Source organism: Paenibacillus sp. GCM10028914, from assembly GCF_042666275.1.
Taxonomy (GTDB): Bacteria; Bacillota; Bacilli; order Paenibacillales; family Paenibacillaceae; genus Paenibacillus_AQ.
This window is the reverse complement of record NZ_JBHTFO010000018.1, coordinates 1-115,343: the sequence shown is the minus strand read 5'-3', so window position 1 is coordinate 115,343 and position 115,343 is coordinate 1. Positions and strand designations below refer to the sequence as shown.

97 protein-coding genes, 8 tRNA genes and 1 riboswitch are annotated in these 115,343 nt (G+C 43.2%); of the genes, 22 read left to right on the top strand and 83 right to left on the bottom strand.

Features of this window, described 5'->3' with window-relative positions:
* Positions 1-376 precede the first annotated feature (376 nt).
* The gene (locus ACFQV5_RS21020) at positions 377-2,929 is read left to right on the top strand and encodes an NPCBM/NEW2 domain-containing protein (RefSeq protein WP_379249663.1); all 2,553 of its coding nucleotides are present in this window, start codon (positions 377-379) and stop codon (positions 2,927-2,929) included.
* A gap of 88 nt (positions 2,930-3,017) precedes the next feature.
* Here the strand turns inward: ACFQV5_RS21020 and ACFQV5_RS21015 are convergent, their stop codons facing one another.
* From ACFQV5_RS21015 to ACFQV5_RS21000, 4 genes are read right to left on the bottom strand one after another with little or no spacing between them, the layout of a single operon-like run.
* Complete coding sequence (locus ACFQV5_RS21015; protein ID WP_379249661.1) at positions 3,018-5,063, bottom strand: beta-galactosidase; 2,046 nt, start codon at positions 5,061-5,063, stop codon at positions 3,018-3,020.
* Positions 5,064-5,081: 18 nt separating this feature from the next.
* A complete protein-coding gene (locus ACFQV5_RS21010) occupies positions 5,082-5,888 on the bottom strand; it encodes a carbohydrate ABC transporter permease (RefSeq protein ID WP_379249659.1) in 807 nt (268 codons plus the stop codon).
* Positions 5,885-6,760 carry a carbohydrate ABC transporter permease gene (locus ACFQV5_RS21005; protein ID WP_379249657.1) on the bottom strand — a complete coding sequence of 292 codons (876 nt, stop codon included), beginning with the start codon at positions 6,758-6,760 and terminating at the stop codon, positions 5,885-5,887. Before ACFQV5_RS21005 ends, ACFQV5_RS21010 begins: the two co-directional genes overlap by 4 nt.
* 25 nt (positions 6,761-6,785) lie before the next feature.
* Positions 6,786-8,099: an ABC transporter substrate-binding protein gene (locus ACFQV5_RS21000; RefSeq protein ID WP_379249655.1), complete on the bottom strand. Its 1,314-nt coding sequence runs from the start codon at positions 8,097-8,099 to the stop codon at positions 6,786-6,788.
* A 270-nt stretch (positions 8,100-8,369) separates the two neighbouring features.
* Here ACFQV5_RS21000 and ACFQV5_RS20995 point away from each other — a divergent pair, with 270 nt between their 5' ends.
* From ACFQV5_RS20995 to ACFQV5_RS20985, 3 genes are all read left to right on the top strand, one after another.
* Entirely contained in the window at positions 8,370-9,929 is a 1,560-nt protein-coding gene (locus ACFQV5_RS20995) for a response regulator transcription factor (protein WP_379249653.1), read from the top strand.
* 15 nt (positions 9,930-9,944) lie between these two features.
* On the top strand, positions 9,945-11,696 hold the full coding sequence (locus ACFQV5_RS20990; RefSeq protein WP_379249651.1) for a sensor histidine kinase: 1,752 nt from the start codon (positions 9,945-9,947) through the stop codon (positions 11,694-11,696).
* Between the two features lie 174 nt (positions 11,697-11,870).
* Positions 11,871-13,445 (top strand): FAD-dependent oxidoreductase, encoded by a 1,575-nt coding sequence (locus ACFQV5_RS20985; RefSeq protein WP_379249650.1) that lies wholly within the window; start codon positions 11,871-11,873, stop codon positions 13,443-13,445.
* Positions 13,446-13,599: 154 nt separating this feature from the next.
* Here the strand turns inward: ACFQV5_RS20985 and ACFQV5_RS20980 are convergent, their stop codons facing one another.
* The 8 genes from ACFQV5_RS20980 to ACFQV5_RS20945 form a co-directional block, all read right to left on the bottom strand.
* Positions 13,600-15,579: a family 10 glycosylhydrolase gene (locus ACFQV5_RS20980; protein ID WP_379249648.1), complete on the bottom strand. Its 1,980-nt coding sequence runs from the start codon at positions 15,577-15,579 to the stop codon at positions 13,600-13,602.
* A gap of 91 nt (positions 15,580-15,670) precedes the next feature.
* A complete protein-coding gene (locus ACFQV5_RS20975; protein WP_379249646.1) occupies positions 15,671-17,179 on the bottom strand; it encodes an extracellular solute-binding protein in 1,509 nt (502 codons plus the stop codon).
* Between the two features lie 85 nt (positions 17,180-17,264).
* Positions 17,265-18,188 (bottom strand): carbohydrate ABC transporter permease, encoded by a 924-nt coding sequence (locus ACFQV5_RS20970; protein ID WP_379249644.1) that lies wholly within the window; start codon positions 18,186-18,188, stop codon positions 17,265-17,267.
* An 18-nt stretch (positions 18,189-18,206) separates the two neighbouring features.
* Positions 18,207-19,154, bottom strand: coding sequence for an ABC transporter permease (locus tag ACFQV5_RS20965; RefSeq protein WP_379249642.1), 948 nt, complete (start codon positions 19,152-19,154; stop codon positions 18,207-18,209).
* Positions 19,155-19,362: 208 nt separating this feature from the next.
* The gene (locus ACFQV5_RS20960) at positions 19,363-20,973 is read right to left on the bottom strand and encodes a response regulator transcription factor (RefSeq protein WP_379249640.1); all 1,611 of its coding nucleotides are present in this window, start codon (positions 20,971-20,973) and stop codon (positions 19,363-19,365) included.
* Between the two features lie 16 nt (positions 20,974-20,989).
* Positions 20,990-22,771, bottom strand: coding sequence for a cache domain-containing sensor histidine kinase (locus ACFQV5_RS20955; RefSeq protein WP_379249638.1), 1,782 nt, complete (start codon positions 22,769-22,771; stop codon positions 20,990-20,992).
* Complete coding sequence (locus tag ACFQV5_RS20950; RefSeq protein ID WP_379249637.1) at positions 22,768-24,303, bottom strand: extracellular solute-binding protein; 1,536 nt, start codon at positions 24,301-24,303, stop codon at positions 22,768-22,770. The genes ACFQV5_RS20955 and ACFQV5_RS20950 overlap by 4 nt, the downstream gene beginning before the upstream one ends.
* A gap of 163 nt (positions 24,304-24,466) precedes the next feature.
* Positions 24,467-24,910 (bottom strand): zinc ribbon domain-containing protein, encoded by a 444-nt coding sequence (locus ACFQV5_RS20945; protein WP_379249635.1) that lies wholly within the window; start codon positions 24,908-24,910, stop codon positions 24,467-24,469.
* A gap of 183 nt (positions 24,911-25,093) precedes the next feature.
* Between ACFQV5_RS20945 and ACFQV5_RS20940 the strand changes: the two genes are divergently transcribed.
* Positions 25,094-25,270, top strand: coding sequence for a hypothetical protein (locus ACFQV5_RS20940; protein ID WP_379249633.1), 177 nt, complete (start codon positions 25,094-25,096; stop codon positions 25,268-25,270).
* Between the two features lie 258 nt (positions 25,271-25,528).
* Positions 25,529-26,371, top strand: coding sequence for a YitT family protein (locus tag ACFQV5_RS20935; protein ID WP_379249631.1), 843 nt, complete (start codon positions 25,529-25,531; stop codon positions 26,369-26,371).
* Positions 26,372-26,480: 109 nt separating this feature from the next.
* On the opposite strand, the gene ACFQV5_RS20930 is transcribed toward ACFQV5_RS20935, so the two are convergent.
* Positions 26,481-27,320, bottom strand: coding sequence for a glycerophosphodiester phosphodiesterase (locus ACFQV5_RS20930; RefSeq protein WP_379249629.1), 840 nt, complete (start codon positions 27,318-27,320; stop codon positions 26,481-26,483).
* A gap of 271 nt (positions 27,321-27,591) precedes the next feature.
* Between ACFQV5_RS20930 and kduI the strand changes: the two genes are divergently transcribed.
* From kduI to kduD, 3 genes are read left to right on the top strand one after another with little or no spacing between them, the layout of a single operon-like run.
* Entirely contained in the window at positions 27,592-28,425 is an 834-nt protein-coding gene (gene kduI / locus ACFQV5_RS20925; protein ID WP_379249627.1) for a 5-dehydro-4-deoxy-D-glucuronate isomerase, read from the top strand.
* A 32-nt stretch (positions 28,426-28,457) separates the two neighbouring features.
* Positions 28,458-29,216, top strand: a complete 759-nt coding sequence (locus tag ACFQV5_RS20920; protein WP_379249625.1) for a DeoR/GlpR family DNA-binding transcription regulator — start codon at positions 28,458-28,460, stop codon at positions 29,214-29,216.
* Positions 29,217-29,262: 46 nt separating this feature from the next.
* Complete coding sequence (gene kduD / locus ACFQV5_RS20915) at positions 29,263-30,015, top strand: 2-dehydro-3-deoxy-D-gluconate 5-dehydrogenase KduD (protein ID WP_379249623.1); 753 nt, start codon at positions 29,263-29,265, stop codon at positions 30,013-30,015.
* Positions 30,016-30,084: 69 nt separating this feature from the next.
* Here the strand turns inward: kduD and ACFQV5_RS20910 are convergent, their stop codons facing one another.
* From ACFQV5_RS20910 to ACFQV5_RS20855, 12 genes are all read right to left on the bottom strand, one after another.
* The gene (locus tag ACFQV5_RS20910; RefSeq protein ID WP_379249622.1) at positions 30,085-30,717 is read right to left on the bottom strand and encodes a 50S ribosomal protein L25; all 633 of its coding nucleotides are present in this window, start codon (positions 30,715-30,717) and stop codon (positions 30,085-30,087) included.
* 184 nt (positions 30,718-30,901) lie between these two features.
* Entirely contained in the window at positions 30,902-33,298 is a 2,397-nt protein-coding gene (gene pulA, locus ACFQV5_RS20905; protein WP_379249620.1) for a type I pullulanase, read from the bottom strand.
* A 245-nt stretch (positions 33,299-33,543) separates the two neighbouring features.
* Positions 33,544-35,259: a phosphoenolpyruvate--protein phosphotransferase gene (gene ptsP, locus ACFQV5_RS20900; RefSeq protein ID WP_379249618.1), complete on the bottom strand. Its 1,716-nt coding sequence runs from the start codon at positions 35,257-35,259 to the stop codon at positions 33,544-33,546.
* Positions 35,252-35,527: an HPr family phosphocarrier protein gene (locus ACFQV5_RS20895; protein ID WP_379249616.1), complete on the bottom strand. Its 276-nt coding sequence runs from the start codon at positions 35,525-35,527 to the stop codon at positions 35,252-35,254. Before ACFQV5_RS20895 ends, ptsP begins: the two co-directional genes overlap by 8 nt.
* A gap of 41 nt (positions 35,528-35,568) precedes the next feature.
* Positions 35,569-37,641, bottom strand: a complete 2,073-nt coding sequence (gene ptsG / locus ACFQV5_RS20890; protein WP_379249614.1) for a glucose-specific PTS transporter subunit IIBC — start codon at positions 37,639-37,641, stop codon at positions 35,569-35,571.
* 284 nt (positions 37,642-37,925) lie between these two features.
* Complete coding sequence (glcT, locus tag ACFQV5_RS20885; RefSeq protein ID WP_379249612.1) at positions 37,926-38,777, bottom strand: glucose PTS transporter transcription antiterminator GlcT; 852 nt, start codon at positions 38,775-38,777, stop codon at positions 37,926-37,928.
* Between the two features lie 108 nt (positions 38,778-38,885).
* Positions 38,886-40,418, bottom strand: coding sequence for a flotillin lipid rafts scaffold protein FloT (locus ACFQV5_RS20880; protein WP_379249610.1), 1,533 nt, complete (start codon positions 40,416-40,418; stop codon positions 38,886-38,888).
* A gap of 4 nt (positions 40,419-40,422) precedes the next feature.
* Complete coding sequence (locus tag ACFQV5_RS20875; protein WP_379249608.1) at positions 40,423-40,956, bottom strand: NfeD family membrane protein; 534 nt, start codon at positions 40,954-40,956, stop codon at positions 40,423-40,425.
* Between the two features lie 159 nt (positions 40,957-41,115).
* Complete coding sequence (locus tag ACFQV5_RS20870; RefSeq protein WP_379251104.1) at positions 41,116-42,279, bottom strand: iron-containing alcohol dehydrogenase; 1,164 nt, start codon at positions 42,277-42,279, stop codon at positions 41,116-41,118.
* A 142-nt stretch (positions 42,280-42,421) separates the two neighbouring features.
* Positions 42,422-43,975: a UDP-glucose--hexose-1-phosphate uridylyltransferase gene (locus tag ACFQV5_RS20865; protein WP_379251102.1), complete on the bottom strand. Its 1,554-nt coding sequence runs from the start codon at positions 43,973-43,975 to the stop codon at positions 42,422-42,424.
* A 43-nt stretch (positions 43,976-44,018) separates the two neighbouring features.
* A complete protein-coding gene (gene galE / locus ACFQV5_RS20860) occupies positions 44,019-45,008 on the bottom strand; it encodes a UDP-glucose 4-epimerase GalE (protein ID WP_379249606.1) in 990 nt (329 codons plus the stop codon).
* Between the two features lies 1 nt (position 45,009).
* Positions 45,010-46,188, bottom strand: coding sequence for a galactokinase (locus tag ACFQV5_RS20855; protein WP_379249604.1), 1,179 nt, complete (start codon positions 46,186-46,188; stop codon positions 45,010-45,012).
* Between the two features lie 183 nt (positions 46,189-46,371).
* Between ACFQV5_RS20855 and ACFQV5_RS20850 the strand changes: the two genes are divergently transcribed.
* Complete coding sequence (locus ACFQV5_RS20850; RefSeq protein WP_379249602.1) at positions 46,372-47,253, top strand: AraC family transcriptional regulator; 882 nt, start codon at positions 46,372-46,374, stop codon at positions 47,251-47,253.
* A gap of 70 nt (positions 47,254-47,323) precedes the next feature.
* On the opposite strand, the gene mgrA is transcribed toward ACFQV5_RS20850, so the two are convergent.
* The 3 genes from mgrA to ACFQV5_RS20835 all read right to left on the bottom strand — a co-directional run bounded on the left by mgrA (position 47,324) and on the right by ACFQV5_RS20835 (position 50,009).
* A complete protein-coding gene (gene mgrA / locus ACFQV5_RS20845) occupies positions 47,324-48,328 on the bottom strand; it encodes an L-glyceraldehyde 3-phosphate reductase (protein ID WP_379249600.1) in 1,005 nt (334 codons plus the stop codon).
* 117 nt (positions 48,329-48,445) lie between these two features.
* Complete coding sequence (locus ACFQV5_RS20840) at positions 48,446-49,204, bottom strand: NAD-dependent protein deacylase (protein ID WP_379249598.1); 759 nt, start codon at positions 49,202-49,204, stop codon at positions 48,446-48,448.
* A 40-nt stretch (positions 49,205-49,244) separates the two neighbouring features.
* A complete protein-coding gene (locus tag ACFQV5_RS20835; RefSeq protein WP_379249596.1) occupies positions 49,245-50,009 on the bottom strand; it encodes an HAD family hydrolase in 765 nt (254 codons plus the stop codon).
* Positions 50,010-50,294: 285 nt separating this feature from the next.
* On the opposite strand from ACFQV5_RS20835, the gene ACFQV5_RS20830 reads away from it, so the two are divergent.
* From ACFQV5_RS20830 to ilvD, 3 genes are all read left to right on the top strand, one after another.
* Positions 50,295-51,335 carry an acyltransferase family protein gene (locus ACFQV5_RS20830; RefSeq protein ID WP_379249595.1) on the top strand — a complete coding sequence of 347 codons (1,041 nt, stop codon included), beginning with the start codon at positions 50,295-50,297 and terminating at the stop codon, positions 51,333-51,335.
* Positions 51,336-51,443: 108 nt separating this feature from the next.
* A complete protein-coding gene (locus ACFQV5_RS20825; RefSeq protein WP_379249593.1) occupies positions 51,444-51,692 on the top strand; it encodes a KGG domain-containing protein in 249 nt (82 codons plus the stop codon).
* 235 nt (positions 51,693-51,927) lie between these two features.
* Complete coding sequence (ilvD, locus tag ACFQV5_RS20820; protein WP_379249591.1) at positions 51,928-53,613, top strand: dihydroxy-acid dehydratase; 1,686 nt, start codon at positions 51,928-51,930, stop codon at positions 53,611-53,613.
* Positions 53,614-53,725: 112 nt separating this feature from the next.
* Here the strand turns inward: ilvD and ACFQV5_RS20815 are convergent, their stop codons facing one another.
* Positions 53,726-55,111 carry a polysaccharide deacetylase family protein gene (locus ACFQV5_RS20815; protein ID WP_379249589.1) on the bottom strand — a complete coding sequence of 462 codons (1,386 nt, stop codon included), beginning with the start codon at positions 55,109-55,111 and terminating at the stop codon, positions 53,726-53,728.
* Positions 55,112-55,251: 140 nt separating this feature from the next.
* Between ACFQV5_RS20815 and ACFQV5_RS20810 the strand changes: the two genes are divergently transcribed.
* Positions 55,252-56,415, top strand: a complete 1,164-nt coding sequence (locus ACFQV5_RS20810; protein WP_379249587.1) for an AI-2E family transporter — start codon at positions 55,252-55,254, stop codon at positions 56,413-56,415.
* On the opposite strand, the gene ACFQV5_RS20805 is transcribed toward ACFQV5_RS20810, so the two are convergent.
* From ACFQV5_RS20805 to cymR, 15 genes are all read right to left on the bottom strand, one after another.
* Positions 56,370-58,154, bottom strand: a complete 1,785-nt coding sequence (locus ACFQV5_RS20805) for a peptidoglycan D,D-transpeptidase FtsI family protein (RefSeq protein ID WP_379249585.1) — start codon at positions 58,152-58,154, stop codon at positions 56,370-56,372. The genes ACFQV5_RS20810 and ACFQV5_RS20805 overlap by 46 nt on opposite strands.
* Positions 58,155-58,285: 131 nt before the next feature.
* Positions 58,286-60,472: a methyl-accepting chemotaxis protein gene (locus ACFQV5_RS20800; RefSeq protein ID WP_379249583.1), complete on the bottom strand. Its 2,187-nt coding sequence runs from the start codon at positions 60,470-60,472 to the stop codon at positions 58,286-58,288.
* Between the two features lie 192 nt (positions 60,473-60,664).
* The gene (locus ACFQV5_RS20795) at positions 60,665-61,999 is read right to left on the bottom strand and encodes a peptidase U32 family protein (protein ID WP_379249581.1); all 1,335 of its coding nucleotides are present in this window, start codon (positions 61,997-61,999) and stop codon (positions 60,665-60,667) included.
* Positions 62,000-62,067: 68 nt separating this feature from the next.
* The gene (locus ACFQV5_RS20790; RefSeq protein ID WP_379249579.1) at positions 62,068-63,000 is read right to left on the bottom strand and encodes a peptidase U32 family protein; all 933 of its coding nucleotides are present in this window, start codon (positions 62,998-63,000) and stop codon (positions 62,068-62,070) included.
* 18 nt (positions 63,001-63,018) lie between these two features.
* Positions 63,019-64,056 carry an endolytic transglycosylase MltG gene (mltG, locus tag ACFQV5_RS20785; protein ID WP_379249578.1) on the bottom strand — a complete coding sequence of 346 codons (1,038 nt, stop codon included), beginning with the start codon at positions 64,054-64,056 and terminating at the stop codon, positions 63,019-63,021.
* Between the two features lie 92 nt (positions 64,057-64,148).
* Positions 64,149-64,460: a DUF1292 domain-containing protein gene (locus ACFQV5_RS20780; RefSeq protein ID WP_379249576.1), complete on the bottom strand. Its 312-nt coding sequence runs from the start codon at positions 64,458-64,460 to the stop codon at positions 64,149-64,151.
* A complete protein-coding gene (locus ACFQV5_RS20775; RefSeq protein WP_379249574.1) occupies positions 64,453-64,761 on the bottom strand; it encodes a DUF1292 domain-containing protein in 309 nt (102 codons plus the stop codon). Before ACFQV5_RS20775 ends, ACFQV5_RS20780 begins: the two co-directional genes overlap by 8 nt.
* 18 nt (positions 64,762-64,779) lie before the next feature.
* Positions 64,780-65,190: a Holliday junction resolvase RuvX gene (gene ruvX / locus ACFQV5_RS20770; protein WP_379249572.1), complete on the bottom strand. Its 411-nt coding sequence runs from the start codon at positions 65,188-65,190 to the stop codon at positions 64,780-64,782.
* Positions 65,191-65,200: 10 nt separating this feature from the next.
* Positions 65,201-65,461, bottom strand: a complete 261-nt coding sequence (locus ACFQV5_RS20765; protein ID WP_379251100.1) for an IreB family regulatory phosphoprotein — start codon at positions 65,459-65,461, stop codon at positions 65,201-65,203.
* 137 nt (positions 65,462-65,598) lie between these two features.
* Positions 65,599-68,226 carry an alanine--tRNA ligase gene (gene alaS, locus ACFQV5_RS20760; protein WP_379249570.1) on the bottom strand — a complete coding sequence of 876 codons (2,628 nt, stop codon included), beginning with the start codon at positions 68,224-68,226 and terminating at the stop codon, positions 65,599-65,601.
* A 415-nt stretch (positions 68,227-68,641) separates the two neighbouring features.
* Positions 68,642-69,700, bottom strand: coding sequence for an AI-2E family transporter (locus ACFQV5_RS20755; protein WP_379251098.1), 1,059 nt, complete (start codon positions 69,698-69,700; stop codon positions 68,642-68,644).
* A 192-nt stretch (positions 69,701-69,892) separates the two neighbouring features.
* On the bottom strand, positions 69,893-70,102 hold the full coding sequence (locus ACFQV5_RS20750; RefSeq protein ID WP_379249568.1) for a hypothetical protein: 210 nt from the start codon (positions 70,100-70,102) through the stop codon (positions 69,893-69,895).
* A gap of 14 nt (positions 70,103-70,116) precedes the next feature.
* Positions 70,117-70,638 carry a PRC-barrel domain-containing protein gene (locus ACFQV5_RS20745; RefSeq protein WP_379249566.1) on the bottom strand — a complete coding sequence of 174 codons (522 nt, stop codon included), beginning with the start codon at positions 70,636-70,638 and terminating at the stop codon, positions 70,117-70,119.
* 139 nt (positions 70,639-70,777) lie between these two features.
* The gene (locus ACFQV5_RS20740; RefSeq protein ID WP_379251096.1) at positions 70,778-71,923 is read right to left on the bottom strand and encodes a cysteine desulfurase family protein; all 1,146 of its coding nucleotides are present in this window, start codon (positions 71,921-71,923) and stop codon (positions 70,778-70,780) included.
* Between the two features lie 10 nt (positions 71,924-71,933).
* A complete protein-coding gene (cymR, locus tag ACFQV5_RS20735) occupies positions 71,934-72,353 on the bottom strand; it encodes a cysteine metabolism transcriptional regulator CymR (RefSeq protein ID WP_379249564.1) in 420 nt (139 codons plus the stop codon).
* Positions 72,354-72,644: 291 nt separating this feature from the next.
* On the opposite strand from cymR, the gene mnmA reads away from it, so the two are divergent.
* Positions 72,645-73,754 (top strand): tRNA 2-thiouridine(34) synthase MnmA, encoded by a 1,110-nt coding sequence (mnmA, locus tag ACFQV5_RS20730; protein WP_379249562.1) that lies wholly within the window; start codon positions 72,645-72,647, stop codon positions 73,752-73,754.
* Positions 73,755-73,831: 77 nt separating this feature from the next.
* Here mnmA and nrdG read toward each other — a convergent pair whose 3' ends face one another.
* From nrdG to ACFQV5_RS20700, 6 genes are all read right to left on the bottom strand, one after another.
* Complete coding sequence (gene nrdG, locus ACFQV5_RS20725) at positions 73,832-74,335, bottom strand: anaerobic ribonucleoside-triphosphate reductase activating protein (protein WP_379249560.1); 504 nt, start codon at positions 74,333-74,335, stop codon at positions 73,832-73,834.
* Complete coding sequence (locus tag ACFQV5_RS20720; protein ID WP_379249558.1) at positions 74,332-76,554, bottom strand: anaerobic ribonucleoside triphosphate reductase; 2,223 nt, start codon at positions 76,552-76,554, stop codon at positions 74,332-74,334. The genes nrdG and ACFQV5_RS20720 overlap by 4 nt, the downstream gene beginning before the upstream one ends.
* A 145-nt stretch (positions 76,555-76,699) precedes the next feature.
* A riboswitch (cobalamin riboswitch) is annotated at positions 76,700-76,868 on the bottom strand.
* Positions 76,869-76,928: 60 nt separating this feature from the next.
* The gene (locus ACFQV5_RS20715) at positions 76,929-77,465 is read right to left on the bottom strand and encodes a PCYCGC motif-containing (lipo)protein (protein ID WP_379249556.1); all 537 of its coding nucleotides are present in this window, start codon (positions 77,463-77,465) and stop codon (positions 76,929-76,931) included.
* Positions 77,466-77,523: 58 nt separating this feature from the next.
* Positions 77,524-77,877, bottom strand: coding sequence for a fluoride efflux transporter CrcB (gene crcB, locus ACFQV5_RS20710; protein WP_379249554.1), 354 nt, complete (start codon positions 77,875-77,877; stop codon positions 77,524-77,526).
* A complete protein-coding gene (gene crcB / locus ACFQV5_RS20705) occupies positions 77,874-78,275 on the bottom strand; it encodes a fluoride efflux transporter CrcB (RefSeq protein ID WP_379249553.1) in 402 nt (133 codons plus the stop codon). The genes crcB (ACFQV5_RS20710) and crcB (ACFQV5_RS20705) overlap by 4 nt, the downstream gene beginning before the upstream one ends.
* A 36-nt stretch (positions 78,276-78,311) precedes the next feature.
* Positions 78,312-79,622, bottom strand: coding sequence for a replication-associated recombination protein A (locus tag ACFQV5_RS20700; RefSeq protein WP_379251094.1), 1,311 nt, complete (start codon positions 79,620-79,622; stop codon positions 78,312-78,314).
* Between the two features lie 225 nt (positions 79,623-79,847).
* On the opposite strand from ACFQV5_RS20700, the gene ACFQV5_RS20695 reads away from it, so the two are divergent.
* Positions 79,848-80,015 (top strand): hypothetical protein, encoded by a 168-nt coding sequence (locus tag ACFQV5_RS20695; RefSeq protein ID WP_379249551.1) that lies wholly within the window; start codon positions 79,848-79,850, stop codon positions 80,013-80,015.
* Between the two features lie 53 nt (positions 80,016-80,068).
* Here ACFQV5_RS20695 and ACFQV5_RS20690 read toward each other — a convergent pair whose 3' ends face one another.
* Positions 80,069-82,249, bottom strand: a complete 2,181-nt coding sequence (locus ACFQV5_RS20690; RefSeq protein WP_379249549.1) for a HelD family protein — start codon at positions 82,247-82,249, stop codon at positions 80,069-80,071.
* A gap of 232 nt (positions 82,250-82,481) precedes the next feature.
* Between ACFQV5_RS20690 and ACFQV5_RS20685 the strand changes: the two genes are divergently transcribed.
* Together ACFQV5_RS20685 and ACFQV5_RS20680 are read left to right on the top strand one after the other, a co-directional pair.
* Entirely contained in the window at positions 82,482-82,808 is a 327-nt protein-coding gene (locus ACFQV5_RS20685; RefSeq protein ID WP_379249547.1) for a metalloregulator ArsR/SmtB family transcription factor, read from the top strand.
* The gene (locus tag ACFQV5_RS20680) at positions 82,795-83,493 is read left to right on the top strand and encodes an SRPBCC domain-containing protein (protein WP_379249545.1); all 699 of its coding nucleotides are present in this window, start codon (positions 82,795-82,797) and stop codon (positions 83,491-83,493) included. Before ACFQV5_RS20685 ends, ACFQV5_RS20680 begins: the two co-directional genes overlap by 14 nt.
* A gap of 134 nt (positions 83,494-83,627) precedes the next feature.
* Here the strand turns inward: ACFQV5_RS20680 and ACFQV5_RS20675 are convergent, their stop codons facing one another.
* The 9 genes from ACFQV5_RS20675 to ACFQV5_RS20635 form a co-directional block, all read right to left on the bottom strand.
* A complete protein-coding gene (locus ACFQV5_RS20675) occupies positions 83,628-84,383 on the bottom strand; it encodes a tRNA threonylcarbamoyladenosine dehydratase (RefSeq protein ID WP_379249543.1) in 756 nt (251 codons plus the stop codon).
* A 68-nt stretch (positions 84,384-84,451) separates the two neighbouring features.
* Positions 84,452-86,230 (bottom strand): aspartate--tRNA ligase, encoded by a 1,779-nt coding sequence (gene aspS, locus ACFQV5_RS20670; RefSeq protein WP_379249541.1) that lies wholly within the window; start codon positions 86,228-86,230, stop codon positions 84,452-84,454.
* Positions 86,231-86,277: 47 nt separating this feature from the next.
* Positions 86,278-87,522, bottom strand: a complete 1,245-nt coding sequence (hisS, locus tag ACFQV5_RS20665; protein ID WP_379251092.1) for a histidine--tRNA ligase — start codon at positions 87,520-87,522, stop codon at positions 86,278-86,280.
* Between the two features lie 734 nt (positions 87,523-88,256).
* Positions 88,257-88,694, bottom strand: coding sequence for a hypothetical protein (locus ACFQV5_RS20660; RefSeq protein ID WP_379249539.1), 438 nt, complete (start codon positions 88,692-88,694; stop codon positions 88,257-88,259).
* 78 nt (positions 88,695-88,772) lie between these two features.
* Entirely contained in the window at positions 88,773-89,279 is a 507-nt protein-coding gene (locus ACFQV5_RS20655) for a type 1 glutamine amidotransferase domain-containing protein (protein WP_379249538.1), read from the bottom strand.
* Positions 89,280-89,429: 150 nt separating this feature from the next.
* Positions 89,430-90,617, bottom strand: coding sequence for a hypothetical protein (locus ACFQV5_RS20650; protein ID WP_379249536.1), 1,188 nt, complete (start codon positions 90,615-90,617; stop codon positions 89,430-89,432).
* A gap of 190 nt (positions 90,618-90,807) precedes the next feature.
* The gene (locus ACFQV5_RS20645) at positions 90,808-90,972 is read right to left on the bottom strand and encodes a hypothetical protein (protein ID WP_379249534.1); all 165 of its coding nucleotides are present in this window, start codon (positions 90,970-90,972) and stop codon (positions 90,808-90,810) included.
* Between the two features lie 90 nt (positions 90,973-91,062).
* Positions 91,063-91,506 (bottom strand): D-aminoacyl-tRNA deacylase, encoded by a 444-nt coding sequence (gene dtd, locus ACFQV5_RS20640; protein WP_379249532.1) that lies wholly within the window; start codon positions 91,504-91,506, stop codon positions 91,063-91,065.
* 121 nt (positions 91,507-91,627) lie between these two features.
* Positions 91,628-93,808 (bottom strand): RelA/SpoT family protein, encoded by a 2,181-nt coding sequence (locus ACFQV5_RS20635; protein ID WP_379249530.1) that lies wholly within the window; start codon positions 93,806-93,808, stop codon positions 91,628-91,630.
* Between the two features lie 300 nt (positions 93,809-94,108).
* Between ACFQV5_RS20635 and uraA the strand changes: the two genes are divergently transcribed.
* Positions 94,109-95,419 carry a uracil permease gene (gene uraA, locus ACFQV5_RS20630; RefSeq protein WP_379249528.1) on the top strand — a complete coding sequence of 437 codons (1,311 nt, stop codon included), beginning with the start codon at positions 94,109-94,111 and terminating at the stop codon, positions 95,417-95,419.
* A 98-nt stretch (positions 95,420-95,517) separates the two neighbouring features.
* On the opposite strand, the gene ACFQV5_RS20625 is transcribed toward uraA, so the two are convergent.
* The 6 genes from ACFQV5_RS20625 to ACFQV5_RS20600 form a co-directional block, all read right to left on the bottom strand.
* On the bottom strand, positions 95,518-96,033 hold the full coding sequence (locus ACFQV5_RS20625; protein WP_379249526.1) for an adenine phosphoribosyltransferase: 516 nt from the start codon (positions 96,031-96,033) through the stop codon (positions 95,518-95,520).
* A 30-nt stretch (positions 96,034-96,063) separates the two neighbouring features.
* Positions 96,064-98,466: a single-stranded-DNA-specific exonuclease RecJ gene (gene recJ, locus ACFQV5_RS20620; protein ID WP_379249524.1), complete on the bottom strand. Its 2,403-nt coding sequence runs from the start codon at positions 98,464-98,466 to the stop codon at positions 96,064-96,066.
* Positions 98,467-98,521: 55 nt separating this feature from the next.
* On the bottom strand, positions 98,522-99,490 hold the full coding sequence (locus ACFQV5_RS20615; protein WP_379249522.1) for a cation diffusion facilitator family transporter: 969 nt from the start codon (positions 99,488-99,490) through the stop codon (positions 98,522-98,524).
* A 130-nt stretch (positions 99,491-99,620) separates the two neighbouring features.
* Positions 99,621-100,526: a protein translocase subunit SecF gene (gene secF / locus ACFQV5_RS20610; protein WP_379249520.1), complete on the bottom strand. Its 906-nt coding sequence runs from the start codon at positions 100,524-100,526 to the stop codon at positions 99,621-99,623.
* Complete coding sequence (secD, locus tag ACFQV5_RS20605; RefSeq protein WP_379249518.1) at positions 100,516-101,766, bottom strand: protein translocase subunit SecD; 1,251 nt, start codon at positions 101,764-101,766, stop codon at positions 100,516-100,518. The genes secF and secD overlap by 11 nt, the downstream gene beginning before the upstream one ends.
* A gap of 132 nt (positions 101,767-101,898) precedes the next feature.
* The gene (locus ACFQV5_RS20600; RefSeq protein ID WP_379249516.1) at positions 101,899-102,156 is read right to left on the bottom strand and encodes a post-transcriptional regulator; all 258 of its coding nucleotides are present in this window, start codon (positions 102,154-102,156) and stop codon (positions 101,899-101,901) included.
* Positions 102,157-102,330: 174 nt separating this feature from the next.
* Between ACFQV5_RS20600 and spoVB the strand changes: the two genes are divergently transcribed.
* Entirely contained in the window at positions 102,331-103,914 is a 1,584-nt protein-coding gene (gene spoVB / locus ACFQV5_RS20595) for a stage V sporulation protein B (protein ID WP_379249514.1), read from the top strand.
* 15 nt (positions 103,915-103,929) lie between these two features.
* Here the strand turns inward: spoVB and ACFQV5_RS20590 are convergent, their stop codons facing one another.
* Entirely contained in the window at positions 103,930-104,667 is a 738-nt protein-coding gene (locus ACFQV5_RS20590) for a YetF domain-containing protein (RefSeq protein WP_483874814.1), read from the bottom strand.
* 224 nt (positions 104,668-104,891) lie between these two features.
* On the opposite strand from ACFQV5_RS20590, the gene ACFQV5_RS20585 reads away from it, so the two are divergent.
* Together ACFQV5_RS20585 and ACFQV5_RS20580 are read left to right on the top strand one after the other, a co-directional pair.
* A complete protein-coding gene (locus tag ACFQV5_RS20585; protein ID WP_379249512.1) occupies positions 104,892-105,281 on the top strand; it encodes a TIGR04086 family membrane protein in 390 nt (129 codons plus the stop codon).
* Positions 105,282-105,377: 96 nt separating this feature from the next.
* Entirely contained in the window at positions 105,378-106,202 is an 825-nt protein-coding gene (locus tag ACFQV5_RS20580; protein WP_379249510.1) for a phosphatase PAP2 family protein, read from the top strand.
* A gap of 87 nt (positions 106,203-106,289) precedes the next feature.
* On the opposite strand, the gene yajC is transcribed toward ACFQV5_RS20580, so the two are convergent.
* From yajC to ACFQV5_RS20500, 16 genes are all read right to left on the bottom strand, one after another.
* Complete coding sequence (gene yajC, locus ACFQV5_RS20575) at positions 106,290-106,586, bottom strand: preprotein translocase subunit YajC (RefSeq protein ID WP_379249508.1); 297 nt, start codon at positions 106,584-106,586, stop codon at positions 106,290-106,292.
* A 45-nt stretch (positions 106,587-106,631) separates the two neighbouring features.
* Complete coding sequence (gene tgt / locus ACFQV5_RS20570) at positions 106,632-107,771, bottom strand: tRNA guanosine(34) transglycosylase Tgt (RefSeq protein ID WP_379249506.1); 1,140 nt, start codon at positions 107,769-107,771, stop codon at positions 106,632-106,634.
* 18 nt (positions 107,772-107,789) lie between these two features.
* The gene (gene queA / locus ACFQV5_RS20565) at positions 107,790-108,821 is read right to left on the bottom strand and encodes a tRNA preQ1(34) S-adenosylmethionine ribosyltransferase-isomerase QueA (RefSeq protein WP_379249504.1); all 1,032 of its coding nucleotides are present in this window, start codon (positions 108,819-108,821) and stop codon (positions 107,790-107,792) included.
* Between the two features lie 5 nt (positions 108,822-108,826).
* Complete coding sequence (locus ACFQV5_RS20560) at positions 108,827-110,929, bottom strand: SpoIID/LytB domain-containing protein (RefSeq protein ID WP_379249502.1); 2,103 nt, start codon at positions 110,927-110,929, stop codon at positions 108,827-108,829.
* Between the two features lie 77 nt (positions 110,930-111,006).
* The gene (gene ruvB, locus ACFQV5_RS20555) at positions 111,007-112,014 is read right to left on the bottom strand and encodes a Holliday junction branch migration DNA helicase RuvB (RefSeq protein WP_379249500.1); all 1,008 of its coding nucleotides are present in this window, start codon (positions 112,012-112,014) and stop codon (positions 111,007-111,009) included.
* A gap of 29 nt (positions 112,015-112,043) precedes the next feature.
* On the bottom strand, positions 112,044-112,655 hold the full coding sequence (gene ruvA / locus ACFQV5_RS20550; protein WP_379249498.1) for a Holliday junction branch migration protein RuvA: 612 nt from the start codon (positions 112,653-112,655) through the stop codon (positions 112,044-112,046).
* Positions 112,652-113,155 (bottom strand): crossover junction endodeoxyribonuclease RuvC, encoded by a 504-nt coding sequence (ruvC, locus tag ACFQV5_RS20545; protein ID WP_379249496.1) that lies wholly within the window; start codon positions 113,153-113,155, stop codon positions 112,652-112,654. Before ruvC ends, ruvA begins: the two co-directional genes overlap by 4 nt.
* Positions 113,156-113,354: 199 nt before the next feature.
* Entirely contained in the window at positions 113,355-114,038 is a 684-nt protein-coding gene (locus tag ACFQV5_RS20540) for a BofC C-terminal domain-containing protein (RefSeq protein WP_379249494.1), read from the bottom strand.
* 165 nt (positions 114,039-114,203) lie between these two features.
* Positions 114,204-114,277: transfer RNA gene (locus tag ACFQV5_RS20535), tRNA-Pro, on the bottom strand.
* 176 nt (positions 114,278-114,453) lie between these two features.
* Positions 114,454-114,533 (bottom strand) — tRNA-Leu (locus ACFQV5_RS20530).
* A 61-nt stretch (positions 114,534-114,594) separates the two neighbouring features.
* Positions 114,595-114,671: transfer RNA gene (locus ACFQV5_RS20525), tRNA-Arg, on the bottom strand.
* A gap of 5 nt (positions 114,672-114,676) precedes the next feature.
* A tRNA-Gly gene (locus ACFQV5_RS20520) sits at positions 114,677-114,751 on the bottom strand.
* 36 nt (positions 114,752-114,787) lie between these two features.
* A tRNA-Lys gene (locus ACFQV5_RS20515) sits at positions 114,788-114,863 on the bottom strand.
* A gap of 79 nt (positions 114,864-114,942) precedes the next feature.
* A tRNA-Asp gene (locus tag ACFQV5_RS20510) sits at positions 114,943-115,019 on the bottom strand.
* A gap of 21 nt (positions 115,020-115,040) precedes the next feature.
* A tRNA-Met gene (locus ACFQV5_RS20505) sits at positions 115,041-115,117 on the bottom strand.
* 17 nt (positions 115,118-115,134) lie between these two features.
* A tRNA-Val gene (locus ACFQV5_RS20500) sits at positions 115,135-115,210 on the bottom strand.
* Positions 115,211-115,343: the final 133 nt, after the last annotated feature.

Below are 115,343 nucleotides of genomic sequence, written 5' to 3'. Positions count from 1 at the left end.
GGGGACACCTCCTGCAGAATTCAATGCAACCGGCCTTATTATCGCGCTCGGTTCTAGTCTGTTCATTGTATGTAGGCAATGGCCCAGAAGTGCATGTACGTCAGAAACTACGCTCAAATTTTCACCATCCAATCCGATTAAGATGGGGTTTACTCATCAATCACCATCTCATGAGAATTTTCATAGAAGACAGCAGAATATTAGAATCTTTTTGTTGTGGAATTATCTCATAATTTAATAATCGGACTTTCATAAAATACTTGCTTCACTAAAAGAGCGGGGGTGATCTTACAAAAAATACTTAGATGAGGTACTCATTTAAGCAAACATTAATTTGTCTCAGCACAAAAACACGATTAGAGAGGAGAATTAAATAATGAAGGTGTTTTTACCAAAGCATAGAATTTCGCTATTCGCAGCGATTATGCTACTGGTTCAGTTAACTGGTCTGCAGGTTCAAACCGCTTACGGAGATACAGGAGAAGCTGTACAGCAATCTCCAAAGGCAGCTGCTACAGCCGAATCACGACCTGGCCAGACGCCTATTATGGGCTGGTCAAGCTGGAATGCATTTCGTATCAATATTAACGAGCAGCTTATTCGAGAACAGGCCGATGCGATGGTGAGTAGCGGACTTAAGGATGCCGGATATAGCTACGTGAACCTTGATGATGGTTACGTTGGCAGACGCGATCAGAACGGTGTACTGCAGCCCAACTCTAAATTTCCAAGCGGGATGAAAGCATTAGCCGACTACATCCACTCCAAGGGATTAAAGGCGGGCATTTATACAGATGCAGGAACGATTAGATGTGCTGCGATTTATGACAATGATCCTAATTTCCCAGAGGGTGGTGGAAGTTATGGATACCGGCAAACGGACTTTGAAACTTTTGTGAATACATGGGGATATGATTTTGTGAAGGTGGACTGGTGCGGTGGTCAGAAGCAAAAGCTCGATCCGCAAACAGAATATACAGACATTAAAAATATTTTGGATACCCTCTCCAAAGATGTCATTTATGAAGTCTGTAACTGGGCATTTCCTGGAGCATGGGTAACTAATATTGCATCACAATGGAGAGTTTCTGGCGATATCGCTCCGAATTTCATTTCCATAACCCACATCATTGATTTGAATGCTAATCTTGCAAAATATGCAGGTCCAGGACATTTCAATCATATGGATATGTTGCAAGTTGGTAACGGCATGACCTATGAAGAGGACAAATCCCATTTCAGCATGTGGGCGATCATGGCTTCCCCATTAATTGCGGGCAATGATCTCAGAACCATGTCTGAGCAGACCAAGTCCATTTTAACGAATAAAGAAGTCATCGCTGTGAATCAAGATCCGCTAGGCATTCAAGGGACACGCGCTGTGAAAAATGGCTACCAAGAGGTTTGGATGAAGCAGCTTCAGGACCCTACAACCAAGGCAGTCGCTTTATTCAACCGCGGAAATTCAGCAGCTCAGATGAAGGTCGATTGGAAAGACGTTGGAATAAATGGTTCCGCTTCTGTACGCGATTTATGGGAACATAAGGACAAGGGAGTATTTGACGAGTCTTACTCCGTTACGGTTCCAGCCCATGGCATTGTCATGCTGAAAATAAAAGCTAATTCATCCATTGAAACAGATTCTATCGCTTACAACAAAAACGCGCAGTCTGATATTAAGGTCAACATGGTAGACAATGAAAACACCTTCGTCGCGATTAAAAATGGAGATCAAACCCTGGTAAGCGGACGTGATTACGAGATCAGCGGGAAGCAATTGACCATTAAGAAAAGTTATCTCCTCGCTCTCCCTGAAGGTAAGATCAAACTTCAAATTCAGTACACTAATGATTGGAGCCAGTACCTCTCCATTGATATCTACGGAGAACCGCTGACTTATTATCTTAGCGATTTACCATGGGTAAGTGCTACTAGTGGTTGGCAGTCTGTAAAGAGAGATCAAGGACATGAAGGTTATGACCTAAAGCTGAATGATATTGTTTATAAAAAAGGTCTTTGGGCCAATTCCAAGTCCACTATTGTTTATAATCTAGACCGTCCGTACAAAACTTTCAAAGCCATTGTCGGAAACGATGACTTTAGAGGGAACCCTCCTGGAGTCGGCACGATATCATTCGAGGTTTGGACTGACGGCACGAAGCAATTCGACAGTGGACTGATGAAATCAACGGATAACAAAACACAAGAAGTAAATGTCAGTGTTGAAGGCGTTAAAGAACTCAAGCTTGTTATTAATGACGGAGGGGATAACAATTGGTTTGATCGTGCCATCTGGGCTGATGCCAAGCTGATTGAGGAAGAGGCGACAATGACACCTCAGACTACTCTAACCGGACCTCCTTCGGTTGCTTCAGAGCAACCATTCACCGCCTACTTTGGACTTAAGGGATTATCACAATCGATTTATGCCCAAGATATCCGAATCGCGTATGACGCTGATCGTTTTGAATTTATTGCAGCAACGTCAGTTGTAGATGGAATTGGCATTCTGGAGACCGTGCAGGAAGACGGTAAAATCCGATTGATCGTAGCCAGTCAAGGTGCCGATCTTGTCGTTACCAGAGATATGAAAGTACTTGAATTAACTTTCAAAGCCAAAGCTGTCACTCAGCAGGAAACCGGAAGTATTGCTGTATCAGAAGCCATCGTTGCCAATGACCAAGGTGTCGAAACGAGCGTGGCTGGCTTAACGATCGCGATCGACATCGAAGCGACTGAACCAGGCATCTCGGGAGACATTAATGGGGATGGCACTGTGAGTATTGGTGACTTGGCAATCGTCGCAGCGAAGTACGGCAAGACATCGAGTGATCCAGACTGGGCACAACATAAACATGCGGACATCAATAAAGACGGAAAGATCGACATTATGGATCTAGCAGAAATTGCCCGTCAAATTCTGCAGTAGGTAAGTAGTTGAAAGTATTCATCTCAAATGGAAATACCACCAAGGATCAATTTGATCTTTGGTGGTATTTTTAAGAATGCACCTAATACTACGCCAAACTACGCTTCGCTACCAAAACCTCGAACGGCGCTGCCGTCCACTCATCGTTCAAATCTGTATCTCGAGTAACCGCAGACCATTCCGCTCCTAAAGCTGGAATAGACTTAGCCTCAGACGTAAAGTTCTGCACAAAGAGATATTGTTCTTCCGTATTTTCACGTGTCGTAACATATACCCCTTCGGGCATATCGACATCAACTGCACGCTTTAGAGTGAGCTGCTGCATTAGGTCAAGATACAAGTCATCGTAAAATTTCTGTTCAAAATGACTGCCGATATAATACGTTTGACCTGAGCCATATTGATTACGAGTCACGACGGGATTACCAGCATAAAAATCATCGGTATACGTCATTAATACTTCCGCACCTTGTAGATGAATCTGATCACACAGCATACTGCAGGTATACTCTCCCGCTAATGCTTGTCCCTCCAACTGCTGAGTAACCCGACCACTATTGTGCTCATGATCGTATAGGCCGTCGATCTCTTCACTAATAACACCCGCAATATCTGTTAACTGATGCGGCGCGTCACCCAAATGAACAAGATCGTTCTCATTCACAATGCCGCTCCAGTATGTCATTACAAGTGTACCGCCCTGCTCGACAAAATGGCGCAGCTTTTGCTCAAAACCGGCCCGCTGCATATAAAGCATCGGGGCGACCACGAGCTTATAGTTGTCAATATCACATTCCATATCCACAAAGTCCACAGTAAGCCCTTGCTCCAATAAAGCGCGGTAATGGGCTTGAACTTCTTCCTTGTAACCCATACCTATATTTCGTGGCCCCTGAGAATCCTCAATAGCCCATTTATTCTCCCAGTCATAGACGACGGCAACCTCAGCGTCCATTTCCGTACTTGCAACACCGGACAGCTCAGCCAATAAACTTCCAAGCTGGCTTACTTCCTGGAATACACGCGTATTTGGACTTCCGTCATGAGAGACAACTGCACCGTGGAATTTCTCACTTGAGCCGCGGCTTTTCCGCCACTGGAAATACTGTACGGAGTTTGAGCCGTGTGCAACAGCCTGCATAGAAGACAAGATATGCATACCTGGCTTCTTAAGCTTCGATACACTTTGCCAGTTCGTACTACTCGGTGAGCTTTCCATCAATAGAAACGGCTGACGTTTAATCGAACGCATCATGTCATGCCACATGGCAGTATCGATTGCAATGTCGATATCGTCCTTCTTGTGCCATGTCGGGTAGTTATCCCAAGAAACAATGTCTACGCTATCCTTAAATTTAAAATAGTTCAATCCATCGAAATAGTACATGAAGTTCGTTGTGACCGGGATTTCCGGATGACTCACCTTCAATGCTTGAATTTCATGCTGCATGAAATCCAGTGTCTGGTCCGAAACAAACCGCTTCCAATCGAGATTCATCCCATGAACCGCATTCTCTCCATGAGGTGCTGGCGAATCAATTTGCGACCAATCAGTGTACTTATGGCTCCAGAACGTAGTCCACCACTGCTCATTCAAATGATCGATCGTCCCGTATTTCTGCTGAAGCCAGCCTCGAAACGCAGCTTGGCATAAGTCACAGTGGCATTCACCACCATATTCATTCGAGAGATGCCATAGCTTCACAGCAGGATGTTTAGCATAACGTTCCGCCAATCGTCTGTTAATCTCCTGAATTTTTTGGCGGTACACCGGCGAGGTGTAGCAGTGATTATGCCGAGCACCAAACAGATTGCGTTGTCTATTTGCACTTACTCTTAGCACTTCAGGATATTTTTGTGCAAGCCAAGCAGGACGTGCTCCCGAAGGCGTGGACAAGAACACCGATACGCCATGTTCATACAGTCTATCAATGACCTCATCCATCCACTCGAACTGGAACTTTCCCTCTTCCGGTTCAAGCATCGCCCAAGAGAACATTCCAATGGACATCACATTACTGCCTGACTTTTGCATTAAATCAAGATCTTGCTTAAACACCTCAGGATCATGTAGCCACTGCTCGGGATTATAGTCAGCGCCATGCAGCAGTCGATCCCTAAAATTGGTTTTCATTCTAAATCACCTCTACGTTTACTTCACAGAACCAAGCATACCTTGTACAAATTGTTTTTGTAGCAAGAAGAAGATGAGAACAGACGGCAATGTTGTGATCACAATTGCTACCATAATAATTCCATAATCAGGATTATAGGATGACGCAAGTGATGAAACTACGAGCGGCAATGTCTTCTTGTCTTGCGTCTGTAATGCGATGAGCGGCCACAAGAAGCTGTTCCAATAGTTCATAAAAGTAATAATTGCTGCCGCTGCATAGGTAGGCTTCATCGTTGGCATATAGATTCTAGTGAACAACTTCCACTCACTCAATCCGTCCACCCGACCGGCCTGCAGCAACTCACGTGGAAACGACTTTGTATTCTGTAGGAAGAAAAATATCATAAATGCCGTTGTAATCGAAGGCAGCATGACCGCGATCGGTGTATTCAGCAGTCCCATTTGGCTAAACATACGGAACAACGGAATCATAACCGCAGCAAATGGCATCATCATCGAGAGCAGAAGCAATCCGAACAACCGATTTTTACCCTTAGATTGATAGACTTCAAAGCCGTATCCAGCCATAGAGCTTAAGAACAACGTTGCGATTGTACCCACAATCGCAATAAGGGAAGAGTTCCAGAATGCAGCCCCTAGGCTGGTCATATCCAACAGCTTATGAACGTTATCCATTAACATCGAACCAAAACCAAATTTCCCTTTTAATATATCAGAGGAACTGTTCGTCATCCCCATCAGCATCCATAAGAATGGAAATAAGGATACGATCGAAGCAATGATCAGAAACAGATGAACAAACATAGTACGCAGTTGTCTCATCGTTTCTCACCTCCTACTTTTAGCTGCAGCAGCGCAAGCACAGCTACCATGAATACGATCGCATAGGATACCGTTGCGGCATAACCAAAGTTCGGCGTATAAACAAAGGATAGATTATAAATATACTGCGAAATGGTCATGGTCGAATTCCCCGGTCCACCATTCGTAATGTTCACAACTTCATCGAATAATTGAAGTGTACCGTTGGTTGAAATAATAGCGGTAAACAATAGAATCGGTTTTAACATCGGAACAGTAATGCTAAAGAACTGACGTGTCTTTGACGCTCCATCAATTGATGCTGCCTCGTAAACACTAGGGTCAATATTTTGCATCGCTGAAAGATAAAATATCATATTATAACCAGTCCAACGCCATGTAATTGCTGCAATAATAACTACACGTGCCCAGACTGGATCCATGAGCCAGGCCACAGGTTCTTGAATCACATGTATCGACATCAGCATTTTGTTTAAAATACCATCTACTGCAAAAATACTCTTAAACAGTACCGCATACGATACGAGTGATGTTACACACGGAAGGAATATAGCTGTACGATAAAAACCTTTAAAACGCAGCTTCGGGTTATTCAGCAAATGTGCGATAACCAAGCCAAGCATAAGCATGATCGGTACTTGGACGATAAGATACAGTAATGTATTAAGTACGGCCTGCTTAAACATAGGATCAGAGAATAAACGAACGTAGTTGTCGATGCCTACATAGTTATATACAGTCCCTTTGCCGGACTGAAAGGACAACAGTAAAGATTGAAACATCGGATAGAAACTGAATAACAAGATAAGCGCTGAAGGGATAGCGACAAACTGCCATCCCATCAGCGATGATTTATTCCATTTGCGTTCCATGGATTACCACCCGCTAACTTTTTATTTATTGCACCTGTTGTTCAAATAATTTCTGAATGTTAGCCAAGCTTTGTGTCAAATCTGCACCTTGCAGTATATTCGGCAGTTCGTTCTTCAGCGCATCTTTGGCTTCTTGTGTATACATACCTAGCGTGATGCCTGGTACTTCTTTAGACCAATCCGTGAAATCACTGTAAATAGCTTGTCCACCGAAAAATTCCGATTTCTCACTATAAACTTCACTAGAGAACGATGGAATGTACGAACCAACACCGCCGTTTTCTTTCAAGAAACGCTCATAGAACTCACTGCTACCACCGATTGTTTTAGCCAAGAAATCCATTGCCAAGTCCTTGTTCGCAGAACCATCTAACACGAACCAGCTAGATCCACCTTCGTTCGAAGCGTTCACGCCACCTTCAACTTCCAATCTAGGAATCGGCGCTACCTTCCATTTACCGCTTTGGTCCTTCGCATCCATGATGGAAGACACCTGCCATACCCCGGACACAACTGTCGCTACATCCCCTGCATTGAAGCTTCCTACGAATTCGCTCCAGCCAGTTACCGGTTTAGCGATTCCAGAATCAGCAATCGCTTTGTAAACACGAAGTGTTTCAGCCATTGCCGGGTTATTTACGAAGTTACCTTTATTCTCTGGAGTAATGTACCAAGAGCCTGCGGATTGCAAAAGAATAGACGTTAAAGCTTCATCATTCGGATTGATTGTAGCCATGTACTTCCCAGTCTTTTCTTTCACTACTTTCCCGATTTCAATATATTGATCCCATGTAATATTCTCTAGATCTTTTTCTGTATAACCAGCTTGCTCCAAGTAATCGGAACGATAGAACATACCTGTTACCCCGATATCGAATGGAACACCATAAATTTTATCGTCAATGCGAAGTGCATCCACTTTGTAAGGCGAAAATTGTGTGAAGTCTACTTTATCCGTAAAATCAGCAAATGTATTCGGGTATGCCGTTACATACTTCTGGATATTTGGATCGTTGACCAGAATAATGTCGGGAAGTCCGTCTTTAACTCCGGCAGCCAGGTTTGTATTCAGCTTTTGCTCCAAATCCGCTTTCGCCATATCAACCACTTCCAGCTCAAAGTCCGGATTTTCCTTCTTATACAATTCTTCCGCAATTTTCAAAGCAGCACCGTTAAAGGAAGGATCCCACGCCCATGCCACCACTTTTTTCTTCGATCCTTCTCCTTGACTTGCGTCTGCGCCTTTACTCGAATCCGTATCTGATGATCCACATGCTGCCAAAAGCGAAGTCATCATCGTAACTAGTAATAATACAGAAAGAAACTTCTTTCTTCTCATGCTATACAACCCCTTTTTTCTATTGTTGTAAACGCTTTATATGATGCTCTCTTATTGTAAGAAAGTTAGGACTGCTCTGTATAAGCTTTATTCTCTTTCATTTAGTATAAATTTTGTTTCTATCTAGTCTTGAAAACGGTTTATTAGTAAAATTTTCGGATTCTAGCATTTATTTTTGTATATTTTGACAACTGTTCTGAACTATTATGTTTTTATTATGGATTGTTATATGATGAAGAAAATAGAATTTGCTACGAGGTGTTACCCATCATGAATGAAAACTCTATGGCTTACCGCGTAATGATCGTAGATGATGAAAGCATCCTACGTACAGGAATTATACATCTATGTAACTGGAATGAATATGGAATCGAGATTGTAGCTGAGGCTTCTAATGGTCAAGAAGCTCTGGATACCATCGATAAAGCTCACCCTCATGTTGTGATTACCGATATTGTCATGCCAGTCATGGATGGTGTCGAACTCACCAAAATGATACGTATGCATTATCCTGATATAAAAGTGGTCGTACTGAGCAGTTACAGCGAATTCGACTATGTTCGGGAAGTATTCAAATACGGGGTCACCGATTATCTGCTAAAACCCAAGGTAACGGCCCCTGATCTAATCTCCTTAATCCAATCTCTTTGCAGCGGGATATCTCCTAATTCGTTAGAAGCGCAGTCTAAAAAGCCCGATCCTGCATTAAAGCTCGGACAGCTGCTTAGCACAGGTATGCAAAACGATCAAGAGAGCGATTATGATTGGTCAGAATGGAATGAGCAGTTTCCTAATGAACATTTTCGTATGGCCATAGCCAGCACAGGTATCCTGTTATCCAGGACCAACTGGACACAAGCTCAAGTGGAGCAGGTCATGCTCGAACTGGCACAGGTTCACCTTAACTCCTTCAATTATATATGTGTATTTTTGAAAAATGAGTGCCTCTTGATGGTTAACTATCATGAAGATCAAACGATTGATGTGGAGATTAGTCTAGAGCAGTTTACAGCAAACGCTTTGAAATCGCTTACCTATATCAAATTTGTTGTATCAGGCGAATTTAGAAGTATGTCCAGGGTTCAGGCAGAGCACGAACAGTTAATACCCTATTTAGGTAAGCTGTTATATTTCGCTGGCCGGCATTGTGTATTTCAGAATGAAATCAAACTTGAGAGCGATGCCATACCTTTTGACCAAGCGAAATTCACATCAGCACTCCGGTCACATGCCATCGACGAGGCTGCAGTTCAATCCCAAGCTTTTTTTGCAGACTTAAGATCGACACAAGCTTATGAAGAGTACAGTCTAAAACGTTTGTGTCAAAATATAATCTACTATGCGATAAGTACGCTAGAACAAATGAATCAGCCTTTATCAGGGTTAAGTTCTTCTAAACTAAAACTCTTTAAGAGAATTGACCTTGCTTTTGACCTGGACGAATTGGAAGAGGTTCAACTGCAATTTTTAAACGATCTACAATCCATAACGGCACATACAGATCCTCAATCGGTCATTCTCCATCAGATATACGAATACGTGAACCTAAATTATGCGAAGGAACTTTCATTATCCGAACTCGCAGACAAGTTCCACATGAATTACAGCTATTTGTCATCTTATTTCAAGCAACGAACCAATGAAAACCTGACGACATATATCAACCGGGTTCGGACCGATAAAGCAAAACAATTGCTGCATAACCATGGATTGTCAGTCTCCCAAATCAGCCAGTTAACCGGATTCTCGGATCATAATTATTTTTCTAAGGTGTTCAAAAAAATGACCGGCATGACTCCTGTAGAGTACCGCAATCATATCCCACAATAAAGACAGGTGAATATCATGCTACGAAAGAATAGTATCTTCATCAAAATTCTTGTATTGATGGTATCCAGCATCATTATCATTTCTATATTATTAATGCTTGCCTCCTCCTACATTTCGGAACGGATTTTGCTGGAGCAGGTTGTACGAAGCGCTTCCGCCAATATGAACCTGATGAAGAATGATCTGCTGGACTATAACGATCAGGTAGTTAATACCATGCTCCAGGTCAATCGCAGTTCGGAGTTTAAAGATTACATTACTAAGCCTGCAGATACCTCCCTAGAGCAGATCAATCTTGTCATTGCGCTCGGAAGATACATGGATCTTTACAAGGATTATCTTAGCCCGGAAAATTCCCACATCATCGTATCCGGCATCCCCGGTGAAGGAGGACGGCATTATTCGAGCAACTCGCTGAAATGGGATAAGATTCCTCAGGATTTCATATCTATGTTCATGAACAAGGACGGACAAGTTCATAATCGGATTCAATATTACAGCAGTCTCGATCTATTCTCAGAGTCGGTCCCCTACGAAAATTACTTATTTGCTGTCAAGCCGTTAATTGAAACAAGCAACAACCATATGTACGGTTATGTTGCTGTGGTCATGGATGAACAAAATATTTACCGGAAATATAAACCTTATATATCGGACGGTGTTCATATTTCACTTATTGCCGCGGATGGTACCGTACTATCCAGCAGTACCAAGGAGCATATCAGCACGAAGGATACAGAGCTGCTCGCCGTAGCGGAAAGCACGTCTCATAAACAGGATGGAATATGGTCTGATATGGAGAATAAAGAGACTTATATTTCTTACTTTTTGCCGGAATACGATGCCTACCTTGTTGAAGAGATCGATCAGCTTACAGCGTTTGCTCCACTCTACAAAATCTCGTCTGAAATATTGAAGGTAGTCCTCTTTATCCTGATCATAAGCATGTTGTTCGTCTATTCTCTGAGCCGCCGGATCACCCGTCCTCTGGATAAGCTGGTAAAGACGATGCAAGCTTCTACTGGTGACAATTTAAAGCATCAACCATTACAGGAAGATGGCAGCTATGAGACCAATGTCTTAACAAAAGCTTACAATCGTTTCATTAAGGTCATTGATCAATACACTGAAAAGCTTGTATTCGAACAGCAGGAGCGCAGGAAAGCAGATCTAAATGCTCTGCAAATGCAAATTAATCCGCACTTTCTATACAATACGTTAAGTTCTATTAAATACTTGGCCAAAATGAATCGTACCGATCAGGTAGATGAGACCATTAACAGCCTCATCTCCATACTCCAGAGTACACTCGGTTCAACAGAGGACCGTGTTACGGTCGAGGAAGAAATTGAAACCTTGAAGCATTTTGTTTTTATTAAGCAAATCCGTTATGGTGATCAGATTCGAGTGCATTATGAAGTCGATGAAGATTGTTTGCATCTGCTGGTTCCGAAACTCACCATCCAACCTTTTGTGGAAAACGCCTTCTTCCACGCCTTTCCTGGCAGACCAAACGGGAACATTCATATTTTTATTCGTAAACAGGAAGATATCTTGATTATCGAGGTTATCGATGACGGGGTCGGGATGTATGCTCTAGAGAATCGAGTACATGATCAAAAGCGGCAACATCTGTCTGGTATCGGTATCGACAACGTCCATAATCGAATCCAGTTATTATACGGATCATCCTACGGTGTCCAAATCGAAAGTGAGCCCGATTACGGGACAAACATTCGAATTACAATTCCTTCACTGGAAAATTAGAACTTAGTCCAATAAAGCATCATTTTACCAAAAATGGTCACCTGCCTACCGTTCATTTCAAACATATGAACTTTTACAATAAAGATAGTATTCCAATTCGAGGCTAAGTCTTTAGCCTTGGTATAGAAGGAGGACAGATCTTTATCCTATCAAGCTAAAAGGAGAGTTTGCTGGATGGTAAAAGAACTGCATGCAGATGTTGTTATTATTGGAGGCGGCACCGGAGGAACCGCAGCGGCACTCGCTGCTGCCAAGTCAGGAAAAAAAGTTATTATGACCGAAGAGACAGATTGGATCGGCGGTCAGCTAACAAGCCAAGCAGTACCTCCTGATGAGCATCCATGGATTGAATCATTTGGGTGTACGCAAAGCTACCGAGATTTTCGTGAAGGTGTTAGGCAATATTACAGCAGAAATTTCCCTTTGACCGCTGATGCCAGAGCAGATACCTCGCTAAATCCGGGAAGTGGAACTGTCAGTCGTTTGTGTCATGAGCCCCGCACAGCTCTAGCCGTGCTGCATGATATGCTCGCTCCTTATATACACAGTGGAAGATTAAAGATTATGCATGAGTATGTTTTGGACAAAGCCGAGGTTGATGGTGATCAGGTCATCAGCGTAACTGTCAAAAGTCTGAAACATGATGATAGAGTCGTTTTACATGCTCCTTTCTTTTTGGATGCAACTGAATGTGGTGATCTACTGCCTACAGCAGGCATCGAGTATGTTACTGGTGCTGAATCGAAGGCACAAACCGGCGAGCCTCATGCTGTTGATGGGGAAGCACTCCCAATGGATATGCAAGGCTTTACCTATTGTTTTGCAGTGGATTATATGCCGGATGAAGACCATACTATTGAAAAGCCGGAGCAATATGAATTTTGGCGTGATTATAAACCCGACTTTTGGCCGGATCATCTGCTAAGCCTTAGTGGTGTGAAACCCGCGACGATGGAGCCTGTGAGATATGAGATTTTTCCGGACACGGATAAATTTTCGTTGTTTAAATATCGGCAAATCCTCAATCCTTTGCACTTTAAAGAAGGAACCTTCCAAAGTCCGATATCACTCGTCAATTGGCCGCAGAACGACTATTGGTTAGGGTCAGTGATCGATGTTAGCGAGGAAGAACGAGATCGTCATCTGTATAACGCTAAGCAGCTTAGCCTCTCACTGCTCTATTGGTTACAGACCGAAGCACCGCGTCCAGACGGCAAACTGGGTTATCCCGGACTGCGGTTACGTCCTGATGTGGTGGGTACCGAGGACGGTTTAGCCAAGTACCCATACATACGTGAATCAAGACGTATTCAGGCAGAGTTTACGGTTTTGGAACAACATGTATCTACGGCCAGTCGGCCTAGTGGAAAGGCAGAGACTTTCTACGATTCCGTTGGCATTGGTTGTTATCGCATCGACCTGCATCCAAGTACAGCCGGTAAACCTTATATCGATATTTCTTCACTGCCGTTTCAGATTCCGCTCGGCAGTCTGATTCCGAAACGGGTAACCAATGTACTCGCCGCCAGCAAAAACATCGGCGTTACCCATATCACAAATGGTTGTTATAGGCTTCATCCGGTGGAATGGAATATTGGTGAAGCTGCTGGATACTGTGTTAGCTATTGTCTGGATCGAAACCTCAGTCCTACAGCCGTTCGAAATGATGAAACAGAACTGGCACAATTTCAGCAGAGACTGACTCAAGAGGGCATTGAACTGCAGTGGCCATCCATATATCCCGTCTAAGGTAAGCGATGTCTATGAATCAAGCAAGACAAAACAATAGAGGGGTGTCCTATAAGGTCTGCTGACCCAGGACACCCCTTTCCTCTGTTCAAACCAGGAGATAGTACAATAGACGCCGCCAAATTCCCGTTCGCTTGTAGCATCGCAGATTGATTCATTCACGGTCCTGAAGTGCCGCTGTAACACTAGGCCAGTTGATCTGAGAAGCATCAAACAGCATTAACCCATTAGTCGTATGAAGTCCAGCTTGAAATACTTCGCGCTGCATGACAGGTGTCTGTACATTCGTTAAGGCAATGCCCGTATACAGAGGTATTTCCCCGTTCGTTACGATATTACCGAGTGTAATGTACTTCTTGACCTCTTGACTGGTCGTCTGATAAGCACCAATCATCAGAAAATCTAAATACTCAATATAACCAGTGTCATAATACTCAGGTGTGTACACTGACTCATCTAACAGACCAAGCCGGGGATCAAAACGGAAGTTTGTACTGCCCCAGTTCACACCATTTAAATAGTATGTTTCATACCAGGACCCCACATAGGAGGAAACTTCAATTTTTCTACCACTTTCAGCTTCATAGGAATCGACGAGCTCTTTTACCTCACTGAAAAAGCTCTTGATCGTTCCTGCTCTGAATTCCCACCAATCTTGAATTAAAGGCCCTTTAATACGTACATTATCATCATAGTAGAAAATATCATTAGGCCATTGAACTAACTGCTTATTTCTCTTCAATAAGAACTGTTCAAACTTAATACGTGTTTCATCGCTGAAATCCGCCCCTTCGTTATCATAACGACCACGGTCATGGACGACTCCATCCACTTCATAATTCTTAATAACTTCTTCAAACATTTTCAGCTCGTACCGTCTGACCTCATCATTCGCAGGATTAACAAACGCGACCGCTCCCTGCTTAGCACTTTCGCGGAGTCGTTTGATTTCCCCCTTGTCTTCTGCAATATGAACACGCTCTTCCCAGTCCAGATGATCATTAAGCACAGCAAATTCCTGATGAACAATAGACCCTTCAGCAAAATCATTGATCGCTGCGTGAACTTTTAATCCGAGCGCATGTCCGTGTGTGATAAACTCTTGAAGCAGATCCAAGTTGGGACTCGCTCCGGCTTTTTGCGGCGCTTTAATCTCGCTAACATAAGGACGACCTGTTAGATCATTCTTTTTATACGAAACGTATCCTTCTACACCCTTCACAACGAACACAACGGATGTAATACCGCGCTTTTTTGCTTGTTCTAGAAGCTCTCGTACATGATTGCTGCTTTTGAAATTTTTCGCATTGGCTGCTTGATCAACCCATAAAATCACACCTTCGTGCGGGTTGAATTCGGGTCTATTAAAAACCACGATGCTGCGATTATCCTGCTCGATACCATATTTAAGTACAGTTACATCAATATAATTCGTCCCTGCTCGAAGTGAATAAGAATACGTAAAGGATCCATCGTCACCAAACGGAATTTCTATATCATTGACCATAAGTTTGATCGCCGCCGGATCCTCTATATTAACAATTCTCCCGGTTACGGACGTTTCACTTTCGGAGACAGTATACATCGGTGCATTATCCACTACTAACTTCGTTATAAGGTCACTGCCACTCATTAAATCTTTGACAGATACCACTTCTCCATTTCTACGGAGTTTAATAATATCACCTGTTCTGAATTGTTCAGCCAAAAACCGCTTAATATCATTCTCCGCATAACTGTTATCTTGCGCCATCAGTACATAACCGCCTTCTGGAATATCTAGGACTATAGGCCCCTTCCAGACTGGAGGCTTGCCATCGATAGAAGGATTTACCACCAATAAGATACGGTTATTCTCATCGACTTGAACGGCTACATTATTCTTAGGAATGGTCATAGATGCGGCGTAATCCCTTGTAAACAAAGCAAGGACATCTGAAATTCCAGTTATATCTTGATCCACGTAACTTAATCTCTTTCGTAATCCCTGAACACCGATCGTGATGTCGACTGGAGCAGCCTCAACTTCGATGTAATCTTCATTTCGTTCTGAATTGTCGTGCACCGCATTTAGTGGGACTGCAGATAGTTCAGTCTGTCCTACCAATAGGCGGTCTGTGCTCCGGAGATCCATTCTCAGTACACTCCCCTCTTTCAGTTAGTTGATTCATTTTGAAAAAAAAAGCAGCTGCACATGCAACTGCTTTTTCCAAGAAGCTTCATTGTTATTTAACGGTTTGATACCATTCATTCGCTGCCTTAACCATATCTGCTCCTCCCTCAGCTCTCCACTGCTCAAGGAATTTATCATAATTCTCAAGTGGTTCTGAACCTGTAATAAACTTAAGCACATTGTCATCTAGGAGAGTTCTGAGCTTCAATGTGTTTTTAGAAACTGCTTCAATCGGTGGTGCAGGTGACATTGGGTCGACTACAATAATACCTTCTGCATTTTTCTGGAATGTTTCGAAATACATTTGCAGCACTGGATCTTTACGAACACGAGCTTGCCAATAAGTCGGATACATCTCTTCGTCAACCCCGGTCAAGAAACTGCTACCGTTGCCCAGGTCATCATTGAATTTAGGCAAGATTGGATAGTACTTGCCATCTTTCACTTCATGATGGACACCTTCTTTTCCAATCGCGAGTTCTTTAAACGTTTCTGGCTCAAGCTTCGCATTCAAGAACTTCATTGCTTCTTCCTTATTCTTCGACGCTTTCGGAATGGCGATAAACCAGCTCGTATTGGCGTTAGCACCAACCACTGCTTTACCGTCCTTCCCTTTCAGATAAGGAATAATAGACACCTTAGCATCAGGGAAATTCTTCTCGAGTGCTGAGATCGTACTTCCAGCATTCCACCAAGCCAGCTTGTAAATAGCCGCTTTTCCACTTGCGAATTTCTCAATCGCTTTCGCCGCGGTATTAATAGGCATCTCAGTATCAAGCAAACCTTCAGTATAAAGCTTATTCATATAAGCTATAAATTCTTTCATTTCAGGAAGTTCAGCTTTATGAACGAGCTGGCCATCAACGTCCTTCCAATCCGTCAATATACCAAAGGTGGTGGCAATATCTCCATAGATTGAATCCTTACTTCCAGTGAGCGGGATAATATTTTTCTTCTCTTTAATTGTCTTAAGAACGGTATACAGTTCATCCGCGTTCGTTGGAGCCGCAAGTCCCAGCTCATCCAACCAATCTTGACGCACAACGAGCTCTTCACCTACAGCTATGCCTGATCCCACTTCAGGAAGTGCATATTTTTTCCCATCAATGGTCGCACTTCCCCAAGACGCAGGCTTTATCGCCTTATTAATATTACTCCCATGAGCTTCAAGCAACTCATCGATAGGCTCCAGTGCTCCAGCTGTGGCAAGACTATAAAATTGGGCGGAATTGAGTTTCATGACATCAAACTCTTCTTTATTCGCTACTAATAAATTCAATTTTTCATCAGCGTTCTCTGCGGGGAGCATTTCGTATTTGACATCATAACCTGTCTTCTCCGTAATTAATTGACTTGTGAATTCTTTACTCGGATCAAATACTCCGTATTGCATGATCATTCGTATTTGCGGCTTAACATCATCTTTTTTCACTTCACCCGCAGGCTCTTTTGTCGCGTTTTCCGGTGCTGGATCTGCCTTTGGTGTGGTGCCACCTCCACAACCCGAAATGGCTAAACTTAATCCTAATAGAACGGCAAGCATCGCTGATTTTTTTCTCATCTTATACCCTCCTCGATAAATGAATAAGTTCGCGAATAAACCACTACATAGCCGGAGCATCACCGCCTTTAAAAAGTGTTACGTCTTAGCCTTTAACAGAACCTACGAGTACACCCTTAACGAAATATTTCTGCAAGAAAGGATACACGAGCAGGATCGGCAAGGTGGCGAGAAGAATCGATGATGCCTGGATGGATTGTGGGGTTGTGTTAATCGCCGCATCCACGTTATTTTTCAGAAAATCACCGCTGGAAGATACGATTAACTCCTTCAAGTAGAGCTGCAATGGCTTCAACTCTGGATTCGTAATATAGATCATGGCGGCAAAGAAATCATTCCAGAACGCAACAGCAAAGAAAAGTCCAATGGTGGCCATCACCGGAAGAGATAGCGGCAGCATGATATGAATCAAGATTCGAATATTGCCTGCTCCGTCCAGCTTCGCGGATTCTTCAAGTGAATCAGGCAAACCTTCAAAGTGATTTTTGATAATAAGCATGTTAAACACATTAACCATCGCCGGTAAAAACAGTACCCCGAACGTATTGACCAGGTTCAAGTTTTGCATTAGCAAATAGGTAGGAATCAATCCGCCGCTGAATAGCATGGTAAATATGAACATTAGGAGGAACCACTTTCTCCCTCTAAGTCTAATTTTGGATAACGGATAAGCCGTTAGTGTTGTCAACGAAAGACTAAGAAGGGTACCAACGATCGTGAGGAGCACTGACGTTCTGAGCGACGATAGAAACATCGAGTCCTGCAGTACATATTTATAAGTTTCAAATTGGACCCCAACAGGTAGAAGCCCTACTCGGCCTGAGATGACCGCTTCCTCACTGCTCATTGATTTCGCAATCAAATTAACAAAAGGAATAAGTGTTGTGCATCCCATAATGATAAAAAAGCAGTAATTAAAGATGGCAAAGCACTTTTCACCGATAGAGGATTTGATCCCCCCTTGTGTCTCTGGTCTGCCTCTTTTCTGCAAGACATGATTGTGATTCATAACTTGGTCCCTCCTTCCTTACCAGATTCCGCGCTGCAGATACTTTTTGCTTAAAGAGTTGCCAACAATGACTAATGTAAAAGATATGATCGCTTCGAACAGCCCAACTGCCGTTGTAAAGCTATAATCCTGATTACCTAGCCCCTGTCTGTATACGTAAGTGCCTATAACATCCGAAACTTTATAAACAACCGGATTGTACATGACAAGAATCTGTTCGGTACCAGCTTCGAGTATGTTTCCAAGGCGCAGGATGAACATCAAAATGATAATCGGCGCAATGCCCGGGAGCGTAATATGCCAGAGTTGCTTCCATTTACCGGCTCCGTCAATCTTGGCAGCCTCATAAAGTACCGGATCGATCGTACTAAACGCAGCAAGATATACGATGGTGCTCCAGCCTGTTTCTTTCCATCCCGCGGAAGTAACTAGAACACTGCGGAACACGCTGTTGTCCAGAAAGAATGCTATGGGCTCGAGATTAAGGGAGACAAGCAATTTATTGACAAGCCCGCCATTCGTCGATAACAAATCAATAAACAACCCGCTTACGATAACCCATGACAAGAAGTGTGGAAGATAGATTACCGTCTGAATCGTTCGTTTAAAGATCATTTTCTTCATCTCATTGAGCATTAGAGCGATAACGATTGGTAGAGGAAATAGAATCAATATTTTGAGCAGACTGATAATAACCGTATTTTTGAAGACTAATGCAAAATCCGGTGAGGTAAATAACTTTTCGAAATGCTTCCACCCCACCCAGGGACTATCCGCAAATCCTGTAAATATATTGAAGTCTTTAAAAGCAATAACGATCCCGTACATCGGTGTATACTTAAACAACAAAATGAACAGAATCCCTGGTACAAGCAACAAATATAAGTCCCATTCCTTCCATATATCTGACCATAAGCGCGGCCAATATCCACCTCTAGAAGGCAGCTTATTTGTTCTAGACTTCATATACTTCCACCCTCTTTTCACTTGGAATGAGTTTGTTTGATACTTAAGATTTTAATTTTGAAAACGATTTCATAACAGGCGACAACCATTACTTTTTTTGGTAATTTGTGCACTTTCCAATCCAAACTATAAAAAAAAGACACCCATATGATCTGCTAACAGACCAGCTTGGATGTCCTTCTTCTCATTTTTACAACTCAAATCATCATTACGATTTAAATTCTCCGGGATTCACGCCCCAATATTTACGAAACACCTTTGTAAAATAACTGACATCACGATACCCGACCAAACGGGCCGCATCATACACCTTATTGCCTTCCTGTAAAACCTGCTTAGCTCTTTCCATCTTCTGCTCCAATACGTAAGTAGAAAAAGCTATCCCCATCTCTTGCTTAAACAACCTGCTGAGGTAAGAGGAATTCACATATAGGCGATCCGCTACCGTATGCAGTGTAATTTCTTGATCAATCTCTTGATCAATAAGGGACAAAATCTCTTTTACCACCTGGTGGCTTGTTGATTTGCGCTGTTTCCTCATATAAGTCGTAATATTGTGAACCGTTCTCATCAGCCATGACCAGGTTACCATTTTAGTATTCAAAAGCTTGATATTTTGAAAATAAATAAAGTCCTCCTCCACAACATGCCTGATCTTCCAGCCTTGCTTCAAAATAATTCGAGTGAACAAACTGTTCATGTACAACACGCTTTCATGGAAATCCTCAGATGATTCAGACTGCGAAAATCCCTCTTCCCATAATTGGGTTAAGACACTCATCGCACGGTCCTCATCGGCTGTTTCAAGCGCAATCTCAAACTGCTTCTCCAGCTGTGATAAACCTGACATATCTAATCCATCGGTACTTGGTGTTTCCCGGTAAGGAATAGCAATATCATGACCATATACAACCCGATCCTGCAATGCTCGAACGGCTTGTGAATACATGTGACTCATATCAGAAATCCCGCCTGCTCCAGCACTAATGCCCGCGCTTGCTGTCAACTTCAATATCTCCTTTGTCTGAGACAACAGCTTTACGACGGTACTGTTAATATGTATCATAAATTCCTTAGAGTCTCGAAGAGGTTCCGCCATAAAAACAAGTAACAAATCATGCTCCGGATCCGCACATACTTTGCAAAAAGATGGAGACATAAATTCGTTAGCCAAGCATTGAATTGTAAATTGGAGCAACTCTGAATCCGCAGCTCCGAATCTTGTATCTTCATCAGATATCGGATCTAGGCTTACAACTACGACCGCGAGCTGCGCATCTTCTTCAATGTCGATGTATAGTTCTCTGCACTTGGCCAACACTTCATGGTTCGTATACCTTCCGCGCACCCAATTCATCATAAAATTGTTCTGCAAATTCGGAAGGTTATCCTTCCATTTACGTTCCAGTTCAGACGTCATTCTCCACTGCTCAAGATCACGACGAAGCTGATCTCTCGCTTCCAAAACCGCGTTCAATATGTCCATCTCTCCCGCTGGTTTAAGCAAATATTTCGACACTCCGTACTCCATGGCGTCCTGAGCAAACTCAAAATTATCATGCCCGCTCAAAATGATCGTCTTTATTAAGGATCTCCCAGACTGAAGCTCATTAAGCTTCCTAATGAGTGTCAATCCATCCATCTCCGGCATTTGTACATCGACCAGCATCATGTCGGGCATTTTACGTTCCGCAAGTTGCAGTGCCTCCACCCCATTGGATGCCAGTCCTACAATTTCGATCCCATGATCATCCCAGGGGATATTGTAAGCTAGCGAATTACGCAGGCGAGGCTCATCTTCTACAATCATCAAATTCATAGAGATTCTCCTTCCATCATTTCATGCAGCAATCAAGCGGAATTGTAATCGTAACTATGGTTCCCGTTCCCGGCGTACTGTCGATCGTGATATCAGATTCGTCCCCATAATATAGTCTCATTCTTGTAAATACATTGCGCAGTCCAAAGAGATCCCTAACATTTTCTTCATCTTGTGAAAGAGATGGAAAGCTTCGTAATCCCATCCGATTAAGCTCATCCTGAATATATCTTAATCGATCTTCTTCCATTCCCTGACCGTTATCTTGGACACTGATAACCACATATTTCTGCTGAACAATCCTGCTGGATATGATAAGTTTACCGTCTGAGGATTTCCCCTCCATACCGTGTATGATTGCATTTTCCACTAAAGGTTGAAGCAGTAATTTTAGAATGGGAACCCCTTTACTTTCCTCTTCAATTTGATACTCCACCGTAAAGCTATCCAGAAAGCGTAGCTGCTGAATCCGAATGTAATAATGAAGGTGCATCACACTTTCCTCAATGGAAAACACTTCTCTACCTTTATTCAGACTTAGGCGAAAGAACTTCGACAGATTCATGACCATCTCGCTGATCTCTTCCGCCTCATAGTTCTTCGCCGTCCAATATATCGAATCAAGCGTATTATAAAGAAAGTGCGGATTAATCTGAGATTGCAAAAATTTCAGCTCTGTTGTTGTCAAACGAAGCTGCTGCTCATAATGGTCTTCAATTAAATGCTTCTGAACAGAGACCATTCTGTTAAAAGACTGAATAAGAAAGCCGAATTCATCCTTTCTTTTATTTTCGATATGTACGTTCATTTCGCCATGACTCAGCCTCTTCATTCCTTTGGATAATTTGAGGACGGGAGAAGCAATCCCACTGTATACAACCCATGAAATAATCATGGCAAGTACAATACTGATCCCGATAATCGTAAAAGTATATAACCGAAGCTGATCATTTTTTTCGTACAACTCATTTTTCGGTTGAACCAAGGCAAGCTTCCACGAAGAGTAATCCGAATCTTTCGTTACTTCCATTTCATAATCAGATAATCCATCTCCTACATCGTCTTTCCCTGTTTCAATGATGACCTCTCCCTTCTCATTCATCAGCGATACTCTACTGTTATCAGAAGGAAGGAGAGTTTTGAGAATATTCAGCAGTTTACTCTTATTGAAACTTACGATCAATAAATTGGACTGTCGTTCCGGATTATATAAATCCATCGCACGAATTAAAGAAATGGTGTCGGTTCTCGTCATTTTCCCGAAAGATAACCCATCAGCTACAGGATAATCAGACATAATATAGGAAATGCCCGTACCATTACTTCTAGCTGATTCAACCAGCCATGCCTGCTGCGGTTCGGAAGTTAGTTTTCGTCCGCCAAAATTAGTTGAGACGAACATATTAGAAGCTTGATGATATATCGAGATTTGAGATACAAATCGATTAACGGAAACTGAGTTCGTTAGCTGCTCCAAAATGTTCGAGAAATCCATGATCGAGTCCGTTGAGAAACCTGAACTGTTTTTGTTAAGCAGCTCATTCATCCCGGGATCTGCAGCGATCAACGTTGAAATCTCCTCTACATTTTGTAGTGCCAGATCAAAGTGGTTCAGTGCGGATGCAAGTGCTAATTCCGTCCTCTCCACCGCTTGTTCATACAAAATATCACGTGATCTTTCAACGGCAAACAAGCTGACGATCACAAGAGGGAGAAGAATAAGCAGGAAGTACCCCGTTAATCTGGTTTGAATATTTTGTGAGAATCGTTCCGTAACCCTGCGCACCAGATTATTCATTTCATCTCTCCCCCAAGAAGGCCGGTGTCATTTTTAGAGACGTACCATTCATTCACTTCCTTCGTGATCTCGTCCCCACCCTCTTGTTTCCAGCGCTCTACATAACGATCAAAGGCATCAACAGGCTCAATACCCATAATAATTTTGGTAAAAATGTCATTTAGGCTGTCCAGCTTCTTGTTGTACTTATTCATCGCTGGGGTAGGTACTCCGTAGAATTGATTTTTAATTACATTTTTCTTAATCATCTCTAAATTGTCATACAAATGAAAATCTCCGAGTGAATCGAGTCTTTCCTTGGACACAAGAGGATCCGGCACATCCACCAGAGATTGATAGATACCTCGGTATAAATGTGTGTCATGCATTTCAAAGTCTGTAATCATCTTACCGTTCTCCCATTTCCAGATTTCATTTTCGAAGCCCAATTTCAAATTTCTATAGTCACTCGCAATGAAATCAAGCAATTGGATCACAGATTTAGCATGTTCAGAGCCTGCTGGAATTACGTTGTAGCCGCGAATAATGTCTTTATCATAGACCCCCTTTAGTCCAGCCGGTCCTGTCGGATACTCCAAGGCGACCCAGCGTGCATTCGGATCCTTCTTCATATTGTCGGCTATAGGCCCGCGGGTGTCATACCAGGTCGCAGAGAATAGCCCCACCCTTCCATTTTCAATTTTCTCATATAAGTTATTTTGCAAATTTAAGGGGAATTCCCGATCTAATAAGCCTTCCTTATACAAACGGGCAAGATAAGCAAGTGCTTCTTTCGTCTCAGGTAGAATCCTTCCATTCACAAGCTTCCCGTCACGCTCAAACCAAGCATCCAGTTGTATACCGAAAGCCCCGAAGAACGGCGCCGACCTCCCTAGATTTGATGTAAACGTTAAACCAACAGTATCATCTAGACCATTGCCATCTGGATCATCCTCGGTGAACGCCCGGATCACCTCGTAGTACTCATCCAGCGTAACAGGATTCTTGAGGCCGAGTCGGTCAAGCCAATCTTTTCTCGCATACATAAGCTCTACACCACTAACCTCATTGAGGCTTGGGATCGCATATATTTTCCCGCCGTACCGCACTCTGTCCCATGCCTCTGCTGGAATTTTCTCCTTCAGATTAGGACCATACTTCTCTATCAAATCATCGAGCGGCATAAACGCTCCTTCTTTCGTATAATTACTGAACCAGACAGGCTCATAAGCATGCAGCATATCCGGTAAGTTCCCCGAAGACATAATCACATCAAGCTTTTCATCATACACTTCAGGCGGCGGTGTTGAGACCTGTATATCAATCCCGATACTCTCCTCAATATAATTTAGGTAACGATTGTCGTTCTCGTCCATTCCTGAAGGAAACGTCATACCTAGATTCGATATGACAATACTTATGTTATCGGCATACAGCTTGGTACTAGTCTTCTTACTACTAACTTGATTTTTAATATAGCCGCACCCTGAAGAAATCAAGAAAGCGATTACAAAAATAACAAAAAACACACGTGTTTTTCTCTTTCCCTTCATAGGCACAATCACTCCCTCCATTGTTAAACACCATTATAATCTTTTATTTTTTAATAACATAGAGTACAAAATCTTATTTGTTCAAAATATTGTGGATCAAAGCACGAAAAAAAAGCCGCATATTAGTTATACATAATATGCGGCCCCTATTTACTTTCATTATCTACTCGTCCTTCTTGCTCTGCCCATCTGAAACATGGTCAATCGTCCTATTAGGATCGGAATTACTACTCTCTTCAATAACTTGGATTGATTCGTGTTCTATTTCAAAAGTATATCCGCACTTCGAGCAAAACCTATCATTGATAGACACTTGATTCCCGCACGATTTGCAGGTTTTTACATCTGTGAGATTTTTAATTAACTGTAGGTTTTGTTCGATCTCCCATTTTAGCTGAACAATATGGTTGATCTGAGGTTCCAGCTGCTCCTTCGTAAGCGGCCAGTCTCCTTTTTCAGCTGAATCGAAAACAAGCTTGCCGATTTCTTGATACTGCTGTTCTATCTCATTCTTCTTGCTGGTATTTTGCAATTTTATTCGATTGATCTCCACCAGCGTTTTGGCTTTGCTTCCTGCCTCGGCAACCCCAGCCTTAAATTTATCCATAAAACTCATGGAATCACTCCTTTCCCCCGTAAGCATCTACTTCAGTTCTATTACGTCAAAACAGGGTATCCGTTTCACCTTTAAACCGCTAAATTCATGATTCATACATCTCCAACTGGTTTATTCGTTACATATAACGACCAGCTTTGTGCCAAAATATAGCCGGAAAGGACTGAGCATATCATGAGTGAAAACAAACCTAAATTTGACGGCCGATTTCCAGGAGTTGACCCGATTCCAGAACCAGACCATCCGGATCAAGCAGCCACAGATATGCTGGACGATGTGGTCACAGGCATTTTGGAAAACAAGGACGAAGAAGAATTGAAGAACTCAGACAAGTCATCCGAAGGGCAATAATCTCCACGGCCATTAATGAATGTCCTAACCCTTCATAGGTACGAAAACGAAAATAACATTTAGACAGCGATTCTCAGATTATTTGGGAATCGCTGTTTTATATTTGAATTAATTCGCTCGTTTGCCACAAAGTTATTGATCTTATTTAGAGATCAATTCCATTATATGATATGATGAAGTTAATCAGTTTTACAGTAGGGTGATCCCCTTATGTCATCGTCTCCATTTCTGACATTCAGAAAGGAGGAGTGGGTACTAGTGCCTAATCCTAATCAATCGTTACCCCATCTGGACGAAACACATAAGCCTTCTACAAATCCTCAACGGAGACCCTTGTTAATGGTGATTCTCGGGAGCTTAATCGCATCTTTTGGTCTAGATATGTTTTTGGTACCCAACGGCTTTATTGCTGGAGGAGTTACTGGCATTTCTGCATTAGCCTCACAGATAACTGGTCTACACACTGGCATGTTTCTCTTTATGCTTAATATGCCCTTGGTTATTTTTATGTTCCGACAACCGAACCGCCATCCAGCTATGAGAGCCGCAGCTGCACTTACTGTATTCTCATTCTGCTCCCTACTTCTACACCCTCTTCCTCCACTGATTGAAGGAGGAGCCGCAGCAGCCGCACTTGGCGGAATCTTTCTTGGGCTTGGCATCGGTATCTGTATTCAACACGGTGCTGTCCTTGATATGCTAGTCCACTTCACTAAACTACCACCTTCAGTTATGGTAATCATTAATAAATTTAACCTATCTCATTCCCGTATTGTTATCAATGTTGTCATCCTATCCATAGCAGGCTTGCTCCTAGGTTTGGAACAAGCAATGTATTCTGCAGTTGCCTGTTTGCTTGCTCTAGAAGCGGCTCACTTAGCTACCACAGGTTTTTCTTTAAAGCGAGAAGTCATCATTCGTAGCTTTCATTCGCAAGACATAGAGAATCAAATATTCAAACAGCTTGCAAGAACGAAGGTCCAACAATCTGAGCACCTGCTGTATCACATTCATCTGTTGGAATTGATCCGATTGAAAACAATCGTGAAGATCATAGATCCAGATGCCTCTATCGTCATCTCTCCAATTTCACGCAAATAAATAGAAAGGACTGTCCCTTATTTCATCGTAATGAAAAGGGTGCAGTCCTTTTTTGAGATTACAATGCTTTTAATAATGCCTACTCGCCGCTGCAATAGGCTATCACATCTCAAAACTGCTCATACATATGTGTCGGGACTATATCTGGGTAATCCGTAATGATTCCATTCACTTTAGCATTCAGTAATGGTGGAATATCAAGTAGATGTCTTACATCCCACACAAACACCTTCATACCTGCATCCTGAATCATTCGAACATGCGCTTCGGTTACCACATGACGAGAGATACTTAAATATTGTACAAACTCGGCGAACTCACTTAATCGTCCATTCTTCAGCTCGGATGATCTGGATATCAGGACAGATAGCGGTATTTCCGGTAAAATCTCATGAAATTTCCGAAGTGATTGGACATCAAAAGACTGAATAATAATCCCATTTATAGCCCAGGATTGATCTCGTACATATTTATGTATAAGTTCAGCCGTTTTTTGTTCAATTCCAGGATTAACTGCTGATGTTTTCAGCTCAATTAACAAAGGGATTTTCCCACCAAATCTCTGAAGTACATCATCCAGTGTCGGGATTTGTTGTGTACGAAATTTGGAACTGTACCATGAACCTGCATCCAACTGTTTAAGCTGATTCAATGTCATATTCTGAACATGCCCCTTACCGCTGCTTGTTCGATTCACTTTAGTATCATGAATAACGACAACTTGTCCATCGCTACTAAGTTGAACATCTAGTTCAATCATATCTGCCCCCATATGATAAGCTTGTTCGAATGCAGCCATCGTATTTTCCGGTGCGTATCCAGATGCACCACGATGGGCGATTCGAAGAACGTCAACATTTGCTGCTGATATCCAGTCATTTATAACCCATTGTTCCAAAGAACTGTATGTGCCGCCTATAATTAGACCCAAAGTTACAACGACAGCCATAACAAAGCGCCACCCTAATCTCAATAATACTCATCCCTTCCGTGAGCGGGATCCTCCCCATCCAACTGATGTTTGTCTCTAATAAGTTTCCCCCGAAACTTGTCATTTCATAAAACGTAAAAATCAAAATGATATTAGTCATTTGTTTAGAAAAAAAGAAATATAGGTTTATTTTCTCCCAAATGCTTGTAGTTTGAACCAAAATGGAGTAACTTGAACATATATGAACGTCATTTGTTCATGACTACATGGTGAAGGAGATTAAAATAATATGGAACGACGTTATGCTTCGCATCCCAATGAGGTCAAACAATTCGACACAGAGCGGCTACGTAAGGAATTTCATATCCCTACTCTGTTTACTCCAGATAAGCTGGAACTGGTACTCACCCACGAAGATCGATTCATCGTTGGAGGCGCTGCTCCTGTTAACGAGGAAGTTAAACTGGAGATAGATTTGAAAGAAATCGGCGTTACCTACTTTCTAGAGCGTAGAGAGCTTGGAATCATCAACGTTGGAGGACAAGGATCAGTTATTGCGGACGGAGTGGAATACTTACTCGGCCATAAAGAATGCCTGTACGTGAGTATGGGTACACGAGAAGTTATTTTCAAAAGTACCGATGCACAGCAACCTGCAAAATTTTATTTGAATTCAGCACCGGCTCACAAAGAGTTTCCGACATCAAAGGCAACCTTGGAAGAAGTAGATTCCAGTGCACTTGGCGATATTAAAAATTCAAATGATCGTGTCATTTATCGATTTATCCACCAGAATGGTATCCAAAGCGCACAGCTTGTCATGGGAATGACGTTGCTGAAAACCGGGAACATGTGGAATACTATGCCTGCACACACACATCCGCGTCGAATGGAAGCTTATATGTATTTCGATCTGCCAGAGGATGCTGTTGTGTTCCATTTAATGGGACAGCCTTCAGAAACACGCCACATTGTGATGAGAAACGAGCAGGCGGTTATTTCTCCAAGTTGGTCCATCCACAGCGGTGTAGGAACGAGCAACTATACCTTTATCTGGGGCATGGCAGGCGATAATAAAAGATACGACGATATGGACCCAGTATCCATGCATGACTTAAAATAAAAGCAATCCAACAAACGGAAGAGATGAAATAAATGAACCCTATAAGACGATACGAAAACATCATGGAGCTGTTGCTTACACATAAGGAAGTTACGGTAGCGGAACTCAGCGACAAGCTTCAGGTTACTGGAAAGACAATCCGCGAGGATCTGACGAAACTGGAGGAACAAGGACTGATTGTCCGAATTCATGGAGGGGCTATGCTTGCCCAAAAAGATCAATTCGGCATTCTTCCTTCGAAAGAACCGCTAACGAAACACGCCGGAGAAAAGAACGAGATTGCCAAACTGGCACTACTTCACATTCATCCCGATGATATAATCGCGCTGGACGGAGGCAGCACTACTCTTGAAATTGCACGTTTGCTTCCAAATGAGCCGTTAACAGTCATAACAAACGATGTGTATATCATCAGTGAGCTGGCTGCTAAAAATCATATCCGCCTTGTTGTTCCTGGAGGGTATCGAGTCCGGAATATGCTTGCAGGGCCTGAAGCAGTGGAGTATGTGAGACAATTAAATATCCAGAAAGCTTTCGTTTCAGCAACCGGGGTTCATTTAGAACATGGTCTGTCTATCTATACCGGAGATCTAATCGATTTCAAAAAAGCACTTGTCAGTACTTCACGTGAAGTGTTTGCAGTAGCTCATCATCATAAATTCGGTCAAACTGCACTGCGGACATTTGCCGCACTCGATGAGCTGACTGCAATCATTACGGATCGGGGACTATCTAAAGAGACAGCGGAGCTCTTCCATAATGCAGATATAACTATTGAAATGCCCCGCTAATTTATAATTGATCATAATCATATAAATATGAGAGGTGTTGTCTACGATGAACAGCTTTGATCTAACAGGGAAAACGGCATTGGTTACCGGGGCAGCCCGCGGACTTGGTCAAGGTATTGCTAAAGCTTTGGCAGCAGCAGGTGCGGATATCGTCTCCGTCTCCTTCAGCACAAGTAAAGACACCGCACAGAGCGTCCGAGATCTTGGCAGACAAGCATCTGAAATTATTGTTGATTTAAGCGATCATTCCAAGCTTCAAGAAACCTTCGATCAAGCCTTAGCATTAACTGGTCATATTGATATTCTCGTCAATAATGCTGGGATCATTCGGAGAACACCAGCAAAAGATCATAGTGCTCAGGATTGGTTTGATGTAATTGATCTCAATCTGAATAGTGTATACCTTCTGTCTCAGATTGCCGGACGTCATATGCTTGAAAGACGTAGCGGAAAAATAATCAATATTTGCTCTATGCTCTCTTATCAAGGTGGCATCAACGTCCCTGGATATACCGCTAGTAAGCATGGTGTTGCTGGATTAACGAAGGCATTCGCCAATGAATGGGCTGACAGCGGTGTTCAAGTAAACGGTATTGCTCCTGGTTACATCGAGACAGATAACACAGAACAAATACGCCAAGATCCTGCTCGAAAGCAGTCTATAACAGAACGAATTCCCGCTGGACGCTGGGGTACACCTGAGGATATTGGAGGTCCTGCTGTATTTCTAGCTTCTTCCGCTGCAGACTACATAAACGGTCATGTTCTTTGTGTTGATGGAGGCTGGATGGGAAGATAGTATTATAAAACGAAATTTCTAGCCAATATAAAAAAGCCCTCCGTTTGTACGGAAGGCTTTTTATTCATATTATTCTTGATCTTCTGTTTCATTAGCTTCTTTATCGGTCTCTTCATCCACAGTATCTGTTTCAGCAGCTTCTACTGCACGTGGTATGATAACAGATGCCAAAACTTCTTCACCTGTAGCATGTAATGTAATCTCCGTTGGAAGCTTGATATCTGCGACCGTAAGCTTGTCACCAACCTCCAGCTCAGAAACATCTATTTCAATCGTTGTAGGAAGATCACCAGGCAACCCTTCAACTTCAAGTTCTGTTTCTTGAATTTGCAAAATCCCGCCTGTTTTCGTGCCTTTTGCCGTTCCTTGATAATCTAGTGCAATCTTAACACGTACAGATTTATTCATAGATATATGCAGGAAATCGACATGCACTACATTTCCATCCCGTTTCTGAATATCTTTAATCAGTACAGGAACGGAGTCCGAACCCTGAATTTGCAAATCAAAAACCTCGGAGCGTCCCGTGTGAAGCAGCTTAGTTGTTTCCTTTAAATTAACGGATACCGGAATACTTTCAGTGTCCGAGCCGTATACAACTGCGGGAATCCCACCGTTTTGTCGTATTCTTCGGCGGGAAGCTCGTGTGAATTCGTTGCGAATATCTGCATTTAGTTGAACGTTGTTTCCTTTTGACGTCATAATTAACATCCTCCTTCTACGAAACAAAGTCTATCTACTTTTACCCTAATTCATTGGTTGCTAATCAATTTAATATTTTCGCAATCTGTTTAATCTCTACTAAGTAGGGTAATTATAATTACCCCCCTCTCTAATAAATATATAAATAGAGCCTGCCGATTTTATCGGCAGGCTCTATTTTGTATTAACTAGCCATATCAGAATGTGAGCGCCACTCACCACTTCCACTGATCACTTTGATCTTGAGCTGTTTCTCGCCGGGCGGCAATATAATGAAACGATCTTGCTCCCACTCTCTAGCCTCCCATTCGTTTAATCGAACAATACAACCAATCCGTTTCATGTCAGCTTCAGTGTAAATAACTGCTGTAACTCTACCATCCTCTTTTTGCGTAAAATCAATCTGCCCATCCTTAATACCAGTTCCCCATACCCATAAGTTCCAGCCATCATAATTTTGATCTTCGCGTTCATATTCCAATTCGATCTTCACTACATTTCTCTTCGGACGCTGCTTATCAGCCCGCAGCACCATTATGGATAAACCCGGAACGTTGATCTCCGAAGTATCTACAATCATAAGTGTTTCTATTCCAGCCATTCTATCATTCACTACGACATTCCAACCATAGGGTGATGCAGGTAGATCCATGATCGATTCATGGTAGCTACCGTTAACAATAACAACAATATCACTCCAAACATCTTCATTAGCGTGGTTATTCAAACGATAAGCTATTAACTGATCTCCGCAGCGAATAATTTCCATATGCTCTTCTATTTGAGCACGATTATTCATTCTAAACGCCGGATGCAAGCGTCTCAATTGGAGCAATCCTTTATAATACTGAAAGACTGGTAGAAATCTTCCTTTATTCTCCCAACGAATCCCGTTAATAGCATCGCCGCTCCGGTAACTGTTATGATCACCATACTTACTTCTAAGCAGCTCATCACCCGCATGAATTAGAGGAATACCTTGCGATAATAACACGATACCATTCGCAAGAAGCGATCTTCTCACAGGTTCGGATTCCATCACTTCATCTTCAGAAACCGCAAAGTATGGCTGGCAATTAGACAATTCTTCTAAAAGATCTCCTCCACTGACAGGGGATCCATTATTCAGATGCATCAATCCTGCTTGTTGACCCATTCCTAACGAAGTAAGCACTTTATCCCACAGGTTCAAATTATCGTGTACTGTTACATAGTTGACGGTCTCAGAGGCATGTTCTGCAAAATCGTGAATCGAGCCCATCATCCCCTCTGCTATAGCGCCTTCACACCATATTTCTCCCGTAGCAAACCCCTTACCGCCTCCATCGTTATCCCCTTTTATCGCATGACGGAAATGATCGTTAAATACAGCAAATCCTTTTCCCCGCTGTGTTCCTTTCACGGTCTTGTTGTGCAACGGACTATCTCCACCTGTCCAAGGCTCACCGTATATTAATATCTTCGGATCTACTTCACTCCGCAGCTCGTCTACAATTTCATAAATCGTGGTTGTATCCATCAATGCCATTAGGTCAAATCTGAAACCATCAATATGATATTCCTCAGCCCAATATCGAAGAGAATCCTTAATAAATTTCCGTACCATTGACTTTTCCGTTGCCAATTCATTTCCAACACCGGAACCATTAGACAATTCACCATTTCCGTTTCTGCGATAGAAATAGCCTGGAACAACCGGTTCGAACGGTCCATCATCCACCGTATAAGTGTGGTTATAGACGACATCCATAATTACTCTAATACCCTTCTTATGAAGCGCATGTATCATTTCTTTACACTCAAGAATTCGAATCTCCGGTTTCGTCGGATCGGTTGCATAGGAACCTTCTGGCACATTGTAATTTTGCGGATCATATCCCCAGTTGTATGCTTGTTCGTTATCCATCTCATTGACCGTTTTAAAATCAAATATAGGCAACAAATGCACATGGGTTACACCTAATTCAGCCAAATGATCAATGCCTAAACTGTTTCCGTTTTCATCTTTAAGCCCAGTTTCCGTAAAAGCTTTGTATTTCCCCTTATACTTCATTCCAGAATCAGATGAAATAGAGAAATCACGTACATGAAGCTCATACAATACGGCATCTGTAGGCTGAATGAATGGTGGTCGCTCATCCCGATCCCAATCTTGTGGATTGCAGGCCTCCGGATCAACGATAGCTCCACGACAACCATTTACAGACACAGCTGTTGCATAAGGATCTATGGCATAACGATATTCGCCGGCTTCATGTTCAATTTTGTACATATAATATTTATTGTTTGTATTCTCGGTGACCGTGATCCTCCATAATCCGTCGTCTTCACGATTCATTTGGATCTCATAACCACCATCATGATTCGTGACGAACCCTCGCTCATCATATGTTCCTGCATCCTCATACAGTACAAGGAATACTGAAGACGCTGTTGGAGCCCATAAGCTGAATACACTTCGGTCTTTACTATAGGTTACTCCTAATTTCATATTCTTAATATTGTTGATCGTGTCCATATTCATCATTATCACCGTCACTTTTAAAATGGATTCATTTAATAGTATTGGCGCCTGATTCATAAGACAGACCTCTCGGGCTGATAAATCGCCTATACTTTCAGTATATGCTTGTTGGCGCCAGTCGGTATGGGTGTGTACACTACTAATATCGGAATATTAGAGGAGATACATAATCATTAATCATAATAAATCTGGTTATAAACACCCATATAAAAATAAAAAGAGCACCCGTCTATAATAGACGGATGCTCTGAAAAATACGCTTCATAACTTGTCCGAAACTTGAAATATTAACTAGCCTAGTATTACTCGGCAGTTGCTTTATTCACCAGCTCAACAACTTCCTCTGCTGTGCGCATATCAAGCGCTTTTGCAGCCAGTTCCTGCATATCCGCACGGGACAAGCGAGAGATTTGGCTACGAGCAGGAAGGATTGAAGTGGCACTCATACTAAATTCATCGAGACCGAGACCAAGCAGAAGAGGAATCGCAGTTGTATCGCCTGCCATCTCACCACACATACCTGCCCAACGGCCTTCACGATGAGCAGCGTCAATAACCATTTTTACTAAACGAAGAATAGCCGGATTGTATGGCTGATACAGATAAGATACCCGTTCATTCATACGGTCAGCAGCCATCGTATACTGAATCAGATCGTTGGTTCCGATACTGAAGAAGTCTACTTCTTTCGCGAACTGGTCAGCCATCACAGCTGTTGATGGAATCTCCACCATAATACCAAGCTGAATGTTCTCCGATACGGCTGTTCCTTCAGCAATTAACTTCGCTTTCTCTTCTTCAAGAAGCGCCTTAGCTTCACGGAATTCACCTAGCGTAGCGATCATCGGGAACATGATTCGCAAGTTGCCATGAACACTTGCACGAAGCAACGCACGAAGCTGAGTTCTGAAAATGTCTTGACGCTCCAGACAGAGACGAACCGCACGGAATCCAAGGAACGGATTCATCTCCTTAGGTAAATCAAGGTAAGGCAACTCTTTGTCGCCGCCGATATCAAGCGTACGTACTACAACTGGTTTACCTTCCATTTTCTCAAGTACAGTTTTGTACGCATTATACTGAACCTCTTCAGATGGAAGTTTATCACGATCCATGTACAAGAACTCTGTACGGTAAAGGCCAACGCCTTCTCCGCCATTATCCAGTACACCTGCCACATCGTTCGGTGTGCCGATATTAGCAGCCAGTTCCACATGAACTCCATCTTTCGAAACTGTCGGTTCACTGCGCAGCTTTCTCCATTCCTCAACCTGCTTAGCATACGCTTCCTGCTTCGCTTTGTATTCCGCTACGATCTCTTCGGAAGGATTGATCAGTACATTACCTTCCAGACCATCCACGATAACAAGGTCGCCTGCTTTTACTAAGGAAAGAACATTCTTCGTTCCCACTACGGCAGGAATTTCAAGAGAGCGTGCCATGATCGCTGAATGTGAAGTACGTCCACCAATATTTGTTGTGAAGCCTTTAACATAAGTGCGATTCAATTGTGCTGTATCTGACGGAGTCAAATCTTCAGCAATAACAATTACCTCTTCACTGATTTCTGATGGACTTACATGATTCAAACCAAGAAGATGCTTAAGAATTCGTTTCGTTACATCACGCATATCTGCTGCTCTTTCTTGCAGATATGCACTCTTCATTGTCTCAAACATCTGAATAAATTGTGTTGCTGTTTCGTTTAGAGCATACTCAGCGGTTACCGATTCAGCGGCGATTTTGTCCTTCACAGGACTAATCAGCTCAGGATCTTCAAGGATCAAAAGGTGAGATTCGAAAATCTCAGCCTTTTTCTCCCCCATCTCCTGCCGTGTGCGCTCCTTGATTGCTTCCAGTTCTGCTTTGGATTGATCAAGTGCTGCATCCAGTTTGGAGATTTCACGATTCACATCATCAGTCTGCTGATAAGTAACCGTATAATCAGGATGCTCTAAGGTAAATGCACGCGCAATGGCAATACCCGCCGATGCCGCGATTCCCTTAATGTTATTCATTGATTTCTCCCAGCCCTTCGTTAATCATCACTTCAGAAAGTGCAGTAAGTGCCTCGTTTTCACTTGCTCCTTCCGAGATCAGTGTAAGTGTATCACCTTGTTCCAATCCCAAAGATAGAACACCCAGGATGGATTTCAAAGTAACTTTTTTACCATTTGCTTCTGCGAAAGACTCTGTATCTTTAAATTTATTAGCTGTGTTCACCAATGCTGTTGCTGGACGTGCGTGGATTCCATCTTCGTCGATAATTCTGAATGTTTTTTGCATGTTTATCATCCTCTTTCTTCTTTTTAATAAAATTACCCAATTTATTTAATTGTAATAATATTGGGTTCTCCCGCTTTAACAACACCCGTTTTATTCAGCTTCACCGAAACTCCCTCAGGTAGATTCGAGAAGATGACTGGAGAAATTATGGATTTCGCATGCTCCTTCACATACTCAAGATCCACCTCCATAATCGGCTGGCCGGCTGACACAAGGTCTCCCTCGTTAACAAGAACTTTAAATCCTTGTCCCTTTAACTTAACAGTATTGACACCTATATGAACAAGCACTTCTTTTCCGCCATCCGACATAATGCCGATCGCGTGTTTGCTTGGGAAGACATTAAATACTTTACCGTATACTGGGGAGGCAATTTTTCCGTCATGCGGCAGAACCGCAAATCCGTCACCTGTCATTCGCTCCGCGAACACCGGATCCGGTACATTCGAAATATCCATCAGTTCTCCGTTTACTGGAGAGACGATATCTTCAAGGATAACAGCATCACCATCTTGTGCCGCCTGTTGCTCTACAACTGCCGGCTCCTCGATCGCGGTTTCCTTAGAAGGTTCCGAATTAGACGGAGTAGGCGTTTTACCCGAAATAATATCCTGAATCTGTGATTTAATGGTATCGGATCGGGTACCAAAAATCGCTTGGATATTGTTCCCCACCTCTAGTACTCCAGAAGCACCAAGTTGTTTTAAACGAGCTTTATCCACATTATTCTTATCCTTAACCTCAACCCGGAGACGTGTAATACAAGCATCTAGATGCGCAATGTTTGTCTGTCCACCAAGTGCAGTCAAGATGTTAAATGGAAGCTCATTCTTGCTATTTCCTCCTGAATTTGAGCTTTCCTCATTCTCAGTCGGCTCTTCACGTCCTGGAGTTCTAAGATTGAACTTACGAATAATAAATCGGAATCCGAAGTAGTAAATTACCGCCATTATCAAACCGACAATGATGACATTCCACCATGGGGTCCGATTCGGAATTACACCAAAGATCACATAGTCAATCAAACCACCGGAGAACGTCATACCAATCTTTGTACCCAAAATGTGCATGGTCATGAAAGAAAGACCCGCAAACACCGCATGAACCGCAAACAGAAGCGGTGCAACAAAGAGGAATGAGAATTCAAGCGGCTCTGTAATCCCTGTCAAGAAAGAGGTAAGAGCTGCTGAGCCCATAATACCGGCAATAAGTTTCTTATTCTCCGGTCTAGCCTCATGATAAATCGCAAGTGCTGCTGCTGGAAGACCAAACATCATAAACGGAAACTTACCAGTCATGAAGGTACCTGCGGTAAATTCCACACCATCTCGAAGCTGAGCCATGAAAATATTCTGGTCTCCGCGTACAAGCTGTCCCGCCTGATTCACATAATCTCCGAACTCAAACCAGAACGGTGAATAGAAAATGTGATGTAATCCAAACGGAATTAATCCCCGCTCCACAACACCGAAAATAAACGCCGAGAGTGTCAGATTCTGCTCCAGCATGAAGTGGGAAGCTGTATTCAGCCCGGATTGAATTGGCGGCCAGATGATTGTCATCAGCAAGCCCAACAGAACTGAAGTAGCTGCTGTCATAATCGGTACAAACCGCTTACCAGCGAAGAAACCTAAATACGACGGCAGTTCGATATTGTAAAATCTTCGATACATACTCGCTGCCAAAACACCGACGATTATACCGCCGAACACCCCTGTTGCGAGTGTAGGGATACCAAGTACACTAGCATAAGCATTGTCGGAACCGATCATCGATGGAGTAACACCTAGAATGGTACCCATAGTTACATTCATTACCAGGTAACCGATAATCGCTGCTAGACCTGCGACTCCTTCTCCCCCAGCCAAACCGACAGCAACACCGACGGCAAACAGCAAGGACAAATTCGTAAATACGATCTGGCCTGCGTTCATCATTACAGTTGCAACCGACTGAACCCAAGGGGCATTTAGCCATGATACATATTGAAGGAAGTCAGGGTTGACCAGCATGTTCCCAAGCCCTAGTAGTAATCCTGCTGCTGGCAGGATGGCAACTGGTAGCATGAGAGCTTTCCCGACTCTCTGCAAGACCCCAAAAAGCCTTTTAAACATAGTATTTCTCCTTTTTCTCTAGATGTATGAGCTTGGTGAGTAGCAAAACCTTAAACCGAAAAAAAAGGCATGAGCATACGCCAGGATTTCGGTTATTCTAAATCTTCATGGATTAGATTACCCATAAAAGCATAGAAACAACCAAAAATGTCCTGTTATACACTCATGCCTGATCGAATCAGTCACACGTTGATTTGAAGTTCTGCTAAATTACTGAATCGTATTATAACACTCATTTTTTCGGTTTTCAAGCACTTTAACCATATCTCTTGGATCTTCATCAATTATTCATTTTGCTCTTTCCTTTGAGCAAGTCGCTGCAGATGAATCGTCAAATATCCTGCTTCCGCAGCATAGATTGGTTTTTTCAAACGTTGCTCCATCATTTTAGTCAGCTTCCAAGCTAGAGCATACATTTCTGGATACTCACGTTTAAGGAGACTATCAAGTGAATCCGTTTCTTCCACCGCTTCTCCGCGGCGCACTCTTTCCAGAGCAAACCGCAAATGCGTTATTAATCTAGAATAATCAAGCGAATCTCTAGGGATGACATATTCCAGCTTATCTTCAACCACTTGAACAAGGTCAGACACAAGGACAGAATACTTTCTCACCTCAGAAATATGCTGATTTGTCAGCGCACTATGAAAGTGAAGTGCAATGAAACCAGCCTCTTCTTCACCCAGATCCACACCAAGTCGTTTCTTAATGGTTTCTACCGCATATTCAGCCATTTTATATTCTTCAGGATATAACTCCTTCGTCTCATACAAAAATGGATTATGAATTATAAGCCCCTGAGCATGCCGTTTAATGGCAAAAGCAATATGATCGGTTAAAGCGATGTGTATGTGCTCATTCAACGGTCCACAACCCGACTTAGAAGCATGAAGAATAATGTCATTCATGGCTTCAATCAATGGTTCATCAATCTGTGGAACGAGCTGTTTATATTGTTCCTGTTCCTCAGGCTTGGTCAAAATAAACATTTTTTCCACAGCGGATAGAGGGATCAAATCTTTCGTTTTACGATTGAACCCAATTCCCTTACCAATAATAACGACCTCATCATGCTCTGGATGTTTAGCAATAATTACATTATTATTTAATACTTTAGCCACCTGTAGGCTGCTCACATCACGCACCTCTTTTAATAACACATCTACCCGCTAATATTAACAGATAACCACTCAATCAGCAAAAAAGGCAACCCAGTATAATATACCAGGGCTGCCTAACATTATTTATTCGGTTTCCTTAGTTACACCGACTTCCATCGCCACAGGTTCCGATTCCACAGTAATCGGCTTATGAACTCGTGCTGCAGGGCTTTTCGTCAGATTTTGAATAAGCTGTTCAACGTCGATGCCAGATACACTTTTTAGCATTTCCGGTGCAGTTGACATCAGTTCTGTCACATAATTGCTTACCCGTGCCGCTCCTGCTCCATCGCCTTTCCCCGTATCAACAACCGTCAGCTTATCAATAGCCGAGATCGGTGCAGCGATTTTACCTGCGAGCTCAGGCAGCATTTGTACAATAATATCGAGGACCGCAGCCTCTCCATAATTTTTGAATGCTTCGGCCAGCTTTTCTTTGGCTTCCGCTTCAGCTAGACCGCGCAGACGAATAACTTCTGCTTCTGCTGTACCTTTAGCACGTTCCGCATCAGCCACTGCTAATCCATCAAGTCGTTTCTGTTCCGCAGATGCTTTGGCCTGCGTTTCGATGGAATATTGGAGTGCATCTGCTTCACGCATTCTACGAGCTTTATCCGCTTCTGCAGCCTGTTCAACCGCATAACGATCAGCATCTGCTTTCTTCTTCACTTCAGCGTCATATTGCTTCTGTCTTACCATGATTTCCTTATCTTGAAGGTCAATCTCACGCTCTTTCCGAACGAGTTCTACTTTCATTTGCTCTTCTACCATGGTTTGCTTAGCACGAGCCTCTTGAATATGATAAGCCTGATCGGCTTCGGCTTTCGCCGTATCCTGATCCTTTTTAAACGAAGCAACTTTCAGTTCCTTCTCTTTTGCTGCCTCAGCAATGTTCGTATCTCGCAAAAGCTCTGCTTTCTGTCCCTCTTCTTCCGCACGAGCCTTTTGAATACGAGCATCCCGAACCGCTTCTGCCTCGGCTATTTCAGCATCACGCTTTACGGTTGCAATACGCGGTTTACCAAGCGCTTCTAAATATCCATGTTTATCACGGACATCTTTAATTGTGAAGGAGACGATCTGAAGCCCCATTTTCTTCAAATCACGTGCGGCTACACCTTGAACTTCCTGAGCAAATTTATCACGGTTTCTGTACACTTCCTCAACGGTCATAGATCCAAGAATCGCACGTAAATGTCCTTCAAGTACTTCTTGGGCTTCGCCTTTCAGTGCTTCAATCGGTTTGCCCATAAACTGCTCAGCAGCCGTTGCTACATCTTCAATAGAACTACCAACTTTAATGATGGCTACACCGTCTGCCATAACTGGAACACCTTGCTCCGTATATACTTCCGGTGTCATCACATCTAGCTTATGTGATAAGAGAGAAACGAATTCTGAGCGTTGAAATACCGGTAAAATAAATGCTCCGCCACCTCGGACGATTTTGATCTTACGGCCAGATTCATCATCTGAAATATGCTTGCTTCCTAGGAAAGATCCCGTTACAATCATCGCTTCATCCGGACTAACAGTTTTGTAACGGGCCCAGAAAGCTAACCCTAATACGATAATAACCCCTACAACAATAGACGGAATAACTAAAAATTCAGGCATGTTCTTAATCATCTCCCTTTCGTTCTTCCAGTTCGGATACTCTTAGGATACCTTCAGCCACATCCACGATAACTACCCGGACCCCTGTGGCAACAGGCTTTTTGTCAAAGCTGGAGGCAATATGTAGCGTGTTACCTGCTCCTACCTTTACCATAACTTCACCATAGCCTTGTGCAGGTACTGGAACTGTCACCTCACCGATTCGTCCAGCCATCTCCTTGATAGAGAAACCCGTTGAGTTTTCACTATTCTCCATCGGTCGCACATAGCCAAAGTATACAGCTATCGATATCAGAATTGCGGTGAGCAGAGACAGAATCACTTGCGGCATTGAGGATAAATCGGTATATCTTTCGAGCATAATGCCCGCCCCTCCAAAAACAGTGACTCCAGCGGCAAGAACAACCGGTTTAAAAAAGTCAACCGAGAGAAAATCCAGCATTCCATCGAGAGCTCCGCTTAAAACATCTCCGAGTAACACTGTCACGATGGCGAACAATACGCCCCCGACTAAACATCCCCAAAACAGCGCCTCCATGTTGCTTCCTCCTTCGTATCTCCTTACTGTATATAACAATTAATACGTATGAAAGTTTAACTTCGTTTCAAATATCTTCCTATGTATATGTGATTAGATTGGAAATAAACAACAAAAAGCCTGCCTAGTTACACTAAGCAGGCTCTTCATCAGCCGTTGTTAGAGAGACATTGTGTAGATTTCAACAACATCTTCTCGCTGTAATTTACGGAAGTTTCCGAATGGTCCGAATTTCACTGCTTTATCCGCCATTACTTCAATATCGCTTCCATCGATATCATAATCTGCAAGAGTACTAGGAGCACCGATCGAAGTCCAGAAATCACGCAGAGCCTGAATTCCTTCGAGACCAGCTTCCTTATCCGTCTTACCTGCAGGATCAATACCAAAAACATTAACTGCCAAACGCTTAAAGCGCTCTGGATTCACATCGATATTGTATTTCATCCAATTCGGGAATAGTATCGCTAGTCCTCCACCATGAGGAATATCATACACAGCAGATACAGCATGTTCAATATTATGCGTTGCCCAGTCACCACGCAGCCCCATATTGATCATCCCGTTTAGCGCCATCGTACCACAGTACATAATCGTCTCACGGAGTTCGAAATTTTCTAAATCTTCAATAAGCTGTGGTGCAGTCTCGACAACTGTCCTTAGGATTGTTTCACAAAAACCATCTTGAATCGGTGTATTCGTATCCAAGTGGAAATAGTGCTCCAGAACATGTGACATGATATCCACCATGCCGTATACCGTTTGATCTTTGGGCAAAGTGAATGTATGTACAGGGTCTAATATCGAAAATTTCGGGTTAGCAAATATGCTGCCCCAACCCAGTTTTTCCTTCGTCACCTCATTCGTAATAACAGATCCACCGTTCATTTCTGAGCCAGTAGCCGCCATTGTCAGTACGGTGCCTAGAGGCAAAGCATCCTTCGGAGTAGCTTTACGTTCGACAAAGTCCCACATATCACCTTCGTACTTAGCACCGACAGCAATTGCCTTAGAGCAATCAAGAACGCTGCCTCCGCCAACCGCAAGAATCAGTTCAATATGATGTTTATGACACAGATCAACTCCTCGGTGAACCGTAGAGAGCCGCGGATTTGGTTCAACACCGCTAAGTTCAGTTACTTCTGCTCCGATTTCTCCGAGTGATGACATGATCTCATCATAAAGACCACTGCGTTTAATGCTGCCTCCACCATACACCAAAAGCACTTTTTGCCCATACTTTGGCACTTCAGTCTTCAGCGCGTCCAATTTACCTTTGCCAAAAATTAATTTGGTCGGATTATAAAATTCAAAGGGCCCCATACGTTTTCCAACCTCCATTAATTATTTATAATAATAATAACATTTTAATTATACTACCCTGTTCTCTCAAAACAAAACAGCCGCAATTTCCAGTTGGAAACTACGACTGATAAGGAATGATATAAGTTCACATAATTATGCTTTACTCTGGCAAATATCCCATACTTGTCAGGAAACGACAGAACGCTTCCCTGCCATCCTCCGTATGCTTATAAACACCAGCTTGTTCTAGAATTGTTGTGAAAATAGTTCCGACTTCGCTTCGGATCAAATCCATCGCATCATCTTTTGAAATATTGTTATTCGTACGCTCTTTCAACTGTTCAATCCAATCAAGATGAACTCTCAGTGCATCCCCTTCTGATTGGGCAGCTTGGTATAAGGCAGTATCTCCGGCTAGAATATCTCCAATTTGTTCTAACTCTAATTTAAGTCGTCCCGGCAGGATTGCCAGACCCATCACTTCAATCAGACCAATATTCTCTTTCTTGATATGATGCATTTCACGGTGAGGATGAAAAATCCCCTCTGGGTACTGCTCGTTCGTCCGATTATTACGAAGAACCAGGTCCATCTCATAACCGCCATCAGCATTCCGGCGTGCGATAGGAGTAACTGTGTTGTGACGAACTTGCTCTCCTTCAACCTCGCTATAAGCTTCGATATCAACCGACGGGTCACTGTACCCTTTCCATGCCTCATAAATATCATTAGCACATTCAAGTAGGTTACTGCTGTTCTTTGAAGATAAACGGATCACCGACATCGGCCAGTTCACTATACTGACTGAAACATCCTTATATTTATCATGAATGAACCCGGCCACCTTCGGTGCTTTCTGAATCGGGAAAGTATGCCGTCCTCCCTGAAAATGATCATGTGTAAGAATGGAGCCGCCCACAATCGGCAGGTCAGCATTCGAACCGAGGAAATAGTGTGGATAAGCATCCACAAATCCAAGTAAACGAGCAAGTGTATCTTTCGTTAACTTCATTGGAATATGATCATGATGGAATACAATACAATGCTCGTTATAGTACACATAAGGAGAGTATTGGAACAGCCATTTCTCCTTATTCAATTCTAGCGGAATCACTCTTAGATTCTGTCTAGCTGGGTGATTGATCCGTCCAGCATACCCAACATTCTCACGGCATAATTGACATTTCGGATATACAGGTGGAGGAAGCAGCTTAGCCATAGCGATTTCCTTCGGACTTTTTTCCGGTTTTGAAAGGTTAATCGTGATTTCGATATCTCCGTAAGAGCTCTCATGCTTCCAATACTCATTCTTGGATATCCGGTCCATACGAATATAGTTAGAATCGATGCACAAGTTATAAAAATCGTTCGTTGCCGCTTCGATTCCTTGCTCCTGTTCCGTCTTGCGGAAAGCATGGACGACTTCGGATGGACGCGCCATCAAACGCCCCATAATTTTAGCATCAAGCAGATCTCGATACGTGTCCGTATTCTCAGGGATGAGACCATTTTCAGCAGCATAATCGATCAAAATATCCAGCAGTTGCTGTGGTCCTTCAACCGGCAAATCATTAATTTGACCTGCAAATGGCTCACTGAAACCGAAATCCTCCAATAATAAGTTGCGGCTGTAGTCATAATCCGCCTCTTGGATCAGTCCCTTTCGCAAAGCAAACAATACTAAACGCTCAATCGCATGCAGCGCTTCATCCATTTCGGGAGTTCTTGCTGTCTGATTTTCCACCTTAATGTCCCCCTTAGTTCTCGCCATACCCTTGCGGGTGACTGTTATGCCATCTCCAGGCACTCTCGATGATATCCTCCAGTTTGTTGCGAGAAGGGTTCCATCCAAGCACATTACGAGCTTTCTCAGATGAAGCGACAAGAACTGCTGGATCCCCAGCACGCCGTGCTTCCATCACAACCGGAATATCTACACCTGTTACTTGTTTCGAAGTTTCTATGACTTCTTTAACCGAGAAGCCGAGGCCATTCCCCAAGTTGAACACGTTGCTATCCTCACCACGGCGCAGATAATCGACGGCACGCATATGAGCATCAGCCAGATCACTTACATGGATATAATCGCGAATACAGGTGCCATCAGCTGTTGGGTAATCATCACCGAACACGGAAATATGCTCACGCTGCTTCAATGCAGTCATTAATACCAGAGGAATTAGATGGCTTTCCGGACGGTGATCCTCACCAATTTTGCCACTAGCGTGGGAGCCTGCTGCATTAAAATATCTTAATGATACATATTTAATACCAAGCACCTTATCGAACCAGGACATCATTCTCTCCATCATCAATTTCGTCTCGCCGTAAACATTCGTCGGCTGGGTGCGGTCATTCTCATCAATTGGAACTTTCTCCGGCTCACCATACGTTGCAGCTGTGGAAGAAAATACGATCTTCTTAACTCCAGCTTCATTCATTGCTTCTAATAAACACAGCGTACCGTATACATTGTTGTCATAGTATTTTACCGGATCCTTCATGCTTTCTCCGACGAGAGAATTAGCAGCAAAATGAATAACGGCATCAATATCATTTTCACTGAATAGCTTTTTCAAAAGCGCCTTGTCGCGAAGATCTCCTTCATAAAGCTTTCCTCCAAGCAGTGCTTCACGATGTCCCGTTTCCAGACTGTCCATCACAACAACTTCCTCACCCCGATCAAGAAGCTCAGCTACAGTATGAGACCCGATATATCCGGCACCGCCGGTAACTAGAATTGCCATCTTAAATCTCCTCCTTTATTTCATGCACACCATGTCCAACACCGCACACATAAAAATCTGGTTTGAGGCCGGTTCTAGTTTCGTAGCCCCCTCCGACCGCCTTAATAACTTTATCAACCTCATCTTCATGTACCAGCGCAACTGTACAGCCGCCGAAACCTGCCCCCGTCATCCGAGCTCCTAGAGTTCCTGACTCACGTTGGAATTCTTCCACCATTGCATCCAGTTCATCTCCAGTTACTTCATAAAGATAGCGTAAAGAATCATGAGATTGATTCATGTACTGCCCGAATGCCTCAAGATCACCGTTCTTCAATGCATTAACCGAATCAAGTACCCGTTGATTTTCTTCCACAACATGCTGTGCACGCCGTCTAACCGTCTCATTCAAAATACTGTCTTGCAGCGTTTTGAATTGGTCAGGAGACAGCTGGGCCAAATATTGAAGTGCAGGGATTTCTTTTTGTAAAATCTCAAGTGCCTGATCACACTCGCTTCGGCGCTCATTATACTTAGAGTCTACTAGTCCTCTGCGTTTGTTCGTATTTGCAATCACAATTTTGTATGATCCGGTCTGGAAAGGAACCAGTTCGTATTCCAGCGTATCGCACATTAGCAGAATAGCATGGTCTTTGCGCCCGTTTGCCACTGCGAACTGATCCATAATGCCAGAGTTTACGCCGACAAACAGGTTCTCAGCCTTTTGTGACAGCTTCGCAATTTCCACAGTGTCTGTCTCATGTCCTTCCATGGAAAGCAATGCATAAGCGGTTACAACTTCAAGCGAAGCTGAAGAGGATAAGCCAGCCCCGTTAGGGATATCGCCGTGATAAAGGAGGTCATAACCTTTCGTCAGTGATTTTCCGATCTTCTCTAGTTCCTTAATTACTCCTACCGGATAGTCAGTCCATTGATCGCTTTTACTATTAAAATCATCTTTAATTGAACCTACAACTTCATAAGACATATTAGTTGAGGCGAAAGAAATCTGTTTGTCATCACGTTCTCTAATAACTAGGGTTGTACCGAATTCAAGAGCTGCCGGAAGAACATAGCCTCCGTTATAATCCAAATGCTCGCCAATCAGATTGACGCGTCCTGGTGCATTAAACACCCGGTATGAATGTTTGTTGTCACCATATTTCTCCATGAACTTCTTTGTAAGTTGTTCTGTATTCATCCGTTAATCACTCCATCCTGTACATATGGTAGTTCTGATATCCCTAGTATAAAAGATTCCTAAGAATAGAGTAATGCAGTCTTGTGTGATACATATGGATAAATGTGACCTTACGCTGTAAACTGGAAGTAATATAATTTCATTCTTCCAAGTCAAACATCCTATAAAAAGGAAGGTTTACCCATGAGCGTAAAGGAAAGTTATTCCGTAGCCTCCAGTCCAATTGTTCCAGATTCAGGCAAGCTGAATGTGCTATTTGCTGGCGAAAGCCAGACCAAGCCAGATCATGCATTAGGACCGAAAATTTATGACTATTACTTATTACACGCCATAGAATCTGGGTACGGTACATTCCGCACTGAAAGTGAGATTTATAATCTGGGGCCCGGTGACTGCTTCCTCATACATCCGGATCAATTAGTTAGCTATGTATCTAACCACACAGATCCGTGGAGATATCGGTGGGTCGCCTTCTCAGGGGAGGCCAGTCATGATTTAGTGAATTCTGCTGGCTTTCTTCCGAACTGCCCCGTCCTTCATACAACTGAAACAAGTAACGTTCCAGCTTATATACATCATATTCAGGAACGTTTTCATACGAAAGAGGAAAGTTCCCATACGGCTGCAATTGGGTACCTGCATCTCATATGGGCTGAAATTATGAATCATACTAGTACTCCTCTTCAGCTAACTATTGCGGAGCCTCAGGTCCAGCGAACGGTTAAACAAATGATCAATTATATGACTTCCCAATATGCACACCCTGTCTCCATTGAACAGATGTGCACAAGCCTTGGGTATAACCGAGCATACTTGTCTCGCATTTTTAAAAAGGAAACAGGTATCTCACCCGTGACATATTTGTTGAAACTAAGAATCGATCAGGCCAAACGACTGCTTCGTGAACGTCCCGAGCTTTCGGTTGAGCAAGTATCGGCGTCGGTTGGTTTAACGGATCCTCTTTATTTTTCAAGGCAGTTCAAACGCTTCTGCGGTCAGTCTCCAACAAGTTATCGAAGAGATATTATAGGCGCATCGTCGTCGCATAATCATCTCAGTAAATAAAAACAGCCCGCTTTCTCATATAGGAAAGCGGGCTACTAGATCTGTATCTCTTTAATTGACAAACTTGCTATTATCCTTCATTTTCAGTTTTAAGAATAGTCTCAATACGGTCGAGTTCTTCCTTCGAGAATTCAAGGTTGTTCAGTGCAGCCACATTATCTTCTATCTGGCTAACCTTACTCGCTCCAATTAGAGCAGAGGTTATACGGCCACCACGCAGCGCCCAAGCTAGTGCGAACTGAGCCAGACTTTGACCGCGAGCTGCTGCCATCTGGTTCAAAGCACGAATTTTCCGAAGCATTTCCGGTGTAATATTGTTCTCGTTCAGGAACACCGAAGGACTTGCAGCACGAGAATCATTCGGTATACCGTTCAAGTATTTATTCGTTAACATCCCTTGTGCCAGCGGCGTAAAAGCAATACTGCCTACACCATTCTCTTCAAGTACATCAAGCAAACCATTTTCAATCGAACGGTTCAGCATGGAGTAGCTCGGTTGGTGAATTAATAGTGGTGTACCAAGGTTCTTCAGAATGGTAATAGCCTCTTGCGTCTTCTCGGGCGAGTAGTTAGATATCCCCACATAAAGCGCTTTGCCTGAACGTACAATATGATCCAGTGCCATCATCGTCTCTTCTAGTGGAGTATCAGGATCCATGCGGTGTGAATAAAAAATATCGACGTAATCCAGTCCCATCCGTTTTAAGCTTTGATCTAAACTGGAAATCATATATTTACGTGAACCCCATTCTCCATAAGGTCCAGGCCACATATAGTATCCGGCCTTTGAGGAGATAACCAGCTCATCACGATATGGTTTTAAATCCCGTGACAACACTTTGCCAAATGTTTCTTCAGCCGATCCCGCAGGCGGCCCATAATTATTAGCTAAGTCAAAATGAGTGATCCCAAGATCGAATGCCCGTGTGATCATGCTCCTACCGTTCTCATACGCATCATTACCGCCGAAATTATGCCATAGTCCAAGGGAAATAGCCGGCAGTTTTAAACCTGAACGCCCGGAGCGGTTATATTTCATTACTTCATAGCGGTCTTCGCTTGCTACATATGTCACTTGCGATCCCTGCCTCTCTGAAAATGCATGAATTATAATATTGTTTATTTTAGCTTGTATAAACCGCCTTTGACAAGAAAACGATTACAAGATAATTCTATAAGCAATATTCCCAAACTAAAGATTAGGGTGAAGCAGGTTAGTAACCTCTGTCATGATCTTTCCTATACGGTCTGCGATAAGCAGTCCAGCACGATGATCGTAAGGAGTCGGATCTGCATTAAGCAAAGCTACTTTACTTCCATGAAAAAAGGTCACCAGTTCCGCTGCCGGATGCACCGTAAGCGAAGTACCTCCAATAATCAACAAATCTGCTGTTGAAATTTCCTGGACCGAGCGGGTCAGAACTTGTTGGTCTAATTCTTCTTCATATAAGACGACATCTGGCTTAATAATGCCATTGCAATCCAAACACCGAGGAACAATCTCTTGGATCGCCATGATCTCTTGTAAAGAATAAAACCGTGAGCAATCCATGCAATAATTACGATAAATAGAGCCATGAAGTTCAAAAACCTCTGTACTTCCAGCCGTCTGATGTAAACCATCTATGTTCTGTGTAATGACAGCCTTTAGCTTGCCTTCCTGCTCCAGTCTGGCTAGCAGGTTATGACAGCCGTTCGGCTTCGCGTGAGGATGAAGCATTTTACTACGATAAAAATCAAAAAACACTTCAGGATGCTCCATAAAAAACGTATAACTAAGCAATTCCTCCGGAGGGTACGGAGAATGCTGCTCTGTTTGATAGAGTCCAGCAGCAGACCTGAAATCAGGAATACCACTTTCTGTCGAAGTGCCTGCTCCACCAAAAAAAACGATATAATCACTTGCCTCTATCCAAGTAGCTAATCTTTCGACCTTTTCCTTATTCTCCACTCCATGCACCTCCGTACAAAGCCATAAAATAACGAAACTATTACCTTACTTTAATGTCATTATAATCCGAGATGACAACGTCGGCATCAATTAGATGCTTATACTTTCCTTCTCCTTGATAGATCCCAATGGCTAAAGCCGAACCAGCTTGCCTAGCCATTTGCATATCCCCGTTACTATCACCGATAACAACCGATTCCTGAGGTTCTATTCCAAGCTTTCTACACGCAATTTCAACCATATCAGGGTGCGGTTTCCCGTTCTTCACCTGATCATGCCCTATAACCACTGAAAAGTAAGGCCTTATCCCCATCCACTCCAAATGCTCCAGAGCAGCTGAGGTATTATCCGAAGTCACAACTGCCATCTCTATAGAGGCTTCTTTACAAGCCTGCAAAAATGTTGTCAGTCCCGGCATAGGGAAGGCCGGTTTTTCCTGTCGTATTTGATACATCGCATTTTTCGTAATTTGACCTACTTGTAAGATCGCTTCATTCCAAGGCATACCAGCAGCATACAACTGCCAAGCCAGAATTCCGTTCGTTTGTTCCACACTCCCCATAGCCAGCGGCCCTTGAACATCATAATCCATTACTGACCCATCAGGTGCGTGAACTGTCCCGAGAATTTTATGTTTAGGTAGGATAAAACTTGCTCCCATAAGCGCAAGACGCTCTTCCATGAACCGCAGAACATAATTAGCCCAGCCGCCCCAGATAGCCATAAAATGAAGCAATGTACCATCTTTATCGAACAACACCGCACGGCATGGGGATGAGCGTCCATTGACCTGAATGATTGGCAAGTATAATCCCTCCCTTTTTATTCGATAATACTCTTTCTAAATAAAAATGTCTCCTTTTTCCTCTCTAAAATATGAGAATTGGATTGCAATTCAAGTAATTCCCGATCGTCGACACTTCGACACATTTGAAAGCGTTAGCATCGTGGCACCTTGTGATTTTTATCACCTAATAAAAACCTTAATAGGAGTAATTTAAAATTGTAAATGAAAATAACTCAATGATCAAAGACATTCTCAATATAGAGAGGCCCCATTCTTTCAATAACAGGGCCATGGAGGGAAACCATGAACCACACGATAGAGCAGAAGGGCGAAACCTTCTTTCTCAACCTTCGCTTTCTATTAATAATCACCGTGTTTGTTGGAAATGCAATCGAACCATTAATTACCCGCATGGACAGTCTTAACACGCTATACTTATGGATTTTTTCATTTCACATGCCTTTATTCGTTCTCGTTACCGGATATTTTGCTAAAACGTCGTTGGCAGGAAAAACAGGCCGTCATGTACTAATGCAAATCGGCATGCAGTATGTCATATTTCAAAGTTTATATTCATTATTGGATGCAACCATTTTTCATGTAGCTGATCAACATCGTTCTTTCTTCACTCCGTATCTGCTTCTTTGGTTTCTGTTCAGCCATGCATGCTGGCGTTTAATGCTCATGTTCGCAAAGAGACTAACGGCAAAACAGCAAATTTTAATTGCCGTAATCCTTGGTGTACTCGCTGGATACTTACCTGTAGATGGGGTTTGGTTAAGCATCAGCCGCACGTTTGTGTTCTTCCCGTTTTTTATAGTGGGTTATCATTTTTCGTTCGAGACATTCCTACTACGCTTTAAGCCTTGGATTAAAGCTACTTCTGCCTTTGTGTCGATTCTCTTACTTGCCCTGTTCAGTCTTTGGGGCAGCAATTTATCAGCTGGATGGCTTTACGGTAGCATGACCTATGCTCAACTTGGTCATGAAGTCTGGTATGCTGGCGTGTTCCGGATAGCCACCTACGCTTTACAATTGATTGCATCAATTGCATTTCTCGCTTTCGTACCCATGGCTATAGGGCGTATAACAGATCTTGGCCGTCGTACATTATATGTGTTCTTACTTCACGGATTCATTATTAGGATCGCTGATTATAGCCAACTTCATGAGTCGATTACGAATACTTATGGGGCTGTTCTTCTGATCTTTGGAGCGATACTATGCACGATCCTGCTTGCTCAACCTGCTTGTAGACGACTCTTCAAACCGATTATTGAACCATCTGTTGAAGGAATTATTCGAATGGAAAACCTACCAATGCGTCGTTTTTTTGTAAGATAACACCATAAAATTACCAATCTTTAGTCAATTTACTTGTTTCATTACAAGTTTGCTGTGGTAAGTAAGTCTTGCGTACAGCAAAAAGCGACTGAGAAGGAGTGATTTGTTATGGCACGTAATACTAAACCCGGAAAAATGTCCAGAGAAGAAGCCGGTCGTCTAGGTGGGGAGGCTACCGCCAAAAAACATAACCGCGAATTTTATCAGGAAATAGGTAAAAAAGGCGGACAAGCCACATCTAATAATCATAGCCGTGATTTCTATCAAGAAATCGGACAAAAAGGCGGCGAAGCAACTTCCCGTAATCATGATCGTGAATTTTACCAAGAAATTGGACGTAAAGGTGGAAAGAAATAATATCTACCCATAACATTGAGGTCTGTCCCTAGGATAAGGGTCAGACCTCTTTATGTTATACATGATGCCCTCCCAGCCCATTCCTCTCTTGAAATCGTATAGAAAAACATACCTTTTTGTGATAGACTCATATAAAACCGAAACGTCCATTATGGTTACCCGGCTACTTTGCCGGTGAACCGCGATAAAGTATCAGCAAATCAAATATTTGAGAGATCTGGGGGGAACCGACATCATGACAGCAAAAAAAATGCGTTCAGACATGATTAAAAAAGGTTTTGATCGGGCACCGCACCGCAGCTTGCTGCGTGCCGCCGGCGTTAAAGAAGAAGACTTCGGTAAACCGTTTATTGCAGTATGTAACTCTTATATCGATATCGTTCCGGGTCACGTACATCTTCAGGAATTCGGTAAAATCGTTAAAGAAGCAATACGCGAAGCTGGCGGTGTACCGTTCGAATTTAACACCATCGGGGTTGATGATGGAATCGCTATGGGACACATTGGTATGCGCTATTCCTTGCCGAGTCGTGAAATTATCGCGGATTCCCTGGAAACTGTAGTTTCTGCACACTGGTTCGACGGTATGGTTTGTATTCCAAACTGTGACAAGATTACACCAGGTATGCTTATGGGTGCTTTGCGTGTCAACATCCCAACGATCGTTGTCAGCGGTGGGCCAATGAAAGCTGGTGTAGACAGTAAAGGTCGTAGACTGTCTCTGACTTCCGTATTTGAAGGCGTTGGGGCCCATCAAGTTGGAAAGATTAATGATGATGAGCTTCTCGAACTAGAACAGTATGGATGCCCTACATGCGGATCATGCTCTGGCATGTTCACCGCAAACTCCATGAACTGTCTTTCAGAAGCATTAGGTCTTGCCCTCCCTGGTAATGGTACAATTCTTGCCGTTGCAGATGAGCGAAGAGATTTCGTAAGACAATCAGCTAAGCAGCTTATGAAACTCATCGAAATGGATCTTAAACCGCGTGATATTGTTACACGTGAAGCTATCGATAATGCATTTGCACTTGATATGGCAATGGGCGGCTCCACGAATACTGTTCTTCATACTTTAGCCCTCGCTCATGAAGCTGGTATCGACTACCCTCTAGAGCGAATTAACGAAGTTGCAGAGCGTATACCTTATCTTTCTAAGCTTGCTCCTGCTTCTGATTACTTTATTGAGGACGTGCATAGTGCCGGTGGCGTCAGCGCAGTACTTCATGAACTTTTGAAAAAACCAGGTGCGCTGTTTGGGGATTGCATCACCGTTTCAGGCAAGACGCTTGCTGAAAATGTAGCGGGATGTGAAATTCAGGACACCAATGTTATTCATACACTTGATAATCCTTACTCCGAACGTGGAGGTCTTGCCGTCCTATACGGTAACCTGGCACCAGAAGGATCCATCATTAAAGTCGGTGCGGTTGATCCATCCGTTGGCGGATACCATAAAGGGCCTGCTATCTGCTTTAACTCTCAAGAAGAGGCTCTGGAAGGCATTGCAAATGGTAAAGTTAAAGAAGGACATGTCGTTGTCATTCGTTATGAAGGTCCTAAAGGTGGACCAGGAATGCCGGAAATGCTGGCTCCGACTTCACAGATTGCCGGTATGGGTCTTGGAGCTAAAGTTGGCCTGATCACTGACGGTCGCTTCTCTGGAGCTTCCCGCGGAATCAGCATCGGCCATATTTCTCCAGAAGCTGCTGAAGGCGGACCTATCGCTTTCGTTGAAGATGGAGACATCATCGAGCTGGATCTGAACAACCGTGTCATTCAACTCGAGGTAAGTGATGAGGAAATGGCGAAGAGACGTACAGGCTGGAAAGAGTTCGAACCTAAAGTGAAAACAGGATATCTTGCTCGTTATTCCAAGCTCGTTACGAATGCTAGCTCCGGTGGCGTACTTAAGATCTAATTTATATAAACAAAAAAGAAGGCAGCCCATATGGTCCATTCGTTGGACGTGGGGTGCCTTCTTTTTATGTTAATCAGACGTTCATAAAACACTATTCATGTAGATTAAATCTTCAGGATGACAATCCTTGAGATGTGCCCGTTACAGGCAGGTTACTTATTTCTTGCTCATCTACTCTGTCTTTATCTACAGCATGGTATGGCCTGCTCGGTTTCTCAGCATATCGCTCAATTAACACATCCACTGGCATCATAAGCAATTTGGGTTCCAGCATCTGACTTCCTTGTTTCAGACGGGATTGTCCCTTAGGATGAATAACGCTCAATAGAATTTTAAGATAAATGCGTGTAGAACTTGCAAATAGCCCTGACGGAAGATCTTGAACATGAAAGCCAAATTGCTCAGGTCCACGAGAAATCATTGTCACCCCGTATAAACCTTTAACATCCTTATATTCGGGTCGTTCAATTACCATATTAGCCAGAGTTGGAAGATCCTTTTGAACTGCCCGAATCATCTGAATGGCAAGTTGCATTTCTGAACGGGATCGACTGCCGATATGAAACAGCTTCTTATTATCAAAGTGAAGCTCCAATACCTGATCTCCCTTTTCAAGACGTGAACCATCGTCCATCACCACTGTCTTGCCTTGATATGGTCTAGCGCGAAAATGAAGCATAGGATCATTCCGAGATACTGTTTCCAGTCGAAACAAGACATGAAATGCCTTTTCCCACAAGAGCCATAGAGAAACTACAAATCGTTTCAGTAACGATATTTTTACATTATTCGATTTCTTATCAAGTTTGATCATTTCATCAATCCGAACACTTCGAAGGTTTCTAAGTTTTGCTTCATCAAGTACCTGCTCCAGCGCAATTAACATTTGCTCCGGCGCATCGGCATTCGCTCCCATCGTATTACCACAATCGTGTAGAAGCATGACTTCTCCAGGATTAAGCTTTCGAAGCATACGCTTAGCCAGCTTATCAGAGCCGATTTTACTTCGCCAATCTCCGAACATAGATGACCATAATACAATTCGGTAACCGCTATTTTTAGCAAAATCAAATAAATTTACGATTCCCCACGGAGGTCGATAAAAGCTCGGATGTTCCCCCGTTGTATTATAAATAATGTCATCCGTCCGCTTTAATTGCATTCGAACCGTTTTGGGTCGCATGAGCCAGTTCGTTTTATGAACGTAATTATGAATTCCAATCAGATGGCCTTCTGCATGGATTCGTCTGACTACATCCGGATGTTTCTCAGCATGGGAACCCACCAGAAAAAAAGTTGCCTTCATGTCATATCGTTTCAAAAGATCTAGCAGCATAGGTGTATACACAGGATCTGGCCCGTCATCAAATGTTAGAGCGAATTCATGTTTTCCAACACCTCTACGAAACACACGAAAACCAAAAATCCGGGTAATAAGCCCAGGAATAAAGGCATAAAAAGATGAAAGATAAAATAACCAAAGCAGTAATGTCTGCATGCCAACTCCCCGCTTCTTCTCTATTTCTGTGGCAATACACTATTTATTATTTTATCATAGCGAATAAAGAAATAGGCGTTTTTTTCACAAATCATGTACAATAGTAACAATTATAAATTAAAAGGAGCCGATGATAAACAATGCTTCCGCTATACAAAAAATATTGGAGGACATTCTTCGATATTGCTATGATTGTACTTACGGTGTACCTGATTATGTATGCCTTTAGCAAGCTGTATCAGATTGCCGCACCAGTCTTTTTATCCTTTTTGGTATTTTTACTTATCGAGCCGGTCGCTATGTTCTTTCACCGTCGAGGTGTCCCAAAAACATTTTCCGCAGCCATCGCAGTACTTCTATTTCTATTAATCATTTCAGGGGTTTTATTCGGTGCAGGAGCTCTTATCGTGTCACAATTCATACAGTTGCAGGATAACCTACCGTATTATACACAAACCCTCCAAGAACAGTTCCTAGCCTTAACAATCTATCTACAAACAAAGCTGGACGCCCTTCCACCAGACATGACTACCCGGATAAATGAATACTTCCAAGATATTACGAACTTTGCCCAGGCTGCACTAGGCGAGCTTCTCCGTTACATGGTCGGATTTATGGGTTCATTCACTACCTTTATTGCTAATTTTGGTGTTGCGATTATTCTAGCCTTTTTCCTGAGCTCTGAAATCGGTAACTGGCGGAGGATTGCTAAAGAAAAGACACCCAAGACACTGAAAGTGACCTTTCTTTTCTTGAAAAATCATGTATTTAAAGCGATTGGTGCTTATTTGAAAGCTCAGCTCAAGCTAGTTACCCTTACGTTTGTACTTGTATACATAGGTTTACTCATTCTCGGGACTGGGAATGCACTCTCGTTAGCTCTCGTCAGTGCAGCTTTTGATATCCTGCCACTTTTGGGAGTACCGGTTATTTTTATTCCATGGATTATTTACCTTTTTGTTATTGGGAACGCTAGCCTTGCAGTAGGGTTAATTCTCCTTCTAGCTGTAGTCATGGTAACTCGTCAGTTGCTCGAGCCAAAAATAGCAGGTCAATCCATTGGTGTATCCTCGGCATTTCTAATGCTTTCATTCATGATTATCTCACTCTCCATTTTTGGAGTAGCAGGTCTTATTCTAACACCAATTCTTGTAATTCTGCTTAAAGAACTGCTTCAGCAAGGCTATCTTCAAAAGTGGATTACACTGCCTAAAGAAGAATTCGAGGTGTCTCCTTTTGAGATGAATCCAGTGCCTCATCAACCTTCGGAGGATTCAAAAGAAGACAACAAATCCATGACCTGACCAAATAATTTAGTTGCTTGATGCTTGCTATTGGGGGTTACCTCCTCCACAAGAACTGATACCGCATATCGCGGTTGTTCCACAGGGCCGTACCCGACAAACCATTGATTGTTTCGGGGACGGCCCTTTACTATAGTCTCGGCAGTCCCCGATTTGCCTGCTACTTGCCATACTGAATGCTTAAGGGAACTTCCCGTACCTTTAAGCACGACTTCTTCCATCCAATTCAGAAGATCACGAGCAGTTTCCCGGGAAATACCTCTCTTAATGTTTGTTTCTCTTAACGGATCTAAAGTTTTCATATGTTGCCCGTTTGCATAGGAGATATGGTTCACAATTCTCGGCCTTATCACTTCTCCGTCATGGAGCAAAGTTACAATTAGATTAGCCGCCTGAAGAGGTGTAACCAGTGCGTCTCTCTGTCCGATAGCAGTCTGAACTCTGGCGCCAGCATCCAAAGGATTTGAAGATTCAGTAAATACCTTCCCGCTCTCTTCATGATCGAATGGTCTCAATATAGGGAGACCGAGTACATCGTGTGCTTGCCAGCCTACAGTCCTGCCTAATCCTAGCTTTAGGGCAGTATCTTGGATTTGATTCGAGGTTAATCGTTCCGCTAATTCAGCAAAAACAACATTACAGGAATGAACGAAACCTTGGCGTAAATTCATCGTTCCATGTCCGCCTTTTTTCCAGCATGAAAGGCCGTATTTTCCATACTCTCCGCCACAGTAAAAAGTTTCTTTACTAGAGGTAAGCTCATTTTCTAATGCAGCTGCAGCTGTAACTATTTTGAATATCGAGCCGGGTACTGCGCCCTTGATCGCTCTATTCCCCCACTCTCCCGCTTCAGGATGTATTTGCTCCGGATTATAAAAAGGGCGAGAGACCATGGCTAGTACATCACTATTCCGCGTATCTAATACAACCACAGCTCCTTTCTTCATTCCCGCTTCTTCGGTAAGCTTCTCAATATTTTTTTGCAGCCGTACATCTACCGTTGTTGTTACTTTTAAGGGATAATACGGATTGCTGCCTGCTTTCACCATCGGTTTCATATCCTGAATTACTTGATTTTTACCGTCGATAGGATAATAGACTACCGTAGGTCCTACACCTTGCAAAAGTGAATCCAACGTTCGTTCAAGCCCACTCGTTCCCTTTACCCCCTCGTAATCTCGAAAGAACAAATTCTCTTTACGTTGTCCCGATATGAAGCCAAGCCACTGCATTCCTGATTCTTGATCACCGTATCTTTGCTCATATGGAAGCACCTGAATTCTTGGAGAATTCATTTCCGTAATGGTTGCAATCTGTGCATCATTCAGTGCAAGCGGAATGGAAGATCCTTGAGCATGCCAAAGCATAGGTTCCTTCAAACTAGTCCAGGTTTCTTTTAATTTTTTCGTATCCGTATCTAATATATGAGCCAGCTTGAAATAAGTCTCCTCAGATATATTTTCTTTTTCAGAATGAAGAGGGAACAATACAGCAGACCATATCAGTTTACCTGTCAACGGCAAACCATTTCGGTCCAAGAAATGTCCTCTGCCACTATCAAGTACAATGCCGCGTTCACGTTGCAATAATGATGTCTCTAATAGTGTATGGCTACTACCAGGAGGTTTTAGATTTTTCATAACAAATTGAATCCATGCTAGACGACAGACCAACACGATTATTAATAAAGCTAATATCATCCATCCGAGAAATATACGTTTTTGTCGGTTGACCAGCATTTATCCCCCTCCTCTATCGTCCTTTTCATATAAGCATTCCCCGTCAGTCTTTGTCACAATCGCAAATCCAGATGAGCAAACAAAAAAACTTGTTTCTCCCATTCAGGAGAAACAAGTCTTTAAGAAGAAATTTATAGAGTGAAACGAGAAAGTGTTGCTTTTAATTCATTAGAAACATTCTCAAGCTTACTAGACAAATTGACGAGTTGATTGCTAACACTCTGTTGCTCATTACTTAGAGAAGCAACCTCTTCGGAAGTAGCGGAAGACTCTTCGGCTACAGCGCTGACATTCCCCATAGCTTCGGAAAGAACATTCTGTGATTGATTCAACCCCTCAATAGATTGAGTAACCGAATCAAGTTTTTTGATAAATTCGTCCATCTGCTGCTGAACTGATTCGAATATATCATTGGTTTCCTTAACGGAATCCATCTGAGCTTTAAACAGCGGATTCGCATCAACAAGCACGCTTACGGTTTCATTCATTTCTGTCATAATGCGATCCGTTATCTGGCTAACCATATCGATGGATTGGCGTGATTGGTCTGCTAACTGACGAATTTCATCAGCAACTACCATAAATCCACGGCCAGCTGCACCCGCACGAGCTGCCTCAATGGTAGCATTGAGTGACAAAATGTTTGTCTGTTTTGTAATATTCTGCAGTACATCAAGTACCTTCACAACAGAAGATGTTGTTTCTTTCAGCCCATCGACCTTCCGCATCATAGCACGTGTCATATCCTCTGTCTGATGTGTTTTATCCAACAGATCATTCAGATGTTTTGTCCCACGTTCACTAGATCTTTCAACGTGGCGGGCAGATTTACCCATTTCATCGTTTGCATCAACAACTACTTGCATTTGCTTCGCGATATTCCCTGTAAGGTCGCTTCCACGTTCAGCCTCCACAGCCAAGCTGCTCGCACCATTCGCAATTTCTTCAGTAGCTACAGCAATTTCCTTCGCAGATAATGCCGTCTTCCTAGATGCATCACTCAACTCCGTTGCTGTATTCAATACCTCTTGGGCTGTATTGTTTGTCTGCTGAACCAGGTCCGTAATTTGGCCCATCATTTCATTAAAACTCGCTGAAAGTTGACCGATCTCATCCTTAGATTGATGTGATGTCCGCACATTCAGATTGCCCTTCGCCCCTTCCTTCATAAGCGAGTTAAGCTCTCCGAGCGGACGAGCAATCATACGCACCATCCAAATACCAATCAAGATAGCGATAACAGCATCAGCTATAGCTGCCCATAAAGTTATTAGCAGGATACCATCGGCATCTTTGGTTAACTCCTCAGTCTGTATAGCACCGACCAGTCTCCAATCATTGAGTGAAAGTGTATTATAGACCGCCAGTACATCTTTTCCATTCTCATCTTTAGCTGTGAAGCTGTTGGTTTTATTGTCTTCAGGCTCTTTGTTCATGAATGACATAACTGACTTCGTGCCTTCGAGTTTCCCATCGTTAGCCGAAATAATTGAACCATCTCTTGCAACAAGCTCAAGCCGGCCATCTGCACCAAGACTAATATCACGTAATTGTTCATTAATTACCGATGCTTTGAGCTCAATTACGAAGATATAAACGTCATTTAGATTGTTCATTGAACTAAGAGAACGGGCAATAGAAAAGTGAGAGCCTGAGTTGTCTGTTTGAGTTGGCACCCAAACCGTTTTTGATCCTTTTTTAATACTTTCCATCCATGATTCCGAAACCATACCTTCTAAGTCCTTCGTTGTATTTCCCGCGGAGATCATAGATTCTTTTGTAGGTGAAATGATATAAATCGACTTAATATTCTCATCTGTTGTAATCTGACTTGATAGTCTGTCACGGATATCCTTTTCGGTAGAAAACTTCTCATAGTCGCTTAACTTATTCCTATTAATGTTTGTTAAGAGCGTCTGTATGTCTTTATCATAAAAAATTTGCCTGCCAAGATTATCATATTTGCCCAGAATAATGTCTATCTTTTCAGAGGTTTGGATAATCGTTTGTTGGTTAGCATTTGCTGCATTTTTCTTAATCGTATCTTTCGCCTTACTGTATGACATTAAACCCAGAACCACAACAAATGTAACAATTGCTACAAAAAATATTAAGAATAGCCGTACACCAACCGAATTGGCGGGGTTAAACTTCATTAAATTATCTTTTTTTAGCAATTCACTCCATTGGATTGCACCCGGACGATCCCCCTTCGATCCTGATGCAATCGCATTCATTTTATTCTGTTCTTTCAGTTTCTTAGGTTTCTTCACTTTTTTCTCCTTAGAATTTCTATTCTGTTCTTCAACCTCTCCCATTGCTGTTCACCCACCACAAATCATTTTTTGAACCCTTACTTTGTATTTCGACATTTGGGTATGATTTCCTTTGGGTTTTTACAAAAAAATAATTCAAACGACCTAGTTTCTTTGTCACAAAAAAGGAATCCAGACCCCCGTTGGGGTTCTGGATTCCTTTTAATGCAAGGCTAATATACCTATTTTCAGTTATTATTTACGTTTACGCATCATATCAAAATACTTAACCGGTTGTTCCACCTTCATACGAATCAATTGAAGCGGATGGCGAGCTGCATCCAGCTCGTTACCTTTCTCATCCATAATCGTACCAACCACCTGCTTAAAGAAAGTACCATCAGGACCGAAAAATTCAATTTCTTGTCCAGGTTTAAAATGATTGCGCTGCTGAATCAGCGCCGTACCACTCTCAGCATCGTAATCCATAACCAAGCCAGCAAAATCATATGGAACAGCCTTATCTTCTGGCTCATAAATATGATCCTCATGGTCAGGCGTATCGTAGAAGAAACCTGTATTAAGCGGACGGTTTGCAGCTTTATTAAGTTCTTCAAGCCATTCTGGCTTCAGTTCATAATTATCGGGATCAGCCATATAGGAATCGATAGCTTGACGATAGACATTGACCACTGTAGCTACATAATGGATGGATTTCATCCGTCCTTCAATCTTAAAACTGTCAATGCCTACTTCGATTAAGTCTGGAATATGCTCAAGCATGCACAGATCCTTAGATCCCATTGTGAATGGGTTATCCTCGGTTTGGAACAATGGAATCTGAGTTACTCCTGGTTTAAATGATGAAGGTAGTGGCGCTTCTTGAGCCAGTTCTGTCTGTTCTTCAGATACCCAGTTTTCCTCTCTTGCATCTTCAAACAAATCATATTTCCAGCGACATGATTGGCAACAACCGCCGCGGTTGGAGTCACGATCTGTAAAGTGATTAGAAAGAACGCATCGTCCAGAAAAAGAAGAACACATCGCTCCATGGATAAATGCTTCGATTTCAATATCCACATGATTTTTAATCTGGGCAATTTCCTCAAGACTCGTCTCACGGCCAAGAACAACACGTGGGAGCCCTTCTTCCTTCCAAAACTTAACGGCTTGCCAATTCAGTGTCGATTGCTGTGTGCTCAGATGAACCTCAAGGTCAGGAACTGTACGCTGAGCCACTTCAATGATTGCTGGGTCCGCTGCAATAATCGCAGCTATTCCCACTTCATGCAGATTACGCAAGTAATCTTCTATTCCTTCGATATCTTCATTATGGACATAGATGTTTGTTGCAACAAACACCTTTGCTCCATATTTTTTAGCAAATTCTACGCCTTCTCGCATTTCTTCAAAGCTAAAATTGTCAGCATTTGAACGCAATCCATATTTTTGTCCACCGATATAAACTGCATCGGCTCCATAATGGACTGCAAACTTCAATTTTTCCAAATTCCCAGCCGGTGCGAGCAGCTCCGGCTTTTCCAAACGATAACGCTTGCCTTTATAAGTTGGCTGAACCTTAGCTGCCATCTTTGTTCACTCCTTATTTTTACCGACTGAACTAAAGAAGTTCATTCTTATTACTCTTAAAGAAAATCTTAATAAACTTGTTCCTTGTAAAAGAATCCGAAAGAAAGTTCCCTTTCTGGATCCTGAAGCTTACGAACCTCACTCAGCCATTCTTCACTATAAGCGTATGAATCGGGGTCGGCCGCATACATATCAATAGCTTTACGGTAGGCATGAATAACAGCTACATTATAGTGACGGGGCTTTAGCAAGGTCTCGATTTTAAAACTATCGATACCAGCCTCCATTAGCAGATGAAGATCTTCCAAAATACAAATATCATCGGAACTCATAATATGCGTACCATTCACATCTTCATAAATTGGGTATTTTTCATCTGCACGCTCCGCTTCGATTAGAAACAGACCACGTTCCTTACCCAAACTGCCTTCATTCACCGGCCGTCCTTGATGAAGCATATAACTATTTACTAGCCGCCGCTTGGAATGGTAAATATTTGTCATTCCATGAACCTGAACCTGTGCTTCAATCTCAAGATTCGGTTTCATCTCAGTAATTTCATCCATATTTAATTCGCGGGCTAGTATTACACGAGTCGCACCTTTGCGTCCCCAATAATTGGATGTCGAATAGTTTGTTGATGTCATTTCAGCATTCCAGTGAAGCTTAATCTCAGGAGCAAATGACTTTACCGCGGATAAAACGGACGGATCATTAAATTCCACTGCATCCACACCGATTTCTCCTAGCGCTTTAACATACTCCGTAAGCTCTTCAAGAAGCTCATTTGTCATTAAATTGTTCAAACTTACGTAGAGCTTACCGTCAACTTCATGGACCATGTCAGTAGCTTTACGGATTTCTTCAAGCGTCATGCTTCCAGGTAATCTCATACCAAAGCGGTCGTTGCCAACCAGTATGGCATCTGCACCAGCTTCCAAATAAGCTTGTATATCCTCTAGAGTTCCCGCGGCTACCAGAAGCTCAGGTTTATTACACATTACACGTTCCCCCTATTGCTATTTCGCCATTTCCTTACTTTTCTCGATGTTTTGTAGATGTTCCTTATAGGTCTTAGCAAACAGGTGCTCCTGCGTACCATCCTTCTTCGTTACATAGAAGAAATATTCCGAAGGCTCAGGATTTAGCGCTGCCTTAATAGAAGCAATGCTTGGACTCGAGATCGGTCCTGGTGGAAGCCCTTTGTTCCGGTATGTGTTATAAGGATTGTCCACCTCTAGATCCTTATACAACAGACGTTCCTTCGGCTTGTCCAAAAGATATTGGACTGTCGCATCAATCTCCAGCTTCATATCTTCTTCAAGACGGTTATAGATAACACCTGCCACCAGTGCCCGTTCCTTATCAACCACAACCTCACGCTCAACTAATGAGGCAACTGTGAGCAGTTCATGCAGCGTCAGACCTCGCTGCTCAAGAAGGTTTTTCCAATCAGGGATTTCATCCAGCCTTTTCTCCATTTGAGCAAGCATCATCTGGATAACATCCTGTTCTGTGCTATCTTTAGGGATTTCATACGTTGCAGGAAATAAATATCCCTCTAAAAAATGTCTAAGCTCTTCATCTTTTGGAATTTCATTTACGATAGACACATCCCAGCCTGTCGATTGATCCGCCAGTTTCACAAACTCCTCGGCATCCAAACCACTCTCATTAGAAATAGTCTCTGCCATTTGAAGTATCGTGTATCCTTCCGGAATGGTAAAGCGTATCATCTCTTCCGGTTTAACATCCCCGTTGTTAAGCATCGATATCAACTCGTCATAGGTTACACCTGGCTTCGCCTCATAAGTACCAGCCATAAAGCGACTACCTTCGTTTTTCATCTTCAAATAGCCTTTAAATAACAGGGCATTCTTAATAAGTCCCTTTTCTTCAAGAAGATCAGCGATTTGAACGGTTCTCATCCCGGATTCAATCGTAAACTCGACAGGAGTCTCCGAGCTTGCGACTGGTTTCATGCCGTTCCAAGCGTAAAACATAGCACCGCCAGCAATAATGATCAGCACCAAAATCGCTATGGCCAGTTTCTTCACGTATTCATCTCCTTCACAACCAAAAAGGACGGACTGCTCCGCCCTTTCCAGTACTTCATTTGAAATTGGGGTTTTAATGAAAACTAATACAATCAGTCTTCGTCTTCTTCCGGAAATGTGAGTTCATCATAAAGTTCGGAAACGTTCTCCCATTCATCATCATCGTCAATAGTAGCGAGTTCCAGACTACCATCATCCGCTTTAACGATACGAAGAACTTCATATTCCTCATCCTGACGATCCGGCTGTACCAAAATTGCATACCCTTGACCATTCACTTCAAACTCAGCAGCAATATCGTAAACCATCGTGTGTCCCTTCTCATCTTGAAGCTCTACACTTTCGCCGAAAGCCTCTTTCAGCGTCTGGGTCCATACCACTTGTTCTACAGAGAAATCAGTCATTACCATTACTCCCGTCAAGCTCTTCTACAAGCGTGTTGAATGTTTCTTCAACAATACTCCACTCTTCATCGTCTTCGATCATGTACAATTTTAGTTCATCACCGTCTTCTTCGAAACGGAAAGCATAAACCTCATCTGTCTCATCATCAGAAGATTCCACAGGAACGACCATCATGTACTTTGCATCTGAGCCATCAACTTCAAATTTCATGATGACCTCAAATTCCTCTTCATTGCCTTCATCATCGGGAATATAAATAATTTCCGGTTCCTCTTCAATGCCGATATGTTCATTTGCCATCTGTTATCACCCTCACCTTTACCTTTTAGAATCCAAGTAGTTTTGCAAAATCAAGCTTGCAGCCATTTTATCTACGACCTGCTTGCGCTTCTTTCGGCTGACATCGGCTTCCAGCAGTGTCCGTTCAGCGGATACGGTAGAAAGCCGTTCATCCCAAAGGTGAACGGGTAAGCACAGGGACTCTCGCAATAGTTCTGCGAATTCCATGCAGATTTCCCCCCGGGGACCAATCGTGCCGTTCATATTTTTGGGCAGACCAACCACTATTTCACCCACCTCATGCTCTTTCACCAGGGCAGTGATCCGCTCCAACTCCATGCCCTCACGGCGACGATCAATGACTTCGAGCCCTTGAGCCGTCCATCCAAATACATCGCTTAGAGCAACACCGATTCGGCGATCCCCGTAATCTAATCCCATGATCTTCATCCTTGCACTCCTAACGGTGACTGGCTAAGTAGAACCGGACCAGTTCTTCAATCAATTCATCACGTTCTTTCTTCCTGATCAAACTTCTGGCATTGTTGTGCCGAGGTATATAAGCCGGATCCCCGGACAACAGATAACCGACAATCTGATTGATTGGATTATACTCTTTCTCAACCAATGAGTCGTATACTGACAAAATAATGTCCCGAGGGGAAGCCTCCTTCTCATCACCTATTACATTGAACTTTACAGTCTTATCCATGGAGTCCATGTGTGACACCTCGCTTCTTCGAAGAACATGTTTAAAACATGCTTCGTCGAATAAATATTTACCAGCTTGATCTACCTCTATCATAACATATTCCTCAACCGGTAAGGAAATCTGAAGTGAAAAATTATAGGCAAAACTTATACGTTTTGTGAAACTAGCTCTTCAGCGCGTTTCAGAGCCTCCTTGATTTTGGAAGGATCCTTACCGCCAGCCTGCGCCATATCCGGACGACCACCACCGCCGCCACCGCAAACAGCTGCTACTTCTTTAACTAATTTACCCGCATGAAGCCCTTTTTTCACAAGTTCCTGCGGTACAGCAACAACAAAATTCACTTTGTCCCCAGACACGGCTCCAAGGACAATCACAGCCTCTGGAAGCTTGCCTTTCAACTCATCAGCAATGGTACGAAGAGCGTCCATGCTGCTTGCTTGTACCTCTGCAGCCAGGAGCTGAGTATTTCCAGCTGTAACAACCTGGTCTGTAAGTTGACCTGCTTCTATCGCACTTAGCTTTCCTTGCAGTGATTCATTCACGCGGCCAAGCTCTTTAACCTGTTGGTTCAGTGCTTCAATCCGTTTAGGTACATCGTTCAAGTTGCTCTTGAGTAGTCCAGCTGATTGTCTTAGCAGATCTAGCTGACCTTCCAAAAATTCATATGCAAAACGGCCTGTCACGGCTTCAATCCGGCGTACACCGGAACCAATTCCGCTTTCGCCCAGAAGTTTAAAGATACCAATCTGTGAAGTGTTGTCTACATGGCAGCCACCGCAAAGTTCGAGGCTGTAATCGCCCACTTGAACAACTCTTACGATATCTCCATATTTTTCACCAAACAGGGCCATTGCCCCCATCGCTTTAGCTTCATCAATCGACTTGTTCTCAATAACAACTGCCGTACCTTTCCAAATTTGCTCGTTAACACGTTGCTCAATCTGAGACAGTTCTTCTGGAGAAATACTACCAAAATGAGAAAAGTCAAAGCGTAAACGCTGCGGTTCAACAAGGGAACCTGCCTGATTAACATGCTCACCAAGGACTTCCTTCAGTGCCTTATGGAGAAGGTGAGTTGCCGTATGGTTTTTGATGATATCAAGACGCTTTTCACGGTCAACTTCCGATTTGACAATATCGTTCACTTTCAATTCGCCGGACTCCACCGTTACAAGATGAACATGTTGTCCATGAGGTGCTTTGAACAATCCTTCTACTCTAGCAAGTACAGAGTTGCTCTCAAGCACACCCTGGTCACTTACCTGTCCACCGCTCTCAGCATAGAATGGTGTTGAATCCAATATCACCTGGCATGTCTGACCTTCGCCAACATGATCTACAAATTGTCCATCCACGACAATAGCCAATACTTTGGATTGTTTAACGATGTCATTATAACCAACAAATTCAGTTTTAACCGTGTAATCAGAGAGTACACCGCCCTGTACTTTCATGCTTTCTGTATCTTGGCGGGCTGCACGAGCGCGGTCACGCTGTTCCTTCATAGCGATATCAAAGCCTTCACGGTCAACGGAAAGACCATGCTCTGAAGCGTAGTCTTCAGTCAAATCAAGCGGGAATCCATACGTATCATATAATTTAAATGCATCGTTTCCGCTGATTTGGGTCTTGCCTTGTTCTTTGGCCTGAGCACTAATATCCGCGAGAATATTCAATCCATCAGACAGCGTCTTGTGGAACTGTTCTTCCTCTGTAGCGATAACTTTTTCAATGAATTCACGTTTTTCCAACACTTCTGGATAATATACACCCATGATGTCCCCAACGGTCTTCGTTAATGTGTACATAAACGGTTTATCGAGGCCAAGTATCTTACCGTAACGAACTGCGCGGCGAAGCAAACGACGAATAACATAACCGCGTCCTTCATTAGAAGGCAGTACACCATCTCCTACAGCAAAAACAACTGTACGAATATGGTCCGCAATTACTTTGAGTGCTACATCATATTCCGGCTTATCGTTATATTTAACGTTAGCGAGCGCAGCCGTTTCCTGAATCAAAGGTTGGAACAAATCCGTGTCGAAGTTCGAATCCACATTCTGCAAAATCGAAGCGAAACGTTCAAGTCCAGCTCCTGTATCAATGTTCTTATTCGGAAGCGGCGTATAGCTGCCATCCTTATTATGATTAAATTGGGAGAACACAAGGTTCCATACCTCTAAGTAACGCTCATTCTCTCCACCAGGATACAATTCAGGATCAGACGGGTCATTTCCATAAGCTTCGCCTCGGTCATAGAAAATTTCCGTACATGGTCCACAAGGGCCTTCGCCAATATCCCAAAAGTTATCTTCCAGCTTAATAATGCGGCTTTCTGGCAAACCGATTTTTTCATTCCACAGCTTGAAAGCTTCCTCATCTTCAGGATACACAGTCACCGACAGACGCTCTGGGTCAAATCCGATCCATTTCTTGTCTGTCAAGAACTCCCATGCCCAGGTAATAACTTCTTCTTTGAAGTAATCTCCGATAGAGAAGTTTCCGAGCATTTCGAAAAATGTGTGGTGACGACGCGTTTTTCCGACATTTTCAATATCGTTCGTACGAATACATTTTTGGGAGTTCGCAAGGCGTGGATTATCAGGCTTCACACGTCCATCAAAATATGCCTTAAGTGGTGCCATACCCGCATTAATCCACAATAGCGACGGATCATTGTGAGGAACGAGAGAAGCACTAGGTTCGATTTTATGGCCTTTTTCTGCAAAAAACTCTAACCATTTAGAACGGATTTCACTAGCTTTCATGATTATAGCCTCCAATTTCAATATCGTTTCGGCCCCATTGATTCCAGTCCGAACACAAAAAAGCCCCTGAATATATCAGGGACGATTGTCTCGCGGTACCACCCTGGTTATCAGCCGTATGGGATCTGGAACGTAAAGTACATCGTCCTTCGATTCATAAAGCGATCGCCTTGTATCGGTTTCATAACGGGGACCACCCGGTGAGTTTGTCTCACACTCGGAAATCAGCTTTCAACTCGCGACACTTTCAGGTTCTCGCAGCCATCCGGAAGTTCATTTCCGAAGGAACCTGTTCTCTGGGAAAGGAGCACCAGCCTACTTTATTTCCTCATCGATTTCAATTCATATAGACTTTAATATTTTCAAGTATATCTATGCCTAAACTATCTGTCAATGCGTGACGGAATGATACAAATCAGCCGCTTTTACGTCTCACATAATAAGTAAAAAAATGCTGAAGCAATACTTTGAGAACGGCGAAAACAGGAACTGCCAAAATGAGCCCGACCGTCCCTGCCAGTTGTCCCCCAACTAACAAGGCAAATATGATTAGCAGCGGATGCAAATGCAGTTTTCTGCCTACCACTTGAGGTGAGATAACATTACTCTCAAGCAACTGGCAGACTAGATTGACCAATCCGACAAACAGCACCATTTTCCAAGAGATCGTCGTGGCCATTAGAAGTGCAGGAGCAGCCCCCAGAAACGGACCTATATAAGGCACAATATTAAAGACTGCCACAACACTTGCCAGCAGTAGAGCATAAGGCATCCCGATTAATACATATCCGATATATGCGAACACCCCAATGATCAAACAGACTAGAAATTGACCACGTATATAATTTCCAAGGGCAGTATCAATCTCTTTTAGCAGGGCAACGATGGCTTTTCTTCGGTTACGGGGCAGATGCGACACTGCAGTACGCTGAAACACTTCGAAATCTTTTAATATGTAAAAGATCAAAAAAGGAACAATAAACACATTAAACAACATATTAATTGCTGTTCCAATATGATCCATAAGACCGGATATCCCATTTGCCAGACGCGTTTCCAAAGTATAGAGCCAGCTGTTCATTCCCGTTCGAACACCTGAGGGCAACAATTTACTGTCAAGATTGGTCATCAAACTTTGGGCCTGCACTGTAAATTCAGGCAGATGTTCATTTAGCTCCTCAAGCTGACGAATCAGCATTGGAATCATATTGATCAGGATAACGGCAAGACAAGTTAAAAAGACGGCATATATGAGAAGCACCGCAATGCTTCTAGGAACTTTACGGTCAGACAGCATGCATACAATAGGGTTCAACACATAAGATATGATCATAGCCACCAGAAACGGGGCAAGAATGGCTTTCAAGAAGCGATACACATCCAGAAATAATGGCCTTAATAACCACACAAAATAGAGGGCAATAAGTCCGAGTATTAGCCATATCATGAAACGGAACCACTTATTTGCTGTCATCTGTTCCACAGGGCATTCTCTCCTTTCGGACTAGCTTACCCTGTAAGTATATGTACGAGCTCAATAAATTAATCTTACATTCTTGGATGACATCAGTTTCCGTTGATTCAAACAACAATAAAAGACTCACCTTTCAGCCATAAAGACTGAAATTGTGAGCCTTTTGTGAATACATATCTATGTACGCAAAAATTAAGTGGATGCGTGCATAGGAGGGAAATCCTGCTGGAATTCTTCACCGAAAAACAAATCATCCAGCGAGCTAAGTGTACCGTCTTCCTCAACCTGGTAGACAGACATCTTCTCACCATTGACCGTCAGTTCAATAAAGCATCCCCAACAGTAAAATTGATGAGAACCGATTTTCCCAATATCTTTCGAACTACAATTTGGACATTTCATATTCTATTTTCACCCTATCCGTTCACAGAATTAATGGCTTTTTCTAGACGCTGTTCGCTCATGGGAGGTACCATAACAGCACTCTCTCCGATCGCCATTTCCGTTGTACAAGGTAGCCATTTGCGACCTTCTAATAAATCTGATACAAAACCGTCGGAAATTTCCAATCCTAGTATTGTATTGCCCTTTTCTTGCTCAAAATAAACATCGGAGATCCGTCCGAGCATAATACCGTCCTCCGTGATCACTTGCATTTCTTTCAATTTCCGTCGTCCCAAAAGGTACGTAAATGGTATATTGTCAGGGTCCGTTTTCTGTACAGCCTCTACACTCCGGATCATTACTGCATCTTCCCCGTAGGCCTCAATATCTTCCCATGATACGGTTTTCACATGAGAAGAAAAAAGAGCTTTACCTTCGATTTCGAGCCCGATTATCAACCAATTTTCATCTAGTATAAAATCGTGGATTTTGCCAATTTCCTTGCCATTCTCCACGTCGAATACAGCCAGTCCAATCATTTCTTGAAGCTTCATGATACTTGGACACCTCCCCATCCTTAAAGATTTAGAAAACAACTAGGTCAGCATATGTTATGTGACCTTGGGTGTTTTCAAAGGATGAAATGGAAGAAATCATACCCCCTAATCCATATCAAGAGAAATCCCTTAATTTTTATTTACGCAAGCGATTAAGGATGGTTCCAATTTTTCGGGCAGTATACTCCATTTCTTGACTAGTATTACCCAAACCAAAACTAAAACGAATCGCTGAACGTAAAAGTTTTTCAGAAAGATTCATTGCCTTGAGAACATGCGAAATTTCCAGTGATCCTGAGGTACAAGCTGAGCCGCTGGCAGCTGCGATTCCTTCCATATCGAGGTTCATTAACATCGTTTCCGTACTTACTCCAGGAAAGCTGATATTTATAATATGGGGCATGAAATAATCGGGGTGTCCATTTATCACAAAAGCGTCTTGTCCGATTTCATGAACAAGACTTTGAACAAACGTCTCTCGAAGCATAAAATAATGTGCTCTTCGTTCATCTAGTCCTTCAACAGCCAATTGTACAGCTTTAGCAAAGCCAACGATTCCGGCAATATTTTCAGTTCCTGCCCGTCGCTTCTTCTCCTGTAATCCTCCAAACAAACGGGGATATAAAGATTGCCCCCGTTTCACAACAAGCATCCCTATACCTTGAGGACCGTTAATCTTATGAGAAGAAAAGCTCCAAAGGTCCACCGGGAATTCCTTACAGGAAATGTGCTCAGAACCAAGTGCCTGAACAGCATCGGTATGAAAAACAATCCCTTTACTACGGGCAAGCTCGCCAATCTCTCGGATTGGCTGCACGGTGCCTATTTCATTATTGCCAAACATCACGGTGATCAGAACAGTGTTATCTCCAATTGCATTTGCAATCTCATCTAAAGAGATACGACCCATACTGTCTACTGGCAAATAAGTGACCTCACAGCCTCTCTTCTCAAGTTCTTCACAGGTATGAAGTACCGCGTGATGTTCAATTGCAGAAGTGATCACATGTTTACCTTGAAGTCCAAGCGCTTCGAGTGTTCCGAAGATTGCCAAATTATCACTCTCTGTTCCGCCAGCGGTGAACACCACTTCATCTGGCAAACACCCCAATAGGGTCGCAATTTTATCCCGCGCTCCACTCACCATCTTCTTAGCTTCTCGGCCATAGGAATGAACGCTTGAAGCATTGCCATACTGACTTGTCATAACCCGTAACATCTCTTCTGCTACTTCCGGATGAACCGGAGTTGAAGCCGCGTGGTCCAAATATATCGATGTCATCATTATCACCTTAAATATAGAACATGTAATTGTCCGCTGCGGACTGTTCTTGGTAGTTGATCAGATTATCAAGTGTGGTGGAATCGAGTACTTCAGCAATACTATCCCGTATTCGCAGCCATAGATCACGTTTAGCAGGATCGTCCTCTTCCGTAAAATCGACTGGAGAAATTGGTCCTTCCAGAACACGGATAACATCTCCTGCTGTAATACTTACAGGCTCACGTGACAAGATATATCCACCGTAAGCACCACGAATACTCTTCACAAGACCTGCATTTCTAAGTGGCGCAATCAATTGCTCAAGGTAGTGCTCAGATAACTGATTTTTCTCAGCTATGCTTTTGAGTGAAGTAGGTCCTTCACCAAATCTGGAGGCAAGCTCCATCATAATCGTCAATCCATATCTTCCTTTAGTTGAAATCTTCAAAGGGGACACCTCTCTCGAAATTTTATATATAACATTTCTCATCTGATTTGTTGGTTTGAGGCGGAAATAAGGCGCTAATCGCCGGAATCATAAGGAAAAGCAGCATATTCTCCCTATTCCGATCAATGCCCTTTGTATATGGTAACATAACCACAGCCCCTATGGGTAATAATACACACCTATTTTAAAAAAATGTTCACCAGGAGTGGACAAAACCAAGGCGTGTGAAGTATGCCAGGTTGTGATAAAATACCTCCATGGGCACAAATCAATACGAAAATGGTGATAACGATGTCAAAAGATAAACAAAGCACCCGTATCGTTGTCGGCATGTCAGGAGGCGTCGATTCCTCCGTAACAGCACTGCTGCTCAAGCAGCAGGGGTATGATGTGATCGGGATCTTTATGAAGAACTGGGACGACACCGATGAACTCGGTTACTGCACTGCTGAAGAGGACGCTGAAGATGTCCGCCGTGTATGTGAACAGCTCGATATTCCCTACTATACCGTCAATTTCGAAAAGGAATACTTTGATAAAGTATTTTCCTATTTTCTTGATGAATATAAGGCCGGAAGAACACCAAATCCAGATGTCATGTGTAACCGGGAAATTAAGTTCGGTGAATTCTTAAACAAGGCTCTGGATCTCGGAGCAGATTATGTTGCAACAGGGCACTACGCTCGTGTCATTGAGGAAGATGGTAAACTGCACCTCCTTCGTGGAGTGGACAATAACAAAGATCAAACCTACTTCCTGAACGCACTGAATCAAGAACAGCTTTCAAAAGCAATGTTCCCGATCGGGCACCTTCCTAAACCGGAAGTTCGTCGTCTGGCCGAAGAAGCCGGCCTTTATACGGCCAAGAAAAAAGACAGCACCGGTGTATGTTTCATCGGTGAACGGAATTTCAAAGAATTCCTGAGCCAATACCTGCCTGCCCAAGGCGGAGATATGGTCGATGTTGTAACAGGTGAAGTCAAAGGTCGCCATGACGGTCTCATGTATTATACCCTTGGACAGCGTCAAGGACTCGGCATTGGTGGATCTGGTTCCGGCGAACCTTGGTTTGTTGCGGACAAAGATTTGCAAAAAAACATTCTATATGTCGTACAAGGAGATCATCCAAGCCTGTACTCCACTGGCTTGATCGCCTCCGGGATCAACTGGATTGTAGGTAAGGAAGCTATGCCCAATGATTCCTTTACTTGCACAGCAAAATTCCGCTACCGTCAACCGGATCAGCAAGTTACAGTCACTCCTAGAGAAGATGGAACTGTTCATGTGGCATTTAACAATCCACAGAAAGCCATTACTCCAGGACAAGCCGTTGTGTTCTACCAAGGCGAAGAATGTCTTGGCGGCGGAACGATTGAATATGCGGAGAAAGTACCGTATTAAACAATATCTCTGATATAAAAAGGCATGACCCTTTCAGCTCCGCCGAGCTTGAGGGCCATGCCTTTTTAGTTATCGCGTTAAGATAGATCGACTTCAATGACGCAATTTTTTTCTACACTAAGAGCAACATCGACGATTCTCTGATTCCGACTGCCTCTAAAAGGCAAAGATGTATCTTTCTCCTGCTCGTTAAACCGACCATCAACGATGACATCACACATCAGCGCGAGCTCTCTGAGCTTCGGCTGCCTCATTAGAGCTTCAAAGGTGTATCCGGTATAGGCCCATACATTCTTATCCGGACAGCATGCCCTAAATTCCGATACAAAGAGAGCACATTCCTCCGCAGAGAAGAAAGGATCGCCTCCACATAACGTAACTCCATCAATTAACGGATTATTGGCAATTTCCTGCAGTATTTGTGTTTTCAGTTCATTCGTGAAAGGTTCTCCTGCTTCAAAATCCCAAGATTCCTTATTAAAACAACCTGGACACGCATGCCGGCAACCGCTGATGAACAATACTGCTCGAACACCCTTGCCTTCATTAATACTTTCTGGAATAAACCCGCATAGATTCATCGATGTTTAACCCGATCTTTGACTTCCGCCTGCTTAGCAGAATTGAAACGTTCTGTATAGTTGCCGGTTAAATAACCAGTTACTCTGCGCAAGCGTTGAAAAATGACCGTCTCCTCATCCACTCCACACTCAGGGCAAGATGTCCCAATAATGCCTTCATAGTCACACACTGGACAGCGGTCTAATGGATGGTTGACCGAGAAATAACCCATGTCCTGTTTAAGCGCGTACTGAACAATACTCTGGAATGCAGCTGTATTTTGACGGGCATTTCCATCCAGCTCTACATACGATATGGCACCTGCATTACAAAGACTGTGAAATGGTGCTTCCCATCCAATTTTCTGAAAAGCAGCTACAGGATGATACACCGGAATGTGGAATGAATTTGTGTAATACTCTCTGTCCGTTACGCCTGGAATACAACCATAAGTGCGTTGGTCTATTTTCGTGAATTTTCCGGATAGACCTTCTGCAGGTGTTGCAAAGAGCGTAATGTTCAAATTGTATAACTCACTCATCTCATCGCAATAAGCACGCATGCGGCTAATGATTTCAAAGCCCAGTGCTCTTGAATTTTCGTCTTCTCCATGATGGTATCCTGTTAAAGCTTTCAAACATTCTGCAAGTCCAATAAAACCAAGCGCGAGCGAACCATGCTTCAAGAGATCTGCTACCTCATCGTCCGGTGCCAGTTTCTCTCCGCCCTCCCATACGCCTTCACGCATCATAAAATCAGAAGCTTTAGCGGGTTGCTTGGCTTGAATTCCATAACGATGGACCAGACCTTCTACTGCGATTCTCATATACTGGTCGAGGTTTTCATAAAAACCTTTCAAATCTGGTTCTTGCCGCTGATGAGTCGCGATACCATTTTCAATTCCAAGCCGCACCAGATTAATCGTGTTAAAGGACAGATTTCCTTTTCCGCTCAGCCGATTTCTGCCAAAACGATCTGAGATCGTACGTGTACGGCATCCCATCGTTGCAATAATGGTGTCAGGGTCTTCGGGATCATAATAGGGAAGATTGAATGATGCATCCACATTGACGAAGTTCGGGTATAACCGGCGACTAGAGCACTCAATTGCTTTAAGAAACAAATCATAGTTAGGATCACCTTGCGATTGATTGACGCCATGTTTGCACTGGAAAATATGCTGTGGAAAGATCGGTGTTTCCCCGCGGCCTAGCCCTTTCATCGTTGCATTAAGCAACGCATGAGAAACCAAGCGCCCTTCCGAAGAAGTACACATTCCGTAATTTAACGATGTAAACGGAATTTGCCCCCCTGCTCGGCTACTCATCGTATTTAAATTATGGATTAAAGATTCTGCAGCCTGATTCGTTTCGTTTACAGTTTCTTCATAGGCGAAATCATAAGTACGTGGAAATTGTTCTCGAAGCTGCTTATTATCCATCACCAATTCTTCTTCTGAAAACTCATACGTTTGATCCTGATCCACTTCACCCAGATAGGTCAGCCCTTTTCTAAAATGTTTACGGAAAGATCGGCCTACATACGGTGCCAAGTCCCAATCAATCTTATTAGCGGATACCCCGCCGAATTGGCTGTTCTGTTGGGACTGGAATATAATCGCGACAAGAGCCATGGCAGTCATGATACTCTGTGGTGAACGCACGGAACCATTTCCGGTGTTAAATCCGTTAGCAAGCAACCGGTCAAACGGAATAAAGATACAGTTGGTGGTCCCTAATGCATATTGATCTAAATCATGCACATATACATATCCGTTTTTTACAGCCTCATTCAGTTCAGTCGGTAGTACGAATGATTTAGCCATCCATTTCGCGTATTCCGAACCGATTCGGCTCATTTTGCCACTAAAGGATTCTCCGTTCAAGTTGGCATTTTCCCTGAGCAGGTCCATATCTTTCGTACCAATCACATCGTTACTAATTTTATACAGTTCACCGCGCTTCATTCTTTCCAGGTCCCGGGCCTCACGGTATTCTTTATATGCTTTAGCAGTGCTTTCAAATCCGATCTTCTTTAGGTACTGAATAACAAGATCTTGTATTTCTTCTACCGAAATTTGATTCACACTCGCTATTTCGGCTTTCACCATTTCACCAATCTGGGTTGAAGCATCAGGCTGAACCTTTCCTTCCGCAGCCGCAAAAGCTTTATCCACTGCACTAATAATTCTCTTAACTTCAAACTCTACCTGAGTACCATCTCTTTTAATTACCTTCATTATTTTCCTCCTATAATTAAGACGAAATGAAAAGAAGCATGATTCCGCAAGTCTGCGGAATGCATGCTTCAATAAAGAATCGGTATAAATCCAATCAGACCGGATCCCCGTCCTATTGAAACACTTTCCTATCAACCGTAGGCAATACAGTGTCGTCAAAATGGCTGGTATCTGGCTTCCGTACATTTTTGGAGAGGCTAAACTCTTCCTTGTTCTCCACAAGTACCTGTTACAGTGGCGGGACCGCTCCGGATTCACACCGGATTCCCATTTAAGATCGGATCCATCCGATCACCATTTAGCACTATATGTAGTTGTCATATCAAAAGATATAACAATATATAGATTTTAACTGTAACAAATATCATAGCACTTTAATTAGCTTCGGTTGGCATAGGTGTAGGAGTAGGTTTCGCAAATCCTGTCTTGTACTTCTCATCGATCAAAGTTCGGATTTCGCTCAGGCTTTTCCCTTCACTTTTCAGTTTCGCAGATTCTACGGCAATATCTAGACAAACACCACAGCGCGTACCATGATCATCCCAAACAACACTGCCGTCTTCCTTAACTTCATCAATGAAACAGTTCAGATTGTTCTCATGACCAGCGCTTTCACCGCATCCACAATAGCATGGAATCCATTGGAGCACATCCTTAACCTGAGCAGCAAGAGCGTATATTGTCCGAAGCTCTTGACTTTTATCATTCAAAAATGTTGGCAACTCCTTAACAGAGGCAGTAATCTCCTGAATATCCCCATTCGCAAGTTGAGACTGTGAGCCGTGTTCATGAGTAGCCTCCGTCTCTGATTCTTGTTTCGTATGGGCAGGCTCCTGAGCTTTTTCAGCGCCACATCCGCTCAGCAGCAGACCAACAGATAATATTAAAACTACAAATTTCTGTTTTTGCATACTATTGTCCTCCCCATTAACCTCTGCAATTCGTATTCCCTTGATAGACCTAGACGCTCTATATAGTTAACATAATTCCTATTGAAGCACCCGCAAGCCCGAGTAATACGGAGGTGATAACATAAATCAGAGCTTGCACATAGTGTTTATTCACTGCCAAAGTAATAGCTTCGTACCCAAAAGTTGAAAAGGTCGTAAAGGCTCCGCAAAAACCTGTTCCTAATAAACCATATACCATTTCAGGCATACGCTCAGCAGTACCGACCAATATACCCAGCAAAAGGGAACCCACCAAATTGACAAGAAGCGTTGCCCATGGGAAGGAAGATCCTACTCTCTTTCCTACCCATATCCCAATACCGTAACGAGAAACCGCTCCGACGATACCACCTATTCCTATCCATACGATCATGATGTCTCACCTTCTTGTGTTGCACCCATTCTCCGTCCTAACGAAACCCCAATAAAAGCCATAATCAATCCACCGAACACACTAAGCATCACGTAGAGCCAAGCCGTCAGCATCTGACCATTTCTAAACAATTCGACAGTGTCGACCGTAAAGGTAGAGAATGTGGTAAACGCACCTGTAAATCCGGTTCCCAGAAACAAACGAGTCTCCGCTGATATCATCGTGGAACGTAAACAGTAAGTCAAGAACCATCCGAGGAACAAGCATCCTGCCAGATTGATGAGTAAAATCGCTTGCGGAAAACCACTATCAGGAAGTGGTATCATCTTACTAACGCCATAACGGCATAATGTTCCGATAAATCCTCCTGCACCTACGAAAAGTAAATTTCTGCCCATAAAATTCCCTTCCACTTCCGTATCATAAAACGTTCATTATTTATTATCCCTGCGCAAGCGCTGGTTATGAGAAATTTTAGCCTCGTTCCCCTGCTCGGTCGCCTGGTAGAACACTCGACGCGCAAGCTCCTTAGGCAGGTAATCCTGCTTGACATAATGTCCGGGATAATCATGAGGGTACATGTATCCTTTGTGCCCTAATTGAGCGGCACCTTGATAATGAGTGTCTCGTAAGTGAAGCGGAACCTCTGCAGATGTAAACTCCTCAATAGCGGACGTTGCTCGGGAAATAGCCGTATATACGGCATTTGATTTCGGACTTTCCACAGCAAAAAGAATCGCCTGTGCAATGTTAAGCTTGGCTTCAGGCCATCCGTTATGACGGTAGGCATCCAATGCGCTGACGGCTTGTACCATCGCTTGTGGATTCGCAAGACCGATATCTTCACTGCTGGCGGCAATTAATCGACGAATGAATACCATCGGATCCATCCCCAGCTTCTCAACCGCATATAGAAACCAAAAAAGCGCTGCATCGCTGGAGCCGCGAATACTTTTATGAAAAGCGGATAACACGTCATATTGGGTTGATTCATCCGCCCGGACGGTTGGACGCCGAATTGATTCTTCGGCAACCTCCAGTGTAATATGGACCGTTCCTTCCGCATCCGGCGGCGTTGTCAATGCTGCCAATTCGAGCGCATTTAATGCCCTTCTAATATCACCGTTCGCCATGGAGGCGATGTGCTCCAAAGCATCCTCCTCCACCTGTAGCTGCATAAACCCAAGCCCTCGTTCCTTGTCTTGGAGCGCTCGCTGCATCGCAATTCGGGAGTGTTCTCTCGTTAGAGGATGTAACTGAAACAATGTCGAACGGCTCATAAGGGCCCCGTTTACATAATGAAACGGATTTTCCGTAGTAGCACCGATAAAGATGATTGTGCCCTTCTCAACTGCAGGTAATAGGGCATCCTGCCGCGAGCTGTTAAACCGATGTACCTCATCTAGAAACAGAATGGTTTTGGTACCGTACAGAGATTTGTTACTATGAGCTTGTTCAATCACCTCACGCACTTCCTTCACAGAAGCTTCCACCGCATTCAGTCGGACGAATTGGCCTTGTGTATGCTTCGAAATAATATGAGCAAGCGTTGTTTTACCACAGCCCGGCGGACCATATAGTAAAATGGACGACACCTGATCCGCTTCTATTGCGCGCCGGAGCAGTTTGCCTGGCCCTATAATATGTTCTTGTCCAATATATTCATCGAGGTTCGAAGGACGCATCCGGTCAGCCAGAAGCCGGGAATCGCGATCCTCTTCACGACCGAGAGAGAATAAATCCATCATTCCACATCCTTGCCTGAATCACGTTCGTGCTCATGATCCTTAATTTGCTCTACTTATCATATCACAATCTGATATTCACTTCGCCACTGCCAGAAAAGCAATAATTCTATTGAAACCCAAACCTTTTAGACAACGAACTCGTTCTAATAATCAAACATACATGTGTAAGAGTCCATCTAAGTATAAAACCAATCCAAAATGAAGACAGGGAGAATTAACGACATGAAAAGACGAACAACGATGATTATCGTCCTTATCGCACTAGTCTTATTAATTGGCATTACACTCTATCGATTTATAGACAGTTTAGGTGAGTCCTATCAACAATTAGGTCTAATACAAAACGAAGAGCCGATGGTTGTCTACACCACCGGCCTCTTTCAAAAATAGCTAAATTTCTTTTGTATGCTGTTCACTCACTTGAAAATATATATATTTCAAACTTAAACGCCTTCCGGCCAACCTTCAACTGCAATTTCAGGCTGCTGCGGAACGACATACGACGGAAGCTGTTCACCATGCAGCAACCAAAGCTCATGAAGGGCACGGGTACAGCCAACGTACATAATCTTGGCATCCCATGCTTTTTCAGCATAATGATCACGATCTGCATCCGCTACGATGACAGCGTCAAACTCAAGCCCTTTGGACAGATAAACCGGTAGTACAGACAAACCACCTTGATAGGTCTGCTTGCTTCCATCAATCAGATGAAGCTCAGGCCATTCCTCAGACAATAATCCATGCAATTCCTCCGCTTCACGAAGTGTACGAGTCAAGATGGATACAGTCCGGTAATTCCCCTTGGAGATCAAATGACGCAACGCGCGGCGAAGATCCTCTTCACGGTTATTTGCCCCCGAATAAGGTATCAGCCTTACCGCATCTCCGCTCCGGAATACGGGTACAGCGAGCAGGTCGCTGGCTACACCTCTTTCAAGAATCCCATTTGCAAATTCGATAATCTCCATCGTTGAGCGGTAGCTTCGCGTCAATGCAAAATACGCTCTGTTCTCTTCATCGAACAGGGAGCTCATCTCTTCCCAAGCATGAATACCGCGATACGCATGAATCCCCTGCGATAAATCCCCTAAGATCGTAAAAGAATGCCCCCTCACGAACTTATCAAGCAGTGCAACCTGGAATGGGGAAAAATCCTGGGCCTCATCGATGACGATATGATCAAACCGCTGTTCTCCCGTAATCTCATTCATGAGACAGTGGAAGTACAGTAAAGGTGTCAGGTCCTCTTCACGGATAATATTGTTCTTCAAATCTTTACGGGTTAGCTTCAACACTTCTTCTGGGATCTCGGACTCCAGCTCCTTAGGCCATAGCACACTTGTCTTTGAAGCACCAAATAGCTGCTTATACAGCACCAGTGGATCAAATTTCGGCCACTTTCCTGAATAAGATTTCTCACGCTGTGAAGCTTTCTTCTTTCGTTCCTTGAGCAGATGGGCTGGAGACTTCTTCAGCTCCATTTCCACCCAACGATGCAGTCTGGCAAGTACACGCTCTTTGCGCTTAGCTAGAGGGTATGGTTTATATTCCTCATTGAACCATTCTTCGATCGTTTCCCGCCGTAATACTGATCCATCCCAAGGAGAGAAGTCGCCCTCGGGCAAGGCGATCGTTTCTAACGATTCAACACAGCGCTCGATCAGTTTCATCAATCTTAAAGAGCCTTTATAACGCCCCCGTACATCGTCATCGATATCTGGTGTCCCTTGCCCCAGCGGTGTCTCGAACCAATAAGAAAGCGTATCGGATGTATCGCTGTTCGTCATATTAATATCCAAGAGATTGGAAGCCCAATCCGCAAAAGTTCGTTGCTGAATATCCCCCACACCGAGTTCAGGAAGTACATCGGATATGTAGTCCAGGAACATATGGTTCGGCGCAAATATAATCATTTTCTCCGCAGAAACCTGCTCTTTATATTGATACAATAAAAAAGCCAATCGATGGAGTGCGACGGTTGTCTTACCACTTCCTGCAACCCCTTGAATGATCAGCGCTGTATTCTTGGCCGCGCGGATTATCTTATCCTGCTCCGCTTGAATCGTAGATACAATATCCCGAAGCCTGTTATCTTTATTCTCTCCTAGCCGGTATACGAGGAACTCATCTGATACCGCAAGTCCTCCGCCATCACGATTATACGCATCAGATACGCGCTCAAGAATCTGCTTACGGATAACCACGTTTCGCTTCAAATACACCAGACCTTCAACGATTCCTTCAGGCGCTTCATATGAGGCAGGATCATTTCCCCCCGTAAAGGAATAGAACATGCTGGCTACCGGTGCCCGCCAATCGATAACCATGGGATGCTCTCCGGCTTCTTCCCGGTCAAAACCGACCTTTCCTATATAGAGCGGGGTTGGCTCCGGTTTTCCGTTCTCCTGAAAATCCAATCTTCCAAAATAGGGCTCTGGCTGACCTTTTCTCAAAGCCTGCCGTCTTTCCTCGCGCCCTGCTTCGAGTACTTGTTCTGTAAAATCATGCCCCGTATAAACAGGAATATCCTGCAGCCGCTTAAGCTGCTTGTTAATCTCTGCAATGGCTTCTTCTAGTCTCTGCTTCTCTTCTTGATAGGCACTTTGAAAAGAGTCCGTCAAATTCAGTTACCTCCTAAGAAATCAATTTATGTGTAAACCAAATTCATGTCATTGACACAAAAAGGATATTCATTGTAGCACACCTCGCACCAATATACTACAAACATTAAGAGCCGGTGGTTTACGTGATCAGCCTCATCCTATTATTACCAAAAAATTCTTGACATCATTTCCGCCTGTTCTTATATTATATATAACCTTAAGGTTATATGTTATAAGTGAGGGAATGATCATGCCAGATGTTTATCGAGCATTAGGTGATTCAACTAGGCGACGTATATTAAGTATGCTCCAACAAGGAGATAAAACCCAAAAGGAAATAGTCGATGCATTTGAAATCTCTCAACCAGCCATTAAGAAGCATTTGAATATTTTATTGGAAGAAAGAATGATTACAGAAAGCTTGAATGGGAAGTATCGTATCTATTCATTAAACTATGACGTTCTCCAAGCTGCTTACCATGAAATGCTTCAGTACTTCGAAAAACTACTTGATGATCAGCTGTTAAGTCTAAAAACTTATGTTGAAAAAGGAGAGTTTCGAGATGAACAAGATTAAGGATTCTATAAAGAGAGAAATTATTATTCATGCGCCTCTGAAACAAGTTTGGGATGCACTGACTAATCCAGAGCATTTAAACCGTTGGTATACAAAAAATGCCGAGATAGACTTTCGTATCGGTGGAAGAGGTTATATGAATCATGGCTGGGGGGCAACATCTGAAGGTATATTTACAGAAATAGAGTCCATGAAACGCTTTGTACTTCAGAGCCTAGATGGGGATTTTAATACGATTACTTCCTTAGAAAAAGTTGATCATGGTGTTCTGGTAAGTATTGAATATCAGTCTTCCTTTATTGGTGAAATGAATCAAGCTACAAGAGAAAACATGTTGTTCGGTACAAGTCAATTCTTAGAAAATCTGAAAAGTGTTTATGAAACAGGTACTGATCATCGCGATAAATTTTGGAAGGTATGGATTGGCATCACACATGCAACAAAAGAAGAAGGTAAAGGTACTAGAGTTTTAAAGGTGGAGAAAGGTTCGGTGGCTGCAGTCGCTGGAATTAAACCTGAAGATATTATAGTGGAGATCGATGGGGAAGAAATTGAAGGGTATGATTCATTTGAAAGAACATTGAATGAAAAAAGCCTCCATAGTACCGTTGCCATAACAATAGTAAGGAAACTTGAAATATTACAGGTCACCTGTCTTGTAGATGCTTACCCTGTACCTTATTAAAATTTGAGACAGAAAAACGCAGGTCCGTCTGATCACGAACACTGCGTTTTTCCATTTCATCTAGAAATCCAGAGCATTTCCTCTGCTCCCTACATCTCTAGCTTTAGCTTCTCAGTTGTATAAATTAGTAGCTATTACGAGGAAAGACCCGCTCTTTCAAGCAATTCTTTTACAGTAACGCTGACCATAATCAGTCCTACAACCGGGGGTACGAACGCATTACTTGCAGGTGGCTGTTTGGCCTTCCGAATTTCAGGTGCATTTTCAGGTACGATCTTGTCCGTAACATCCTGACGGGGCTTCATTGGTTCTTCAAGCGAGAACACAACTTTAACCCCCTTCTTAATACCTTCCTTCCGAAGCTTCGTACGAACGACCCGTGCAATTGGATCCATCGATGTCTTAGAAATATCGGCTACCTGGAACTTAGTTGGGTCCATTTTGTTAGCGGCTCCCATACTGGAAATCATCGGTATGCCGCGTTTTAAACATTCCTTGATCAGATGAATCTTATAAATGATCGTATCCGAAGCATCGAGCACGTAATCCAGATCGTATTTGAACAATTCTTCGTATGTTTCATCTGTGTAGAACATATTAAGTGCAATCGCTTCACATTCCGGATTGATCAGTTTCACACGCTCAACCATCAAATCTGCTTTCTTCTGACCTACTGTTGTTGTCAAAGCATGAATCTGGCGATTTATGTTTGTGATATCTACAACATCTTTATCAATCAGGATGATACGTCCGACTCCGGTACGGGCAAGTGCCTCCACCGCCATCGATCCTACCCCGCCGATCCCAAGAACGGCCACTGTACTGTTCTTCATAACCTCAAGGCCTTCAGGTCCGATAGCAAGCTCAGTACGAGAAAACTGATGCAGCATCTTAAATACCTCCTAACAGGCAAGAAACGGCTGGAATGCAGCCGTTTCCCCCAATAATTTATAATTTATTACTTTTTATCTTCACCCGGTTTTTTCGCAAGCTTAATATGAAGCTGCTCTAACTGTCCTCCATCTACTGAAGAAGGAGCATTCATAAGCAAGTCCGTAGCACTTGCTGTTTTTGGGAATGCAATCGTCTCACGCAAGTTGTTCCGTCCTGCAAGAAGCATAACCAGACGGTCTAAACCGAAGGCGATTCCGCCATGCGGTGGAGTACCGTATTCGAAAGCATCCAGCAAGTATCCGAATTTCTCATTCGCTACCTCAGGAGATAGTCCAAGAGCCGCAAACATTTTTTCTTGAATATCACGCTTATAAATACGCATGGAACCGCCGCCCACTTCATATCCATTCAATACAATGTCATATGCCTGCGCACGAACCGCAAGTGGATCTGTATCGAGCAGTTCCAGATCATCGTCATTTGGACGAGTGAACGGATGGTGCTCTGCCACATAGCGTTTTTGCTCTTCGTCATAGCTTAAGAGAGGGAAATCGAGAACCCAAGCAAACTTGAATTCATTGTCATTGATCAAGCCAAGCTGGCGGCCAATCTTAAGACGAAGTGCGCCGAGCACATCTGCGACAACCTTTTTGTTGTCTGCAGAGAATAACAGCAAGTCTCCATCTTCTGCCCCGGTACGTTCTTTGATCGCTTCAATCTCCTGCTCGGTAAAGAATTTCACGATAGGTCCTTTGAACTCTCCCTCTTTCACTTGAATCCAAGCAAGACCTTTTGCTCCATATCGAGCAGCGTATGGACCGAGGTCATCGATCTCTTTACGTGTCCAAGTACCGCAGCCTTTCGCGTTAAGACACTTCACTTCGCCGCCTTTTTCGATAACTGACGCGAATACTTTCACACCACTCGTAGCAACGATATCGTTCATTTCGATCAATTCAAGACCAAAGCGAAGGTCCGGCTTATCGGATCCGTATTTGCCCATAGCGTCAGCATAGCTGATGCGCTGGAATGGTGTCGCAAGCTCTACGCCAATCGTTTCTTTGAACAGACGAACCATTAGCTTCTCCATCATGTTAAGCAGGTCGTCGCGCTCCATGAAGGAAGTCTCAATGTCGACCTGTGTAAATTCTGGCTGACGGTCTGCACGAAGATCCTCATCGCGGAAACAACGAGCGATCTGGTAGTAACGTTCTAAACCACTTACCATCAAGAGCTGCTTATAAATTTGCGGGGATTGCGGCAGTGCAAAGAATTCGCCTTGGTGAACTCGGCTTGGTACCAGATAGTCACGTGCACCTTCTGGTGAGCTCTTTGTCAGGATCGGAGTTTCAACATCCACAAAGCCTTCTTCGTCAAGGAAATCACGGAATATTTTGGACGCTTTAGAACGAAGCATGAGTGTCTGCTGCATTTCTGGGCGGCGCAAGTCGAGATAACGGTACTTCAGACGAAGCTGCTCATCCACTTCCACACCATCTTCAATGAAGAACGGAGGAGTTTTTGCCGCATTCAATACTTCGATTTCCGTAACCTGAACTTCAATCTCTCCTGTAGGAAGGTTAGGATTAATGGTTTCAGCAGCACGCTGTACGACTTTACCAGATACGGCGATTACATATTCTGAGCGAACCTTATCGGCGATTGCCAAAGCATCACCTGAAAAATCCGGGTTAAATACAACCTGCATAATTCCGCTGCGGTCGCGAAGATCGATGAAGAGTACGCCTCCCAAGTCACGGCGAGTCTGTACCCAGCCGTTTAACGTAACGGTTTCTCCAATGTTGGCGGTCGTTAATTGACCGCAATGATGCGTCCTTTTCATGATTCCATCATACCCCTTTTATTTATAATTAAGCCAAATATGGCAGGCTAACCTATTTCCTTATGCAAGTCTTCCAGCTTTACGGTACGTTGCTCGCCAGTTTCCATTGATTTCAGAGCAATTTCTCCACGAGCAAGCTCATCATCTCCAAGGATAGCCGTATAACGGGCCTGGAGACGGTCAGCTGATTTCATCTGGGCTTTCATCTTCCGACCAAGATAGTCACGTTCTGCTGAGAAGCCCGCGCTGCGCAGACGGTAGATCAGCTTCGTCACTTCCTCTTCAGCCGCTTCACCCAGTGCTACAAGATAGACATCCAGCGGCTTAACCGCGTTCAGCTCAATGTTTTGATGCTCAAGAATCAACATGATCCGCTCAAGACCAATCCCAAAGCCGATTCCCGGTTGATCTGGTCCACCGAATTGTTCCACTAAGCCATTAAACCGGCCGCCGCCACCTACAGTGTCAATGGCTCCAATGCCTTGTGCCTTAAATTCAAATGCCGTGTGAGTGTAATAATCGAGGCCACGAACAAGACGTGGATTGATTACGTAATCCACTCCCATAGCGTCCAGGTATCCCTTTACCTTTTCAAAATGGGTGCTGCACTCTTCATCCAGACTATCAAGAATCGAAGGTGCCCCATCGAACTTGTCCTGATCCTTCTTGCAGTCCAGTACACGCAGTGGATTACGCTCCATCCGGGACTGACAATCTGAACACAGGTTTTCTCTCATCGGTGTAAGGAAGGACAATAGTCGATCCCGATAAGCCGCTCGAACTTCTGGCGTTCCGACTGAATTGATCTCTACCTTCACACCTTGAAGACCCAGTTCTTTCGTGAAGGAATAACCAAGTGCAATAACCTCCGCATCGATTGCCGGGTCAGCTGCTCCAAATACCTCAACACCAAACTGGTGGAATTGACGATAGCGTCCTGCCTGCGGTCGCTCGTAACGAAACATTGGAGCGATATAATACAGCTTTGTAACATCAGGCTCACCGTATAATTTGTTCTGCACAAAAGCACGAACAACACCAGCTGTTCCTTCCGGACGCAGTGTCATGCTGCGGTCACCTTTATCCATAAAGGTGTACATTTCCTTTTCAACTATGTCCGTTGTCTCACCAACGCCACGCTCAAACAGCGAGGTCTGCTCGAACAGAGGTGTGCGAATTTCACGATAGTTATAGCGACGACACAAATCTCGTGCCTTCTCTTCAACAAACTGCCATTTCTCGACGGTACCTGGCAAAAAGTCCTGTGTACCTGTCGGTTTCTCAAACTTGATATTCGCCATCGTTCATCCCTCCATTAGTCCTACCAACTTACTTCAACTCTAAACTGACTTAATGTATGCTTGTTTCTAGCAAAACCAAAAAATCTCTCGTCCCCGTGTTGTAAATACAACAACAGGGACGAGAGATTGTTATCAACATTATCTCCCGTGGTGCCACCCACATTCCGGATTCATCCATCATGATCATCATGCGATCAAGTTGTTTGGATAACTCCGCTTCAAACCGGTTAACGCTCGGTGGCGCAGAGCGGCTACTACATTCATCTACCTGTTGCAACACAGGTAATGTTTCGCCGTCTGTTCTCGGGGAGGTCATTCGTCCACTCATCAAGGGAATCCTTACAGCCAAAGGGGTTCCTCTCTGGATCTTGTGGGGATGGAGTACTTGGTCCCGTCATCAAATCAGTATCTATAATTTATATCTTACCCAAAACATTATATTTTTAGATTGTAATGAACCGCCGCACTAAAGTCAAGAAACTTCCACAAAATCCGCTAAAAAAAAGAAAAAAACCTACAAACCGATGTTGTAGGTCCAAAACATTATATAAAAAAAGGGGGTCATGCTGTTATTATAAACAGCTTATATTAAGGAATCATGAAACAAACATTACAGTTATATTACAAGCGTGAAAGCGGTATCCTAAACTGTGCCAGAAAGCCTCTGGCGGAATCCAGTGCAGGATCTGCCAGAGGCTTTAGTCAAAAACTTATTTGCTTATGAATTATTCAAAACGCTCAACATATGCATTGTTTTTCCGCAGCACTTGAACAATTTCGTCATAATCCGCGTCATTTACCTTTCCTGACAAAACATACTTCAGATTATCATAATCCGAATCAGTTAAGTCAGCACGATCTACCCATTCATCACGTTCAGGCTCTGGGAGATCCTCCGAACGCTCTGTACCCGGCAGGTCTTTCGTTCCTAAAACCGCACCCGGAGCGACCGCCGCGCCACCAGCAGCTCCCGAACCAGGAGCAGTTCCCCCTACGCCTGTAATATTCCACGGCACGAGAGGAACGATGATGTTCGTACTTCTGCCAAGGTTCTCATGGAGTTGTCCAACTTCCAAATGATCAATACTGTACGTCTGAAGCGTTGTTCTTGCTCCCTCCGCTTCACTCTCTGTTCTGAAATATGCTTGAATTTGTTTAGACATGTCCATTCCTCCTTTTTTTCAAAACCATGTTGAAAATCCGGTGTTGCATGAACAAGTTCTAACCTGAAAAAGTAATTATTACAGCACTTTCAGCAGCTCACGTACAAAGGCTGGTTCATCCTTCGGTGTACGTGAAGTGATAAAATTGCGGTCAACAATAACTTCCTCATCCTTAAAATTGGCACCCGCATTTACCATATCATCTTGAAGTGGTGGGTAAGATGTAATAGTACGACCCTTCAATAGGTCGGCACTGGCCAAAATTTGCGGACCATGACAAATGGAAGCAATCGGCTTGCTTGCCTTGTCAGCTTCGGTTACGAACTTTAGAATATGGGAATCCAGTCGCAAATTTTCCGGAGAAGATCCGCCTGGAATAACCACCGCATCATAGTCCTGAACACTTACGTCAGCAATAGCTTTATCTGTTGTATAGGTTACTTTACCTTGTTTCCCCTTTACTTCCTGGCCTTTTTTCAGCCCGATGATGTCAGCCTGATGTCCGGCTTTCTTTACTTCCTCATAAGGAACTTGCATCTCTGAATCTTCAAATTGATCTGCTAGTAGAAAAGCTACTTTACTCATGATGTTCAGTCTCCTTTCAAGTTATCCTTAGCATCTTATTACCCTGTTGTGCTTTTTTTATAACAATGGATTTGCTTAAACTAATCCTTATTTAACAAAAAAAACCGCCAATTGGCGGATGTCCTTGCATATCGCAGTTAAGTTATCACCTTAAGGTTCAAACGGAGTTTCTATCAATGGTTTAAATTTTGCAGTCCCTGACTCGATTTCATTCTTATCTAGAAAGTGAATATTGAGCAGGTCATCTGTTATGAAAAACAAAAACATAAATCTCTCATCACCGGTAGTTAAGCTTTTAGTTACCGGGTAAATAGACACATCCACCTTCTGAAGCAATTTATCATTTTTATATATGGCTATCTCGTCACCATGAACATAAGTATAGCGGTCATCCGTGTATAATGCAGGAAAGATTGGTGCTGAAGGAATATCTGTTTCTTGAATATTATTACCATCTAACTCAGAGGAGTAGAATTTCAATGATCTTTCGTCCAACCAATCCCAAAGAGCATCTGCATTTAAATATCTATAGCTAAAGTATATATTTTGTCCATGAATTGCTTGGATTATAGGATGTGATCCATCATTTCGTTCCCATATTGCAGATACACTTGCATCGTTAAGATCATAGCGGAGCATACGCCAACGATCCTCCGTATTCTCATCGATGTAAATCTGTGACCCATAGACAAACATTCGAAAAACCCCAGATCCTTCTACATCTTCATTCTCTTTCTTATATATTATTTCTGGTTCACGGGATAATTTATCAAGCGGTAACCGAAGAAGTTGGTGAGTTTGTCTCATTCCCTCATTATAATCCACTACCAAATAATAAAAATAGCCCCGATGAATAGCAGCTTCTTTCATCAAGCCATGTGAGAAGGACCTCATTACTTTCCGCTTACTTCCATCTGGATTCCGTCTAACCAATTCATATATTCCAGATCTCCCACTTCCATCATCTGTAGATTCAATAGTGTATACATAATCTTTATAAAACTGCAATAAAACTGATTGTGATTTGTGTCTCTTTGAAACATATGCATTGCAATTGGTACCTCTTTCTTTCTTTAAGCAACCGTTATCAGGTCGATTGTCCAAAAGAACAGGATTTGTGCCTTGACGATCCATGTAATAAAGATAATTTCCATTCAAAAAATAATATCCCTGATCACTGAAAGCCACTCCAGTCCCATACATACTACCTCGATACATATATGGAAAATCAGTTTTTGCTATGTATTCATTTTCCTTCAATTGATCCGGGGATGAGCATCCTGTCAATGTAACCAGTAAGACAAGTAGCGCGAAAAAGTATATTTTCCACTTTAACACATCATCCCTCCTTCAAATTGTGCAGAAGTCTGCTCATACCATATATGGAATAACAATGTCTTTAACTGTTTAGTTTGATTTAAATCGTGAAAAAAAACACTCATTTAAAATGCAGGGATTCTTTCATACCCTTGAATTTCTAATGAGTGCTTCAATATATTCATTTGTATAATATATTGGTGTTCATTCTTCATCTTCTTGGTAAGTACACCCGCTCACTGGCTTTCACGTCCATCTTCCATAACGGATCTACAGGCAGTACAATGGATCGACTTAGGCTCTCTGTCTCTCTGACAGAGCCAGACTTGATGAGAGATAAAGTATTACAATTAGCAAACTTAGGGGATATTCGCATAAACAATAACTCCTTTATACCGTGATGTAAGCAAACATCTCTGTTTCACAGCATGTCCAGGTTATCTTCATCTTATGCGTTTATCCTCTTTCAATTACGACTATCGATAATGATGGTTACCGGGCCCGAGTTCGTTAACGACACATCCATCATTGCCCCGAACACTCCGGTTTCCACTTGAAGACCTTTTGCAGCCAACTCACGATTGAACGCTTCGTACAGCTTTTCTGCCTGCTCCGGTCTAGCCGCTGCCATGAAGTTAGGACGTTTTCCTTTGCGACAATCTCCGTAGAGCGTAAATTGAGAAACGGATAGAATAGCTCCACCGATATCAAGTACGCTGAAATTCATCTTTTCTTGCTCATCCTCAAATATTCTTAACCCCGCCACTTTATCAGCCAGGTATTTTGCATCCTTCTCTTCGTCTTCATGAGTAACGCCCACTAACACCATAAGTCCTTCCCCAATGGCTCCTACAACTTCTTCATGAACTGTCACTTGGGCATTCTTACATCTCTGAATAACAACTTTCATGATATCAGACTCCTTAACATAAAAAATCGCGGACAGCCTCCCCTTATTAGGTAAGCCAGTCCGCGTAGTTATTGTGGAACACGGCGATAAACCGTATGACACTTCATCTCAGTGAAATCAATCACTGCATAATTCGGTGAACAGTATAGACGTCCTTCACTCGTTTAATGCGCTCTACTACCGACTGAAGATGATCGGTATTGCGGATCAAAATTGTCATGTGAATCATAGCCATCTTGTTCTTATCCGAACGACCTGTCACAGCAGAAATATTCGTTTTGCTTTCCGATACAGCTTGAAGCACTTCATTAAGAAGTCCGTTGCGATCATGTCCAGTCACTTCAATATCGACACTGTAATTGGCTTCAATCGATGATTCCCATTCAACCTCAATAACACGTGCAGATTCCTCACCATCACCCGTTGCAGGCAAGTTCGGGCAATCAGATCGATGCACGGATACACCACGTCCACGTGTAACATAGCCAACGATGTCATCCCCTGGAACCGGATTGCAGCATCTGGCAAAACGAACGAGCAAGTTGTCAATGCCTTTAACACACACACCGTTAGTCGGACGACTCCGCTTCTCAGGTGGCGCCTTTATCTCCTTCATTTCAGAAGTCAGCTCAAGCAGACTTGCTTCCTCTTGCTCCTTCTCTTTGCGGAGCTTCTCTGTCAAGCGGGTACAAATCTGAGCAGCTGTAATTCCTCCGAAACCAACAGCAGAGAGCATATCCTCAATATCGTTGAAGGCAAATTTCTTACATGCCTCCATCATCTTATCGTCGCCCATCCAATCGGAAGGTTCAACACCGAGACGCTTCAACTCACGTTCAACCATGTCACGGCCCTTCTCGACATTCTCTTCCCGCTTCTCTTTCTTAAACCATTGTTTAATTTTACTTCTGGCATGGGAGGATTGTGCGATCTTCAACCAGTCCTGGCTAGGTCCATAAGAATGTTTAGAAGTCAGGATTTCAATGATATCCCCCGTTTTCAATTGGTGATCTAGAGGAACAATTCGTCCGTTTACCTTAGCCCCGATCGTCCGGTTACCAACCTCCGTATGAATTCGATAAGCAAAATCCAGTGGAACTGATCCCGCTGGGAGCTCAATCACTTCTCCTTTTGGCGTGAACACAAACACCAAATCGGAGAAGAAGTCCATTTTGAGTGATTCTACAAATTCAGAAGCATCTTTAGCTTCATGCTGAAGTTCTAGAATCTCACGGAAAAAGGTCATTTTATTATCAAAATCACCCGCTCCGGAACCTTCCTTATAGGCCCAGTGGGCCGCAATACCAAATTCAGCAGTCCGGTGCATCTCAACGGTTCGAATCTGAACTTCTGTCGGCTCGCCATTCGGTCCAACCACAGTCGTATGGAGAGACTGGTACATATTCGCTTTTGGCATAGCAATATAATCTTTAAATCGACCTGGCATCGGTTTCCACAACGTGTGAATAATACCTAATGTCGCATAACAGTCTTTGATATTATCAACAATGATCCGAATTGCAAGTAGGTCATAGATCTCGTTGAACTGTTTATTTTTAACAGACATTTTATTATACACACTGTAAATATGTTTCGGTCTACCGGACAAATCAGCTTCAATACCCATTTCGTCCAATTTTTCCTGAATACGCCCAATAACATTGTCGATGTACTGCTCGCGTTCAGCACGCTTCTTATGCATAAGATTCGCAATGCGGTAATACTGCTGGGGATTCAGATAACGAAGTGCAATATCCTCCATCTCCCACTTAATCGCTGAAATACCGAGCCGATGTGCAATAGGGCAAAAGATTTCCAGCGTTTCATGTGAAATACGGCGCTGACTTTCTTCGGACTGATACTTAAGTGTTCGCATATTATGAAGACGGTCTGCCAGTTTAATAACGATTACACGAATATCCCGTGCCATCGCAATAAACATTTTACGGTAGTTCTCGTTCTGCTGTTCTTCCTTAGAACCAAACTTAATTCGTTCCAGCTTGGTTAACCCATCCACCAACATAGCGCATGTATCGCCGAACTTATCGCGGATTTGCTCTAGGGAAACCGTTGTATCTTCAACGACATCATGCAGCAGCGCAGCAATAATAGACAGCGTGTCCATTTGCATATTAACAACAATTTCAGCTACCGCGAGCGGATGAAGAATATATGGTTCTCCCGATTTCCGCACTTGCCCATGGTGGGCTTGCTCCGCAAATTCATAAGCTTCCTGAATACGGAGAAGATCGGGTTCTTTAATATAGGCGCCAGCCTTCTCAAGTAATCGCTCTATGCCCATTCTTAATCCTTCTCTTCCCTTTCTATATAAAATGGAACCCGCTTTAAAACATGCAGGTTCCCTCATCGAATGTTTCCTATCATTATGACGCTTACAACGGTTCACGTCAACACTGCACCCTTAGTAAACACGCATTACTTCGGGCTTCAACGCAGTTGACCACCAAATTTTTACAGGGATGCATTTTATGCCGAATCACAAAAAAATGTTATTGAAAAAATAATCGATTGTATTTAATCTATTAAAGATCATGTAACGTACGGTCGGTATGATAAAAAAGTCCTAGAGGAGTGATTTGGTTTGCAACGTGAAATTCAAGTAAATGAAAAGCTTCCGTTTGGCCCAGGCTTTCTACTAAGTCTGCAACATTTGTTCGCCATGTTCGGAAGCACGGTGCTTGTGCCGAATATATTCGGTGTGGATCCAGGTATGATCCTGCTGATGAACGGAATTGGCACACTGCTCTACATATTGTTATGTAAAGGAAAGATCCCTGCTTATCTTGGTTCTAGCTTCGCCTTCATCGCACCGGTCAGCATTGTTATCAACGGAAATCCGGGCGATAATTATGGTAAAGCGCTTGGAGCCTTTATTGTAACTGGGATTATCTTTTGTATCGTCGCATTAATCGTCAAGTATGCCGGTACCCGCTGGATTGATTTTGCATTCCCACCAGCTGTCATGGGTGCAGTCATCGCAATGATTGGTCTGGAAATTGTTCCGGTCGCAGCTAGAATGGCAGGATTCCTTCCTCCAACCGATCCGGCTGAAGCAGCCAACTGGTCCATCGATCCTACCACCATTACAATTTCCTTAATCACTTTAGGTGTAACTGTTTTGGGTTCTATTCTATTCCGCGGATTCCCTAAAATTATTCATATTCTGATCGGTATCGTTACAGGCTATGCATTATCCTTTGCATTCGGTGTTGTGAAAGTTGAAAACATTAAAGAAGCAAGCTTCTTTTCGGCTCCTCATATGACGACACCAGTATTCGATTGGGCGGCCGTTTTCACAATCATTCCGGTTGCCTTAGTCGTGATCGTGGAGCATATTGGTCACCTGCTTGTAACAAGTAATATCGTTGGTAAAGATCTTTCAAAGGACCCAGGACTTCATCGTTCTCTCCTAGGGAACGGTATTTCCACAATCCTGTCTGGCTTTGTAGGTTCAACACCAAATACGACTTATGGAGAGAACATCGGTGTTATGGCACTGACCAAGGTATACTCTGTTCGAGTTATTGGCGGAGCAGCCGTCATTGCAATCCTGCTGTCTTTCTCGGGTACGTTCTCTGCTATTGTCGCAAACATACCAGAACCCGTTATGGGAGGCGTCTCATTGCTGTTGTTCGGTGTAATTGCAGCTTCCGGTCTTCGTATCTTTGTTGAGCAACGCGTCGACTTTTCCAAAGCAAGTAATATGCTACTCGCTTCACTTGTATTCGTTGTCGGAGTTAGTGGTATTACTTTCAAACTCGGTAACGTAGAACTTAAGGGTATGGCACTTGCAACCATCGTCGGTATGGTTCTAGCAATCCTGTTTAAACTATTCGACATTCTCGGTCTTTCGAATGAAAAAGCGGACAAGCAACCCGCTGCTGAAAAATAAACGATAAGACATAAAAGAATAAGCCCTTCGGTAACTTGCGCCGGAGGGCTTATTCTTTATTATTTCCCGGGAAAATCCGCTCATATAAGACGTTATTCTTACTCGTAGTGCATAAGTGTAAATACATCGATTCCCTGCAGCTTATCACGACCATTAAGCTCTGTAAGCTCAATCATAAAGGCCGCTCCAACCACATTACCGCCCAATTGACGGACCAAATCTACTGATGTAGCAATCGTTCCACCTGTAGCAAGCAAATCGTCTGCTATAAGAACGTTCTGTCCTTTTTCAATAGCATCAACATGCATAGCCAGCTTGTCTTTACCATACTCCAAATCGTATCCTGCTTCGATTGTTTCATACGGCAGTTTGCCACTCTTACGAATTGGAGTAAAGCCAACGCCTAATGCGTAAGCTAGTGGAGCGCCTACCACAAATCCACGAGCTTCAGGACCAGCGATAACATCAATTTTCAGATGCTCAACCATCTTTTTCAGTTCATTGATTGAACTCCGATAAGCTTCGCCGTTCTTAAGTAATGTCGTAATATCTTTGAAGCTGATTCCTGGTTGTGGAAAATCCGGAATGACACGAATATAGTCTTTAAAATCCAATAAAATCTCCTCCTAAGTCAGTAATACCGTTTACGATACACCTTTCGTTCGGGCCATCATCCAATGAGTTAGTTGCTCAGTGCTTGCATGTAGCAAATGCTGCTCCATTTCTGCTAGCTCATTCAGCTCCCTGAAATGAAGGGATGCATCGAGCGGTTTTTTTTCCGGTTTTGTTATGAAGGTAATCATTCCTTCAGCACGCTTAATAAATACCAACTCTTCGAATACATCAAGCACTTTGCCAAGCATACGCTGCGAAAGTGCTGACGATCTCTGCATCTGAGCAATTACTTTCTCTTCAGAAACAGGCTTCGAGCATAAGCTGGCAAGCATGATATAGAGCTTTTTAAATTGATCCCGAGTCGGTATTTGTAGTGAATCCCGCTTGCTACGGACCGGATGCAGCAAAAATATATTCGGCACGGAGCGAAACGTCGACAGCAATGCATCAAGCTGTCCCGGTGTCTCCGGTACGTCTAGAACAAACAACACTGAAATGGGCTCACAGCCGCCTTTTTCTGCGACTTCATTCATCGGCAAAATGCCAGCATTCCTATCATATACCCAAAGGGACATTTCATACAAATGACTTTTTATAGCATCTTGGGAATTCTCTGCTAATACGATTCCTGATCGGGACGCTGGACAGTGTAAGTGAGGTTCCAGTGCCTCTCTCAGCCGCTCTAACTCCTGAATCGGATCATTCACTCCGCGGTAGTCAAAAACCTGCTGATAAGGTACACTCATGTCTTGAATCATAAGCTGAGGCTTTCGATTTCCGTTCCATTCATTGACAGATAGCTCACCCAGCACATCGACCTTCGTCCCTTCTGGAAGTACATCCGCGAGGTGGCCTAAACCAAAAGCAATGGCTTCAAGTTGGTTACCATTCTGCTCGAAACGCAACTTTAAATGTTTGCTCTCTTTGCCCATCTTACGTACATCTATTACTTCCATACCACGAAAGATCATTTTGGGAACCGGATTAGACATTCCATAAGGTCCAAGCGCCTCTAATTCATCAATCACCTTCAGTGGAACATCTGAAACAGAGCACTCCAGATCAGCTTGATAAACAGGGATAAAGTGTTCATCACTCAATACATTATCTGCAAATGAACATAAGCTTCTTTCGAACTCTTCCAACTGTTCCGTATGCAAACTCATACCTGCAGCAGCAGGATGTCCGCCAAAATGATGCATAAGCTCCTTACAGGAGTGCAGCGCCTCGTAAATATCAAACCCAGGGATAGAACGGGCTGAGCCTTTACAATTACCGGTCTCCGGATCAATCCCGAGTACAATAACAGGTCTATAGAAACGCTCCAGTATTTTAGAGGCTACGATTCCTACCACACCTACATTCCAGCCTTCTCCTGCCAGAACGATGACTGGCGGAAGTTTATCATATCCCCAGCGACTTTGTATCATCTGCATCGATTCTTGAACAATTTGTTCCACAACTTGCTGTCGGTTCTTATTCAGAGCATCAAGCTCCCAAGCTAGCCGTTCTGCTTCATCCTGATCATCTGTCGTTAAAAGTGTTACAGCTCTTCCAGCATGATCTAATCGACCGCTCGCATTAATTCGTGGAGCCATAGCAAAAGCTACATTAAGAGCACTTACCTGCTCTACATTTACTCCTCCAACCTCAAGCAGTGCTCGGATTCCGATAAAACGGGTCTTCCTCATCGACTCCAGACCTTTTTTCACCAGAATGCGATTCTCGTCGGTCAGTGGCATAAGATCTGCAATCGTTCCGATAGCTACAATTTCGAGCCATTCCAGCGGAGGCGTACCCACAAGTGCCTGCGCTAACTTGTAAGCAACCCCTACACCCGCCAATCCTTTAAAGGGATAAGGACATGTGGATATCTTCGGGTTAATCAGAGCATAAGCATCTGGAAGTTGTTCCGGAGGCTCATGATGATCCGTAACAATGACATCCATACCAAGTTCGTTGGCATAAGCGATTTGTTCAACTGCACTTATACCTGTGTCTACGGTTATTACTAGGGATACACCTTGTTGGTGGGCCCAATCGAGCGCATGATTATGAAGTCCATACCCCTCGTTAGAACGATGAGGTATATAAATATCATATGAAGCACCGAGATAGCGCATTAGTTGTATCATCAAGGAAGTGCTGGACACACCGTCAGCATCATAATCCCCATATATCAAAATATGCTCATGTTCTTCGATCGCCTTTCGGATCCGGGAGACCGCTTCATTCATACCGAGCATTAAGAACGGATCATGTGTCAATTCAAATGTCCCGTTCAGAAATAGCTCCCCTTCCTCAGGAGAGGTAATGCCTCTAGCAGTCATTAGTGAAGCTAGCAAAGGAGATACCGATAGTTCCTCTGCTAGTTGGCCAGACATCTCTTCATCAGTAGATAGCATTCGCCATTCATACTTGGAATATAGCACAATAGTTCACCTTTCTTCTCGCTTCAGTACCGTTCTTGCCTGTCTTGATGTAAAATCACTGTGGTAGTGTTGGCAGATCGTTGTCCATCAAATCGTAATTCGATTTGTATGGATAGCCAGGTACATAAGGAACTACATTTACGTTCGCTTCTGTTACATGTACAAAGCGATGCAACAACAGCTTGCGAATTCGATCTGCTATCTCATGGGCTTCCCAAACTGTTATGCGTGGATTCACACTGACTTTCACATCAAGGTTAACCTGATCCTGACGCAATTGTCCATGCTCTTGCACCTTTATATCTTCGATTGTAATGACCCCATGGACCCTTTGAATCGTATCCATATAATCTGCAAAATGATCATGCTGAGGCTTTTCTAAAGGCGCACCCTTCAGAGAGCGAATGATAAGTAAACAACCTTTTCGTAATACTAGCCCTGACACGATAAGAGCTGCTATTGAATCCATGTGCAGCAAAGCCGGCACCTCATAGTTAGATCCAATCTTGGATAAAAACAGCCCGACCAGAACAATCAATAAAGAATATAAGCCGTAACGGTGATTCTCTGAATAAAGCATAAATTGTCGATCTGTTTTAGACTTGGACAGACGATACTGGTATTGAAAAACAGCCTCATTTACAAAAAGCGATATTAATACAGCTACAAGTACCAGCTCACCAGAAGACTCGGATGTTTCCTTTAAAAGATTCCTCACGGATGAGATAGCGATTTGAAGACCGCCCATTAATATCATTACCGAAAATAAGATAGGCATAAAAGGTACAGCAGGTGGTAGCGAAGCTCTCATTCCTTTGCGGCTTGATGATTTCCATCCTTCAAACCATGGCAGGCGGTCCGCAAGCAGTGTAGCAGCATTGGCAGTTGAATGCAGTGCATCGCCCATAAGAGCTATGCTACCGGAAAAATAGCCGACGGCTCCTTTGCCTATAGCTACAGTAAAATCGCTTATGATTCCGATCCAAACGGCTGTGTCCGTATGAGACAATCGTTTGTTATTCACATGAGGCCCCCCTCAGCTATGCTCTGTAACGCATACGCCTGTAACTTAGAAAGCCGCGTCGCCTACGACGCGGCTTTCTACATGAATAGTAGTGTTTAGCTATCCTTGTGAAACTTACCTTACGATGATTCTAAATATCTGATTTCGCTGGCTTTGGAGCTTTAGGCTTTGCTGCATTTTTACCTTTCAGCAAGAGCCAAAGCGGGCTCGCGATAAAGATCGAAGAATAAGCACCGAATAACAAACCAATCACGATTGCCAATGAGAACATTTGAATCGATTCTCCACCTAAGATGAGCATGAAGAACGCTGCAAGGAATACCGACAGGGCGGTATATAATGAACGGGCAATGGTTTGAGACAAACTCCGATTAACCAATTCAACAAGATCAGAATACTTCTTAATTTTAGCAAACCGCAGATTTTCACGGATACGGTCAAAGATAACGATGGTATCATTAATCGAATAACCGATGATTGTCAAAATTGCGATAATGAAAGTCAAATCAACTTCCAAACGGAAGATCGAGAAAATACTGATCACGACAAAAGCATCATGCAATAGTGCGACAATTGCCGCAATGGCAAACCGCCATTCAAAGCGAATGCTGACGTAAATGATGATCCCGACACATGACAATAATACCGCATAAACTGCATTTCGTCCGAGCTCTTTTGCCATTTCAGGGTCAACGGTATTCACTTCAAACGAGGCAGACTCGTCCAGTTTGTGAACACCCGCTTTTAATGCTTGGTCCTGTGGTTCAGTGAGCACCTGACTGAGTCGGATGTTAACCCGGTCATTCCCCGGGGTGATGCTTGCTTCTTCAATACCAGCTTCCTTCAGAATCGGTTCAAGTTGCTCTACTGTGAGCTGTTTGGATGTTGTGATATCCACATTGGAACCTGAACGGAAGTCAACACCATAATTCAGACCGAGAGCAGCAAGGCAGATCGCGCCCACGATGGTAAGAATAATCGAAAACGTATAGAAGTACCGACTGGCACCTACATAATCAAAATTTTTAAAGCGCACGAATGTCACTCTCCTTTACCCCGAAATGCTTCGGCTTGCTAGCCCAACCCATCTTAACAAGCAAATTGAGCAAGAAGCGGGAGAAGTATACGTTCGTCGCAATACTAACGATAATCTCCAAGATAAGGACAAGTGCAAATCCTTTAACAGCACCCGTACCAAACGCAAACATAACCCCAGCTACAATAATCGTCGTTATGTTAGAATCCATGATCGTACGGAATGAGTTCTTACCACCCGCTTTAACAGATGAGGCAATGCTCTTTCCACTACGCATTTCTTCCCGTATACGTTCGTAGGTGATAATGTTAGCGTCAACTGCCATCCCGATACCCAGAATAAATGCTGCGATCCCCGGCAATGTCAGTGTAAAGTCAGCCAAAACAAATATCAGAATAAGTAACCAAGTGTGCACAATAAGTGCAAAACTTGCAAGTAAACCTGGAATACGATACATACCAATCATAAAGATCAGAATAGCCGCGGAAGCAATCAATCCCGCCTGCAATGTCTTAGTAAGAGACTCCATACCCAATGTTGCGCCTACACTTTGAGAGTATTTCTCAGTCAGTTTCAGCGGGAGTGCACCTAGGTTAATCGTATCACGAATCTTTTTCGCCTCATCAAGGGAATATGATCCTGTGATTTGTGCTGATCCATCTGTCAAAACAGCTTGTACCGTTGGAGCAGACAACAATTCGTCATCCATAAAGATGGCAAGCTCTTGTCCAAGAAGACGTTCTGTGATTTCAGCAAACTTCGCTTTATCTCTAACCTTGATGTCGATCATTGGCTGATTCAAAGAATCATAAACAACGGAAGCGCCATTTTCTACAAAATCGTCACCACGAAGCTCAATCTTACAGAACTCTTCTCCCTCTTTACATCCGTCGTTGCTTCGGAACGTAAGGTTTGCTGGTTCTTTCATCGTCTTGCGGACCTCTGCCTCGTCGGTTACACCGGCGACCTTCAGTCGAATTCGGTTAGTTCCTTCCGGTGTTACTTCCGGTTCGGTCGTTCCCATAGCGTCTGCACGTTTCTGTAAGCTTTTTGCGGTTTCCTGCAGGGCTTCTTTTGTAACCTGCTGACCTTCAATCAATGGCTCTGCCTCATACAGGATTTCAAAGCCGCCCTTAAGATCCAAACCTAAACGAACGTCTTTTAACAACCCCGGGCTCGATACAGCCATGATACCGGTGACCACGAGTACGGTAACGATGAAACTGATGATTCTCTTCATGCCGTCCCTAGTTCCCCTTTCTATTCTCAATATTCCTATTATAGCCATGCCTCAAAATCCAGTCAATTTATCATTAATTGTCGATTTGGTTAAAATATCCGAAAAATGAGCAAAAAAAGGATCAACCCTCGATTAATCGAAAGGAGATCCCTTATATGCTGATATTGTCATATAATTCATCAAACTAGTTGCTTTCAAAGATAACACATCGTTTACCAGTTGATGAAGGGGAGGAATACCCTTCTTCTCATATTTACTACTCACGCATCTCCAAATATCATCGGTAGTGACATATTCGTAACCTATCATGCGAAATTCTTCAACCTTGCTGGAACAGATCATTTCAATCGTGGCGGTCAATTCTTCGTCACTCATCGATTCTAATCCCATCTTCGTTGCCTCCTCTTGTTACCTCAAAACTCTACATTCGACTAACAACACATCATTCCCTTCTTTTCATATCATGCTCTTTACAAAAAAGTAAAGCATCAGATTGGACATGTTAGGCATATCCATATCAATAGGGCGTTATGGATTCTTTTTTACCAGGGAGTGGGATGAGCATTGAACAAGCAGTCTTTTATCAAAGGTACCATCATTCTATTAGCAGCCGGTATTATTAATCGGCTGCTCGGATTCATACCTCGGATTGCTCTGCCACGAATTATCGGGCCAGAGGGAGTCGGTATTTATCAGCTCGGTTACCCATTTTTTATCGTTTTAGTCACAATCATTACTGGCGGTATACCTCTAGCCATTGCAAAAATGGTAGCTGAAGCAGAAGGCTCTGGAAATAGCGACTACTCTAGGCGCATCCTACGTACAAGCTTGACTCTGACCCTGACACTTGGCACGCTGTTTATGCTTCTCAGTCTCTTGCTCGCTCCATGGGTTACAAGTGTCATTCTGCCTGATGAGCGGGTTTATCAAACCTTTGTCAGCATGACACCTATGATTATAATCATTGCCGTCTCCGCAGTGTATCGGGGATATTTTCAAGGTAAGCAAAACATGGTTCCTTCCGCAGCATCATCCATCATTGAAACTATCGTTAGAATTGTGTGTATGCTCTGGTTTGCACACCTTCTTATGCCAAAAGGACTGGCTTATGGAGCCGCTGGAGCCATGCTCGGAACAGCTGTTGGAGAGCTTCTTGGAATGTTCGTTTTACTCTGGCAATATTCCCGAGATGAAAGACGTAAATTAATCCCGGTACTGAAAGAGCAGGAGCCGCAAGCTATACCCAAACCTTTACAAAATCAGAATCGCGGTATACTTAAACGTCTACTGGGAATCGCCATTCCAGTTACAGGTGGAAAAATGGTCGGTTCCATCTCCTATCTGCTGGAATCCATCATAACTGCTCGAAGTTTGGCCATCGCTGGTATCGCCACCTCTGTAGCAACAGCTCAGTATGGTGCTCTGCAAGGCATGGTCATCCCACTGTTACTCCTGCCAGGAGCCATTACGATGTCTCTCGCTGTAGCACTGGTCCCTTCCCTATCGGAGGCAGCAGCTAGAAAGGATATGGTTACGATCCATAAACGGATGAACCAAGCCCTTCGACTCGCATTTGTAACCGGAGCACCTTTTGCCGTTATCATGTACATCTTGGCAGAACCGTTATGTCTAATGCTATATAACAACACAGACATTAGCAGCATGCTTAAGATTATGGCCCCGTTTGCATTGTTTCTTTATGTACAGGCACCGCTCCAAGCTGCCCTGCAGGCGCTAGATCGTCCTGGCAGAGCATTAATGAATACACTGGTCGGTGCTCTAATCAAAATATGCCTAATCTTATACTTATCCTCTAATCCCGCATTTGGTATTAAAGGAGCAGTCATTGCTATCATTGTAAACAGTATCGCTGTGACAATGCTTCACGGGTACAGCATCTCCCGATTAATCGGTTTCCGATTCAAACTAATAGACTTTATCAAAACAGCAGCAGTTATGCTTATTATGGGCGCCGCCGTTTTAATGAGTTATCAGCACTTTCCATTCTTGAATATCCCTTGGCTTCAATTTCTAACCGCAGCAGGAGCAGGTGTATTCTTATATATTATCGTCGTTTTTATGACGAAACTCGTAACTTTTCGTGACCTCGTGCGGATGCCGGTGATAGGGAAATGGTTCAATCGATAAACGAATAATTCTACGCTATAGAGAACGGTTACGATCGACGTATAATCTTCCTTTATGATCGATGGAGCATAAGAAAACTTCTTTAAAGTCTTTTGCTCCTTTCTTTTGAATTTCATTTTTCAGCCAAAATCTCGTCTTATCAATGAGTGTCAAATTCTCGTCCAATACCTTCCCATCCAGAATTAATGGAATAGGTAATCCCTCATAAGTTATTTTATTGTACGGTATCTCAATTCGGTTGCTGCTGTCCTTTTTTAAGGCTCGGTTTGAACTTTGATCTGAATCTTGTTTAGTTTGGTTCGATGTGTTTCTTAAACTGTTGACGTCTGTGCTCTCAGATGGCTCTTTAGGAATTACTGTCAATTGTCCAGATGTTTCGAGAATAGCAAATTCAACATCTGCAAGACTCGAGATATCTTTACCTCTAAGTTGCTGCATTAAATCGTCTAAGTTGTAGCGCAGTTTACTCATCTCTTTGCGATTAAGATTTCCTTTAGCGATAATAATGCTTGGTTTACCGTCCGCCAGCAATCTCACCCTCCGACTTTTTAGCCCCAAATAAGCAAGTCCAACCTGAATTGTAACGAGGACAGCAATCGGAATGAGCCCGTCAAGTAGTGGTTTATTGACATCTTCAAGTACAAAGACGGCCATTTCAGCAATCATGATGGAGATAACTAAGTCAAAAATTGATAGTTTTCCGATTTCTCTTTTTCCCATAATACGCATGGTTGAGAAAGTCACCCCGTACATTAAAATTGTCCGGAGAATAAGGAGTGTGATGTGCGTGGTCAAAATGATTCCCTCCCAGCTGATTGGACAAATTCACGGTATTGGTATTCTACCCCTGACTCCTTATTCCATTCGGTAGTTCATGATTAATTAATGGTAATCATTTTGAAGACTTGATAGTACTAACCCTGAAGGCTTGACCATACAATGAGTAATAATTGAAGCTTAGTAAAGGAGTTGATTTATTGGAACCAATTAGGCGCGTTTTCTCCTTAAGAATCAACAGTCCTATTCTCTCTGGACTGCTGTATTCTTTCATGTGGATGTTCCTCGGGGCTCTAGCGCTGTCACTGCTTTTATGGGCGAGCAATCTCTCAGAGGAGGATTTATTCTTGTACACCTTCCTCATCCATGGAATTGCCGCTGCATTTGGTGGGATTGTAAGCGGTAAACGGGCGGGTAATAAGGGTTGGTACTACGGATGTCTAACAGGCCTTTTGTATGGCATTATGCTCATTGTTATAGGCTTTTTAGCTTTGGACAGTTCTTTATCATTCAGTGATTTTACACTTATAGGTACAGTATTATTCGGTGGAGCCATCGGTGGAATGTTTGGTGTGAATTTACGTAAATAAATTGTTATTTCTCTTTCCTCAAATTGTGGTACACTGATAACATTGTGTTTATTGATTAGGAAAGAGGAGGACTTTGTTTCATTGTTATACCAATCCATGAATACCATAGCCTTTTTCACTACACTTAATGTGATCGTGCTTCTGTGGGCCGGTACCCTTAACAATCCATTTAAAGCACTGTTCGCCCTTGTCAGAGAATTAATTACAGTTCCTCGTTTCTTAATACTATTTACAGCGATGGCGGGTATTCTGATACTTAATAAATACGAACTGCAGTTTGAACAAGAGCACTTCAACTATTTGAAGGATTTCACGCCTATGATTTTCCAGTGGGAAGGCTTTATTGTAAAACATGTGCAGGAGTTTTTTCACAGTACTTGGCTAACTCCAATTCTCGCTTTTTTTTACCTGCTTGTGTTTCAAGCACTGATTATCGGATCTATCGGAGTATATCTGATTCAACATAACAAAACTCTGGTGTATGCCACTTGTTATGCAATCCTGATTAACTATGCGATGGCTATTCCCTTCTTCTTACTATTTCCGGTAAATGAAATATGGTCCTACCAGCCAGCAGGAGTAACTTTCTATATGCTTGAAGTATTTCCGAACTTCGAAAGCGTATATCGGCCATTATCCGGTCTTAACAATTGCTTCCCAAGTCTTCATACATCCTTATCTGTTACAATGGCTATTCTCGCATTCAGATCTGGAAATAAACGTTGGGCAATCATTACCGGTATAAGTGCTGCCTTGATCATTTTCAGTATTTTTTACTTAGGTATTCACTGGGTTTCTGATATGATCGCTGGAGTTTGTCTAGGTATACTAGCGTCAACCTTAGGTATTTATCTAGGAAGACTGACACATGAAAAAGCAACTTCCTCCACAAACAGAAAAGTCACAGGTAAAAATGTATGACAAGCCTGACAGCAAACGAAAAAAAGCCTGGTTCCGAATAGGAACTAGGCTTTTCTTTAGTTACACACTAAGTTGCACAATGAGCTATTACTCATTAGTGCTGTGGCTGATTGAACTGCGATCAAATGTCAGTTTCGTGACATCATTCACTTTCAATACCACCACATCGTCGGTGATCTCTACAATCGTACCGTGAAGGCCACCGATCGTTACTACCTTATCACCTTTTTTCAACGCGTTAAGCATAGCAGTACGAGTCTTCTGTTTCTTCTGCTGTGGACGGATAAGCAGAAAGTAGAAGATGACGAACATCAATACGAAAGGTAGAATTAAACCGAGAATTCCACCACTTCCTGTTGTTTGCGCAGCTGCAATATCAAACATTTCTTTCCCCCCCCTTCATGGACTTCCCATGATGGTTTTACAATTTTAAAACCCTTTTTCATTATCATGCAAACCATACTTTTCGAAAAACTCATCGCGGAAATCAAGCAGACGATCTTCCCTAATGCTTTGCCGCACATTACGCATTAGATTAAGAAGGAAATGAAGATTATGATACGTTGTAAGCCTTAGCCCAAACGTTTCATCACTCTTAATCAAGTGACGCAGATAAGCTCGTGAGTAATTACGGCATGTATAGCAATCACATTCCGGATCAAGTGGTCCAAAATCTCTCGCATACTTGGCGTTTCGAACGACAAGACGGCCTTGACTTGTCATCGTTGTTCCGTTGCGGGCAATCCGCGTTGGAAGCACACAATCGAACATGTCCACACCTCTGATAGAGCCTTCCAAAAGCGCATCAGGCGAGCCGACCCCCATCAGGTAACGCGGTTTATTGTCCGGAAGCAGGGGTACCGTGTAATCCAGCACTTCGTACATTAACTGCTTGGATTCTCCCACACTAAGTCCTCCGATAGCATAACCCGGAAAGTCCATGGAAGTCAAATCACGCGCGCTCTGACGGCGCAGATCTTCGTACATGCCCCCTTGAACAATAGCGAACAGGGCTTGATCATGCGGACGTGCATGACTCTTCAAGCAACGTTCAGCCCAACGTGAAGTACGTTCCGTTGATTTTTTTACATAATCGTACTCTGCTGGATATGGAGGGCATTCATCAAATGCCATCATAATATCTGAGCCGAGCGCATTTTGAATTTCCATAGCTACTTCTGGAGAAATAAACAGCTTATCTCCATTCAGATGAGAACGGAAGTTAACGCCTTCTTCTGTTATTTTTCTCATTTCTGCCAAACTAAATACCTGAAAACCCCCACTATCCGTTAAGATCGGACGATCCCAGTTCATAAATTTATGCAAACCGCCTGCTTCTTTAACAACATCATGTCCTGGTCTTAGAAACAAATGATACGTGTTACTCAAAATAATCTGAGCATCCATCGCTTTTAGTTCTTCAGGACTCATGGTCTTAACTGTTGCCAGTGTTCCCACCGGCATAAAGGTGGGTGTCTCAATTACACCGTGTGGTGTATGCACGCGACCGAGTCTTGCACCCGATTGCTTGCATGTCTTGATATGTTCATAGGTGATAGCTGCTGCCATTTTGATAAACCTCCGAAATTAATAAATAAACATCGCGTCTCCAAAGCTAAAGAATCGATATTCTCGCTCAACCGCTTCTTTATAAGCTTCGAGTATGTGATCCCTTCCAGCCAAAGCGCTGACAAGCATAACAAGTGTGGACTTGGGTAGATGGAAGTTTGTTATTAGTGCATCCACCACTTTGAACTCATACCCTGGGTATATAAAAATACTCGTCCAGCCACTGCTCTCTTTCAGCATTCCGTTTTGACACTGGTTACCTACCGTCTCTAATGTTCTGCAAGAGGTGGTCCCAACTGCGACAACTCGTCCACCTCTACGTTTCGTCTCATTCAACAGATCTGCTGTTTCCTGTGACATCATGTAATATTCTTCATGCATAACATGATCTTCTACACGATCAACCGACATCGGACGGAAAGTACCAAGGCCAACATGAAGCGTTATAAAAGCAATATCCACGCCACGTTCACGAATACGATCAAGTAGTTCTTCTGTAAAATGCAGCCCTGCAGTCGGTGCTGCTGCTGATCCTTCATGCTTGGCGTAAACGGTCTGGTAACGGTCACGATCATCCAGTTTCTCCTTAATATAAGGAGGCAATGGCATTTGACCAAGAGAGTCTAATATCTCCTGAAAGATTCCATCATAGGAGAAGGAGAGCGTGCGTGCACCTAGGTCACCTTCTTCTTCAATGAGTGCACGCAGTTTTCCTTCACCAAATGTTATGACACTACCCTTTTTCAGCCTCTTTCCGGGCTTTACAAGTGCTTCCCAGCGGTCGCCTTCAAGATTTTTGAGCAGAAGCACTTCCGCTTTCGCACCGGTATCTTCTTTAACTCCAAAAAGTCGGGCGGGTATTACTTTTGTATCGTTGAGCACCAGCGTATCGCCTGGCCGCAGATCGTTAATAATATCTCCGAACACTTGATGGGATATCTCGCCACTCTCTTTATTGACTGTAAGCAGTCTAGAAGCTGTACGGTCAAGCAATGGTGTTTGAGCAATCAAATGTTCTGGTAGTTCAAAATCATACAAATCTACATTCATTCTGGTCAGTCCTTAAGTATAGTGGAGTTGCGGTAATAGTGTTGCAAAATTGCCTTATAATCATACCCTTCATCAGCCATCCCCTTGGCTCCCCATTGTGAAAGACCGAGTCCATGACCATTGCCTTTTCCCGTAAATTTGAATCCGGCTGTCTTATCTATGACTCTTGCCTTCCCATTTGCATTCATCACAACAGAGCCTGCACCCGAAGTACTTTGTACTCCGCTTGCTGATATAACAGAGATATTTTGACTGCCTGAAAGGGTGGATACATCACCGTTAGCGCTCAATACAGTATAACTTCCAGTAGGTTCAATATCAAACATTGTGCTTGGTAGTCCTTTAAAGGCGGAACGGAACATATCCGGATATTTAACACTCAATACTTGACCATTAGCCTGTACTTCCGTCGCTCTTCCTGATGGCCCTCTCTTAGTCACTTCCAACGTATTGATCGTTGAAGGCAGAGTTGAACTCGTCTTACCATTCAAAGAAGCAAGCAACTCGGCGGATGTATAAGGTCCACGAATCCATTCATAACTGTTAGATTCATTCACCTTATCCAATATAACGGCCGTATCTCCTGGATTCATTTGAGCCAATGGTTTTACAGTCGATTGGATAAGCGGCAACGGTCTAATATTGGTGCTCGACGAAGTTACGGTCATTAGCGGAAGGCCTGCTGCTGTAGAACTGCCTGTCTCCTTAACATTATCCTCTCGGACATAACCCGCTACTCCATTCGGCAAAAGTATGTAATACCACTGCTTCAGGGAAGCCTGAGCAGACTTATCACCAGGGCTTTCCACCGCTGCAAACAAATCATTGGCACTATTCCACACTTCAGAAGGATCTGCTGTCATTCCTCCACTATTGGATGAAAAAACAGCTTCAACCAGTCTGTTATTGCTCATCAATACTTCGCCTTGTGTAGCATCAACTGCCTGTGTAACACTTCCTTTTTCCGAACCGATTCCGTTATAAGCTTGACTTAACACGGTATCTACTACATGAGCTACTTCAAACTTCTTTCCTTGGTATAAGGCATAGCTCCGTGCAGCAACCGCTTGAGCTTTCAGTGCTTCGCTTCCCCAAGAAGAAGGGACTTCCGCACCTACCACCGAATACAAATACTGCTCAAATGGTAATTCATTAACTAGATAGAGTTGTCCATTTTTTGAACCGATCTCGATCGCACCTCTATATGTCCGTTCAGAGCGCTCTTTAACTTGAATACCTGCACCTGTTCCTTCGATCCACAGTTTAGACGTACTGCCAGCAAGCATATAGTGAGTAACCGGCTGTGCTTGAGCTAAATTAAGCCCCACATCCTGTTTTAAGATGATTCCTGCAGTACTTGTATCTACTTCATTTAAGGGCACAGACGATACTGCTTTAGCAGCAGTTTTTACAGCCGCTAGATCTGCTGAATTTGCAGCTTCACCAACCCATACAGAATAACTAGCCCCCCCAGTTGAGGGTAGCTTAACATTAACAGCATCAATTCCCGCATTCGCGAATGTCTTGCGGACTTTCTCGGCAGCAGCCTCTGATGCAAACTGTCCTGCTGTAAGATACAAAGAACCCTTTACAGCTGGAGTTTGACCCCCCAGATAAGCAGAAACTGTTTTTGAAGTTCTCGCTACAGCTTCTTTTGCAGCATTCTCCGTAGCATACATGCCCGTGTACAGCTGATATACATCCCCTGAATTTGAAGAAGACATGAACAGAATTGGCTTGTCTGATGTTGCTTCAAGCTTCTTGGCTGCCTCAGATGCGGTCTTCCAATCCTTGGTCTCCAGCACCTTCACACGATATGAATCTACACTTAGACGAACTTGTTCTGCAGCCGGAATGGAGACCATTCCTTCTGTGCCATTAGCTGTAATAATGGAGACGTTCAAATTTTCACTCGAATTTACTGTTACAGCGGGGGTCGTTGACTTATACTTACTTCCCAAATCTAGAAACATTGCAACTCTTATTGTATCCAGTGAAGGAGCAGCGGCATGAACCGCCGGTGCTTGCCACACAGTCCCGGCAACGATAATCGCGAGCAAACCTTTTGTACACCATGATCTAATATTTTGCTTCCAACTCTTTGTCATCAGTTATTTCCTCCTGCTAGTAAGAATGACGAATAAGTCATGTGGCTTGTATTAAATATCCTCAATCTGCGATTAGACTATCGGCGATCCTCAGGAAACGGGATTCCCAAATGGTTGTATGCAGCCGGAGTGACAATACGCCCCCTTGGCGTCCGCTGAAGGAAACCAATCTGGAGTAAATATGGCTCATACACATCTTCTATGGTCTGACTCTCTTCGCCAATTGTAGCAGCTATGGTATCAAGTCCAACCGGACCACCCCGGAAGCTGTGAATCATTGCATTAAGCATTTTATGATCTACTAAATCAAGCCCCATTGGATCCACCTGCAGCATTTTCAGAGCTTCCCCTGCAATATCAGGCGTTATCATACCGTCACCACGAACTTGCGCATAATCACGCACCCGTTTTAAAAGACGGTTGGCAATCCGAGGTGTCCCCCTGGAACGCAGCGCTATCTCCGTGGCTGCCTCTCCTAGTATCTGAATTCCAAAAATATCAGCGCCTCGAGAGACGATATAAGCTAACTCATCGACAGTATAAAACTCTAGTCGGCTTACAACACCAAAACGGTCTCGCAGTGGTGCGGACAGTAGACCGGCCCGGGTGGTTGCCCCGATCAATGTAAATGGAGGTAGATCTAGCCTTACGGAACGTGCACTAGGGCCCTTGCCAATCATAATATCCAGTGCGAAATCCTCCATAGCAGGGTACATTACTTCCTCAACCGTACGGTGCAGACGATGGATTTCGTCGATGAACAGCACATCTCCCTCTTGAAGATTCGTCAAAAGGGCTGCTAAATCTCCAGGACGCTCTATTGCAGGTCCGGATGTGGTCCGTAAGTTCACCCCCATCTCATTCGCTATAATGTTAGCAAGCGTTGTTTTACCGAGACCTGGCGGTCCATACAAGAGCACATGATCCAGTGCCTCTTTACGCATTTTTGCTGCTTCAATATATATCTTGAGGTTTTCCTTAACCTGATTCTGGCCTATATATTCTGCTAAATAACGGGGACGCAGACTAAGCTCCACAGCCTGATCCTCCATCATTAAATTAGCCGTTATGATACGGTCATCCATATTTAATAGCTCCTTTCAACAACCAAATCTTAACCGGCAAATAACAATTGTAGTGCCTTTTTCATAATAACATCTACGGATTCTCCTGCTATCTTATCCTTAATCTTGAGCCATACCTTATCCAGCTCACTATCTGTATAACCGAGTGCTTTCAATCCCTCGCGGGCTTCCGCCCACCCTGCGCTGTCATCCGGCTCAATTTCATTCACCGCAAATAACCCTGTAGCATATGCAGCACTGCTGAAGCCCTCGAGTTTATCCTTTAAGTCCAGTATCATGCGCTGTGCTGTCTTTTTACCGATGCCCGGCAGCTTCGTAAGAAACGCAATGTTCTCTTGGTAAATCGCTGTAACGACATGATCCGGTGAGCCGCCGCCCAATATTCCGAGCGCTACACGCGGACCAATACCTGATACCTCAATAAGCTTTCGAAATAACATCTGTTCTTCTCTTGTCGCAAAACCGAACAGTAGCATAGCATCTTCACGCACATGATGATGAGTAAATATTGTAACTGGACCTTCAATTTTAGCAAAAGCATACGGATTCGGACAAAAAACCCGATATCCTACTCCCTGGACGTCAAGAACTATATATTCATTCTCCATATGGACAAGCTGTCCTCTTAAAAAATCTATCATTTTCGAAGTACCTCATTTAACTTAGAATTAAGAGTATACGAATGGGCATGACAAATGGCAACAGCCAGTGCATCCGCCACATCATCAGGCTTGGGAACAGCTTGTAGCTTCAAGAACATTCGCACCATTTCTTGCACCTGTTTTTTCTCGGCTTTTCCGTACCCTACAATCGCCTGTTTAACCTGCATAGGTGTATACTCGGCAATTGGTAGCCCTCGCTGCGCTGCGGCCAAAATAAGCACTCCACGCGCTTGTGAGACGGACATCGCTGTTGTTACATTCCGGTTAAAGAACAATTTCTCAAATGCAACAGCTTCCGGTTGATACTTATCAATCAATTGCACCATAGCTTCATACACATATTTCAAGCGATCCTCATCAGGAGTATGTGCTTCAGTCTGAATGCATCCATATTGAACGGGTGTTACTTTACTACCTACCTTATCTACAAATCCGAAACCAACAATAGCAATCCCGGGGTCAATTCCCATAATCCGCAAACCAAATCTCTCCTCTTAAAGCGAACATATGTATCGTTCTACCCATTATAACAAAAGATGAGCATCAATTGAGGAAAAACTTTGATCCATTCATTCCCTAACGCTAATTAACGTCAAAAAGGAGATGCCATAGGCATCTCCTAAAATTCGAGCACATATTTATCTCATTAATCTCTAAACACAAGTGATCCAACTGTATTTAATGAGCTTTCATTACATTTTCCGCCAAATCTCTCGCATAATCACTGAATGTCGATAAAACACTGTTATACTCGTCTATATCCTGAATACGTATACCGTCTTGAAGCTGTTTTAATACATCCTTAGGTAAAGAGGACTCCATCGAATCAATATCTAACTGAAAAAAAGTTCTCAGAACCTTCTCTTCTTGTGGTGGACCATCAAATAGTGTAAGGTTCCCATTCGCATCTACGCTCATATAAGCTTGTTCCTTACACGCTGGCGACAGATCATCCGTCACTGTTTCCTCTAGCCACACTTCACCGCTCGCATCAATTTTTCCCTTCCATGAAGGATTATTATTCAGCAGCGTATAGATGCTGTCGGCATCAAGACTACCGATAACCTGTTCCTCCACACCGCACACATATGAAGTTCGTAAATGGACTTTCATATTTCCTTGGGAGTCATTCAATTGCTGCATAAATACACGTTGTTCACCTAACTCTTCATCATTGTCTTGCAAATAATTTAGCGTCTCTATAGCAATAGGCGAACCATCGGTCATCTGAGTTAAAAGCTGTTTCATTTGTTCAGGTAAAGTCTGACCTGCCAGGAGCAGACCTCCTATGATTAAAAATAGAGCACTGGACCAAACAGCTCGCCGCCAACGTTTCCATCTTTTTTTGAATTGTTTTTTCATCCGGAAAACACTCAAGTTGATCCCCTTCTGTCTAATGTTTTTCATAGTTTGGCCTATACTTTATCCATTTATTCAAAACACTTTATAAGGCCTGTCCATAAATTATAAAAGACAATAAAAAAATCCATTAATCAGAATGGATCTGATCAATGGATTATTTAACAATCGGGACGACACGATTTGAACATGCGACCCCCTGGTCCCAAACCAGGTGCTCTACCAAGCTGAGCTACGTCCCGAAAACACAATATTAAGATTATAGCAAAAATCTGATGCATACGATAGTGTTTTTGAGATATAAAAGACTTCGTAAACAATTGGTATTAGAAGGAATCATCCAACCGCAGTAAGACAAATTCCCCAATAAAAAAACACACTGGATTATACTTCTGTGTGTTTTCCAGTAAAGCTATAATGCCGGTGAAGGGACTCGAACCCCCACGGTTTCCCTCACGATTTTGAGTCGCGCGCGTCTGCCAATTCCGCCACACCGGCTTAAAATAAAAACAACCTCTTATTAGAGGATCAGACCATCTACATTTTTCTATAAATAAAATGGCGCGCCCTGAGAGATTCGAACTCCCGGCCTTTTGATTCGTAGTCAAACGCTCTATCCAGCTGAGCTAAGGGCGCATATATGGAGCGGACGACGGGAATCGAACCCGCGACCCTCGCCTTGGCAAGGCGATGCTCTACCGCTGAGCCACGTCCGCAAAAATTTATGATGGTAATTACTAATTGAGCAAAGATGGTGAGCCATGAAGGACTCGAACCTTCGACACCCTGATTAAAAGTCAGGTGCTCTACCAACTGAGCTAATGGCTCATGAATGCATGAAAATGATGGAAAACATTTGCTCCGATAAATCCTTTGTGGATTCTCATTCTTGATGCTAATTCATAAGTGGCGGAACTGACGGGATTCGAACCCGCGATCTCCTGCGTGACAGGCAGGCATGTTAGGCCTCTACACCACAGTTCCATAACTATGTAGAAAATTAATTGGTTGCGGGGACAGGATTTGAACCTGTGACCTTCGGGTTATGAGCCCGACGAGCTACCGAACTGCTCCACCCCGCGTCATTAAAAGGTGTATATGGTGGAGGCTAACGGGATCGAACCGCTGACCCTCTGCTTGTAAGGCAGATGCTCTCCCAGCTGAGCTAAGCCTCCATAATAATGCTGCTTAGTAAAAATAGTGGTGACCCGTAGGGGATACTCTCTCTTCGTTCGAGACTGAGAAGTATTCCTAACGATCTTGATGCTCCGACGAACCTTTGGGATTCTCATCCCCGAAGCAGATAAA

Excerpts from the sequence above, each read along its gene's own strand:
- ACFQV5_RS21000 (WP_379249655.1), bottom strand. The coding sequence starts at position 8,099 with ATGAGAAGAAAGAAGTTTCTTTCTGTATTATTACTAGTTACGATGATG.
- ACFQV5_RS20590 (WP_483874814.1), bottom strand. The coding sequence starts at position 104,667 with ATGTACGGGGTGACTTTCTCAACCATGCGTATTATGGGAAAAAGAGAA.
- ACFQV5_RS20965 (WP_379249642.1), bottom strand. The coding sequence starts at position 19,154 with ATGAAGTCTAGAACAAATAAGCTGCCTTCTAGAGGTGGATATTGGCCG.
- ACFQV5_RS20745 (WP_379249566.1), bottom strand. The coding sequence starts at position 70,638 with ATGAAGCTTCAAGAAATGATTGGACTGGCTGTATTCGACGTGGAGAAT.
- ACFQV5_RS21010 (WP_379249659.1), bottom strand. The coding sequence starts at position 5,888 with ATGAGACAACTGCGTACTATGTTTGTTCATCTGTTTCTGATCATTGCT.
- ACFQV5_RS20795 (WP_379249581.1), bottom strand. The coding sequence starts at position 61,999 with ATGGCAGCTAAGGTTCAGCCAACTTATAAAGGCAAGCGTTATCGTTTG.
- ruvX (WP_379249572.1), bottom strand. The coding sequence starts at position 65,190 with ATGAAGATCATGGGATTAGATTACGGGGATCGCCGAATCGGTGTTGCT.
- ACFQV5_RS20945 (WP_379249635.1), bottom strand. The coding sequence starts at position 24,910 with ATGGATAAATTTAAGGCTGGGGTTGCCGAGGCAGGAAGCAAAGCCAAA.
- ACFQV5_RS20990 (WP_379249651.1), top strand. The coding sequence starts at position 9,945 with ATGCTACGAAAGAATAGTATCTTCATCAAAATTCTTGTATTGATGGTA.
- ACFQV5_RS20800 (WP_379249583.1), bottom strand. The coding sequence starts at position 60,472 with ATGGGAGAGGTTGAAGAACAGAATAGAAATTCTAAGGAGAAAAAAGTG.
- ACFQV5_RS20855 (WP_379249604.1), bottom strand. The coding sequence starts at position 46,188 with ATGAATACAGAACAACTTACAAAGAAGTTCATGGAGAAATATGGTGAC.
- ACFQV5_RS20715 (WP_379249556.1), bottom strand. The coding sequence starts at position 77,465 with ATGCAAAAACAGAAATTTGTAGTTTTAATATTATCTGTTGGTCTGCTG.
- ACFQV5_RS20910 (WP_379249622.1), bottom strand. The coding sequence starts at position 30,717 with ATGACGTCAAAAGGAAACAACGTTCAACTAAATGCAGATATTCGCAAC.
- ACFQV5_RS20875 (WP_379249608.1), bottom strand. The coding sequence starts at position 40,956 with ATGGAGGCGCTGTTTTGGGGATGTTTAGTCGGGGGCGTATTGTTCGCC.
- ACFQV5_RS20980 (WP_379249648.1), bottom strand. The coding sequence starts at position 15,579 with ATGGATCTCCGGAGCACAGACCGCCTATTGGTAGGACAGACTGAACTA.
- kduD (WP_379249623.1), top strand. The coding sequence starts at position 29,263 with ATGAACAGCTTTGATCTAACAGGGAAAACGGCATTGGTTACCGGGGCA.
- ACFQV5_RS20830 (WP_379249595.1), top strand. The coding sequence starts at position 50,295 with ATGAACCACACGATAGAGCAGAAGGGCGAAACCTTCTTTCTCAACCTT.
- ACFQV5_RS20765 (WP_379251100.1), bottom strand. The coding sequence starts at position 65,461 with ATGGACTCCATGGATAAGACTGTAAAGTTCAATGTAATAGGTGATGAG.
- ACFQV5_RS20750 (WP_379249568.1), bottom strand. The coding sequence starts at position 70,102 with ATGAAATGTCCAAATTGTAGTTCGAAAGATATTGGGAAAATCGGTTCT.
- ACFQV5_RS20685 (WP_379249547.1), top strand. The coding sequence starts at position 82,482 with ATGCCAGATGTTTATCGAGCATTAGGTGATTCAACTAGGCGACGTATA.
- ACFQV5_RS20680 (WP_379249545.1), top strand. The coding sequence starts at position 82,795 with ATGAACAAGATTAAGGATTCTATAAAGAGAGAAATTATTATTCATGCG.
- ACFQV5_RS20950 (WP_379249637.1), bottom strand. The coding sequence starts at position 24,303 with ATGAAGGGAAAGAGAAAAACACGTGTGTTTTTTGTTATTTTTGTAATC.
- ACFQV5_RS21020 (WP_379249663.1), top strand. The coding sequence starts at position 377 with ATGAAGGTGTTTTTACCAAAGCATAGAATTTCGCTATTCGCAGCGATT.
- ACFQV5_RS20700 (WP_379251094.1), bottom strand. The coding sequence starts at position 79,622 with ATGGATTTATTCTCTCTCGGTCGTGAAGAGGATCGCGATTCCCGGCTT.
- nrdG (WP_379249560.1), bottom strand. The coding sequence starts at position 74,335 with ATGAATCTATGCGGGTTTATTCCAGAAAGTATTAATGAAGGCAAGGGT.
- ACFQV5_RS20675 (WP_379249543.1), bottom strand. The coding sequence starts at position 84,383 with ATGCTGCATCAGTTTTCTCGTACTGAGCTTGCTATCGGACCTGAAGGC.
- galE (WP_379249606.1), bottom strand. The coding sequence starts at position 45,008 with ATGGCAATTCTAGTTACCGGCGGTGCCGGATATATCGGGTCTCATACT.
- ACFQV5_RS20880 (WP_379249610.1), bottom strand. The coding sequence starts at position 40,418 with ATGCCTGAATTTTTAGTTATTCCGTCTATTGTTGTAGGGGTTATTATC.
- dtd (WP_379249532.1), bottom strand. The coding sequence starts at position 91,506 with ATGAAAGTTGTTATTCAGAGATGTAAGAATGCCCAAGTGACAGTTCAT.
- ptsP (WP_379249618.1), bottom strand. The coding sequence starts at position 35,259 with ATGAATAACATTAAGGGAATCGCGGCATCGGCGGGTATTGCCATTGCG.
- mnmA (WP_379249562.1), top strand. The coding sequence starts at position 72,645 with ATGTCAAAAGATAAACAAAGCACCCGTATCGTTGTCGGCATGTCAGGA.
- ACFQV5_RS20865 (WP_379251102.1), bottom strand. The coding sequence starts at position 43,975 with ATGGATGAAGCGCTGCATGCGATTGAGCGTTTAGTATTGTTTGCTTTG.
- alaS (WP_379249570.1), bottom strand. The coding sequence starts at position 68,226 with ATGAAAGCTAGTGAAATCCGTTCTAAATGGTTAGAGTTTTTTGCAGAA.
- ACFQV5_RS20960 (WP_379249640.1), bottom strand. The coding sequence starts at position 20,973 with ATGAATTTGATGATTGTAGAAGATGAGCCTCGCCTGCGTAATTCGCTA.
- ACFQV5_RS20850 (WP_379249602.1), top strand. The coding sequence starts at position 46,372 with ATGAGCGTAAAGGAAAGTTATTCCGTAGCCTCCAGTCCAATTGTTCCA.
- ACFQV5_RS20955 (WP_379249638.1), bottom strand. The coding sequence starts at position 22,771 with ATGAATAATCTGGTGCGCAGGGTTACGGAACGATTCTCACAAAATATT.
- ACFQV5_RS20540 (WP_379249494.1), bottom strand. The coding sequence starts at position 114,038 with ATGAAAAAACAATTCAAAAAAAGATGGAAACGTTGGCGGCGAGCTGTT.
- ACFQV5_RS20810 (WP_379249587.1), top strand. The coding sequence starts at position 55,252 with ATGCTTCCGCTATACAAAAAATATTGGAGGACATTCTTCGATATTGCT.
- ACFQV5_RS20740 (WP_379251096.1), bottom strand. The coding sequence starts at position 71,923 with ATGACATCGATATATTTGGACCACGCGGCTTCAACTCCGGTTCATCCG.
- ACFQV5_RS20970 (WP_379249644.1), bottom strand. The coding sequence starts at position 18,188 with ATGAATCACAATCATGTCTTGCAGAAAAGAGGCAGACCAGAGACACAA.
- ACFQV5_RS20930 (WP_379249629.1), bottom strand. The coding sequence starts at position 27,320 with ATGGCTGTCGTTGTAACTTTGGGTCTAATTATAGGCGGCACATACAGT.
- ACFQV5_RS20920 (WP_379249625.1), top strand. The coding sequence starts at position 28,458 with ATGAACCCTATAAGACGATACGAAAACATCATGGAGCTGTTGCTTACA.
- tgt (WP_379249506.1), bottom strand. The coding sequence starts at position 107,771 with ATGGCAGCAGCTATCACCTATGAACATATCAAGACATGCAAGCAATCG.
- ACFQV5_RS20985 (WP_379249650.1), top strand. The coding sequence starts at position 11,871 with ATGGTAAAAGAACTGCATGCAGATGTTGTTATTATTGGAGGCGGCACC.
- ACFQV5_RS20660 (WP_379249539.1), bottom strand. The coding sequence starts at position 88,694 with ATGTCTAAACAAATTCAAGCATATTTCAGAACAGAGAGTGAAGCGGAG.
- ACFQV5_RS20825 (WP_379249593.1), top strand. The coding sequence starts at position 51,444 with ATGGCACGTAATACTAAACCCGGAAAAATGTCCAGAGAAGAAGCCGGT.
- ACFQV5_RS20790 (WP_379249579.1), bottom strand. The coding sequence starts at position 63,000 with ATGTGTAATAAACCTGAGCTTCTGGTAGCCGCGGGAACTCTAGAGGAT.
- ACFQV5_RS20895 (WP_379249616.1), bottom strand. The coding sequence starts at position 35,527 with ATGCAAAAAACATTCAGAATTATCGACGAAGATGGAATCCACGCACGT.
- ACFQV5_RS20560 (WP_379249502.1), bottom strand. The coding sequence starts at position 110,929 with ATGACAAAGAGTTGGAAGCAAAATATTAGATCATGGTGTACAAAAGGT.
- aspS (WP_379249541.1), bottom strand. The coding sequence starts at position 86,230 with ATGAAAAGGACGCATCATTGCGGTCAATTAACGACCGCCAACATTGGA.
- ACFQV5_RS20600 (WP_379249516.1), bottom strand. The coding sequence starts at position 102,156 with ATGGGATTAGAATCGATGAGTGACGAAGAATTGACCGCCACGATTGAA.
- ilvD (WP_379249591.1), top strand. The coding sequence starts at position 51,928 with ATGACAGCAAAAAAAATGCGTTCAGACATGATTAAAAAAGGTTTTGAT.
- pulA (WP_379249620.1), bottom strand. The coding sequence starts at position 33,298 with ATGAATCAGGCGCCAATACTATTAAATGAATCCATTTTAAAAGTGACG.
- queA (WP_379249504.1), bottom strand. The coding sequence starts at position 108,821 with ATGAATGTAGATTTGTATGATTTTGAACTACCAGAACATTTGATTGCT.
- ptsG (WP_379249614.1), bottom strand. The coding sequence starts at position 37,641 with ATGTTTAAAAGGCTTTTTGGGGTCTTGCAGAGAGTCGGGAAAGCTCTC.
- ACFQV5_RS20635 (WP_379249530.1), bottom strand. The coding sequence starts at position 93,808 with ATGGGCATAGAGCGATTACTTGAGAAGGCTGGCGCCTATATTAAAGAA.
- ACFQV5_RS21015 (WP_379249661.1), bottom strand. The coding sequence starts at position 5,063 with ATGAAAACCAATTTTAGGGATCGACTGCTGCATGGCGCTGACTATAAT.
- ACFQV5_RS20870 (WP_379251104.1), bottom strand. The coding sequence starts at position 42,279 with ATGGGGCCCTTTGAATTTTATAATCCGACCAAATTAATTTTTGGCAAA.
- ACFQV5_RS20940 (WP_379249633.1), top strand. The coding sequence starts at position 25,094 with ATGAGTGAAAACAAACCTAAATTTGACGGCCGATTTCCAGGAGTTGAC.
- kduI (WP_379249627.1), top strand. The coding sequence starts at position 27,592 with ATGGAACGACGTTATGCTTCGCATCCCAATGAGGTCAAACAATTCGAC.
- ruvA (WP_379249498.1), bottom strand. The coding sequence starts at position 112,655 with ATGATAGATTTTTTAAGAGGACAGCTTGTCCATATGGAGAATGAATAT.
- yajC (WP_379249508.1), bottom strand. The coding sequence starts at position 106,586 with ATGTTTGATATTGCAGCTGCGCAAACAACAGGAAGTGGTGGAATTCTC.
- crcB (WP_379249553.1), bottom strand. The coding sequence starts at position 78,275 with ATGGGCAGAAATTTACTTTTCGTAGGTGCAGGAGGATTTATCGGAACA.
- ACFQV5_RS20805 (WP_379249585.1), bottom strand. The coding sequence starts at position 58,154 with ATGCTGGTCAACCGACAAAAACGTATATTTCTCGGATGGATGATATTA.
- ACFQV5_RS20995 (WP_379249653.1), top strand. The coding sequence starts at position 8,370 with ATGAATGAAAACTCTATGGCTTACCGCGTAATGATCGTAGATGATGAA.
- ACFQV5_RS20775 (WP_379249574.1), bottom strand. The coding sequence starts at position 64,761 with ATGGCAAATGAACATATCGGCATTGAAGAGGAACCGGAAATTATTTAT.
- ruvB (WP_379249500.1), bottom strand. The coding sequence starts at position 112,014 with ATGGATGACCGTATCATAACGGCTAATTTAATGATGGAGGATCAGGCT.
- ACFQV5_RS20975 (WP_379249646.1), bottom strand. The coding sequence starts at position 17,179 with ATGAGAAAAAAATCAGCGATGCTTGCCGTTCTATTAGGATTAAGTTTA.
- ACFQV5_RS20815 (WP_379249589.1), bottom strand. The coding sequence starts at position 55,111 with ATGCAGACATTACTGCTTTGGTTATTTTATCTTTCATCTTTTTATGCC.
- ACFQV5_RS20695 (WP_379249551.1), top strand. The coding sequence starts at position 79,848 with ATGAAAAGACGAACAACGATGATTATCGTCCTTATCGCACTAGTCTTA.
- ACFQV5_RS20720 (WP_379249558.1), bottom strand. The coding sequence starts at position 76,554 with ATGAAGGTAATTAAAAGAGATGGTACTCAGGTAGAGTTTGAAGTTAAG.
- ACFQV5_RS20780 (WP_379249576.1), bottom strand. The coding sequence starts at position 64,460 with ATGACTGATTTCTCTGTAGAACAAGTGGTATGGACCCAGACGCTGAAA.
- secD (WP_379249518.1), bottom strand. The coding sequence starts at position 101,766 with ATGAAGAGAATCATCAGTTTCATCGTTACCGTACTCGTGGTCACCGGT.
- ACFQV5_RS21005 (WP_379249657.1), bottom strand. The coding sequence starts at position 6,760 with ATGGAACGCAAATGGAATAAATCATCGCTGATGGGATGGCAGTTTGTC.
- crcB (WP_379249554.1), bottom strand. The coding sequence starts at position 77,877 with ATGATCGTATGGATAGGAATAGGTGGTATCGTCGGAGCGGTTTCTCGT.
- ACFQV5_RS20645 (WP_379249534.1), bottom strand. The coding sequence starts at position 90,972 with ATGCGAATATCCCCTAAGTTTGCTAATTGTAATACTTTATCTCTCATC.
- ACFQV5_RS20580 (WP_379249510.1), top strand. The coding sequence starts at position 105,378 with ATGAATACCATAGCCTTTTTCACTACACTTAATGTGATCGTGCTTCTG.
- ACFQV5_RS20655 (WP_379249538.1), bottom strand. The coding sequence starts at position 89,279 with ATGAGTAAAGTAGCTTTTCTACTAGCAGATCAATTTGAAGATTCAGAG.
- ACFQV5_RS20755 (WP_379251098.1), bottom strand. The coding sequence starts at position 69,700 with ATGACAGCAAATAAGTGGTTCCGTTTCATGATATGGCTAATACTCGGA.